We start from the raw sequence: 115,343 nt of genomic DNA on the forward strand, positions 1-115,343 counted from the left end.
CATGCTTCTGCAATTGCTCAACCATCAAATAGAAAGTTGACCATGAGATGCCTGTGTATCGCTTGAACTGAGGATCAGAAAGCTTGTTTGAATCGATGTATTTCATCCGCAGATTATGCACGAATGCTAAGAAATCCGGAGTGCAAATATTAACCAAAAAGAAGATCGTTTTTTGATTTATGAAAGAGATCTAATATCAGAGGAAACTCTTATAGGTACAACTCGATAGTTAAAATCATTTTCAAGAATAGATCCTAAAATATTTGAAACTGTATGAATTTTACTTCCAATTGCACCCACTAAACCAAGTATTAGTTCAGAATTATCCTTTTCATGTTCTATAAGATTTTTCATATTTTATACCATTAAAATTTGCTTATAAAATAAACATATTTAAGGCTAATTTAAATACTATTAAAAATTTAATCTTTATTTCATACAACTGCTGATAATTATATAAATTAAAATTAGCATCAGAAATAAATTAAAGATTAGAAATTATAGAAAATTTGGCACGATAACTGCTTTATTTTGATGCAAATTTTAAATGCTAAAAATTATTTGGTTTCAATTTGGAACAAATACAGGATTTATCAGCATCAGTAGGGTAGTTATGAAAATTTATACGCAACGTTTGGAAAACATTGCACCAGAAAGTGATTTTGAGTCTCTTGAACTCACATTCGATACACGACAAAAGAGCCGTTTTCGTGCAACTTTAAGAAATAGTGTCGATATTGGTGCAGATTTACCACGTACTGGAATCTTGCGTAGTGGTTCTTTTATAGCAACTGAACAGGGTGACATTCTTCGGGTTGATGCGAAACCTGAAAAATTGATGCAGGTGACTACGGACAATAGCTTTGACTTATTAAAAGCAGCCTATCATCTGGGGAATCGTCATGTTCCTCTCATGTTAACACCTACTGCATTGTACTTTGAACCGGATCATGTACTGGCTGAAATGGTGCAGGGTTTAGGTCTTGAAGTTCAGGAAGTCATGCACCCATTTGAACCTGAAAGTGGGGCTTATGCACAGCATCAGCATGACCACCGTTTAAGCCCAATCAAGGCTTTACATCATGTCCATCACTAATGCTTCTCAACTGCTCAGCTTGCTGACTTTATCTTCAACGGCATTGCCGATTGGAGCGTATTGTTATTCGCAAGGGGTGGAAAGCGCCATCGAAAAAGGCATGGTGCATGATGAAGCCTCTTGTGTGAGCTATTTTCAGGAAGTATTGGAAATGCTGCTGGTGCGTTTTGAGCTTCCAGTACTCAAGCGTCTGGTAGAGACTTTTGATGATGCAGAACAGTTTCACTATTGGGCGGAACTGTATCGGGCCAGCCGAGAATCCAAAGAATTACTGGCTGAATCTCAGCAGTTGGCATTTTCCTTGAATGCATGGATTAGAGATGTTTTAAAACAGCCCCCGAGCGTAAAAAAACAATTTGGGTTTGTACCGGTGTATGCACATTTATGTGGTGAGCTGGGTTTAGATCTTGCCGATGTCTTAACTGCTTATAGCTTTACGGTTTTGGAAAATCAGGTGCTTGCAGCAGTAAAAACCATTCCACTGGGGCAAATGAGCGGGCAGCGGATTATTTGGCAATTACATCAGGAGATTCCTGAAGCTGTACAGGCGGCATTAATTTTAGAAGATTATGAAATCAGCAGCGCATTACCGCAATATGCCATATTGAGTATGTCGCATGAAACCCAGTATTCACGCTTATTCCGGTCTTAGTTTTCAGATTAGATCAGCAGTAAAAAGTTTGAAAAGCATCATTAAAACTGGTGCCAAGAAAATGTAAAAAAGGAAATCAACATGTCAGAACGTAGTCCATTACGCGTTGGAATTGGTGGTCCGGTTGGATCAGGTAAAACCGCTTTAACCCTGAATTTATGTCTTGCACTGCGTGAAAAATACAATATGGCAGTGGTGACCAATGACATCTACACCAAAGAAGACTCGAACTTTTTAACCCGTCATGAAGCGATGTCGCCAGACCGTATTATCGGTGTAGAAACAGGAGGTTGCCCACATACTGCGATTCGTGAAGATGCGTCCATTAACTTGGCTGCGATTGATGATTTGTGTGAAAAGTTTGATGGGCTGGAGCTGATTATTATTGAAAGTGGTGGCGATAACCTTGCGGCAACCTTTAGTCCTGAATTGTCCGATTTAACTCTCTATGTGATCGATGTGGCCGGTGGCGAGAAGATTCCACGTAAAGGTGGTCCGGGAATTACCAAGTCAGATCTGCTGATTATCAATAAAACAGATTTGGCGCCAATGGTGGGGGCTAGTCTCGAAGTGATGGACCAGGATGCAAAGCGGATGCGTGGTGATAAACCATTTTTATTTTCTAATATGAAAACACAAGATGGCTTGAACGAGATTATCAGCTTTATCGAAAAACAAGGTTTATTTAAGTCTTAAGGGGAAATTCATCATGCGTCTATTCAAACAGTTACTGGTCGCAGGTATTGCTGCTTTACCTATGTTGGCAATGGCTCACGCGGGACATGACCATCACAATGGATTCTGGTCTGGCTTTGTCCATCCTTTTACCGGTTTAGATCACCTGATGATGGCGATTGCCTTTGGTGTATTGATGTGGACTGCAAATCAGCGCTGGAAAATTATGGGTCTTATCGGTCTGGCAGTAGCGATGGTTGCAGGCTTTGTGCTCGGGAGTGAAGGTCTGCTTTCAACTTCACTGGCTGAGTCAGGCATCATCACTTCACTGGTCATTTTAGCTGTTGCGCTGTGGACTAAATCGAATAAGGTTTTGCCTGTCGCTGCAATTTTATTGGCCAGCTTTCACGGCGTAGCGCATGGAAGTGAATTGGGTCAAGGTGGACATGTATCACTATTAATTGTCGGTATGGTTTCAGCAATGGCTTTGATTTATGGTGCAGGCTTGGCTCTAGGTGCATTCGTGAAAAAATATGTGCCTTATGGCAAGCAGATCGTTGGTGGTTTAGCTGCAGTTGTTGCTGTTATTGGTTTGGCTTAATGCTTCATTAATCATTTGCAGATGAAATTGAGTTGATTTGTTGATGCACGAACTGGCAGAAAAAAGCACACAGCAGAACTTATGGTATGCACGTCTGGAAATGGGATTTCAGGCTCAGCAACAGACTGCGCGAACCATTTTGCAACATCGCAAGCATCATGGACCGGTACGCATCCAGAAAATGTTATGGCCTGAATCTAACGGAATCTGTCATGCCATTATCGTGCATCCGCCAGCTGGGATCGCCGGTGGGGATCATCTCACTTTTGATATGCAGGTGGATGCCAATGCTCATGCCTTGGTGACCACACCGGGTGCGGGTAAGTGGTACAGAACCAATGACAAGCAGGCTTTTCAGCACATCCATATCCGTTTAAATGACAATGCCATTTTTGAATGGCTACCTCAAGAAACTATACTATTTGATAGGGCTAATGCCAGTTCCGAAACAATCGTCCATTTAGATACAGCAGCCAGTTTTATCGGTTGGGATATGCTGGTGATCGGACGTCAGGCAAGAGATGAGCAGTTTGAACAGGGAGCTTATCAAAACCGGTTTCAGCTTTGGCGTAAAGACAAGTTGCTGGTTGCAGATACTTTGAATTTTAAAGGCAATGACCGCTGGCTCAGTTCGTGTCTAGGTATGAATGGACATGCGGTGATGGGCAGCTTTTGGGCTGTACCGCCTGAAAAATATCGTGCGAGTTTTTATCTGGAACCACATCTCGATTTAATTCGTGAACTGATTATGCGGATGGATGTACCGATTACCTTGACTTTGCTTGGTGATGTAATTAGTGCACGTTTTCTGGGAGATGATGTCCGTCAATGCCATGATGGTTTTGCTGCAATTCGCGCTCGATTAAGACGTTACTGGTTCGGTCTGGATGAGGCATTTCCGAGGATTTGGCGGACGTAATCCTTTAATTCCCTCTCCTTATAGGAGAGGGTTAGGGAGAGGTGATTAAACATTTATTAAAACCCTTCCTTTAACTCCCTCCCAAAGGGAGAGAGAACACCAAATATCGAATCTTGCACATATTTTGCTTAGAAATACATATATATCAATGAGGAACCAGTTATGGAACTCAACCCTACAGAAAAAGATAAACTGCTGATTTTTACTGCGGGTCTGGTGGCAGAGCGTCGTAAAGCTCGTGGTTTAAAACTGAATTATCCAGAAGCCATTGCCTATATTTCTGCGGCATTGCTTGAAGGTGCGCGTGATGGCATGACGGTCAGTGAATTAATGCATTACGGTACGACCTTATTGACACGTGATGATGTCATGGAAGGCATTCCGGAAATGATTGCAGAAGTGCAGGTCGAGGCAACCTTTCCAGATGGATCAAAGCTGGTCACTGTCCATCAACCGATCGTATAGGAGCAGCATATGATTCCAGGGGAAATTTTTACACCTGAGAGCGATATTGAAATGAATGTCGGTCGGGAAGTTTTGAAGGTAACTGTTGCTAATATTGGTGATCGACCGATTCAGGTCGGATCACATTTCCATTTTGCCGAAGCGAATGATGCCTTGCAGTTTGATCGTGAACTAGCCAAAGGCTTTCGCTTAAATATTGCAGCGGGAACGGCGATTCGTTTTGAACCTGGGCAAAAACGCGATGTGGAATTGGTTGCATTAGCAGGTAAACGTGAGGTTTACGGTTTCGCCGGGCGAATCATGGGCAAGCTCGATTCATAAAAATTGCAGCAGAATTATAAAGGTTTATAAATCATGAAAATGTCACGTCGTGCTTATGCCGAAATGTTTGGACCGACTGTAGGAGATCGTGTTCGTCTAGCTGATACCGAATTATTTATTGAAGTCGAACAGGATTTCACCACTTATGGTGAAGAAGTTAAATTTGGTGGCGGCAAAGTCATTCGTGATGGTATGGGGCAATCACAACTTTTGTCATCCGATGTGGCTGACACTGTCATTACAAATGCGCTGATTGTTGACTGGTGGGGTATTGTAAAGGCCGATGTAGGCCTAAAAAATGGTCGAATCTGGAAAATCGGTAAAGCCGGTAACCCGGATATCCAGCCAAATATTACCATTCCACTCGGTGCAGCTACAGAAGTCATTGCTGGCGAAGGACAAATATTAACAGCTGGCGGAATTGATACCCATATTCACTGGATCTGCCCACAACAGGTTGAAACGGCACTGATGTCTGGTACAACCACGATGGTCGGTGGCGGTACAGGTCCGGCGGCTGGAACTTCTGCGACTACAGTAACTCCAGGACCTTGGCATATTGCCACCATGTTGCAAGCGATTGATGATTTACCGATGAATATCGGTTTATTAGGTAAAGGCAACTTAAGCCAGCCAGAGCCAATTGCAGAACAAATCAAAGCTGGTGTTGTTGGTTTAAAATTACATGAAGATTGGGGTTCTACACCTGCAGCGATTGATAACTGTTTGACTGTAGCCGACCAGTACGATGTGCAAGTGGCCATCCACACTGACACACTAAACGAAAGTGGCTTTCTAGAAGAAACTTTAGCAGCTTTTAAAAATCGAACCATTCATACTTATCATACTGAAGGTGCAGGTGGTGGACATGCACCGGACATTCTAAAAGCCATTGGTCAACCGAATGTATTGCCATCTTCAACTAATCCAACTCGTCCATATACCGTTAATACCATCGATGAACATTTAGACATGTTGATGGTCTGTCACCATTTAGATCCAGCGATTGCAGAAGATGTGGCCTTTGCAGAAAGCCGTATCCGACGCGAAACCATTGCTGCAGAAGATATATTGCAGGATATGGGTGCGATTGCCATGATGTCATCAGACTCTCAGGCGATGGGTCGTGTGGGTGAAGTAATTTTACGGACTTGGCAAACGGCGCATAAAATGAAAGTGCAACGTGGGCCTTTGGAAGGTGATACAGCCTATAGGGACAATAACCGGGTCAAACGTTATATCGCCAAATATACGATTAATCCTGCAATTACTCACGGTTTAAGCCATGAAATCGGCTCTGTTGAAGAAGGTAAGTTAGCCGATCTGGTACTGTGGAAACCTGCATTCTTTGGGGTGAAACCATCCATGATTATTAAAGGTGGCATGATTGCAGCAGCACCAATGGGTGATATTAATGCTTCTATTCCAACACCACAGCCTGTGCATTATCGTCCGATGTTTGGGGCTTATCCACGTGGAGTGCATAACACCTGTATTACATTCTTGTCGCAAGTCGCAATTGATAATGGCGTACATGAAAAATTAGGTCTGAAAAAGTTGATTTCACCATGTAAGGCGACACGCCAGGTAACTAAACAGGATATGAAACATAATAGTTACTGTCCTGTGATGGAAGTGCATCCAGAAACTTATGAAGTTCGTGCTGATGGTGTGCATTTGACTTGTGAGCCAGCGGAAGTGTTGCCGATGGCGCAGAGGTATTTCTTGTTTTAATTGCTTCTAAAATTCCTCTCAAAAGAGGGATTTTTTTTCAAAGTATATTTGAGTTATATAATTTAATCTTTAGTGTTAATTTATCAAGACTAAAAAAATTGATTTTATTATGAACTTAGAAAAAATTTTACATGTACTTATGCAAGAAGTCTCAAGACCAGATTATTTAAGGCAATTTGAAAATATTAAATGTGATGATCAGTATTATTATCTCTATAAGCATTTAAGCTTTGATCCAAAGCTTCAAGTGTTAAATTTATTTAAAAAACTTCAATTAAAGTTTACCCATCCTGATAATTTTAATGATCCATATGATTGTATGGCATCTATTGAATTCAATAATGCGCCGAATGATGTTAAAGAAATTCTACATCAACATTTCTCTACAGCTATAAAAGCAAAGCTGAGTGTAACTTGTTTTAATAATAATCCATTAAATATGCTTATGTGGTCTCATTATGCTCAAAGCCATAAAGGTTTTTTAGTTGAATTTAAAATCCCACATCCTAATCCTAAAGCTATGGTACATGAGGTATTTAATGTCCAAGCTGTAAAATATCAGAATGAATTTCCAAAAATTCCTTTAGATATATCAAATCCATTAGCAATGTTTGATGTAGCAAATGGAGCAAAATTGCTGGATTTCGTTACGAATCAATATTTAATAAAATCAACAGATTGGTCATATGAAAATGAATTTAGAACATTAGCACATGATTATGACTCTAGTAATTTTAATTCACTGTTAAAAGAAATTCCTGCAACTTATATATCTTCAGTGATTTTGGGGGCAAAGCTCACTAATCATGACCCAAATAAAATGGCTTTAATTGAATCAATTAATTATTTTAATAAATACTATCAACAAGATATTAAAGTTTATGAGGCTGTTCTAAAACCTAATAGTTTTAAAATCACTGTTCCTAATCACCCAATTCTAGATAAAAATACTAAAACTTTAGCAGCATTTTTATCTAATTAAACTTGTGGAATGATAAGAAATATTAGGAATATTTTTAAATTTCATAGATGTTCTATTATGGCGCATATATTGCTTGTCACGCTTAAATAATTTTACTGTTTGATATAACACATCAGGGATTAAACGTGACCAGTACCTATCTACGCGGACAAGAACTCATAGATCAAATTCGAAACCAGCCTTATTCACGTGACTTGATTGGCTATCATGGTGATGTACCTAAAGTAGAATGGCCCAATCAGGCCCGTGTCGCAGTTCAGTTTGTGCTGAATTATGAAGAAGGTGGTGAAAACCACGTTGAACATGGTGATGCCGGTTCAGAACAGTTTCTATCTGACATTATTGGCGCAGCCAGCTTTCCAGACAAACACATGTCGATGGATTCCATGTATGAATATGGCTCACGTGCAGGCTTCTGGCGCATTCATAACGAGTTTAAAAAGCGTAATCTGCCGATGACTATTTTTGGGGTTGGGATGGCTTTAATCCGTAATCCTTATATAGTCGAAGCGATTAAAGAAGCTAATTATGATGTAGTTTCACATGGTCAGCGCTGGGTGCATTATCAGGACATGCCAATTGAGCTTGAACGCCAATATATGGATCAGGCGATTAGCGTACTGGAAACCCTGTTCGGCAAAGCACCGACTGGCTGGTATACCGGTCGTGATAGTCCAAATACCCGTCAGTTACTGGCTGAATTTCCTCAGATTCAATATGATTGCGACAACTATGGAGATGACTTGCCATTTTGGAGTACATTGACCAATCAGGCAGGTGAAACACGCCCTCATTTGATCATCCCCTATACTTTAGAAAGCAACGATATGAAATTTAGTTCACCGGGCGGCTTTAATAGCGGGGAACAATTCTATCAATATTTAAAAGATGCCTTCGATGTGCTCTATGCTGAAGGTGAAACTGAACCAAAAATGCTATCGATCGGGATGCATTGTCGTATTTTAGGGCGGCCAGGACGCTTTAAAGCCCTACAAAAGTTCCTCGATTATGTGCAAGGTCATAAAAAAGTCTGGATTTGCCGACGGGGTGATATTGCAACGCATTGGTATAAATATCACGCACCAAAATGAGAAAAATATATTAAAAAAGAGAACCTTGAGTTCTCTTTTCTGCTTTATATATTATATAAAAATACAAGATCAAAAAGATTTGGCACTGTTATTGCAAAACCTGTACTGAACAAAAAATGAATATCATCAGGCGATTTAATAGTGCAACTCGTTGAATTTAATCAGGCATCTCCAGAAGAGGCCATTACCTTTTTAAAGCACTGTGTGCAAATACCGAGCTGGTCGACCCAGATTGAAGCAAAGCGTCCTTATACATCTGTTGAAGATGTATTGAATATAGCCAGACAACAGGCTACAACCTGGACCTGGGACGAAATCAAAGCAGCTTTGGATAATCATCCACGTATTGGTGAAAAAAAGGCACAGGCTGAATTAAGCGAAGTTGAAAAAAACTTTTCCAATCGTGAACAGGCTGCGATAACTCAGGACGAAGCAACTCAGCAAGCTTTGCTAGAAGGCAATATCGCGTATGAAAAAAAATACGGCTATATCTTCCTGATTAAAGCGGCTGGTTTAAATAGCCAAGAAGTGCTGAATGCCTTGAAAGACCGTTTAGTTAATGATCCGGAAACCGAAAAAGGTATTGTCCATACGCAACTGGCGGAAATCGCTTTATTAAGACTGTCACAGGAGCTGCAAGCATGATCAGCACTCATATTTTAGACACGCATCTCGGCAAACCTGCAGCACATGTTTTGATCAAACTTTTTGATGAAGAAGGTGCCTTACTCGGTAAAGCATTTACCAATGCAGATGGTCGAGTCACAGATTTTGGTTTAACCGAATTTGAGGAAGGTAAATACAGTCTTGAATTTGCTACTTCTGATTATTTTGAAGGCTTAGGTCTAGAAACTTTCTTTCCTAAAGCAGTCATTCATTTTCAGGTGAAAGATGCCTCTCAGCACTTTCATATTCCTTTACTGATCAGCCCATTCGCGTACTCCACATATCGCGGAAGCTGATTTTTTTATTCAAGCTTTAAGGGAGAGAAAAAGAATGACAGAACAAAGCACAAACATTTCACCAGAACATGAATATCTTGGCGCAGGCAAAAGTGCAGCCTATGGCTTGCAACATGTATTGACCATGTACGGTGGTATTATCGCACCACCACTCATTGTGGGTACTGCCGCAAGTTTGGAAGCTACACAAATCGGTTTATTGATTGCGGCTGCATTGTTTGTTGGCGGTCTGGCTACGATTTTACAAACCATTGGAGTGAAATATATCGGGGCTAAATTGCCACTGGTACAAGGGGTTTCCTTTGCGGGTGTGGCGACGATGGTGGCGATTGTAACTACAGGTGGCGGCTTATCAGCTGTTTATGGTGCAGTCATCATAGCTTCATTAATTGGTTTCTTCCTTGCGCCTTATTTTTCTAGAATTATCCGTTTTTTCCCGCCAGTCGTGACCGGCTGTGTGATCACGATTATCGGTTTATCACTTTTACCCGTAGCCGTTCGCTGGATGATGGGGGGCAATAAAAATGCACCTGAATGGGGAAGTGTAGAAAATATCAGTTTGGCCGTGATGACCTTGGCCATTGTGATCTGTCTAAACTTGAGTAGAAATGCCTCGATTCGTCGCTTATCTATTTTATTGGCGATCGTATTGGGTTCAGTGCTGGCTTATCTGTTTGGTTTTGGCGATTTTAGTAAAGTCGGCAATGGTGCATGGGTACAATTTCCGAGTTTCTTTGCTTTCGGCATGCCAACTTTTGAACTCAGTGCAATCATTTCCATGCTGATCGTGACGCTGGTGATTATGACTGAAACAACAGCTGATATTATTGCTGTGGGTGAAATTGTTGGAACCAAAGTAGATTCAGAACGTATTTCCAATGGTCTGCGTGCAGATATGTTCTCAAGTGCAGTTGCACCGATTTTTGGTTCATTCATGCAAAGTGCTTTTGCACAGAACGTCGGGCTGGTAGCCATTACCGGGATTAAAAGCCGTTTTGTGGTCGCTGCTGGCGGTATGATTTTAGTGGTTTTGGGATTACTTCCAATTATGGGCCGACTAATCGCCGCAATTCCGGTTCCGGTACTTGGTGGTGCAGGATTGGTGCTATTTGGTACAGTGGCTGCAAGCGGCATCCGAACTCTGGCAAAAATTGATTATAACGAGCAAAAGAATTTGATTATTGTTGCAACTTCAATTGCAGCCGGCATGATCCCGATTATTGACTATTCTTTCTATGCTAATTTTCCAAAATGGTTTCAAACCCTATTTCATTCTGGCATCAGTTCAACCTGTTTAATGGCGATCCTTTTAAACATTCTGTTTAATCATCTGCAAATGTTCAAGTCGAAAACAGAGGTTCCGGAAAAGATTGCAGAAACGCTGCATTAAAGTATGATTTCCTCCATATGCCCATGCCAGTCATGGGCTTTTTTATCAAAAATTAAAAAAGTTGGCTTTGTTCTTGCTTAATCCAGAATGAGATTTTTAATTCCATTGGGGAACCTTATTTATGAAATTTACTCAAGTTGCTGCTGCAACATTACTTGCATTGGGTGCAGCATCTGCACAGGCAAAACCAGTCTGGCAGGATTTTAGCGTTACTGGGCTTTATGGGGAAAACTATGAAGTTGTAGATAAAAAACAGGCAACCCTAACTGTTGAATACGCTGCAAAAGTTAAATATGCAGATGTCTTCTTTTTCATTGACCGTATGCGTGGTTCCGATGATATTAAATCAAGCTATTTTGAATTTTCACCACGTTTAAGTCTGGGTGAAGTTTCAGGTCAAAAGCTGGCATTTGGTCCAGTGAAAGATGTTCTGGTAGCAACGACTTGGGAAGGTGGTGAAGGTTTTGATAACTTCCTGTACGGCGTAGGTTTCGACCTGGCTATTCCAAAATTCAATTATGCCAGCGTGAATCTTTATCGTGTAAATAACGAAAATATGGAAGACGACTATCAGCTCACCTTGACCTATGCTGTGCCATTTAAATTGGGTACTGAAGAATTCCTGGTAGATGGCTTCCTGGACTGGTCAACTGCTGAAGATGATCATGTGAGTGAGATGAACTGGACGACTCAGTGGAAATGGAATGTCGGCAAGCATATTTCTCCTGACACCAATTTATATCTCGGTATTGAGCATTCGGTTTGGAATAACAAATACGGTATTCCGGATGCAGATGAAAATAACGTGAGTGCTTTAGTGAAATATCATTTCTAAAATAAGAAATAAGAAATTAAAAAGCCCTTATCAATAAGGGCTTTTTAATGGGCTTAATTTTCGATAAAAATCTTTTCAGGAAAAGTATAAACATCACAGTTTGGACCAGTGCCGATCCGATCGATCACCACAAAATCACTCGGAGCTTCAAAGGTCAGCAAAGGATGATGCCAGGTACCGGCACGGTAATTTACACTTTGTGTACCATTACTGATAAAAGCCTGAATTTGACTGAGATCAGGCTTTTCATGATCCAGATTAGGCGCAACCACAATTAGAAATTTCTGGCCCTGCATCGGGATGAACGCTTGTGAACCGACAGGGTGACGTTCCAGCATTTCGATTGCAAAGGGAATGGCTGTAGTCTGAATATTTCTAAAAATACTTAGACCAACTTTAGCATCTGTTTCAGCAACCGCCAGAGCATGATAACGCTCGGTCTGCTGATCATTAATATGGAAAAAATCATTGCCTTCGCAGGCAATGACCTCGCCATAAGGCAAGAAACTTTCAGCAGTTAAGGGCTGTATTTTTATGGTTTGCATGCTCATAGATATAATTACTCAGGCAACTTTTCCCCACAGTCGAATCCGGCTAATGCCACCATCCGGAATCATGTTCACCCGAATATGAGAAATTTTTCCCTGTTTTAAGATTTCCTCAACAAAGCTATGAATATGATCCATCTGCATCTCTTGTGCTTCAAGCAGGAATGGCCAGAACATACTTTGCGGAATTAACTGCTGGTCAGTCGCATCTTCAATATAAATCGCTTGGATAGAGACTTGAGCAGGAAAGTTACCTTTAAAATGCGCGGTATCAATCTCAATTTTTTCAATCTGACCACTCTGACCCAGAGCCAAGATACACCAGTCAAAGCCGGGTGCACGACGGCGCTTGGTTTCCCAGCCATCACCCATATTGATGCCACGCCCCGGATTAATCAGATTACGTGGATGACCAAAGTGCGCATCACTATAGGCAATGACACGACCGCCATTTTCCAGAGCGACCAGATCAATCACCTGATTGCTGTCCTGAACCTGAATTTTTACTTCACCATAGACTTTAAAGCGAGCTACACCCCCGTCAGGGAAAATATTTAGGCGTACATGTGTAAAGACTTCGTCTGAATCAATATTAAAAATATGATGCTGGCTCGGACCTAATATACTGTTTGGTAAAATTGAGTGCCAGGTTGCGGTGCTTAAGTCACCATTTGGTGCATAGCAGGCTTTAACTGCAGCAGAAGCTGGATAGTTTCCGGTAAAGAATGTGGTATCAATATCTAGTGCTTTGATGGTTCCAGCTACCCCCAGTTTGACAATCGCCCAGTCATAGCCGGCATGACGCTTGCGGCGGGTTTCCCAGCCGTCCATCCATTTGCCATGATTATCAAATTTATCTTCAACAAAAATTGGTGCATCAAATTGCAACATTCGTTTTGCTTCAGCAAAAAAATCATCTGAACATTCAAGAATTTCTGCACCAATCCGGCTATCAGCCAAGTTGGTAAGCTGCTGGATATGGGCAGGGATCTCGAAAATGGGTGCAAATAATGTTGCCATAACTATCTTCCATTCAAATTATGTTTAACGTGAATCTAATTTTTTATAAAAGTCTGTAATTCTGCTGAAAGACCTTATAAAAACAGGTTTTTAATGAATAGATGAATGCACGGCTTGTGCCAACTTTTGAGAAAAATCAGTGCATTATTTTCGAAATGGCACGCTTTTAGCTACACAGGGAGGAAGAAACACAATTTTGAGAGGAGCATATAGATGGAGATTACAATTATTGGTGCAGGGATGGGGGGATTGACCACAGGAATTGCACTAAAAAAGTTTGGGCATAAAGTCACCATCTATGAACAGGCAGAAAAGATTTTACCGGTGGGCGCGGCAATTTCACTTTGGTCAAATGGGGTAAAATGTTTGAATTATCTGGGCTTAACTGAGCAGGTGGCCAAGCTCGGTGGTCAGATGGATCAGCTGGCCTATATTGATGGTTTGACGGGCGACACCATGACCCAGTTCAGTTTATTGCCTTTGATTGAAGAAGTGGGACAACGTCCATATCCGGTGGCACGTGCTGATTTACAGAACATGTTGATGGACGAGTTTGGCCGTGAAGATATTCAGCTGGGCAAGAAGATGGTTGAGCTGCAAGAACAGAAAGACGGTGTTCTGGTTAAATTTGCGGATGGTACAGAAATTAAAACAGACCTACTGATTGGCGCAGATGGAACCCATTCCATTACCCGTGCCTATGTACTGGGCGAACAGGTTTCTCGTCGCTATGCCGGTTATGTCAACTGGAATGGTCTGGTAGAAATTTCAGAAAAGCTTACTCCAGCAGATCAATGGACCACATTTGTCGGACAAGGTAAGCGCGTTTCGCTGATGCCTGTGGCAGACGGAAAATTCTATTTCTTCTTTGATGTACCGTTGCCGGTCGGTTTAGAGAATAATCGGGCAGAATATAAAACCTTATTGAAACAGTATTTTGAAGGTTGGTGTGCGCCGGTTCAGCATCTGATTGACGCGCTGGATGAACAGAAAACCAATCGGGTTGAAATTCATGATATTGAACCGTTTGCCCAGTTCTATAAAGGTCGTGTTGTAATTGTTGGTGATGCCGCACATAGCACCACACCGGATATTGGTCAGGGTGGTTGCCAGGCCATGGAAGATGCAATCTATCTGGCTCGTTCTTTACAGATTAATACGCTGGGTCTGGAAGATGCCTTGAAACGCTATCAGAACAAACGCAATGAGCGTGCCAATGAGCTGGTCTTGCGTGCACGTAAACGCTGTGATGTGACACATATGAAAGATGAAGCCGTGACCAAAGAATGGTATGAGGAACTGCGTAAAGAGCAGGGACCGCATATCATGAAAGGGATTATCAGCAATATTATTGGCAATCCTTTAGATTAATTCTGCGTTTAATCTCTTGGCAAAAAGCCCTTCATATCGAAGGGCTTTTTATATTTAAATAACAGCAATTCGCTAATAGATTTTTTAGGCCGCAAGTAAAGCTTTCGCTGCCTGACGATGTGCAGCCTGAACCGCTTCAAGATCCAGATTCAGGATTTCCCGGTCTTTAACGACCCATTGTCCATTCACCATGACATGTTCGGCACGGTCTGCACCGCACAGTAACAGGCCGGCAATCGGATCATGAATCCCTGAAAAACGCACATCATCCAGACTATAAAAAGCTAAATCTGCCTGAAAATCTGCTGCGATTTGTCCTAGGTGCTTTTCACGTCCCAGTACCTGTGCCGAGCCTTGTGTGGCCCAGGTTAAAGCACGTTCAGGCGTAATCACTTCTGCACCATATTTTAAACGTTGTAAATACATCGCCTGCCGAGCTTCCAGAATCAGGTTAGACGCATCACCCGAAGCAGAGCCATCCACACCCAGACCAATGACTGCTCCTGCTTCCAGTAGATCCATGGTTGGACAAATCCCTGAAGCCAGACGCATATTGGAATGCGGACAATGACAGATACCGACTTGAGCCCGCCCTAAGCGTTGGATCTCATCGGCATCAAAATGAATGCCATGCGCCAGCCAGGTTCTGGAATTAAGCCAGCCTACACTTTCCAGATAATCGACGGTGCGCATGCCAAATTTAAACAGACAAAATTCTTCTTCATCCAGTGTTTCGGCCAGATGGGTATGCAGACGTACATCCAGTTTTTCTGCCAGTGCAGCACTTTCTCGCATAATTTCTTGGGTGACTGAAAATGGTGAACATGGTGCAAGCGCAATATTGACCATCGCATCAGCACTACGCTGGTGATATTTCTGCACCAACCGTTCTGAGTCCAGCAGAATGGTGTCCATATCCTGTACGGTATGCTGCGGTGGCAAGCCACCAGAATCTTCACCCAGACTCATGGAACCTCGGGTCAGCATGACCCGAATCCCTAATTGTTCTGATGCTTCAACCTGAACATCAATGGCATCGGACAGCTGCTGTGGAAACAGATAATGGTGATCCGCAGCAAAGGTACAACCGGAAAGCAGTAATTCAGACAATGCAATTTGAGTGGCTAGATAATGCTGTTCAGTATTCAATTTGGCCCAGACCGGATATAAGGTTTTTAGCCATGGAAATAGCGGCGCATTGACCACGGGAGCCCAAGCACGGGTCAAGGTCTGATAAAAATGATGATGGCTATTAATCAGTCCCGGTGTAATCACCAAATTCTGGGCATCAAAGAACTGGTCATAAGGCGATGCTGGGGTTTGTCCCAAAGCCACCAGTTCAATAATTTTGCCATCGCGGATGACCAAGCCACCACGGGCATCCAGATCATTTGCGGTAAATACAGCAAGAGGATTTTTAATCCATAAGGTTGTCATATCTTTTTTCCAATAAGTTTTATTTGTGCTGCACATGAATCAGGCAGCACATGAGGCATTGAGCTGTTGTAATTTGATTTTCAAATCTTCCATCTGGTCGATCAGATGGTTCATCATGATTTGTGAGATACGGGAAATTTGCCGTTTCGGTGCCACACAAAGGGCAAGGGTCAGTGGATGCATACCTTTTTCAATGATCGGTTTAAACACCAGTTCATCACGTTCTAAATAAGGCAAAGCATCGATATAGGACAGTACCCCAATCCCTAAGTTGCGCTCTGCCAGAGAGGTAATCATGCGAATGTCATTACACTCCAGCTTTTGCTGTGGCATAAATTGGTGATGTTTATACAGGCTATAGACATAGTCATGAATGATTAAAGGGGCACAGGGAATGAGATGCTTAAAGTATAAAGTGTCGGAAAAATAGATTTTTTCTGCCTGAGCTAAAGGATGAGATTTGGCCATCACAAATCCCACCGGGATTTCCACAAAAGACATGACTTCGAGCTGATTATGACTTTTAGGATTGAGCAGAATGCCAAAATCAACTTCAGCATCCATAATCATTTTAGAGACGGTATCACTTTCCTGAATCTGGATATTGAAATTGATCCAGGGATAGTTTTCATACATATATTGTAGAGAATCTAAAACGAAACCGTCACTGAGTGCCGCAATGAGTCCGAGTTCAATGCTGCCGCGTGATAAACCCTGAATTTCATCAAAACGTACACAGGTCTGATGGAATTCTTTTTGCCATTTGAGTAAATCTGCATACAGCAATTCACCCGCTAATGTCAGCTTCAGGCCACTCGGCAACCGTTCAAAAAGCACGATGCCAAATTCTTCTTCTGCCAGAGTGATCTGACGATGAATCGCGGAGACAGAAATATAAAGCTGATCAGCTGCTTTTCTGAGGCTGCCTGTTTTGGCTACGGCAATAAAATATTCTGAAAATCTTGAAAAAGTAATATTCATAAAATCACGTCAATCCACCTGCACATCGTTTTAATCACATAATTTTCAGCTAGAAACTAAGTGATTCTGGTTCTATGTAAGTGGATAAGCGATTTCTGTGCCAATTTTCAAAGAAATGGAACAGTAAAAGTTTTGTGTTCTATTTTTTGGAACACGGGCTACGAAACATTCTAATAGACAGTAGAACAGGCATTTGGCTAATTTTATAAAAGAACAACAAGGCAGCTTAATGAGATAAAAATTTAAGCCGTTGTCATGCGATAAATATTTGTGAGTGAACTATGAATGCGATCCCGGTGCTTAATTTATTCAGTCAACCGCACTGTAGCGGCTTTGACCCATCAGACTGGAATATCCTGGCTCAGCATTGGTATCCAGTTGCCCGTATTCAGGATGTGAGTATTACGCCACAGCAGGTACAACTTCTGGATGTGAAGATGGCGCTATATCAAACTGAGAGTGGCAGCATTCATCTGGTTCGTGATATTTGTCCGCATCGTGGTGTGCCATTAACCAAAGGCTGGGTAAAGGGTGAAGAAATCATTTGTCCTTATCACGGTTTGCATTACAACACTCAAGGAAAATGCACCAAAATACCGGCTCAACCAGAACTAACCAACATTTCGGATCGTTTTACCTTAACCAAGTTTCCAGTGGTCTTGAAATATGGTCTGGTCTGGACCAGCCTGTTTAGCCGGGATGAGACAGAAGCTAATTTCCCTGATCTGGATACCTGGGACAGTGAAGAGCACCAATCCATCCTGCCTCCATTTGTTGATATCGGCGGTTCAAGTGGCCGGCAGCTGGAGGGCTTTATCGATGTAGCGCATTTTGCCTGGGTGCATCATGAATCGTTTGCTTCACGTGATAATCCGATCGTGCAAAAGTATACAACTGTGCGCACCTCTTATGGCTTGCATACGGAATATGTCAGCGGTGTCAGCAATTATCCGCATGGCCTGCAGCATTTGGCACCAGAAGGATTTTTGTGGAAACGTATATTTGATGTTTATCCACCATTTTCAGCGATTTTAACGGTGCATTTTCCGGAAAATGGCATCCTGAAAATTCTAAATGCCTGCTGTCCGGTATCTCATAATCAAACCCGTTTATTTGTGCCATTGACCCGTAATTTTGATACGACTGGTGATCTGCAAGCGGTTTACGATTTTAACGCACAAATTTTTGCTGAAGATCAGGACATGGTCGAAAGCCAGAAACCAGAAGAATTACCTTTGGATATCACTATGGAAGCACATTTTGAAGCTGACCGTTCTTCGACAACTTATCGCCGCATTCTGGGGGAATGGGGCCTAAGCAAACGCTATATTGTTTAAATTAAATTTCCTCCTTTATGCACCCTGGTCTGTTGGGGTGCTTTTTTTTATTCCATATATGTCGAAAATCCTCTTTTTAGAGGAGCTATGACCATTGAACTACTAATTTTAGAGTAATTTATGCCACAGCCTAGCCATGAGCAAATGCTATCTTTTTTAAGATTATCCAATAAGGTTGCCAAGCGGGCAATGTCTTTAGGCCATCATCCTTTTGGTGCGGTGCTGGTTGCACCTGATCATGAAACGGTTTTACTGACCCAATGTAATATTGATACGGTCAACCATGCAGAAAGTACTTTAGCCCGGATCGCAGCCAGCAATTTTACACCGGATTATCTGGCTGAATGCACCTTATATACGGCAGTTGAACCTTGCTGCATGTGTTCTGGAACGATTTATTGGGCCAATATCGGGCGGGTGGTCTATGCCATGACCGAAGAAAAATTATTGCAATGTACTGGAAACCACAATGAGAATCCGACTATGAGTGTTTCTGCTGAGTATGTTTTTGCTCATGGTCAGAAGAATATTGAGCTGATTGGACCAATCATGGAACTTGAACAGGAAACGGTTCAATTGCAAAAAGACTTCTGGTCATCTCGGTGAAGATTTGAAATTATTCTTTTTATAATTCTACTTCATTTTATTTATATTATTTATAAGACCATAAAAACAGATTTTCCGGATTGTAGGCTCAATTTAAAACCCTGCAATCCAGTCTCTATTTTCTAAAAATACTTTCCTTAATTTTCTATTTTTAAAAATCCATTTTATTCATTCAGTGCATTGCCAATTATAAGCCATTTATTGGCGCACACGATTTAGAGCTGACGCACTTATCTAGCGCAGATCAAAAGAAAATCACAAGAATTTTTAAATTTTCAATTTTATTAATTTCTCAACCTTGAGCTGAGCTTGGTTTTCTAGCAACTTTACTCATTGTCTTAGATTGATATCTATATTTCTCGGCTTATATTCTTAACTGTTCAACTTTTTTATACTCAATACTTGGTAGTAAATAATTGTAATTTATAAAAATAAATAAAAGAACGGATCATTCTAAAAATTATAAGTGTGTTGCAATCCACCTGTTCTATTTTTTGAACCGAATTGGAATAGAAGTTGCTAATTAATAGAAATATAGCAATCAGTAAAATTTTTGATGTCGATTCAGATCTTTTAAAGCCGCTATTTATAAAACTCAAATGGCATTCACGGAGGCAATTTATGCTGAATATGTCCAAACATAAAAAGATAATGAAAAAATTTTCACTGCCTGTAATTGCGGCTGCAATTATGGGTTTGGGGATCAGCAGTCAGAGCTTTGCAGTCGATAAAGCTGCATTTGTCTATATTGGACCAACCAGTGACCATGGCTGGACATATTCACATGATCAGGGGCGTATTAAAGCTGAAAAAGCTCTGGGCGGAAAATTCAAAACGACTTATATCGAAAATGTACCTGAAACGGCCGATGCTGAACGTGTGATTCGTAATCTGGCACAGCAGGGCAATAAAGTGATTTTTGCGACCTCTTTTGGTTATATGAACCAGATGGAAAAAGTCGCGAAGCAGTTCCCCAATACCGTATTCATGCACGCGACCGGTTATAAGCAGGGGAAAAACCTAGGCATCTATGATGTACGTACCTATGAAGGTGCTTACATGCTGGGTGTAGTGGCAGGGCAAACCACCAAAACTAATACCTTGGGTGTCGTAGCCTCATTCCCGATCCCGGAAGTGGTTCGTAATATTAATGCCTATACCTTGGGTGCACAAAGCGTCAATCCTAAAGTCAAAACCAAAGTCATCTGGGTGAACTCATGGTTTAACCCGGGTAAAGAACGTGATGCGGCTTTGGCGCTGATTTCTCAAAAAGCTGATGTGCTGATGCAAAACACAGATTCGCCAGCAGTCGTGCAAGCTGCCCAGCAAAAAGGCGTATATGCCTTTGGTTGGGATTCAGACATGAGCAAATTTGGTCCTAAAGCGCATCTGGCTGCTTCAGTATTGCACTGGGAAAAAATTTATACCCCAGCCATGCAGCAAGTGGCTAATAAAACCTGGAAACCTGCCGCTCTCTGGTATGGCGTAAAACAGGATGCAGTGAAAATTGAAAACTTCGGACCTGCTGTTCCTGCCAAGGTGAAACAGTCTGCTTTAAATGCACAAAGTGCGATTCATAAAGGCACATTACATCCATTCCAGGGCCCAATCTATAAACAGGATGGAACTTTGGTGATTGCCAAAGGCGGCAAAATGACAGATGAAGCGCTTGGAAAAATGAACTTCTATGTGAAAGGAGTTGAAGGTTCATTACCTAAATAATCCTTTCACTATGTGTATGACTTAAAAATAAAAGAAAGTAAATCCTGAAAAATCATCCCCCAGTCCATGAATCACTTTATGGACTGGGCCAAAATGAGTGGAGACTGAGTTATGAGCGATCTGCCTCACATGTCAAATGACATCGAAACGTCATCGCTCAATGAGCAGCAAATTCCACGACTGGAGCTGATCAATATCAGCAAAAGCTATAACTCATTGAAAGCAAATGACAGTATTAATTTAAAAGTCCAACCTGGGCAAATTCATGCCATCCTGGGTGAAAACGGTGCTGGTAAAAGTACCTTGATGAAAATCATCTACGGCGCGACCAAAGCAGATAGCGGTCATATCGTCTGGAATGGCAAAGAAGTACAGATAGAAAGTCCATCGATGGCCAGGAAACTGGGGATTGGCATGGTGTACCAGCATTTCTCCCTATTTGAAACCATGACCGTGGCTGAAAATATTTTATTAGGTCTGGATGAGAAAATAGACCTGAAAAGATTATCGGCTAAAATTACCCAAGTATCAGAACAATATGGCTTGCCGGTAGATCCACGGCGTGAAGTTTTTTCTTTATCGGTGGGAGAGCGGCAACGGGTCGAAATTATCCGCTGTCTACTCCAAAATCCTTCCTTACTCATCTTAGATGAACCGACCTCCGTATTAACTCCACAAGCGGTACGTCAGTTATTTAAAACTTTGCGACTGGTGGCTTCGCAAGGTGTCTCAATTCTTTATATCAGCCATAAATTGCGTGAAATCAAAGAACTCTGTGATGAAGCAACGATTCTGCGTAATGGTAGAGTCACCGGCTACGTACTGCCTTCTGAAAACAGTACCAGTGAACTGGCCAAATTAATGATTGGCCGGGAATTGCCGACTTATGCGCATGCTGAATATACAGGCGAACATCGCACGCTGTTTCAGGTGAAAAACCTGAATTACGAAACTGATGATCCTTTTGGCGTGTCCTTATCCAATATTCAACTTAACCTGAATTCGGGTGAAATTCTGGGCATTGCCGGTATTTCGGGTAATGGTCAATCTGAATTACTGGCTCTGCTTTCCGGTGAGCAAACGGCGAAAAAAGGTCAGGTTTTTCTATTAGATCATGACATTTCTGAACTCAGTGCAGGCCAGCGACGCGATCTAGGCTTGGGCTTTGTTCCGGAAGAGCGTTTGGGTCGAGGTGCTGTGCCGAATATGACGCTGGCACAAAACACTTTGTTAACTGCTTTCCGTCAGGGTTTAAACAAATGGGGCTTTATCCAGTTTGAGAAAACTGTCACTTTTGCCCAGCAATGTATCGAAAAATTCGGGGTAAAAGCTGCAGGACCACAAGCGGAAGCGCGCAGCCTTTCGGGCGGGAATCTGCAAAAATTTATTGTGGGGCGTGAAATCCTGCAACAGCCCAAAGTATTAATTATTTCCCAGCCAACCTGGGGTGTTGATGTCGGTGCATCGATGTTTATCCGTCAAACCCTGATTGATCTTTCCCGCCAAGGCGTTGCGATTTTAGTGATTTCGGAAGAGCTGGAAGAACTGTTTGAAATTAGCGACCAGATTTGTGTTCTGGCTGGTGGAAAGCTGTCAGCACCTGTCCCGGCTAAAAATACCAATGCAGAACAGATTGGCCTGCTCATGTCAGGTATTCAGGCAGATCCAGCAATATTGGCTGAATCCGAGCCTGTCCATGAAGCGCATGCGTAGAGAAGAGGTGTAAATATGCATTTATTAGAACCTAGAGAACATCCTTCTCAATTAATGAAATGGCTCTCACCTGTGCTTGCATTACTCGCCATGCTGGCGGTAGGTAGCCTATTGTTTTTAATGCTTGGAGTGAATCCTGCTCAGGCTTTATATATCTTTTTTATTGAGCCGCTAAGCTCAGTCTATAACCTGAGTGAACTGATAATTAAAGCCAGTCCGCTGATTTTAATTGCCTTGGGTCTGGCTGTTGGGTTTCGTGCCCGTCTGTTTAATATTGGTGCTGAGGGGCAGTTGGCTATGGGGGCCATATTTGGCGGTGGTATTGCCATCCTGTTTCATGAGCAGATCGGCTGGTGGATTTTACCTTTAATGGTGATTATGGGTGCGATTGGTGGTGCAATTTGGGGCCTGATTCCAGCGCTGCTAAAAACCCATTTTAATGCGCAAGAAACCTTGACCACCTTAATGATGAACTATGTGGCATTTTTCCTGCTGATGTATCTGGTCAATGGTCCATGGCGTGATCCAGATGGCATGAACTTTCCACAATCCTTAATGTTCTCGGAAAGCGCGACCCTGCCGCTGATTATGGAAGGCACACGGATTAACGCCTCAATTTTTATCACGATCATCGCAGTGGTGCTGTTCTGGGTTTTTATCCGTAAGAGTCTGATGGCTTATAAACTGGAAGTCAGTGGTCAGGCACCTTTGGCAGCTCAATATGCAGGATTTTCAGCAAAAAAAGCCATCTGGTTAAGTTTGGGAATTTCAGGTCTGATGGCGGGGATTGCCGGAATCTGTGAAGTTGCAGGTCCAATCGGCCAGCTCAATCCGAATATTTCACCAGGTTATGGTTATGCAGCCATTATTGTGGCTTATCTGGGCCGACTAAATCCAATTGGAATCGTACTTTCAGGTTTCCTGATGGCGCTGATCTATTTAGGTGGCGAACTGGCACAAATGCAGTTGCAACTCCCAGTCGCGATTACCGGAATTTTCCAGGGCCTGCTTTTATTTTTCCTGTTGGCTTCAGATGCCCTGATTGAAAACCGCTACCGTTTTACCAAAAAGAAAATCAAAAAAACCATGACCACTGCGCAAGCAGCCTGATCCAGACAGAAGAAGGATAACAACATGAGTATTGAATTAACCGCAATTGTTGCCGGAACTGTCGCTGCGGCAACGCCATTGATCTTTGCCGGGCTGGGTGAGCTGGTAGCAGAGCGTACCGGTGTCATCAATCTTGGGGTAGAAGGCATGATGCTGGTCGGTGCCATTGCTGGATTTGCTTTCGCTAGCCAGTATGAAGCCAGTGTCGCCAGCGCCTTATTTATGGGCGGATTGGCAGGCACATTGATGGCACTAATTTTTGCATTTTTTACCTTATCTTTAAGCACCAATCAATCCGCCTGTGGTCTGGCACTCACTATTTTTGGGATCGGGATTTCAGCCTTTCTAGGACAGAATTATGTCAGTACGGCCTTACCGGGTCTGGAAAACCTAAAAATTCCGGGACTCGCTGATATTCCATTCATAGGGCCAGTCCTGTTCCAGCAAAACTATGTGGTGTATCTGTCCATTCTTGCTTTTGTGCTGGTGTGGTGGGTACTGAGTAAAACCCGTTTAGGCCTGTTACTGAAAGCTGTTGGGGAATCTCCAGAAAGTGCACATGCCATGGGCTATAACGTGCTAGCGATTCGCTATGGTGCAGTCATGTTTGGCGGTGCAATGGCTGGTATTGGTGGTGCATTTTTATCTACGGTTTATACCCCAATGTGGATTGAAAATATGGTCGCAGGACGTGGCTGGATTGCAATTGCATTAGTGGTTTTTGCTGCATGGAAACCAACGCGCTTGATGTTGGGTGCATATCTATTTGGTGGTGTAACGATTTTGCAGTTTCATGCCCAAGCGCTGGGTCTAGAAGTACCGAATGAACTGTTATCGGCATTGCCATACATCGCAACCATTGTCGTCTTAGTCCTCATTTCACGTGACAAGAAGTTATTGAAACTCAATTTACCAGCGTCACTCGGCAAAACCTTTAGCCCTTAATCGGACAAATCTCAGGAATTACTTTATGAAAATTATAAGCGCAGATTATGTCCTGACCATGAACTCCAACCTGGACTGTATTAAAGATGGTGCCATCCTGATTGATGGTGCTCTTATTAAGCAGGTAGGAACATTACAGGAATTAACTCAGCAATATCCTGAAGCTGCAGTTACCCAGTATCCTAAAAGTTTATTGATGCCGGGCTTGATTAATACCCACTGCCACTCAGGCCTGCTACGCGGTACAGCTGAGGGTTTGCCAGTCTGGGACTGGTTGCAACAGTTTATTGACCCGATGCATCGGGTATTAACGCCAGAAGATGCCAAAATTGCCTCTTATCTCTGCTATGCCGAAGCGCTGCTATCCGGCACGACTACTATTGTGGATATGTGGCGTTATATGGAGGGTAGTGCCGAGGCTGCACAGCAATTAGGCATCCGTGCAGTACTGGTGCCCTATGTGGCTGAACATCCAGATCACAACTATTTTGAAACCCTCAACAGCAATGAAGCTTTAATTCAAAAATGGCATCAAGCCGCAAATGGGCGAATTCAGGTCTGGGTTGGCTTGGAACATCTGTTTTATGCTGAAGAAAAAGCCTTGGCACGTATCCAGAAAATGTGTCATGAATATCAGACGGGTTTTCACACGCATAGCAACGAAAGCAAGTTTGATGTTGAAGAAAACCTTCGACGTTATGGCGTGCGCCCGATCCAGACGCTGGAACAATTGGGCATGCTGGATGTACCTCAATGCCTGTTAGCGCATTGTGTCTGGGCCAATTCAGCAGAGATCGAAATTTTAAAACACTATAATGTTGGTGTCGCACATAACCCGATATCGAATATGAAACTGGCATCTGGCGCCGCCCCCATTACGGAAATGCTTAAACATGGCATTGCTGTAGGATTAGGTACTGATGGCGAGAAAGAAAATAATAATTTAGACATGTTTGAAGAAATGAAAACTGCTTCATTATTGGCGAAGTTTTCCGGTTTGGATGCTGCAGCACTGGATTCATGGTCTGTCTGTCAGATGGCAACTAGGACAGGTGCCAAAGCCTTAGGCATGCAGGATCAGATTGGTTCGCTAGAAGCTGGGAAATTTGCTGATATTATTGCGGTAGATCTTGCGACACCGAGAATGACGCCTTTAATTAATCAGGGACCACTATTTAATTTACATACCAATCTGGTGCATGCAGTCCAAGGACAAGATGTGCATATGACCATGGTCAACGGTCAGATAGTAGTAGAAAACCGAAAACTGGTACGTGCTGATCTGCAAATCTTAATTGATCAGGTCAATCAGGCTGCTCCAGCCTTGTTCCAGCGACGCGCAAAATGGCTCGCAGAACAGGGAAGTGCGGTCAATGAATTACAGCGCCTGTAAATAAAGTTTAAAAACTAACCCTAACTTTAAACAGACTTATCTATGCTCCAGAATGGATAAAAAGGCTTCGATAAAGTTAGGCAGTCTTTTATGATGGATCTGACCGACCTTAATTACTTCATAGGTCAGACCATCAGCCTGAAGGTGGTTACTTTCAGCTTTTAATTTCTGCAATGTCAACTGCAAGCCTTTTAACCATTCTTCAAGCGCCTTGATCGGAATATCATTTTTAAGATCTCCACCTTGCATGGCAGTTTTAAAATGACTCAAGGTCGTACTATCCTTAAAGCAGGCTTCCACCTGATGTTCAGTACTTTCAAATAGGTCATGCTTGATCACAAATAAAAATTTTCCAATCGCTGGTTTAAGCGCGCTGAGATAAATATTTTTTTCATTCAGGGTATATCTTTTATTTCTGGTATTAATAAATTCTGAATTCCAGCCTTGGGACTCTAGAAAATGATCCATTTCAGCGAAGATGAGATCAGTGACTTGTTCCTCAATGCGTTCTGCGAGTTCCTTTAGTTCATGACTGAGCACGATCAGGTTATTTTCCAGCTTTGAGCGCTGGGATTTTTCTTCATCATGCTGCTTGGATTGGGCCAAAATGGCTTGGAAGCGTTGTTCAGGCGTCATGATTTTACTCACTTGATATACAGCCTTGATCACTTAATCATGTGACTGAAAAGCTTTAATTGCAAGCAGGAAAAGAGGGGGGATATTTGGGAAGATTTTAAAGTAAAATATATACTTTTACTGACATAAATTATTGTTTTTAAATTTAATAATTATTATTAAAATATTTTTTATTTGGTTTTAAACTAGAATCGTTACATATTTTGTAGCGATTCAATTCAGTTAATGATCATTACTCGTTTTACTCAATATCACCCATTAAAAGATAAAACTTATATAAGGTGGTTAATAAGAATATTGATAGAAAGGATTAAGAAAATATACATCTATAATCAACTATAAAGAGTCAATAATTTTAATTTTTACATATATTTAAACTTTATTTAGCAGATATCACTCTTTATCTTATTTAATGGGTTTAAGTACCTATATAGATCTAGTTTTTTCTCAATTTTCCTCGCTAAGAAACCCAAGAATAGAACGGCAATGACCATCAAGTTTTAGTATATAAAATGAGCAAAAGACCAAATATTTTTTTATTACGCAATTCGAATTGGTAAATTTTTGTACAAACGAACTGATGTAGAAAAAATATTTATAGGTAGTATTATTTTTATTAATATTATATTTATTTTCTATTAAATTATTGAATTTAAAATTTAAAATTTTCTTAAATTAAAATTAACAAAAGAATTAGATTAGCTAAACTTCATAACATTATTAATACTTTTCCTTCATTATTTGAAACTAAAAAATTAAATGAGTGTACTATATTTAGTAAAAACGTGATTAAGGTGAAGCATTTAATGTCTATTTCTCCCTTATCTAAGGCTGTCTATACATCCTTAGTTGGATTGCTATTGGCAAATACAACTACTCAGGCCGCTGATGCATTTAGTGCAGAAAGTCCGTGGATGTTGGGTGACTGGAATGGTCAACGTATCCAGCTTCAAGAACAGGGCTATGATTTTAGCTTTGGATATACAGGTGAAATGGCGACTTTACTTGACGCGAAACGCTCAAATAGCCATGGCACAGAATATACCGGTCAGTTAAACCTGGGTGCTCATCTGGATCTGGAAAAAATTGCTGGCTGGCAAGACACTGAAGCACAAATTACAGTAACGCATCGTGATGGTCGCAACCTTTCGAATACTTCTGATGCGCTTACAGGACATTTAAGTTCAGTTCAGGAAGTATGGGGTCGCGGTCAAACTTGGCGTCTAACAGATTTCTGGATCAAGAAACAATTCTTGGATCAAAAACTGGATGTCAAAGTCGGACGTTTTGGTGAAGGTGAAGACTTTAACAGTTTTGATTGTGACTTCCAGAATCTGGCATTGTGCGGTTCACAAGTGGGTAACTGGGTAGGGGATCAATGGTATAACTGGCCGATTTCTCAATGGGCTGCGCGGGTTAAATATAACGTTACCCCGGAAGTTTATACCCAGGTCGGTGTCTATGAATATAACCCTGAGAATCTTGAACGCGGTAAAGGCTTTAACCTGAGCACAGACGGATCTAAAGGCGCGATCATTCCTGCAGAAGTGGTCTGGACACCGAAACTGGGTGAGCAAAAACTGCCAGGTGAATATCGTGCCGGGTATTACTACAGTACCGCTGATGCCAGAATATTTGATGGCGTGACTCCACAAGATGAACAAATCCAAACTGGTCATCATCACGGGGGGTGGATTGTAGCTAAGCAACAGCTGACTTCACATCAAGGGGATACATCACGAGGTTTAAGCGGTTTCGTGAACGTCACTGTTCATGACTCTAAAACCAACCAAGTTAGTGATATGCAAAATGTCGGTCTTGTCTACAAAGGTGCGATGAATGCCCGCCCACAGGATGAAATCGCTTTGGGTGTTGCCCGTATCAATATGAACAATGATGTATTGGGTAACCGTAGTGAAGAAGTCGATGCGGAAATCTATTACGGCATTCATGCAACTAACTGGCTAACCATCCGTCCAAACCTGCAATATGTCCATCATGTCGGCGCATATAAAGACGGTGAAAATGTCTGGGTAGGCGGAATCAAGTTTAATACGTCGTTCTAATCGGAGTTTTTAGTTGCAAATACACAATTGATTCTTCCATTACTTTGGGGCATTGATGAACTGATACTCCAAGTATTCATGTATTTATAACTAAGAACTTAACAATATGGTGTCTATGCCGCTTAAGTGCTTAGACGTTCAAGAAATCAAAAAAAAGGTGTTCAATATGAATACTTCGTCTTCAGGTTCAGTACTGAAAACGATTCTGGCAGCTATTGCTGCCATTTTCGGTTTGGTTCTGCTATTTGGAGGAATATATCTGGCAACACTTGGTGGGTCTTGGTACTACATCATTGCCGGTCTGTTCTTCCTGGCGACAGCCGTGTTATTACAAAAACGTAAAAGCACAGCCCTTATTGTTTATGCAGTATTGGTCCTTGGTACAGTGGTATGGGGTCTTTGGGAAGTGGGTTCAGACTTCTTTGCACTGGCACCACGTCTAGATATTTTAGGCCTATTCGGTCTGGCTCTGCTGATTCCTGCAGTAACTCGCGGTTTTGGCGACAGCAAAGCTGCAAAAATGGCGCTGACTGGCTCGCTGGCAATTACGATTGCTGTCATGATTTATTCTGTATTTAATGATCCGCAAGAAATCCGTGGCGAATTAAAATCACAGCAACCTGCAGTCCATCAATCTATTCCAGGTATTGCCGATGAAGATTGGCCTGCTTATGGTCGTACTCAGTCAGGTTTACGTTATTCTCCATTAAAACAGATCAATTCTGAAAATGTAAAAGATCTTGAACTGGCTTGGGAATTCCGTACTGGCGATACTAAAACAGATAAAGACTCTGGTGAAACGACCAATCAGGTGACTCCAATTAAAGTGGGGAACAACCTGTTCATGTGTTCAACTCACCAATATCTGATTGCACTTGATCCTGCGACTGGTAAGGAGAAATGGCGCTTCGATCCTAAACTGAAAGCGGACAATACCTTCCAGCATTTAACTTGTCGTGGCGTATCTTATTATGATGCGAACAATACTGCAGGTTTTGAAAGCAGTCTGGCTGCACGTTCAACAACTTCTGCTGAATGTCCTCAGAAAGTGATCTTACCGGTCAATGATGGACGTCTGGTCGCAGTGAATGCGACTACAGGTAAAGTATGTTCTGACTTTGGTAACAATGGTGAAGTTGATCTGCAAAAAGACATGCCATTCCCATATCCAGGCGGTTATAACCCCACTTCACCTCCAGTAATTACAGGTACAACCATCATTATCGCAGGTTCAACCACTGATAACTATTCAACTGAAGAACCTTCAGGCGTGATTCGTGGTTATGACGTAAATACCGGTGAATTATTATGGGTATTTGATACTGGCGCAGAAGATCCAAACGCGATTCCAGCTCCAGGACAAAAATTTGTAAACAATTCGCCAAACGCATGGGCACCATTGGCTTATGATGCACAGCTGGATATTGTCTATGTACCAACAGGTGTAGGTACACCAGATATCTACGGTGGTCACCGTACTGAGCTAGATGAGCGTTATGCGAACTCAATGCTGGCACTCAATGCCTCAACTGGTAAATTGATCTGGAACTTCCAGACTACTCACCACGACTTGTGGGATATGGATGTACCAGCTCAACCGACATTGACTGATATCAAAGACAAAAACGGGAACATGGTTCCAGCCATCTATGTGCTGACCAAAACCGGTAATGCCTTTGTATTAGACCGTCGTACAGGTGAAGCGATCGTTCCGATTACTGAAAAACCAGTACCTCAGTCAGTAAAACGTGGTCCGCAAACCAAAGGCGAATGGTATTCAAAAACTCAACCATTCTCTGACTTTAACCTGGCACCTAAAGATAAATTGACTGATAAAGACATGTGGGGTGCCACTATGTTTGACCAGTTGATGTGTCGTGTATCGTTCAAGAAATTAAACTATGACGGTATTTATACGCCACCATCTGAAAATGGTACGTTAGTGTTTCCGGGTAACCTCGGTGTATTCGAATGGGGCGGTATGTCAGTCAACCCAGACCGTCAAATCGCATTAACCAATCCAATTGGTTTGCCATTTGTATCTCGTCTGATTCCGCAAGATCCGAACCGTAAGCAGACTGCCAAAGGTGCAGGTACTGAAGCGGGGGTACAGCCAATGTATGGCGTGCCTTATGGTGTTGAAATCAGTGCCTTCCTGTCTCCATTCGGCTTACCATGTAAGCAACCTGCATGGGGTTATGTGGCTGGTGTTGATCTGACCAATCATGAAATCGCTTGGAAACGTCGTATCGGTACGATTCGTGACAGTATGCCGGGCATTCCATTGCCTCCATTTAAAATGGGTGTACCAATGTTAGGTGGTCCAATCTCGACTGCAGGTAATGTGATGTTTGTCGGTGCAACTCAAGACAATTACATCCGTGCGATCAACGTGACTAATGGTGATGAGCTGTGGAAAGGTCGTCTACCTGCAGGTGGTCAAGCGACGCCAATGACTTATGAAGCCAATGGTAAGCAGTATGTTGTGATTATGGCGGGTGGTCACGGTTCCTTCGGTACCAAAATGGGTGATTCTTTGGTTGCCTATGCACTACCTGACAATAAATAATGAAGTTTTATAGTTAAGTAAAAAAGCCTGATTCGTCAGGCTTTTTTATGCAAAATACAGGCTGTTATGACAATAAAGCTTGATTAGAAAATCATGAACCTTTAGCTCAGCTTTCCTGCAAGTATTCAGTTTGATCTTATGCAGATGCTGAGTCTTTAAAATTAATAAGACACTTTTAAAACGTTTGAACTCCCATGGCATGAGTGAATGCCAGATATTAGGAATATTAGCTATGCACCTTCATACCACGCGGTTGCCGATGAAATCGACTTTATCCTGTCTGATTGCTTGTATCAGTCAAGGAATTTATGCGGAAGAACCGGTTACAGAGGTACAGCGACTGGCTCCCATTGTGGTTGAAGCAACCCGTACAGATCGTGCCATTCTGGAAACACCGGCATCTACCTATTATCTGAATCAGGAACAACAGAATAGCCTGAATGTAAATCTGTCTGAAACCTTAAAAGGTGTACCAGGTTTACAGCTGAATAACCGCGAAAATTATGCTCAGGATTTACAGATATCAATGCGGGGCTTCGGTGCACGTTCGACTTTCGGTGTGCGAGGAGTACGTTTATATGTAGACGGTATTCCTGCGACTATGCCGGATGGGCAGGGGCAAACCTCGAATATTGACCTGAATAGCTTGGATCATATTGAAGTGCTGAGTGGGCCATTTTCTTCGCTATATGGTAATTCTTCTGGCGGAACCATCCTGACACAAAGCCGTGAAGGGCAGGGACCTGATTCAGTCACTTTGGGATATTCGGGTGGCAGTCAGAATAAAGGCCAAACGAACCTGGTGCTACAAGGTGGTTCAGAAAATGCTTCTGAACCAAGCTATATCATCAGTTCATCTTATTTTGATACCGATGGTTTCCGTGATCATAGTGGTGCACATAAAGTACTGAACAATGCCAAGCTGACTTGGGATCTGGACGATGGCTCTAAAATTAACTGGGTCAATAACTATGTCAAAATTGCAGCAGATGATCCAGGTGGTTTAACTCGAGATCAATGGAAGGCTAATCCTAAACAAGCAGTAAAAGGTGTCTTAGATTACAACGCTCGCAAGGAAATTGAGCAAATACAGACAGGAGTAACTTGGAATAAACCAATTAATGATTTAAATGAAGTTTATGCAATGTTCTATGCTGGGCAACGTTCTGTAACTCAATATCAATCAACTCCAAAAGCAAATCAAGAACCTGCTAATCATGCAGGTGGTGTCATTGATTTTGATCGTAATTTCTATGGAACAGATATACGTTGGACAGGTAAAGAAATCTTACCGAATTTAAAACTCATTGCTGGGGTGGCAATTGATGCAATGACAGAAGATCGTAAGGGATATAACAACTATATTGGTGAAAATACGTTTGGAGTTAAAGGTGATTTACGTCGTGATGAAGACAATACGCTTTGGAATGCAGATCCTTATATTCAAGCATCCTATAACTTTACGCCAGATTGGACTTTAGATGCTGGTTTGCGTTATAGCAATGTACATTTTAAATCTGAAGATCATTACCTAAGCAATGGCGATAATTCAGGTAAAACGACTTATGAGCAAGTACTGCCTTCATTTGCAGTAAGTTGGAAAATTCTTCCTGAATTAATCACTTATGCAAGCTATGCACAAGGTTTTGAAACACCAACATTTACCGAAATGGCTTATCCAGCAGATGGAAGTACACGAAAATTTGACTTAAAGGCATCAGAAAGTGAAACCTATGAAATTGGGACGAAATCTGATACTTCATTTGGACAATTTACCGCTGCAGCCTTTTATACAACAACTGAAAATGACATTGTCTCTGCTGGAAGTGATAATGGACGTTCAACCTTCCGTAATGCAGATAAAACCCTAAGAAAAGGATTAGAGCTATCTTGGAGTAAAGACCTGTGGCGTAATCTGGCAGCACAAGCCAGCTATAGCTATATTGATGCAAAATTTGATGCAAATATTCCCGCTGAGGGGGCTGTAGCTGCAGTTCCAAAAGATAACTATATTCCCGGCATTGCTAAGAATCAGGCTTTCTTAAGCTTGGGTTGGAAACCTGAAAATGGTTTAAGTGCAGGTATAGATGTTCGTTATAGTGATAAGATTTATGTAAATGATGTGAATTCAGACTTTGCACCCAGCTATACAGTTACTGCAGCAAATATAGGATATAGCTGGACAGTGAATGATTGGGCTTTTAATACTTTTACACGTATAGATAACTTATTTGATAAAAACTATTCAGGCTCAGTTATTGTGAATGATATGACCAAACCAATAGGCCGTTACTTTGAACCAGCAGAAGGTCGTAACTGGAGTGCTGGATTAAGCGTGACAAAAGAGTTTTAATTTAAATGTGACTTAAGCTTTCTCAATTTATTCAAGATCCATGTTCACATGTGTATGTCCGCCAAGATCAGCAATAAGTGCGAATCTAAGGCGGACATTTCTATTTGAATCTAATATAGAGTGTATTTCGTATAATGTATATTATGTTAAATAAGATATTATGCATATAGCCTATTCCTGTATGTAGCACTCACTAATTAGTTAATATGTCTTTTTCATCCTCGTCGTGTTAAAACGTAGTTATTAAGATTAGTTTGAAAGTTTTCTTTATATAAATCACTTAAATATTTACCTCATAACCTAGATGAAGCTCATCCGCAATTTTCCCTTGAACACCCCAATTTTCTTTTAGGAGTTTCAAATATAGTTATTTGAATATCATTAGATTTAATTTCACATAAATGACTTATATTTTTAAATAAAGCCAAAACAAATGCTTTCTTGGTCTCTTTTGTTCTTCCTTCAAATATTGAAATCTCGATAATGATATAAAATCTAGATCGATTCTTTAGGTAAATAAAATTTTCAGACTCTAAAGGTATAAATCGTTGAAAAATCTTTTGTCGGGACAACTTAGCTTTTTGATTAAAGCTTGATGGATAGCTTGAATCAGTTCTATTCTATGTACTTCGATTGTTTCATTTAAAGTATAAATTTTTATTTGAGACATTGTTTTCTACGCGCTTATAGTTACAGTTTTAATTATAGTGTGCGCTTTAATCTGGCTAGCGTTGTTGTTCAGCATCATTCATAAAAAGTTCAATTATTTATACAAAACAACTAAATGCTGCCCTGTCTAAATTGATAAAATTCTGGTCCTCTATAAAAAACTTGAAGATCGATAAGGACTAAAGTGAACAGACAACATGATTTACCTGAACTAAGTAAATATAGTGAGCTAAGTAGCGATGAACAAGTAGCTATTCATCAAATGCTTATCTCTTACGTACGCTCAGATCACTTTTATAATATTATCTTGACTCACAATGTTGAACCCTATGACTTGGTTAAGCTTGTAAGTATTAGTTTTGAGAATAGAGACGCAGCTATCTGGGTTCATTTCGAAACAATAACTGCTGAAAGACTAACTATGCCTCTCGATTTTATTTCAAGAATAGAAATATGTAATCAGGAAATATTTTAAATATTGAGACTTGAAGTGCTGGAATTTATTTAAGTTGCCTCGGAATTTTAAATCTATTAAAAAATAGAGACGGTTAACCATCTCTATTTTTTAAAACTAAAAATTTAATTATTATATAAATTTCAATAACTTAAAATTATAAATATAACATGTAATATAGCAATTTCTTTAAATTAACATATCACATGTTACATCTTAATCTGACTAAGCCATCACCTGGGCTTTGTATAAATCATCTTCGTGCTGTCTGAGTAATTCTATAAAAGCAGGAATAGTGTCTGGTTCCAGGAGATAAGGATTAAATCCATCATGATGATTCTTGATAAAGAACTCAATGAGATCATTATGGACATTGGCATACTTCATGTGCCAACTGGAGAAAAGATATGAGTCGATTAGTTCATAAGAGAGAATTTCACAGTTCTTATGGCGTGGATCTTTGACTATTCGATTGTAGAAAAGGTCTTTTACACTTTCTTCAGTGCCTTCCAAACACTGGACAAAATAATTATTTCCGAAATAGAGTGCGCCAAAGATTTTGTGTAACTCATTAAAGTCTAAGGCTTCTGTTAAAATATTATAAAGTTCAGAAGTAGAGTATTTCTCATCTTTGAACTTACTTACATATAAAAGCCTTACGTCATTCATAATAAAAAATTCCTCCTGTTTAAAAAAAGTTCATACGAAAATATAAAAATTTGAACGAATGGTCAATTAAAATGTAATGACAAGGTAGTTTAATGGTCAAATTACATACTTCTTATTATTACCTTTTTTATATAGCTGTTTGATCTTTTTAAATCAGGATTCATGACAAGGTTCTCTTTTCGTAAAGAACCTTGTGTTATTGAATTACAGGTCAGTTTTTTCCTTGCTTTTCTATATACACTGTTGCTGTTCGCCCTGCAACGAAGGCAAGTTCATTCTTTGGTAATTCATCCAGAATAATCTTAACAGGGACACGTTGGGCTAAACGCACCCAACTAAAGGTTGGATTTACATTCGCTAAAAGACCTGAACCAGCAGTACGTTCGCGATCTTCAACCCCAGAGGCAATACCTTGCACATGGCCCTTAAGTTTTTGCGAATCACCCATCAGCTGAATTGTAGCTGGTGCTCCCACGTAAATTTTATCCAGTTTGGTTTCTTCAAAATAACCCACTACATAGAGCTGCTTACGATCTAGTAATGCTGCAACCGCTTGGCCAACTTTGACATAGTTCCCTTCTTTTAATTCAAAATTTGATAATGTCCCATTTGCCGGAGCAACAACTTCTGAACGATGTAAATTAAGTTGCGCGAGATTGAGGTTATTTTCAGCGACTTGTATTAGTGCTTTTTGCTGTTCGATATTCGCTTTGGCCTGTTCGATTGCAGCTAAGGACTGCTCATGCTCGGCATGTGATTCATCTCGTGCAGCAAAAATCTGATCCTGTTCCTGTTTTGAAATAGCACCATCCATTAAACTTGAATAACGGCTCGCATTCTTGTCTGCCAGATGAATACTTGCTTGGGATTTCACGACATTGGCTTTAGCATTCGCCAGTTCAGCCTCAGCTTGCGCTAAACCTGCTTTTGCTTTCGCAAGATCCGCACGAGCCTCTTCAACATCCAGTTCTTGACGTTCAACATCAATTTTAAATAATGGCTGCCCTTTCTTGATGGTCTGGTTATCTTGCACCAGTACTTCTGTGACCAGGCCTGAAATATCTGATGACACCTGAATTACATCACCACGTACACGCCCGTCCCTCGTCCATGGCTCAGAATTATAATAATTCCAGATATGTCGAATCACTAAAATGGCGAGAACAGCCACTACCGTCAAAAGTACAGGTCGCAAATATTTGCGTAAATTGACAGATGTCATATACGGTTTTCCTCAATCATTTTAATATCAGACCTCATAGTAATAAGCCTGCCCAATGGACGGCGCCCAGCAAAAGTACGTAAGTGCATAAATAGAAAATATTCGGCATGATGATCCAGTCATTTGCGACTAGTTTATCTAGCCACTTCATCAAGATTCTGAGCAGTACATAGGCAATCACAGCTTGAATCAATAAAATCGGCACATACACACCATAGATATTCAGCTCTCCCATGTATTAATCTCCTGCGCCTACATATCTTGGCGGTGTCTTGATATGACATAAGCTGCTACGAATATTGTTGAGTGAAATATGCAGCCGTTCTACAACATCTGTATGTTCCTGCATGATGAGACCTACTTCTAGAGCTTGTATTTTGTTAATTAAGTGTGTGAAGGCAGCATCATAATCTTGTCCAATTTCTTTGGCACGAAAATATTCATCCAGCTGTATTTGAAGATCTTCGAGTTGCTGGGTCAAAAGCTGCTGTTCAGGTAACTTGAGTATGAGTTCCTGTAACCGTGCCAGATCCACGACGGCGCTGGATTCAATGAGTGCTTGATTGATTTTATTTTTCAGATCTTCAGATTCTACAGCTTTAGTATTCAATACCCCGATGCGGTCCATCATCGTACGTAAATGGATACGGAACTGTACCCCATAAGGAATATAAAGTGCCTGACGAATGGCTCGGTTATGAATGGCCAAAATGCGCTGTACGGTTATATCTGGCGACATTGCACGGATCATATGGATAATAAATACAGCAATGATTGGTCCAATCACTGTACCAATCGCTGCATCGAAGAAAGAAATTTGATTCAGGGTATAACGGTTCTGAAAATTCAGCCCCATGATCGTACCCATCAACAACGGCAAACCAATTCCAACCAAGAGTGGATGCAAAAAAAGCATCAGGCAATATATGCAGAATGGTGCAAGTACAAGCGCTAACTGCCAGAATTCTATAATATTTGGAAAAATTCCATAGGCATATATGAAGATAACGATCGAAGCATATAAGCTACTACGAATAAACAGCTTCAATGCAGGCACCGGATTATCCAGCGCCGTTAATATACAAGCACTAATTGCAGCCATTTCAGCCAGCATAAATCCTGCTTTCCAGCCGCTTAAGATCCAAAAGGCAGTAGCAATAAAAACAGTGAGGCATGCAGAAACCCCGCCCCGCACTGCTACACCATGATCACGATGCAGGGTTGGATAGTTTGTAGTAAGTGGAACAATCATTTCAGGCAGTGAAGTATCCCCTTGTTGGATTCGCTGCCAGATCAACTTAATTGCATGGATATTCTGAATAAAATGACGGATATCCATTTTCAAACTTTTCAATATTACAATTTGCTCATCTTTTGAATGTTCAAAAATTTTTAGGAAATCTATTTCAAAATCAGTAGGAAGCTGATTCAATTCAGACTCTTTCAATAGATGTTCATCTGTTAGATATGTATTAATTTTGGAATGTAAATCTGCTAATGACTGGCGATATTCTGTATCAATGAAGTCTAACTGTTGCATGCGTTCAGACATTGCCACCAAATTACTCACCAGCATTGTGATCTGGTTCAGCATTTCCTGCAGTGGTTTGGTCATTCCCTGTAGAGCTGATTTTTCATAGCTTAAATGCACAGCCATGACATGAATATCTGCAATATCTGCAGCCAATTGGCTTAAAGCTTTTGTATAGTTCTGGTCTTGACGTGGTTCTAATAGAATTTTATTAAAAATCTGCTGAGTATCCGCTAAGGTTTTACTGACACGACTTTTCACTGCGGGGCCAATATGCATTGGAAATATGGTCGTCGTCACAATCGCGCTGCAAACGACGCCAATAGTAATTTCCAGAAAGCGTCCTACCGCCATATCAAATAATGAAGCAGTATCAATAAAGTAAATGATATTAAAGCAGATGATGACTGTCGTATATCCAGCCAGCATCAGTATATAACTGCGCGGTGTACGATCAAGCAGAGAGAAATATAAGCAAAGACCAACCCAACAGGATAAAAACAGCGTAAACAACCACGGGGTATTGATTAGCCAAGGAGTAACTGCAACTGCCACAATTGCGCCTAATAAAGTACCTAGTACACGATAGATACTTTTTGAAGCGGTCATACCCGTATAAGGATTGGCAATAACGAAAACTGTGCCAATAGCCCAAATCGGGTAAGCAAGATCTAAACTCAACGCAACGTAGAGCGCCAAAATACCAGCCACAAACGTTTTAGTCGCAAAAATCCAGTCCATTTTATTTGGACGAAATGCGAGTAAAGATTTTATAAGCAGCATGGTTTTTCTCTAAGAGCTTATTTTATTTTCTAAAGCAAATAACCTGCCCACCAAGCCCAAAGAACTCAGTGACAAAATTTTTACTTGTTGAAAGTCTATAAAATTAGAATATTCAGCTGATTAAACTGAAACTGGTTGATGAAAATATAAAAAGCAAAAGATAATGCTTTTCTTAATTATTCATCATTGGATATTTGTGTAAGTAATTTTTTCAAATAAACGCTTTATTGTCAATAAAAATATCTCTATATGAGAATAAGTATGATTTTTATCATTGCATAGGCCGTTAAGCTGAATATTTATCTCTTTTCTTCCTATATCCTCATTATCCGAGAATTTTAGGTAAATAGTTGCCTCTACTACCCTCTTTTAAGCTAAAGTGAGTCATCACCTTTTTCAATAGTCAGCACTTCAGGTTTTTTTTATGGCGCAAGCAAGTTTTGGAAAAATTCTTACGGTTCTCGATCTATTTTCGTTATCACGTTCAGTGATTAATGTAGATATCATCAGTGAAGAATTAAACCTCTCCAAACCTACCAGTTATCGCTATTTAAAAGAATTGGTATCGGCTGAATTATTACAGCGAATCAGTGGCACATCCGGTGACTATACGCTGGGTTCGAAAATTGCTGTTCTGGATTATATTTCAAGAAAAACTGATCCTTTGGTTCAGATCAGCATTCCCTTTATGCAGGAAATCGTCGAACGGACTGAGTTCTCTTGTATATTGACTCATCTCAATTATGATTCTTGTATCGACTTACATGACGAAGTCTTTAAAAATGCACATCTGCTTTCATTCGGACGCGGTTGTCCACGTCCGGTCTATGTAGGTTCATCTTCAAAAGTCATCATGGCACATTTATCGAAACAAGCGTTGCTTGATTATTACCAACGTTATGCAGATGCATTTGCAGAAGTAGGATTTGTGCAGAATGAAACCGCTTTTCTGGAACAAATGAGAAAGATCAAAAAACAGGGGTATTATTATTCTAGTGGTGAACTTGATCCTCAAGTTGCAGGTTTGTCTGTCCCAGTTAAATTCTCTCTTAAAGAACCGCCCTTAGCGCTTACTTTATTAGCCTCAAAAAATAGATTTGATTTTGTAAATCTGGAAAAATTAGTACAAATTCTTCAGGAGAAAGCACAGATTATTGAAAATAAGTTCCTCTACCATCCTGAAAGCACCAGTGACATTCGTAATAATTTAACCAAATAAAATTTAAATTATGTTTGAAAAACCATTCATATTCTCATAATATGATTATCATTCTTTAAGCCATAGCATTCTTACTGAATTAAATGGCGAGAAGATTCCTCAGAGGTGAAAAAGCCTATTTCGAATGAGATAGGCTTTTTTATTTTAATTTTGGATTTATAGCAATAATGCAGATACATTTAAGGAAATTTAAGAATTTTACAATTGCGATGTGTAGATAAAATCTAAAGTTAGAAATTTGAAATCATATAAGTTCTTCCATTTTATGCTTTTCATTTTAGCTCTTCCTTAGAATCCTTCTTGATCAAAAAAGATAACTAAGAAACCAATTAAGCTTTTTATAATTGGATCATAAAAAATTTTAAAACTTAAGAATATTATCCCAGTACGGCGGATCTCCAATTTCTTTTAAAATGAAATCAAGCACAGTTCTAACCTTTTGCGAACGAATTCTGTTTTCGGGAGAAACCAGATGAATCCCTATAGAATAAGGCTCCACTGTACTGATCCAGTCATGAAGAAGTTGAACCAGTTTATGGGTTTTAAAATAGTCTTCCGTAAAAATCCAGGTTGGAAATAATACAATCCCCCGTCCTTCCAATGCCGCATCTACCAGGACTTCTGCATTATTACTTCTTAAAGGCCCTTGTGGCTCAATTAAAACCGGAGTGTGATGTTCTTGCTGACGGAAATACCAGCGTTGGCTGCCTGAAACACCTTTATAGACCAGACACTGATGATTCTGAATCTCGTGTGGGGAATGTGGAGTTCCATATTTTTCAAGATATGCAGGACTCGCACACAGCACATATTGTTGATCACAGATCTTGCGTGCGATTAATGCTGAATCCTGTAATGAGCCAATCCGTATGGCAATGTCTACACCTTCTTGTACAGGATCAATAAAAGTATCTGTCAAGATCAGCTCGACTGAAAGATCTGGAAAGCTATCATGCAATTTATTCACTATACGCGATATATGTAGCCTTCCCAGCGCAACCGCTGTATTGATACGAATTAACCCTCTGATCGCGTTTTTACCAGAAATTTCTTCATTGGCCAGATCTAGCGTATCCAGCACTTCCTTAATTTGCACAAAGTACTTTTCCCCTATCTCAGTCAGCCGGACAGAGCGTGTATTACGATAAAAAAGTTGCTGTCCAATTTCCTGTTCAAGTTTTGAAATAAAACGAGATACTGAGGAAGATGGAACCTGAAAATGCTTTGCTGTAGCTGAAAAACTGCCGGTCGTTGCCACCATCACAAAATAGCGTAATGCATTGAGTTGCATAATTGATCTATCTCTGAATTTAATTCAATCATTTTATTATTGTCATAATAGCAATTATGTTTTGAAAAATTGCGGAATTGTAGCTTTTAAATAAGAGAATATAATTTGGTGCTTTCTTCCTTTGGAAAGCATATATGAAACAGTTGTGGATTTTCCCATTAGTCGTTCTTGCAGGTATGGGGTTATCTGTTGAAGCGGGTCTACTGGGTCCACTTGGGGAAGAAATTGGCCATTTCTGGGCGACCTTGGGAATTTTCGCCATCGGTTCACTACTCTTAACCTTCGGACTGATCTTTAGCCGCCCAAAACTTTCTCTCATGTTTAAGCAGCCACGGTGGCAACTGACTGGCGGTATATTAGGTCCTATATATGTAGTGGCTTTAACTGTAGCAATACCTCATATTGGCGTTGGCCTCACCATGGTGGGTATCCTTTTTGGCCAGGTTGCGACCAGTCTTATTATTGATCACTGGGGTTTGTTAGGTAGCCATAAACGGGCTGTAGACAAATATCGTATTGGCGCGCTGGTGGCTATTTTAGCTGCATTATGGCTTATTCAATAAGGAAGCTTCTCCATGATTTATATAATGTTGTTTGTGGTTATTTTGGGCGGAGCAGTTTTATGTGCTCAATCTTCAATTAATGGTCGTCTAGGTGCTAAAGTAGGTGTATTAGAAAGTTCTTGGCTGACATTTGTCTTAGGTGCTCTAGTCAGTTTTCTAATCGCTTTCTTTCTTGAACCCAACCATGCATTGAATTTATTCACAGCCCCAAGATGGCAATTAACAGGTGCATTTTTTGGCGTGGCCTATATGCTTACGATTGTATTTGCTATGCCTAGACTGGGCGCTGCTGCCACCACTGTCGCCGTCATTAGTGGCCAGTTATTAATGAGTCTGCTCATCGATCATTTTGGATGGTTGAATAATCCGGTGATTCATTTAGATGGATCCAGACTAGCAGCAATTGCCCTATTAGCTGTTGCACTATTTTTTATCTATAAAAGTAATATTGCAGCCAAAGCACAAGCTGAAAATTAAGATACTGTGAAAGGAAAGAGATTTTAGGTTTTAAAATCTCTTTTTTTATGAGCTCATAAAGTTATTTTGAGGAATCTAAGGGTAATATTAGGCATAGTTCATAAGTCATTTCACTTAAGCATGCATAATCAATTTTCAGGCAATAAACAAATTCGTGTAGTCTCAAACTTTTCAGAACTCGTTAATTCGGATTTTAAGGGTGCGATGAATGCGATTTGCTGGTCTAGAAATTTAGCGGGTGATTTTGCCGAGATCGTGAATAAGCTTCATTTACAGGAAAATATGACTGAAGTTTCAATTGATGATCTTATGAAACTCCAGCTGTCAGAAAGCGGTCATCTGGCAAGAAAGATTATCTTAGAAGATATACAGCTACTGACTGACTACGGCGCTTCCCCTTCACTCAATCTGCTCAAATGCTATGAACGGGATAATGAGCTTGATTTCATTACTACAGATGTCTATTCATTCCATGTCGATCGCTCTCCGATTGAAACAGATACTTTCTTATGTACCTATCATGGTGCTGCAAGCGATATCTTGCCTAATGATCAGGTGGAACAAAAGATTCTGATTCCAGAAATCAGGGCAAAGCTGAAAGAATTATATGATGGCCCAGAAGCCGGATTTGAAGGTTTTCTGGAAGAGTATTTCTTTGATCTGCATTATCAACCTAAGCCTAATGCAAAACCTGTAAATTTAGGTCAGGGACATCTTTGGCGATTGGCAGTCGATCATCCAGCCCAAAGAGCCCTACCTTGTGTACATCGGGCTCCGGTTGAAAATGAGGGTGAATATCGATTGCTTTTGATTTGTTAAATTCGATACAAATCTTAAAAATGAGAAAATCCACATTATCTTATTGTCATTTTTCTCATTTTCATTCAAGCAAATTCTAACTGTCCAACCGAATGGTAAGTACGATTAAAATACACCAGGCTCTGATCTTGTTCGCTCCGTTGAATCGCAACCACTCGACACATAAAGATACTATGTGTCCCTACTTGCTGGATATTCTCGATTTCACAGTCAAAACTCACTAATGCATCGCCTAGTACAGGTGAGCCTGTTTTTAGTATTGTCCAAGAACCTAATTGAAATCTTCGTTCAGAACTGAATTTGCTGGATGCGAATGCATTAGAAATCTGTTCGTGCTGTGGACCTAAGACGTTCACTGACAAAATTTTGTTCTCAATAAAATGCACATGTGAACGAGATGACTGATTCATACAGACCAGCAATGTCGGTGGTGTATCAGTCACGCTGCATACTGCAGATGCCGTAAAACCATGCATTCCTGTCTCACCCGAGGTTGTAATGACATTCACTGCTGTGGTGAGTAAGGACATGGCATTTCTAAAGTCAGTCGCTTCAATCATCTCTTAAATCCCTAATTGACTATCGCTTTGATGAAGAGCGGTAAAAGTACATGTATTCCTTATACAGCTCTTAAGACAAATGCATACTCAGGCTGTCAGTTCTTGACGAACAATAGCTGCGCCAGCACTTAAAGCATTCAGTTTGCCTTGTGCGACTTGACGCGATAAAGGTGCCATACCACAGTTGGTTGAAGGATACAGCTTGTCAGCATCCACGAACTGAAGCGCCTTTCGTAAAGTATCTGCAACCTGTTCTGGTGTTTCAATTTGATTGGTTGCGACATCTATGGCGCCGACCATGACTTTTTTGCCACGAATCAATTCAATCAGATCCATTGGTACATGAGAGTTTTGGCATTCAAGTGAAACAATGTCGATCTTAGACTTTTGCAGTTTCGGAAAAATTGCTTCGTATTGGCGCCACTCTGAACCTAGAGTCTTTTTCCAGTCCGTATTGGCTTTGATACCGTAACCATAGCAGATGTGTACTGCTGTTTCACATTTCAGACCTTCAAGCGCTCGTTCTAATGTGGCAATGCCCCAGTCATTTACTTCATCAAAAAATACATTAAATGCAGGCTCATCAAACTGGATGATATCTACACCTGCTGCTTCGAGTTCAAGTGCTTCCTGATTCAGGATTTTTGCAAATTCCCAAGCCAGTTTTTCACGGCTCTTATAATGAGCATCATAAAGCGTATCGATCATGGTCATTGGACCCGGCAACGCCCATTTGATTGGCTGCTTAGTTTGACTACGCAAGAACTTGGCATCATCTACAAATACAGGTTTCTTGCGAGCGACAGCACCCACGACGGATGGCACACTCGCATCATAGCGATTTCGAATACGCACCGTCTCACGCTTTTCGAAATCCACACCTTCCAGATGTTCAATAAAGGTGGTCACGAAGTGCTGACGGGTTTGTTCGCCATCACTGACGATATCAATGCCTGCCTGTAGTTGCTCATGTAGGGACAAGCTCAAAGCATCTCGCTTGGCTTCAAGGAGCTGCTCGCCTTCCAGTTTCCAGGGTGACCAAAGTTGCTCAGGTTCGGCAAGCCAAGACGGTTTCGGTAAGCTGCCAGCTGTAGATGTTGGGAGTAAAATGCTCATGTCTAATCTTCTATCTCTATATTCGTTAATTTATTTCTTCATTCAGGCAGTATGCTCTTGATGAGCATTATCTACAGTAAAATTTGCGGCCCACTTTTCAAGAATGTCTTTATACGGCTTAATAAAATTTTCTTCTGTCCATTTGCCCTGCTTAACTGCTAATTGACTACGCTCCACACGGTCGTAAACGATTTGTGTCAACGAATAATCCTGATAATTCAGGCTTGGTTGATAGATCAAACCTGCAGGCGAATTGGTGTTGTAAATTTCAGGACGATAAATCTTCTGGAAACTTTCCATGGTACTGATCGCACTGATAAGTTCGAAGTCCGTGTAATCACGCAATAAGTCACCGGCAAAATAGAATGCCAACGGTGCATTACCATGTTCAGGTTTGAAATAGCGAACGCTTAAGCCCATCTTTCTGAAGTATGCATCTGTACGTGAATAATCATCATTTTTATATTCCACACCGAGTACAGGATGCACATGTGCAGTACGGTAATAGGTTTTCGTGGTAGATACACTCAGGCAAATCACCGGCTGTTTCTTAAACTCGGCTTTAAACACATCTGAATGAATTAAATGCTGATAAAGTTTGCCGTGCAAATCACCAAAGTCGTCAAGCTTTGCATCAGTTTTATCGCTGATGGATGGCAATACAACGCTAAAGTCATAATCACGTACATAAGATGAAAAGCTATTGCCAATCATGCCTTCAATGCGCTCATTGGTTTGATGATCAATGACGGTACTTTTCAGCATCTCGATAAAAGGGAAAGTTTGACCATGGCCTTCGACATCAAGTTCCGCAGAGATAATGTCAATTTCAAGGGAATAACGGTCGCCTTTAGGATTATCACTTGTCGCTAATGAATTAAAACGCTGATTAATCATGGCCAGAGTTCTGCGCAGATTTTCCTGTCGACTTTCACCACGTGCCAGATTGGCAAAGTTTGTGGTTAAACGTGTGTTGTCTGCTGGTTGATAATTTTCATCGAAACGGATGCGCTTGATTGAGCATGTAAATTGATTATCCATGGAGATTCACTATCCTAAATTTTTAAATAAAGCCAAATTTCTGTATAACTTCATTTAAACGTGAATCTAGAGATGAGTAAAACGATATAAATTCAGTAAAAGATGAGAGAAATTCACTATAGATGAATTAATTGTATGAATACTTACTCAAAATTAAATAGAACAAAATACAGTTTCTCATTCAAAAATAAATATAGATCGCCTTTTATAAAAATGAGCTATCAATTTAATTTTAAAGGTAAAAATTATTGATGTGTCTTTCAATTGGCTCTTGCTGTAGCACCTAGTTTGCATCTTTTATTTTAATAACACACAACTTCTTCGTATAAGAAGAACCTACATCAATATAGTGGCAATTATCAATTTGAGTATGGTTTTTTACAATCGTATGACCCAGATAGATCTCATCGATATTTTTAACGGTTCCATAGCGATAAGAATGATTGCGAATTCTCCCTCTACCCCAAAGAGCATTGGTATATGCTGAAGTTAAGCCTGGAATTCTATTTTCACCTTTTGCAATTTTCTTTTTAAATACATTCCAGTCATTAAGCGCAATATCTGCGTGTAAAATGCCAATCTTTTTATACTCGAGGTTTAGTTCAATGGCCAAAGGAAGTGCAGAAAAAATTTCACTGAGTTCATCCTGTTTTTCGGTTGATAAAAGATAGAACCACTCACCACCATTCTGCGCATGCATATCTTGAATCCATGCATCGTCACGGCCCTTGATACACATTTCCTCATGATTGCCGCGAACACAATAAAACCAGGGCTGACTTAGCAATGAAACGCATTCCAGGTTTTCATTACCACGATCGACCAGATCTCCGGTACAAATCAGTAGATCTTTCTCAAAATTAAAATGAACTTTCTCTAATTCTTGCATGAGCAAGCTATAACAACCATGCAGATCCCCAACCACATATATGGCAGAGAAATCAGATCCATCAATTACCTTAGTTAAAGTGTTCATAAGTATCTTCTATAACATGGAACCCTGTCTGCCAAACCTGAAGCAAAAGATGATTCTTAAATCATATCTTTTAATTTTAATGCTGTTTAAAACCTTAAAGATGATTTTTTAACATTATTTATCTACTACAATTAAATTATTTTTAGTCATAAAGCCCTTTGTAAAATATAGGAAAGTTCACATAATGTTAACTTTTGTATAAATATATTATTTTTTTGTAAGTTTAAGCTTACATCGATTGGAGCAAATACTCTATATCCTGTTTCCTCAATTTTTGACATTATGTTTCACATAAAGAGTCAGCAAGGAAAGCTGATAATAATCGCATTACAATGATAATAAAGTCGAAAGACAGCGAACTTACTGGGATGGTAAGTGATAAAAGTAGAGACTACAGCCGCTAAGCCTTATAGTTTTGGGAGAGACTATAAGGCTTTTATTTTATTAGCATCTACTTATTTATTGATTCGGTGATACTCGCCAAATCACGTTCGCTACATCATCAGCAACTAATATTGCGCCTTGAGCATCTGTAGCTACACCCACAGGCCGACCAAATGCATCTCCATTTTTGCTTAAAAATCCGGTCAGAACCTCTTGAGGCTGACCAGAAGGCTGACCATTTTGAAATGGCACAAAAATAACTTTATAACCACTATGGGGTTTCCTATTCCAGGAACCATGCTGACCAATGAGTGCACCATCACGATATTGGGATATTAAATTAGCCTTATAAAATGTCAGACCCAGTGATGCAGTATGATTTCCCAAGGCATAATCTGGCTTAATTGCTTTCGCGACCAGTTCAGGCTTTTGCGGTTTTACCCGGGTATCCACATGCTGGCCATAATAACTATAAGGCCAGCCATAAAAAGCGCCATCTTTTACTGAGGTCATATAATCAGGAACCAGATCATTGCCCAGCTCATCACGCTCATTCACTACAGTCCATAAGGCTCCACTCTGAGGCTGCCAGTCCATGCCATTGGGATTACGCAGGCCTGTAGCAAACGGCCGGGCTTGACCTGTAGAAAGGTCCAATTCCATGATCAGGGCGCGTCCTTCTTCCTGAGCTATGCCATTTTCAGCCACATTACTATTAGAGCCTACCGTAATGTAGAGCTTCTTGCCTGCAGGATTGGCAATAACATTTTTCGTCCAGTGATGATTTAAAGGGCCTGCAGGCAAGTCTAATACATTAGTTCCTTTTTCTTTGATCTGGGTCATACCTGGCTGATAAGAGAATCGCACTAAAGCATCTGTATTTGCGACATAAAGCATATTACCCACTAAGGTCATTCCAAACGGCGAGTTTAAATTTTGCAGAAATACCGTTTTCTGGTCAGCAATGCCGTCTTGATTACTGTCACGCAGCAGGCTAATACGGTTGGCGCTTGGATAGGATGATCCTGCTCTTCTCATCACCATTTTCATGATTTTACCTTTAATCCCTTTACTGTCTTCAGGCTTAGGTGGAGCATCAGTTTCAGCCACCAGTACATCTCCATTCGGCAATACATATAACCAGCGCGGGTGTTGAAGGCCTTGTGCGAATGCTTGCACTTTTAAACCTGGTGCTGGCGTCGGCATGACACCTTCAGGCCAACCTTTTGCAGGGGCAATGTTGACGACCGGAAACAGTCTTGATTTTGGTTCAGGTAAAGACGGCTGAGCGCCATAACTATCTGTTACAGGTGTTTTGGATGAAACTGTACAGCCGGTAAATGCCAATATGATTACGGTACTTAAGGCTGATAGGAGAAATTGAGCCGCCATGGTATTTCCTTGCTTTTTGTTTTTATCTCTCCCATTTTAAAAGGCAGTTGAAGTTGTAATGATATAGTTCTTGTGGTTTCTGGTTGTGGATTGATTGCCGTAAATATACTAGTGACGCAAGCTGCCCAAAGCATAGAACACGGTCTAATTTTTTACTTATATTCACTCCAATCTTCTTAAATAAATGGCCATGCAATACTTAATAAAAGTAAAAGTCCTAATACAGCACAACTGATTTGCCAGAAACGTAAAGGATCACGTTCAATCATGGTAGGAGCTTTGGATTTTAATAATTCCTTGGATGGGTGTTCCAGATCATGGATCAATTCAGTCAATGCCTCATAACGATACATTGGCTCGATACTCAGAGCCTTTTTTAGAATCTGGTCTAACCAGAGTGGTAAATCTGGCCGATATTTTTGAATGGAATGATATTGAACTTTCTTTAGCTGCTTCAGCGTATTACAACGAGCCAAATCTGTACCATAAGGAAGCTGTTTAGTCAGTAAATAATAAGCCATTGCCGCCAAAGAAAATTGATCAGACTGCACGGATGGTGAATGTTCAATGAAATATTCAGGTGCCATAAATGCCAAGGTACCAAGTGGCCGATTCACATGTTTAGGATTAATTTCGACTAAACCTCGTACAGCAGTTGAACCATAATCAATCAGTTTGACTTTAAGTGTATTATCAACGTTTAAGACCATAATATTTTCAGGACGTACATCTTGATGCAACATTTCCAGTCGGTGCATTGCATTTAAGGCCAATGCTGTTTGCTGCAAAATAGGGAGAATATCTTCCATCTGCAAAGGCTTTTTCTGTTGATGCAGCCAGCGATCTAAGGTTTCTCCCTGCAAATATTCATAACTCTGGAATAAATATTTTTTCTCTGATTGATGCGGATAACATTGCAGCAGATTTTCGTGCTTAAGACGCTTTGACACCCAGTCCTCAAGTTGAAACTGTTCAACAGCCTGTTCATCTTGTTGTAAATCTACTGCCAGAGTTTTAATCACTAGCGGTTGCCGATCATGATCGTGTGCCAAATACAGGCAACTGCGGTGATTTTGGTGCAGGATTTTGTCAATGGCATAGCCTTCAAATGCTTCACCTTTGCTGAGCTGGGGTGGAAAGACATAATCCTGGTGCATATAAAACTGATCTGGTTCAGGCAACTGCTCAATACGGAGCACTTGAAGACTTAAATTATCATCACTGCCCTGTTTTAAAGCCTGTTCAACCAGGAATTTGGCAAGCTGATTTAAGTGATCTGCTGCTAAGGTGAAATCTAATAATTGTTGGTCTGTAACAAATTCATAAACCCCATCGGTCATAAGTAAAAAGACATCTTTTTCTTTTAGTTCAAGGCTTTGATAATCAATTTCAATACGATAATCCCCCCCTAAGGCACGACTGAGATAATGTTCTGTCGAAGACAGACAGACGCGATGATCATGGGTTAATAATTCAATTTCACCATCTCGGATTCGATAAATACGACTATCACCGACGTGAAAAATATGCGCCTGATGCTGCTTTAAAATCAGTGCAGATAAGGTACAGACATAGCCCCGGTCTTTATCGAAACGTCCCTGACTTTGTTGAGTTTGTGCATATAACCATGAATTTGTGGCGCGAATCACCCGTGCTGCTGAAGTCTGGGTGCTCCAGGCATCCGAAGTCGAATAATAATCTGAGAGAAAACTGCTGACGGCTGTTTCTGCGGCAATGTGACTGACATTGCTACTGCCGATCCCGTCGGCAATCGCACAAGCTATACCTTTTTGCTTCAGTACATGACCTTCTGGTAAAAAGATGCCATAAAAATCCTGATTCTGATCTTTAATACCAGCCGTAGAATACTGTCCAATAGCGACTTTTAATGTTTTTTTCATATTGAAAACTCAAAAAGGGATCATATTGATCCCTTTAAAAATGATTCATTATTAGAATTCTTTTTTCGCGCCAGTACGTACATGTGTGGTGTAAAGTGCCAGACCTGTTAAGGCTAAACCCCCTACCAGATTACCTAAAGCAACCGGTAATTCATTCCACAGGAAATAATCTGCAATCGAGAAGTCACCACCCATCATCATGGCAAATGGGAACAGGAACATGTTTACCACTGAATGTTCAAAGCCCATGGCAAAGAACAGCATCACTGGCATCCACATTGCGATGAACTTGCCACTCACTGTAGTTGACATCATCGCACCAATCACCCCTAAAGACACCATCCAGTTACACAGCATGCCGCGAATAAAAATAGTTATCCAACCTGAGAAACCATAAGCCGCATAACCTAAGGTACGGTCTTCACCAATATGAGAAATCTTTTCACCGACTGGATTCGGATCAGTCGCAAAGCCCATGGTATAAACAGCAGCCATCAGTACTGCAACGACTAAACACCCAGTAAAGTTACCTAAAAATACCAGTCCCCAGTTTTTTAAAATGCGTGCCCAGGTTACGCCAGGACGTTTATCCAGCCATGCCAGCGGTGTTAATACAAATACCCCGGTTAGCAAGTCATAGCCCAATAAATACAACATGCAGAAGCCGACAGGAAACAGTAATGCGCCAATCAGTGGCACACCAGTTTGCACTGCAATCGTAATTGCAAATACGGCTGCCAAGGCCAAAATCGCACCTGCCATAAAGGCACGAATCAAAACATCACGGGTTGCCATATGAAGCTTGGATTCACCCGCATCTACTACTTTTTTTGCAAACTCCGCAGGAGCAAGATATGCCATGTTGTCGTCCTCTTTTTCAATATACGGACCTGTTTTTCGAAAAAAAGACGCCTAAGATCACTGAAGACCTTAGGCGTCGTTGCCTTGAATATTAGAACAGGTAATGGTGAATGGCGTCGTTGCCATGTATATCGAAATAGAAGCAAAAGCTGTGCCATAAATAATTAATAATCGCTTAAATATTCATTTTTTATTTAGCATGAACTCTAAAATGCTATTGGCATGATATCTGCATTATCCGTTCTGCATACATTCATTTGAGAATAATTTGGAGAGGATTATGATTACCCATCGTCAACAAGTAACTGACATGATCATTTCAGCGAAAGTTTTAAAGTCAATTAAGTGGTCAGATGTTGCCAAAGAGATTGGTCTTTCTAAAGAATGGGTAACCGCTGCATGTTTAGGTCAGATGGCGTTTAATAAAGAGCAAGCAGAAAAGATTGGTCAGATTTTTGGCTTAAGTGATGAAGCCGTTGCATGGCTACAGATCGTGCCATATAAAGGTTCCCTGCCAACCAGCGTACCGACCGATCCTTTAATTTATCGTTGGTATGAAGTGGTGAATGTATATGGTTCTACCATTAAAGAACTGATTCATGAAGAATTTGGTGACGGTATTATGAGCGCGATTGATTTTAGTATGGATATTCAACGCGAAGAAAATCCGAATGGCGACCGTGTCAATGTCGTATTGTCTGGCAAGTTCTTGCCTTATAAAACTTATTGATCAATATCATTTATAAAAAGCCATCAATGTGATGGCTTTTTTTTATTTCATTTTTCTTTTTATGTTTGAGCATTAATCTCATTCTCTACATGAAAAAAATTTAGCGAATATACTTTATAAATTTAAAAAATTAATATGAATTCAATAATTTACATATTATTTTACTAAAATAAATCGTTTTTATTTTAAGCAAAATCTTAACCCCTTCTTCTTTTAATCTGCTTTAACTGCAAAGTATTCCTCTATCAATGAGTAATTTTTAATTTAAATTTCCTATTGTATTTAGATTGATTTAAAAATATCTAATCAATAACATTAGCGATAATTATTATCATTTACATTCATTAAAATGTTTTATACCAATCATCCAACTTTCAAGCTATCTTTGCTCAGTTTTGCCATATTGATGACACAGCAAAGTTTTGCAGAAAATAGTCAGCAACTTCCTACCATCACGATAGTCACTGATGCAGCACAAACAACAGAAAGCTCTGAACAGACTAAAAGCTATATTATTCAAAATTCTGCAACAGCTTCTAAACTAAATATTCCTCTTAAGGAAACGCCACAAACAGTGAATGTAGTGACGCGTCAACAATTAGATGACTTTGCACTGGATAATACCCGTGATGTACTCCGCAACTCACCGGGGATCATTGTAAGTAACCAGGAGACCGAACGAACTTCCTATCTATCACGTGGTTTTGAAATCTCAAACGTATTGGTAGACGGCGTTGGGATTCCGCTTGAAGGCTATAACTACAATAATGACAATCCAGACAGCTTTTTATTTGACCGTATAGAGATCGTTAAAGGTGCAAATGCCTTAAATAATGGTATTGGCGATCCGGGCGCTACCATTAATATGATTAGAAAACGCCCTACTCAGGAACTTCAGGCCGCGTTTAATACCAGTTATGGTTCATGGAATACCCAACGTTATGAAGCAGATGTTTCCTCTCCCCTGACACAGGATGGAAAAATCAGAGGCCGAGTATTTGGCTATCAGCAGACAGGTGATAGTTATCTGGATCACTATGAACTCGAAAAAAATGGCATTGGTGCCGTGGTTGAGGCTGACCTGACTGATTCGACCTTAATAACTGCTGGTTATACCGAAACGAATCATAATCCCAATGGGGTCAATTGGGGTTCTAATCCTTTAATCAATACTGAAGGTGAACAGTTAAGCTATTCAAGAAATTATAATTACAGTCCGGACTGGGCCTACTGGGACAGTAATATTAAAAACTATTTTGCCGAGATCGAACAACAATTTGGCGCTGATTGGAAAGCTAAACTGAGTTATGAGGAAAAACGGACTGACCGGGATTCAAAACTTTTATTCCTGTCCGGTAAACCTGGTGCTGACGGTACTTCAGGTATTTTCTTATATCCAGGTATGTATATTGATGACAACAAGGAACAGCAGGCCAGTCTGAGTTTTAGTGGCACCTATCCACTTTGGGGACAACAACATGAGGCATCTTTTGGCTATATCTGGGCTGAAAACAATCTGAATGAGTTAGGTTATGCAGGCAGCTTTACCAACCCACTTACCACAGATTTATCCAGTTTTACGCCGCCCGAACCAGTTTGGGATATGTCAAAAACCAGTGGTGAGATGCACATCCGGCAAAAAAACCAAAGCCTATATGCCGCCACCCGTTTACATATGACTGACGATCTGAAACTGCTTTTAGGTGCCAACTATGTTCAGGCTGAAAGTACAGGCAGCAGTTATGGAACAGACACGATTTATGATGAAGATAAAGTTTTACCCTATGCCGGTCTGACCTATAACTTTAGCCCTGAATATACAGGCTATCTGAGTTATACCTCGATTTTCCGTCCGCAAACCACCAAAGCAGATGATGGCAGCATTAACAAACCGATCGAAGGTGAAAGCTATGAAGTCGGAGTCAAAGGTTCTTGGCTAGATGACAAGCTTACCGCCACCATGGCTGTGTTCAGAACGGAGCAAAGTAATTATCCGCTGCGAGATTCTGATGGTATCCCGACTTTACGCACAACTCAGGTCAGTGACCTGCGTTCCCAAGGCTACGAGTTTGGCTTGGCGGGACAACTGACCGACCATTTTAACTTAAGCTTTGGCTACACTCAGTTTAGTCTTAAAGATCTGATCAACGGTGGTGATGCCCGTACTTTTAATCCTAATCAGTCTTTCAATCTTCTGACCACCTATCAGGTGCCACAGATTCCAAAACTGAAATTGGGCCTTGGTGTGCAATGGCAGGATAAAACTTATCTAGAAGTTCCTGAAGCTGCTACAGAGGGTGTTGTTACCCAACAAGCAGGCATTATCAAACAGGATGCATATGCGCTTGTGAATCTGATGGCCAGTTATGAACTCAATGATCACATTACTTTGCAGGCCAACGGGAATAATCTGACCAATGAAAAATACTTATTTAATTTCCCGAATCAGCAAGGCTTCTATGGTGCACCGGCAAATTACAGTGTGGCCGTAAAATTCAAATATTAATTTTTCGCTTGAGCTTTGAAAGAATATTCGGAGCTCATTTTCTTATATGTAAACAATAATCAGGTAGAATTCATGAAAAAAATCATTACTTTGACAATTGGACTGTCACTGACCCTTTCTGCTCAGGCCCATATGCTTTGGCTAGAACGTGCTTCAGATGCAAAAACACATGCATTCTTTGGTGAATATAGTGAACAGCTCAAAGAGACTCAAGAAGGTGCCTTAAAGTCATTCAGCCAAGCAAAAGCGATTCAGACTAAAAAACAATTTAGTCCCCAACTACACCAGGATCATCTGGTCTACTCTACAAAAGATCAAGCAGATGTAGAGCTCTATCATGAACTGATCTATGGGGAATCCTTACTCAGCTATCACGCGAAATCCGGCAGACAAAACCTGAAAGCAGACTCAGAGCTGGATATCGTACCGGTTCAACCGAACAGTAATACTTTTACAGTCATGTATCAGGGTAAACCCGCTGCGGATGTCAAAGTGACTGTCTATTCCCCACAGCACTGGCTTAAAAACTATACGACCAACAACCAAGGCCAAATTAATATTGCTACGCCATGGAAGGGTCAATATGTACTAGAGGTGAGTCAAGAAGTAGACAAGACAGGAAAATTGAATCAGCAAGTGTATAAGAAACAGTACCTGGTCACGACCTTAAGCTTCGTGCATTAAGTTGCCTCAATATTTATTTATACAGATTCATATAAAGGCCTTTCCATGATTTCTACCCTTCAGCCACTTGCTATCCTGTATCGATTAAGCATGAGCTTTGGTATTGGTTATTTATGTAGTTATCTGATTGCTCTCGATCTGGCCTATTTTTTACAGGCGAGTTTACCCAAAGCTGAATCGGTTTATCTGGCTGCCTTTATTGCCCTCATTTTTTATGTCTGTTTTGTGATTGGAATCTTCTGTATTCAAAGTCTTAAAACACTTTCAGTCTATAGCCTGATTCCTCTCATTGTTTTATTTGTCATTTCCCGCTTCATAGGTTAAACCATGCATAAATCTGTCCGTCAATCTATGGCATGGCTACATTCATGGCTAGGTTTAAGTTTTGGCTGGCTCCTCTTCGCGATCTTTTTAACAGGTGCGGTTACCTATTATCGCCATGAAATTACAATGTGGATGCAGCCACAATTTGCCACGATGCAGGTTAACCAGGAAATTGCTTTAAAAACTGCTTATAGCTATTTACAGCAACATGCACCTGATGCACAGAACTGGTATATCGGGGTAGCGAATCAGGATTTACCGGTTAATAAAATTTATTGGCAAACTGCAGAGGGTGCTTATCAACTTAAAACCCTGGATGCTATGACAGGTAAGGAATTAACGCTTTCGGCTACACAGGGCGGAGATTTTTTCTATAACTTTCATTTTCAGCTATATGGCGTACCTTATACCATTGGCCGTCTGATTGTCACCATTGCTGCATTCATCATGTTGATGACCCTGATTTCCGGAATCATTACCCATAAAAAAATTCTGACCGACTTCTTTACTCTGAGAGCTTTTAAAGGACAACGTTCCTATCTGGATTTTCATAATGTCAGTTCCGTCATTGCGCTACCGTTCTTTTTAACTATGACTTTTACTGGCCTGGCTATTTTCTTTTATATTGTTTTGCCTTCTGGCATGAAAAAGCTATATCCAGAAAATCCATTTCAATATTTTGAAGAAATCCGAACCAAAAATGTGCTTGCTCCCTCTGCTGTGCCCATTAAAACGGAGATGTTGCCGATTCAACATTTTATCACTACGGCGCAGCAGCACTGGGGAAAATTAGAATTTGACAATATTACCGTGAAGCAGCCGAATACCCAGCTGGCAAAGATTACCTTAACCGAATTGAAAGATCATTCTATTACCCGCAATCAGGCACAACTCGTATTCAATGCGACGACGGGCAAATTGCTTGAAAACACCCGTAATGACAGTGCAATTGCTACCCTGAATGCCGGAGTATATGGTTTGCACATGGCACGTTTTGCTGAACCTGTTTTACGTTTAGCCCTATTTTTCTCAGGCATATTAGGCTGTGCCATGATCGCTTCCGGATTATTGCTCTGGAGTCTGAAACGACAGATGCAGAAAAAATCGGATCGTTTTCACTTTGGATATTATCTGGTGAATCGTCTGAATATCACCATGATAATTGGTTTACCTATTGCCATGCTGGCTTATCTTTATGCAAACCGTTTGATTCACATTCCTGTAGGCACCACAAATTATGAAATCTATATCTTCTTTAGTATTTGGCTGAGTAGTTTTATCTTGGCCTGTTTAACGCCACAACAGCATTTATGGAAAACGCAGCTTAAAATTCTCATCTGTGCCGCTTTTATGCTTCCACTCATCGACCTGTATTATTTGTGGTCCCAGCATTATCTGGATTCTTTTGCGAACTATTGGCTGTTTTTGCGTATCGATCTGATGCTCTGGATCTTGGCACTTCTCGCTTACTTCCTACATCAGAAAATTACACCTATCCAGCAAAAAGCTGTTCATAAAATTCAGGCCAAGCTTAAAACTGCACAGCAGGAGTCTTCTTCATGATATGGATGGCAATAGTAGGACTGATCTGGATGGCCTGTTTTGGTTTTTATGCAGTGAGTGAAAAACAGATTTTAAAAACCAGACAGTCTCGATATTCTTTTCTTGTGAGTTATCCGGTCATCGTTAAATTGATCTCAGGCAGTCTTTTACTATTGGTATTGTCCCTTTTACGAACTCAATTCAGTAGTAGTATTAGCTTTATGGCACTTTGGGTTTTTATAAGTCCAATCGTATTTATATTTATTCTGAAGATGAATAATTTAAAACAAAGAAAAATATAAAAGTTTATAGAGGCCTTAAGAATAAGATATAGCTGAGTATATGAGGCGAGAAAATGATTTTCCCGCCTCATAAATATTAGCTTATATAGATATCTGTTTAGAACATCATTCTTAAACCGATTCCATAACGCCAGCCCTGTTCAGAATCAGATGCGTCCTGCCATGAAGTTTTCTCGTTGCCCTTGGAATATTCATAAGCAATATTAAGGTAAGGCATGATCTTTTTATTGACCTCATAACGAGTTTCCAGACCGAATGCTGCATGACTTATTCCAGTCTTTTTAGCATTGGCTGCTTTATCCTTCAAAATGAGGTCAACTTCAACATAAGGCTGCAAAATCAGTTTTTGTGTGAGTAGCAGATCACGTTCTGTTTCTAGCTCAAGTCCGATAAAATCATCTTGACCAAGATACAGATGTGCATTGGTTTCAAAGAAATACGGCGCCAGTCCATGGAATCCAAATATTGCATCTACATGTTCAATATCTTGCCCAGCATTAGGCTGACCCAAATTTTCCTGACGGTAGCGAAGACCCGCCTGAGCATCCCAGAAATCTGAAATATTCCGGCTATACAGAGCTTGGACTGCATATTCTGTTGCTCTGGATTCCTGCTTGTCAGCTTTGAGTTTAATGAACAGTTTATTTTCATCCGTGCCAATCCGAAGCTCATTCTCAGACTGTAAGCCTCCCTCACCTTCTGAGTTTTTGATCCATTTATTGTCCAGTTTGACCCGCGTATAAATTTGCCCTCCATGTTCCTTGCGATGATCATGTTCGCTGGAATAGGTTGAAGCTGAATCTGGAATTAAACTTTCAGTAATTTCCGGTGCTACTGAAGTTAAATGATGCTCTGACGATTGGAGTGATTGTTGATGATGCATCGAATGATCAGCATGCTGTTGAGATATATCTTCGGCAAAAACAGTCATATTTCCCAACGCCAATACACTAGCCAAAACAGGCTTCAAACAAAGATTAATGGTGTGCATGAGCATCTCCTTGTTTTTCTGCTGGTTTTGTCATGTGATGATTGGAATGATCTTCCCGCACAGTATTCTGAGTCGAAACGTCATTTTCCTGAACATTTGCTACAATCAGTTTATTCATCATTCCGGCAGTCATGTGATACAACAGATGACAATGAATCGCCCATTCACCTAGTTCATCTGCAGTCAGCAAAGTCGTAACGGTTTTTCCAGGTGGGACAATCACTGTATGTTTATTCGGCATATCTATTGCAAACTGGCCATTTTCGAGCTGCATGAACATGCCATGTAAATGCATCGGATGTGCCATCATACTGTCATTGATAAATTTCAGCCTGATCCGTTCCCCAAATTTCACTTTGAGCGGCTCTGCTTCATTAAATTTCTTGCCGTTCATGGTCCAGATATACCGTTCCATGGTGCCGCCTAAACGAATCACCAATTCGCTTTCTGCGTCGCGAATATCTTTTTGCGGAGTTAAAGATTTGAGGTCGCTATATTGCAAAGCTTTATGCCCTACCGGTGTAGAGGCATTGGCCCAGCCGTAAACTGGTTGCTGCGTAAAAGTTTTGGCATCTTTTTCATGTTGCATATCCCCGGTCATATTTGAGTGATTCACATGATCTATAGCGGATGAAGTATCTGAATGCTCGGTATGATTGTCCTCTCCTTGCTCGATAATTTTGGCTGATGCATGCTGCTTATGTCCCATCATCGAATGTTCAGTATCTTTTTTAACATTTATGTCATGGCTAGCATGATTCTGATGATTCATCTGCTCGTGTGCTTCACCCTGCATATTGCCATGTCCCATATCTTCCATGGTCAATAAGGCACGAGGACGGGATATAGGTTTGTGTATGGCATGATGAGCTGGCTTTAACTCATTCTGTAAGCTGCCAATCGCAAAACCGGAACGGTCAATCGATTCAGCTTCAATCTGATAATGCTCCGCAGTAGGCTCTACAATCACATCATAGGTTTCTGCGGCACCAATGCGGAATTCATCGACCGCTACAGGTTTAACAGGCTGTCCGTCTGCACTGACCACCGTCATTTTCAACTGTGGAATACGCACATCAAAAAATGACATGGCAGAGGCATTGATAAAACGCAGTCGCACTTTTTCATTCGGTTTAAACTGTCCTATCCAGTTCTGTTCAGGCGTTTTTCCATTCACCAAAAAGGTATAGCCGGTTACATCAGACAGATCGGTTTTCAGCATGCGCATCTGGTTCCACATTTTGCGATCATTCCAGGTGGCTTTAAGCCCTTCCCGTTTGATTTGCTGAAAAACATCGCTCAGAGTTTCACGCTGATTTTGATAATACTCGGCAGATTTTTTTAAATTATTCATGATCTGCTGGCCGGACTGCTCATGAAATTCTGAAAGCATGACCACATAATCACGCTCGGTCTGCTCATGTGCAGGAACTTCCGCCTGGTTTTTGGGATAGATTACAAAGGCGCCGTAAAGGCCGTCCTGTTCCTGCCCCTTGGAATGGGCATGATACCAGTAGGTTCCACTCTGACGAATTTTAAAGCGATAGACAAATTCCTGATCAGGTGCAATGCCCTGAAACCCGTTAAAACCGGGGACACCATCCATCAGGCCGGGTAGCAATAAACCATGCCAATGCAGAGAGCTTTCTTTATTCTTTAGCTTGTTTTTGACGCGAATAACAGCTTCATCACCTTCCTCAAATTCCAGTAAAGGTGCAGGAAATTTTCCATTCACTGTAATACGTTGTACGGTTTTACCGGTGAGATTAACAGGACCTTCTTCAATAACCAGCTGGTATTCTTTTACAGCAGCAAATAATGAAGACGAGATCACTAAACTTAAGCCCAATAACAGGCTTTGACTAATTTTAATCGACATAACTTAATCCTTGATTTTTGAAATATTAATAACGAGGATTAAGCTTTAGGTGGGCGCAGAATTTCCTGCCAATACCCGGCAAGGTGCTTGGCTTGATAATTAGAAATAAAAGTAGTTTCTAAAACATGGATCTCAGGGAGAGATAACTTCGAGATTTCCACATCGATCCAGCTACTCAAGCTATGGCAAGAGCTATAAATACAATCCGGACAGTCATCTTTGTGCTCGTTTAAGTCGGAGTGGCAATCCATGTCCTGACTCATATCATGAGCAGAACCATGCATAGCTTGATGCTGGCTATGTAACTTCTCTATTTTTGCCATTTCCTGACAATGGGAACTCATCTGCTTGGCTGACGTTTCCAGATGCATCGTTTTTGCTGAAGCAACAGACATGCTGCTCCAGCCTACGGCGAAGACCATAAGCGTCACAAACCAGATCTGTTTAAAGAACTGTCTGAGCACAATGCACCCTGAAAATATAAAAAATGAGTTAACCCAAATAGCATAGGGTGGAATATTAAAATTCGCAAACTTTATAAGCGCTTAATTTAAAGATTAATATTTTGTTCCTGATAAATTGATCACTTCTTAAAATAATTTAGCGGCAGCTTCAAATAAGACACGCCATTGGCTTCTGGCATTGGGAACTGTCCGCCATTCATATTAATCTGGATCGCAGGCAAAATCAGCTTTGGCATACTTAGACCCGCATCACGCTGCCGACGCATCTGCACAAATTCAGATTTGCTAATCCCTTCACGGATATGAATGTTTTGCTGTTTTTGCTGCTGAATCGTGGTTTCACATTGATATTCATGACGTGACTCTGGCAAATAGTCATGACACAAAAATACACGGGTGCTTTCCGGGAGCTGAAACAGCTTGTGAACAGAATCATATAAAACCGAGGCACTGCCATTTGGAAAATCACAACGAGCCGTGCCATAGTCCGGCATAAACAGTGTATCCCCTACAAAGACGGCATCACCAATCACATAGCTTAAACAGGCAGGTGTATGGCCTGGCGTAGGAATATTATAAACTTCCAGTTCGCCAATCTTGAAATGCTCACCATCTTCAAACAGATAATCAAAAGGCTGATGCGCATTGATCTGTTTCATGTCCAGATGATATATCTTGCCAAAAGTTTCCTGCACCAACGCAATTTTCTTACTGACTGCAATCTTGCCGCCTAATTGCTGTTTCAGATATGGGGCAGCTGTCAGATGATCGGCATGTACATGAGTTTCCAGAATCCATTCCACGGTCAAACCTTGTGATTTCACATAAGCAATCATCCGATCGGCATGCTCGGTCGACGTGGTGGCAGACGCAGCATCATAATCCAGCACGCTATCAATAATGGCACATTGGGCAGTTTGAGGATCGCTCACCACATAACTAAAAGTATTGGTATTTTTATCAAAAAATGCTTTGACGTTTGGCTGCTGTGTCATATTTATACTCCTGCCCATTTACGGTGAATCCAGACCCCAAGCAGCATAGCTGCAATAAAATACAGAGCTTGATAATGTCCCAAACCAATCAGGGTAAAACTGGGTGCCGGACAAATACCTGCAATTCCCCAACCGATTCCAAATAATAAACTACCCGACAGAAGTTTAGGATCAATCTTTTGATTCTTTGGTAAATCAATGGGTTCATTAAATAAAGTGGTCGGATGTGGATTATGTTTAGCTTTCTGGAAAGGAATAAAAGCCACCAGAATTGCCCCCATCATGACAAAGGCAAGACTGGCATCCCAATCCCCAAACAGATCCAGAAAATCCAGAACTTTTTCAGGATTAGACATACCTGAGAGCATTAAGCCGACTGAAAACAGGCCACCAAATAGAAAAGCGAATAGATTTTTCATTTAGATAGCTCCAACCAGATGACGAACAACATAAACCGTGATAAATCCCGCCAGCATAAAAGACCCGGTCGCAACAAAGGAGCGATTTGACAGACGGCTAATCCCACAGATGCCATGTCCACTGGTACAACCTGAACCTAAACGTGTACCAAAACCAACCAGCAAACCGGCAATGACCATCATCCATGGGCTGGCATTCAGCTCAATTTCTGGCTGAAACAATACGCCGTAGATAAATGGAACTATAAATAGTCCTGCTAAAAACCAGACCGCAGGAGTTTTGAAAATTGTCTTTCGATTAAGTACCTGCCCAACCAACCCACTCACGCCCGCAATACGGCCATTCACATACAGATAGCCGACCACTGAAAGACCAAGCAGTAATCCACCGAGAAACGCTGCCAAAAAGTCATGCATGAGCATATTCCACTTAAAATATATAATTTTATATTATATAATTATAAATATTAATCAAGACGGTTTTTAAATATTGTGTGACTAATACAGGTTTTTTATATGACAGCAGATGAAACTCAGACACGTATTGATTTTTCTCAGGCTCATGTGGTAAGCGAACGCTTAAAAGTGTTGTCGAATTCTGACCGACTGAAAATTCTATGTGTACTGGTCGATAGTGAAATGAATGTGCAACAGATTGAGCTACAAACAGATATTAACCAACCCACTCTCTCACAACAACTTACGGTGCTCCGAAAAGCCGAAATGGTCAGCACGCGTCGTGAAGGAAAGCAGATTTTCTATCAGCTTTCCGACCCCAAAGTACTTATCCTGATGCAAACCTTGTATCAGCTTTATTGCAAGGCTTAAGTGATAAGAAAAATCTTTATTTATCCATAATTGGAGAATACAAATTCTTAAAATATTTAAAAATTAAGTATTTTCAGGAATATCTGCTGGAGCTGTTCTGGTATCACTTTGAATCAGGCCGTCAACTAACTTGATGGTGCGATCACAACTAACAGACAAGCGCGGATCATGAGTCACCAGCAAAATGGCACAGCCCTGTTCCTTATTTACTTTACGAAACAGTTCAAAAACTTCAGACGCGGTCTGGGTATCCAGGTTCCCGGTCGGTTCATCGGCCAGCAACAAGGCAGGTTCTGTAATGAGTGCTCGAGCAATTGCAACACGCTGTTGTTGACCGCCGGAAAGCTCATTCGGTTTTCGATGTGCATACTTTTCCAGCCCGACTGCAGCCAGAAGTTCATGAGCGCGGTCTAGAGCCTTTTGATCAGGCTTTCCATGTGCCATCATTAACGGCATAAGGACATTGTCTAATGCATTAAAAGCTTGAATCAGATGATGAAACTGAAATACAAATCCAATACTGCTGCCGCGTAATGCGGTACGTGCAGCGTCATCCATACGGCTGGTGGGTTGACCAAGCAGATATAGTTCACCGCTAGTTGGCTGGTCCAATAGACCCAGAATATTCAATAAAGTACTTTTCCCCGAGCCTGAAGGACCAATTAGTGCTGCAAAGTCATTACGTTCAATACACAAATCAATGCCATGCAGAACTTCGACTTCATTAGGCTGACCAATATTATAAGATTTACGTAGTGCTTCCAGCCGCAAGACTTCATTCGATGAATCAGACATGACGAATTGCCTCCACAGGATCAAGTGCCGCAGCACGACGGGATGGTATAGCCGCTGCCACTACACCAGTCAATGTGGCCAGCAATAAAGCCAGCAATAGCAGATTGATTGAAATTGGGATATAGAACAGGCCTGGGCCAAATTCATTAAAGATCCAGACCAGCAAATAACTGACTGCACTGCCGATAATAGACCCCAACAAGCCAAAAATTGCGCCCTGAAACAGGAAAACGCGCAGGATTTGTCTTTGTGTGGCCCCTGTTGCCCTTAAGATGCCAATTTCACGAGTCCGTTGTACGACACTGACTGACAAGACGCTAGCAATACCAAAAGCGACGGAGATGGCCACAAAAATAATAATCATATTGGTGGAAAGGCTCTGCGCTGAGATGGCATTCATTAACTGACCATTGGTTTTAATCCAGCTTTCTGCCTGTAAGGATGTCAAACGCCCGACCTGCGTTGCAATATTTTCTGCTTCAAAAATATTTTCTACCGTCAGGTCTATTACAGTGATCCCGCCTGGCAGGCTGAGTAAGGACTGTGCCTGTTTTAAATCCATATAGACATAGCGCGAATCCAGCTCACGTACTCCAAGTTCAAAAATTCCGGAAATATTTACGACAGTACTGTTGTCCTGACCGGTGTCTAATCGTAATTTGCTACCCACCTGTACACCCAGATCTTTAGCCAGCTGACTGCCAATCATTACATCATCTGCACCGACACGTAACTGCCCACTGATCATATATTCTTTGAGTGGAATTATTTTCTGATAACGTTCTGGATCCATGCCCACCAGCGCAACCGATTCCTGAGCTTCACCGCGCTGTGCGAATGCAGGTCCAGAAACTACTGGAGAAACAGCTGTCAATAAAGGCACCTGATCCAAGGTCGTCACGACCTCTTGCCAATTATTGATAGAGCGTAGTCTTTGGGCCCGTTTATCTTCTAGAACCAGCTGCACAGTGCCTGCGGGTGCGGGTATAACTTGGTTCACTTCATCGGGAGACAATAAACGGATATGTGCCTGTGTCCCTAAAGTCCTTTCGATGATATTAGACTGCAAGCCCTGTATCAGTGCCGAGATAAAAACAATCACAGACACCCCTACAGCAACACCCACTGTAATCATCAGAGACTGCATTCGGCCTTCTCGCAAAAAACTGATTGCGATCTTCCATTCAATCCAGAGACGCCCTAGTAATTTTTTCACTCGAATTTCACCGGTAATTCATTTTTATTGCTGGCATCATTATTCTGGTCGGCATAGTTGATTTCTTCGGGCTTAAATCGAACTCGTGTGCCATCTTTTAAAGTTGAAGTTGCATCTGACAGTACCTGGTCACCCACTTTTAAACCGGAAATCACTTCAGACATGGCAAGTCCGCGCAGACCCAGTTTCACTTTTTGTCGCTGGATTTTGCTATCACGTACCAGTAATACGGTGGCCTGATCGCCCTGTACTTTCCCTAGCGCATCATTCGGAATCGCTAAGGTACGATCACGGCGACCTGTCTCGACATTAACCGATACCGTCATATCCTGACGCAGGAAATCAGGTACCGGATCAACCGATAGACGCACTTCTACCGTGCCGCGTTGAGGATCGATACTCGGTGCAATAAAATTAATCCGGGCTGGGAAAGGTTTATCCGGGTAAGCATCGGCAATTGCAGTCGCTTTCTGGGACAACGCCAGTCGTGACAGATTACGTTCATCCAGTGGTACACGGATTTCGGTATTACCATCCATTGCAATGGTAAATAAGGTACGTCCTGGCTGAACCAGATCGCCAGGCTCAACATCACGGGTCAGCACCGTTCCAGCAACAGTTGCCCGGATTTTAGTTTTAGCCAGTTGAGCCTGTGCTACCGAAAGCTGCTCACGCAATGAAGCCTCCTCTACCTGACCAGGTGCCAGTGCAGCTGCTTTTAAACGCACAGTTTCATAATTATTGCGTGCTACCCTTTCTGCCTCTACAGCCTGTTCAATTTCTTCTGCCGAAAGGATGCCTGCTTCGGCATTGCGACGACGCGTCGCTTCACGGCTGGCCTGTTCCAGCTGAGCTTTTGCTGAAGCTAATTCTGCTGAGGCTTGTGGACGGCGATTGGTTGCCAGTTCATTCAATGCGACTTCTGCCTGACGAACTTGGGCTGCCAGTTCATCCGATTTAAGTACAACTAGCAAATCGCCCGGTTTGACCCGATCGCCTTCCTTGACCCGACGTTCTAGTACCACGCCGGTTACTTCACTACCGACTTGAGCACGTGAAACGGTGATGACCTGCCCGGTGGCAACCACTGATTGCACCAGCGGCATCGGCTCTAAGGTATAACCTGTGACTTGTGGCCCTTGCCACCAGCGAAATACGCCAAATGCAACGAGCAAAAGTAAAAGGATCAGGACAATATATTTATAGCGGATAGCGCGCAATGTGCTTCTCCATTCTGGTTAAAAGCGCAGTTGTAAAGAAATACTTGTAGCTTATCTAGCTGTATATTTTAGATTTATTTGGTTGTAAATAAGTTATTGGTTTTATTTTGCAGATTGGTTCCTAAATCGACTTAACTCTTCTGTAATCCACTGAAGGTATATTCCTGCTTATCGCTCTTTTCCTTAAAAAGAAACCCGATATTTCATTCTAGAAGTCGACTTTAAATAACTAAAACAGGCAGTTCTAAAGTGTCAATTTAAGCTAAATGAATAAATGCTAAATCCTGCAGAGGTTCTGTTATGAAATGTTGAGTCTAATTTAATCCCAACTAAAAGCTCCTAATATATTTTTTCCTCAAGAGCAATCAAGGAAAAAATATGAATAACTATCCTGAAACTCCAGCTTCAACTGAAACCCAAGCCCATCAACCGGGTGACCAGACTAAAATGGATCCTAATCCGGAAGTCATTAAAGAAAATTATAAAGGTAGCGATAAATTAAAAGGCAAAGTAGCACTCATTACAGGTGGTGACAGCGGGATTGGTCGCTCTGTATCAGTATTATTTGCCCGCGAAGGCGCCGATATTGCCATTTGCTATCTGGATGAAGATCAGGATGCGCTTGATACAAAAAAAATGGTTGAAGCAGAAGGACGACGTTGTCTGCTGATTCAATGCGATTTACAGCATCCTGATGAAATCAAGAAAATGGTTGAGCAGACCCTTCAGGAATTTAAAACCATTAATATTCTGGTAAATAATGCAGGTGTGCAGTATCCGCAGGACAGTATTACCGATATTTCTCCAGACCAGTTATTCAAGACCTTCAATGTCAATATCCTGTCCATGTTCCATCTGACTCAGGCGGTACTTCCACATATGCAGGCAGGTGACAGTATTATCAATACCACCAGTATCACCAGCTATCATGGACATGACACACTGATAGACTATTCAAGCACCAAAGGTGCGATTACTTCTTTTACCCGCAGCTTATCTACCAATCTGGCGAAAAATAAAACCGGAATTCGTGTGAATGGTGTTGCACCAGGCCCAATCTGGACACCACTCATTCCAAGTAGCTTTGATGAAGAACAACTGGAAGATTTTGGTAAACAGACACCAATGGGACGTATGGGACAACCGAGTGAAGTCGCTCCTGCCTATTTATTTCTGGCCAGTGAAGAAGCTAGCTATATTTCAGGTCAGATCATTCATGTAAATGGCGGCAGTATTATTAACGGCTAATCAAAGTTTGAAAGTAGATAACAGCCTTTCTAGCTGTTATCTACTTTTTTCTAAAATATTTAATACGTTTTAGTTTTAGAATCTTTGAAAAACAGAATTTGATGGATATCTATAAAATTCATCTTAAAGCTATAAAATAATTCAAACAAATCCTGACAGATGATTACCCGCGCCAAAATAATCCCTTGTTATAGTGATTTCAGACCCTACCTGATGAGGATAGTAAAATGTCTAGAGGTGATAAATCAGCTTATACCGAAAAGCAAAAACGACAGGCTAAGCATATTGAAGACAGTGAAAAAGATCGTGGTCGCCCTGAAGACGAAGCAGAGCGTATTGCCTGGTCGACTGTGAATAAGCAGGACGGCGGTGGCAAGAAAAAGAAAAACTGAGCTATCCAAAGTTCAAGGAAAGTGATGCTATTGATTTAGCATCAATTCAACTACCTAGATTTTATTCCTTTTATTTTTTAAGCAATCGAAAAAGTCTGATGGCCTTAGGTATTCAGATTCTTTCCTCTGTTTTGTTATTCCATCAAATCATTCAAGATAATTTTAAGGAAAAATATGAAAATTCTGATTGTATTAACCTCCCATGATCAACTTGGCGAAACGGGTAAAAAAACCGGATTCTGGCTCGAAGAACTGGCTGCTCCTTATTACACTTTTATTGATGCAGGCGCAGACGTAACGTTGGCCTCTCCAGCCGGTGGCCAGCCACCACTTGATCCAAAAAGCAATGAACCTGATGCGCAAACCGAAACAACCAAACGTTTTGAAGCAGATGAAGTGGCCATGCAGGCTCTTGCCAATACGCATAAATTAAGTGATGTGCTGAATCAGGATTTTGATGCGATCTTTTATCCGGGTGGTCACGGACCGTTATGGGATCTGGCCAATGACCAGAATTCTATTTCCTTAATTGAACAGACTCTACAGGCCAATAAACCTGTGGCACTTGTCTGTCATGCACCGGGTGTGCTTCGCGATGTTAAAAATGCAGAAGGCCGACCTATCGTCGAAGGTAAATCAGTGACTGGCTTTAGTAACACTGAAGAAGATGGTGTTGGCCTGACTGATATCGTGCCATTTTTAGTTGAAGATACGCTGAAAGAAAAAGGCGGACAGTATTCCAAGGCTGAGGACTGGCAAGTGCATGTACAGCAAGATGGCCTGTTAATTACCGGACAGAATCCGGCATCTTCTGCCGCAACGGCTGAGGCGCTGTTAAAGTTATTAAAATAATTTCATCCAGATATAAGTAATTTTGTTCATTTACTTATTTGCTGGTAAAAAACCCTGATGTGATGTCACATCAGGGTTTGTTCAGTTTTATTCTCAGTTCTAATTTGCTACTGCCACAGTTGATGCAATATGCTGGGCCAGTAATTCTCTGAGTTTAAATTTCTGGATTTTCCCCGATGGCGTCATCGGAATCTCGTCCCAAATCTCCAAACGTTCTGGAATATATTGCATTGCCAGATTATGGGTTTTCAGAAAATCCACCAGCTCATTAAAACTTAAAGACTGTGCTTGATCTTTTAACTTGATAATCGCACAGGCACGCTCACCTAGCCGTTCATCTGCATAGGCCACTAAAGCGACCACCGCCACATTGGGATGTTTATATAAAAGTGATTCAATTTCTGCAACCGGAATATTTTCACCGCCACGAATGATTACATCCTTTTTACGGCCACAAATCCGGATATAACCTTTCTCATCCTGATAGGCAATATCGCCCGTATCAAACCAGCCATCTGCATCGGTATCATTTAAATGAGCACGTTTGAGGTAGCCACCGAATCCAGAACAAGCGCGAATCATCAAGCGACCAGACTCATTCACCGGCTTGGTCTGTCCTGTTTTATCGACAATTTTGACGTCTACACCCGGCAAGGCGATGCCATCAGTATTAAAAGAACGTTCATCGTCATCTTCTGGACAGGTAGTAGTGACCGCGCCACATTCAGTCATTCCCCAGGCTGAAATCACTTTTACGCCTAAAATCTCCCGGGCTTTTTGCACTAATGGTCCCGGAATTGGCGCACCAGCACAAAGGAAAATTTTCAGTGAATCGACTTTGTCATGCTGTTCAGCCACAGTATTGGACAGGTCGTTCAAAAATGGCGTTGAAGCCATGGTGAAATTCACCTGATGCTGATGAATCAAGTCTACTGCTTTGGAGACATCCCAGACATCCTGTAATACCACTTTGGTATTGAGCTGAATCGGCATCATCAGGCCATACATAAATCCGGTCTGATGCGCCATCGGTGACGCCATCAATACCACATCATTTTCAGTTAAATGCAAACGCTCTGCATAAGGCACAATATTGGAAAACAAGGTATTAGCGGTATGCATCACGCCTTTCGGTTCACCTGTAGTGCCCGAGGTAAAGATTAGTTGGGTAATATCATCTGGGCCAGATTCAAGCCCATCTAGCTCAGCAATGGCTGCAGCATTCTGTTCCAGACTATGATTAAGCAACAGGCGATCAAAATTATTCTCGCCATCCCCATTCACTACAACTACGTGTTTTAGGGTGTCCAGCTTGTTGTGTAGCTGATTGGCCAACTGTTCATGGCCAAAATTACGAAAGATTTTAGGCACAACAAATACTTTAGATTCACCATGTTTAAGCATGAATTCCAGTTCACGCTCACGGAATATCGGCATGAGTGGATTCAATACGGCGCCAATACGGCTACAAGCCAGATACAGCAAGGTAAATTCCCACCAGTTCGGCAACTGGCAAGACACCACATCATTTTTCTCAATACCCAACTGTTTCAAGCCCAGCGCAATTTTGTTGGTCATGTCCCAAAGCTGCTGGTAGCTGAAAGTCTGTTCAGTTTGATTCTCGACCTTAAAACTCACTAAAGCGGTTTTGTCCGGATTTTTTTCTACCGCACTGCGTAAAAAATCGAGAATTGTTTGATTGAGCCAGTGTCCCTGTTTGAGCATGGCCTCTTTTCTTGTCGGGATCAGAACCGCATCGAAATCCATTCGCTTATTCCTCATTTTTTATAATAGTCTTATTTTGGCGGGGGCATACTTTCCTTAAGCTGGTACAGCCTTACGTCCTGCCTTATGCCGAGCGATAATTGTTTTCATGATCTGTGCTGTGCCATCGCCAATCTGGAAGCCCAGTACATCACGCATGCGCTGTTCCATCACACCACGGTCATAACCGGCATGACCAAAAGTCAGCAGGCATTGATGAATCACATCATAGGCCAGTTTCGGCCCCCACCATTTACACATGCCTGCTTCAGAGGTATGTGGCAGATGGTTGTCTTTCAGCCATAATGTTTGCAGACAAAGTAAGCGCGCAGCTTCAACCTGCGTTTCATATTCTGCTAACGGATGGGAAACACCCTGGAAAGCAGTCAATGGCTGACCAAAAGCTTCACGTTGCGCAGCATATTCCCAAGCCTCATCCAGACTGACGCGTGCAACCGCCAAAACTTGCAGACCAATCAGGGCACGCGAGAAATCAAAGCCCTGCATAACCTGAACGAAACCTTTATTTTCATTGCCCAGACGATGATTTACTGGTACACGGACATTGTCAAAGAAGATCGAACCGCGACCAATCGCACGCTGGCCGTGACAGTCAAAACGTGTGGTGCTGATGCCTGGTAAGTTCATCGGAACCAAGAGCGCTGTCACGCCATGTGCACCATCTTCATGGGTGCCAGTGCGACCGAAAACCACCGAAGCATCTGCCTGATCGGCCGCAGAAATTGAGGTCTTTTCGCCGTTAATCACATATTCGTCGCCATCACGTTCAATCTTTAAACGTAAGTTGGCAGCATCTGAACCACCACGTGGCTCGGTCAACGCAATAGAAAAAATCGCTTCACCAGCGGTCAGTTTTTTTAACCATGGCTCCACCACTTCAGGCTGTCCATGTTCTGCCAGAATCTGACCATTTAAAGAAGCCAGCAAGTTGATATAAGAAAAACTTAAGTCTGCTTTGGCAATGGCTTCATGGATAATCCCTGCTGCCAGTCGGCCCATACCCTGACCACCGTATTGTTCAGGGAGTTCGGGGGCTATAAAGCCCATTTCCCCCATTTTTTTCACCAGATCACGATCAAAGACTCGGCTTTGATCACGCTCCAGAAAACCGGGAGCCACATATTTCTGGGCAAATTTTTCTGCCGTTTCAGCTAAAAGTTCTAGATCTTCGGTGATATAAGGATTCTTTTTCATTGATCAGTCTCCTTATTTAGCATACTTACGGAATTCAGGCTGACGTTTTTCCTTCAATGCATTCACGCCTTCACGAGACTCTTCAGTATCGTAATAAAGTTTTAGCGCATACATGCCCATGCCAGCGATCCCCGCCTGATGTGCGGTATCCATATTGAAACTGCGTTTGGCAATCGCGATTGCGGTCGGACTACGCTGACAGATTTCTTCGCCCCATGCCTGAACTTCTGCATCGAGTTGATCTGCTGGTACACATTTATTGGCCAATCCAATTTCAACCGCTTCCTGACCAGAATAACGGCGGCACATGTACCAGATTTCACGGGCTTTCTTCTCACCCACGACGCGTGCTAAAAATGCTGTGCCATAACCTGGATCGACTGAACCCATTTTTGGCCCGACCTGACCAAAGATTGCTTTATCTGAACAGATCGTCAGATCACAAATCGTGGCCAGTACATTACCTCCCCCAATCGCATAACCTTGTACGCGCGCAATTACCGGTTTGGGGACATCACGAATGGCGGTATGCAATTCTTCCATCGGTAAACCAATGGTACCGCGACCGTCATAATTACCATCATGCGCAGACTGATCACCACCAGTACAAAACGCTTTTTCACCCGCGCCGGCCAATACAATCGCCCCAACGTTACGGTCATAGCCTGCCTTATTTAAAGCCTTGATCAGTTCATCACAGGTCGTACCACGAAAGGCATTCATTTTTTCTGGACGGTTAATCGTGATCCAGGCTACACCGTTTTTTACTTCATATAAGATATCTTCAAAATTCATGTTCATTACGTCCTGTACTGTTTTATCTGTCTAATTTAGTGTTAATTAATTTGATGCTTTAACCATTCATGGTCAAACCGCCAGAGACACTAAGGACCTGTCCGGTAATAAAGCTGGCATCTTCACTTAAGAAAAAAGCAATCGCAGAAGCTAAATCATCCGGCTGACCCAAACGGCCCAGTGGAATGGCACGAACAAAGGCTTCACGTAATTTTTCTGGATTTGATGCACCTTCAGTCACGCCTGCAAGTAAAGCGGTATCAGTTGGTCCTGGGCAAATCACATTAATTTTGATGTTATGGCGTGAATGTTCGCGTGCCAGAGTTTTGGAGAAAGATAGCAATCCTCCCTTACAGGCAGCATAGACTGCTTCGCCCGAAGAACCGACACGGGCTGCATCTGAGGCAATATTAACGATACTGCCGGAATTACGTTCGACCATGCCTTTCAGCACAGCAAAGTGCATATTCAGCATACCGACCAGATTGATCTGGATCAGTTTCTGCCATTCGTCTGGGGTGCTTTTAATGAAGGGTTTAAAAATGTCCCAACCAGCATTATTCACTAGTCCATCGATCGGGCCTAATTCAGTTTCCGTTTTTTGAACCGCCTGTTCAACGACGTCACTTTGGGTAATATCACACTGAATTGCTAACGCCTGACCGTATTGATTAATTTCATTTGCCAGCTTCTCGGCAGCTTCCAGATTCATATCAAAAATGGCAACTTTTGCGCCTTCTTCAGCCAGACGTCGGCAGGTTGCGGAACCAATTCCGCCTGCACCGCCTGTCACAATCATGACCTTGTCTTTTAATCCTTTCATTGCTTTATCCCTACGCTATTTGTTGTCGAATTTAATCAGCTGTTGTTCTAATTCGGTGTGTTTTATCTAAAATAGAAAGAGATTGAATTTATGTCAATATATTTACATAAAATAATATTTATATTTTTATAAATATTTAAATAACAATTAGTTAATAATTTTATTTATTCAATGTATTGACCTATATTGACTTTTATCTTTAGAGTAACCCATATCTAGTCCCAGCTTATTACTAAGCTGTTTCTGTTTCATGAAGGATGTTTTATTTCTTTAGATTGCTAGATGACTGCCTTGATATTCAGCTAGAGAACAAACTGAAACTGTGAATATCAAGAAAGATATTTTTAAATGATTTAATCGCTTAGTTCAGGATTTAAAGATGCAGATTTCTGCTAAAACACTATGATTTTTAAAACAAATTATAAAAGAAACTGATTTATGCGAAAAAGCGATAGGTTATACTTTGCGCCGTTTGGCTATTTCAGTTTTGAGGATGTTGCATATAGTGAGTGATACTTTGTCAAAAAAATATGATCAATCCTTATATTCCGCTCATAACCGGCTGTTTTTCCGTCTGTTTCAGGTGGGAAACAGTCTGGATCGAAAATGCTTAAATGAGCTAAAAATATCTCCCGTGCATTGGGCTGTGCTGGGTGCCCTGTCTCGTCCTAAAGTTAAATCTGGTATGTCTTTTTCAGATCTGACCGAATATCTGGGTGTAAGCCGACAAAATCTGGATGCCGTCTTAAAACGACTGGAACGTGATGGACTGGTAGAGCGTGTTATCAATGAACAGGATCGACGTGCCAAAATTGTTGCGCTTACCACGGAAGGTTTTCAGACCTGGGATAGCCTGCAGGATGATTTTTTTGAGTTTTATGGACAAGCCTTAAATAAACTGGCTTTTGATGATGTGATTACCCTGATTCATTTACTCAATAAAGTAAATGATGGTCTGAAAAGTATTCATCTGCAAAAAGAGTCGGACCAATAAAAAATAGAAATCTTATTTTTAAATTAAATAGATAAAAAATGAGCCCTTATGAGGCTCATTTTTAACATCATTGTTTAAAATGATCATTATGCTTTTTGTGGGTCATATTGACGATCTTTGATAAAGATCCCAGACACTGCACCACACAAGAAATAGGCACCGCCCATAATCAGGAAGCCCAAGCCAATTGAACCACCACTCGCTGCTGCGCCAATAATCGCAGGCGCAAACATGGCCCCAATACGCCCTGCATTATAAGCACCACCGACTGCTGTACCGCGGATTGACGTCGCAAAGCTTTCAGTCATATAAGTTGCGTTAATTGCATATGGAATACCATATAGGAAACCAAAGAAAATTAGCAGATAGGCAATATTATCTGGGGTGTTGAACAGCACAATTACGGGTAGAAAAATCGCCGTACCAATCGCGCCAAAAGAGAAAACGGCGCGTCGACCTAAACGGTCTGCAGCAAATCCGGCCAGAACTTTACCAAAAATCATGGCGACATAAGTCCCGATCATATAGCCCGCCATTGATTTAAAGTTCATGTGTAATTCAGATTCTAGATAAGCCGGCATCCAGTTATTTACACCGTAATAGCCAAACTGCAGAAAGCCAGCCGTAAAAATCCATAAAATAAACATTTTACGATTCGCAGGATCTGCAAAGATTTCTTTAACGGTACTTTTCTTAACAGGTTGTTTGGTGGTTTCTTCAGCGGGTGCATATAAACGCAGTAATCTTGCACGCTGCCACGATTCTGGTTCAGGAACCAGTTTCTGGATAAAAATCGCCATGACGGATGGAATAATCGCGACAAAAAACAGTGTACGCCAGCCATATTCAGGAATAATCCAACCTGCCAATACAGTAGCTACGATATAGCCGACCGTCCAACCTGCCTGTAAGGTACCTAAAATTGTAGTCCGGTATTTGGTTGGTACATATTCAGCCATCAGGGTACTGGCTGCAATATATAAAGACCCGATCCCAAACGCAGACAGGAAACGTAGTACCGCGAACTGTTCATAGTTTTGGGTAAAGCCCAAGGCTGCAGTTAATACTGAAAAGATCAGAATTGAAATAACGACTGTACGTACCCGGCCTAAACGGTCACAAGCCCAGCCACCAATAAAACCACCAATCGCCATACCCGCGAGTGTAAAACTACCCAAGGTGCCGGCTTGTAAATTACTTAAACCAAATTCTGCTTTCAGGCTATTTAAGCTGAAGGACAGCAGTAGCATATCCGCGCCATCGACCAAGAGTGCCAAAAAGGCAAAGACAAAGGCGATCTGCTGGGTTCGCTTGGTGGTGGGTTTTATCTTTGCGAGTTCTCTTTCTAAAACTTGTTCTCTTACTAATTCCGTCATATTTAAATCTCTATTCCTATCCTTAGGTTTTTTCATTCTGATCTTGAGTATGCACACTTCTGTATGCATGCGCTTTAAGCGCGATCCGTTTTCAAAGCACAGTACTTACTCCTGTTCTTATAGTCTCATTCCCGAGACTTTTCCCTCTCCTGTTATTTTTGAATCGTATTTATTCTCGTCATCAGGCTAAAGAAGTTAGGATGATTTTTCAATCATTTTAGGTGTTTTATTTTGTTAGACGAAATTAAGTATCGTAAAGTTGATTGTTTTTCCATTTTCATATAGCTTTAAAGCGATTATTAAAATGACATGTAATCTAAATAACATCGAACAGGGAGCGTAACGATGGGTGCTTTAACAGGCTTTCGTGTACTGGATTTAAGCCGGATTTTGGCTGGTCCTTGGTGTAGCCAGATTCTGGCGGACTTAGGTGCAGAAGTGATTAAAATTGAAAAGCCTGATCATGGAGATGACACACGAATCTGGGGACCACCTTGGCTTAAAAATAATCAGCAGGAAGATACCCATGAATCGGCTTACTACCTTTCAGCCAATCGTGGTAAACATTCGGTTGCCGTAGATTTATCTACCCCGGAAGGTCAACGCATTATCAAGAAACTCGCAGAACAAAGCGATGTAGTCATTGAGAACTATAAAGCGGGTTCATTGAAAAGATATGGTCTGGATTATGAAAGTCTGAGCCAGATAAATCCGCGTCTGGTGTACTGTTCAATTACCGGCTTTGGCCAGAATGGCCCGCGTGCGCAAGAACCAGGCTATGACTTCATTGTTCAGGGTATGGGCGGTATGATGAGTGTTACGGGTGAACGTGATGACCTTCCAGGGGGTGGTCCGCAAAAAGCAGGTCTAGCCTTTGCTGATCTGACCACTGGCTTATATGCTGCAATTGCGATTCAAGCTGCTTTATTGTCCCGTGAAAAAACTGGTGAAGGTCAGCATATTGATATGGCACTGCTGGATACCCAGGTCGCTTCCCTCTCTGTTCTAGCCATGAATTATCTGACCTCAGGTAAAGTCCCTGGCCGCTTCGGAAATGCCCATGCCAATATTGTGCCTTATCAGGTGTTTAAAGCACAGGAAGGTGAGTTCATTATTGCCTGTGGGAATGACCTGCAATTTCAAGCGCTGTGTCAGGCCGTGGGTTTGAATAACGTGGCAGAAGATCCGCGCTTCTTGAAAAATTCAGGACGGGTTACACATCGTGAAGAACTCACCACTCTCTTACAGGCTCATTTCTACTCTCAACCGGCAAAACACTGGGTAGATCTTATTCATGCAGTCAAAGTCCCAGTGGGCATGATCAATAACCTGAAACAGGCTTTGGAAGAAGAACAGGTTCTGGCGCGTGAAATGGTCATTCAGATGCCGCATACTCTACGTGACGATTACACCTCGATTGGTTCGCCGATTAAACTTTCCAAGACCCCGGTAGAATATAAAAAAGCACCACCGTGTCTGGGTGAAGATACCGACGCCATCTTGAGCCAGTATTTAAGCCCTGCTGAAATGGAAGAGCTGAAAAGTAAAAAAGTCATCCAGCAGCGCTAAACTGCTCAGCAATAAAAAAAGGAATCGAAAGATTCCTTTTTTATTTTGACTATGTCATTTCTCAGCAGGCTTTGGCATCCGGCTGCACGGTTTTAGGCAACTCACGGCGTAGAATTTTACCGACTGCAGACTTTGGCAATCCAGACACAAACTCAATATATTTTGGCAGCTTATAACTGGTCAATTGTAGTCTCAGATAGGTCATGACTTCATTCTCGGTCAGACTGGTATCCTGTTTTACAATAAAGGCTTTCGGAACTTGTCCAGATTTTTCATCATCCACTCCAATGACGGCACATTCCAGTACTTTAGGATGTTTGGATAAAACGCCTTCCAGCTCATTTGGATAGACATTAAAGCCTGAGACCAGAATCATGTCCTTTTTACGGTCTAAAATGGTGATATAACCCTTCTCGTCCATACAGCCGATATCACCTGTCAGGAAGAAACCATCTTTGGTAAATACCTGTGCTGTTGCTTCCGGTTGTTTCCAGTAACCTTTCATCACCTGAGGGCCGCGAATAGCAATTTCTCCAGCCTGATGAAGTGCTACAGGTTTTCCTTCATCATCCAGAATCTGAATTTCTGTGCCTGCCAATGGCAAGCCAATACTACCGCTAAAGCGCTTGCTTAAAGGCGGGTTAAATGTTGCCGTTGGTGAGGTCTCAGAAAGACCGTAGCCTTCATAGATATGACAGCCTGTGACTTCATACCATAATTCTGCCGTATTTTTTAAAACAGATGCACCGCCACCTGTCGTGGTTTTTAGGCGTGAGTGATCCAGCTCGCGAAAACGTGGATGATGAGCCAATGCATTAAACATGGTATTCACGCCCGGAAACACCGTCGGAGGATGTTTATGATATTGATCTACCAATGCATCCAGATCTCTTGGATTTGGAATCAGGACATTGGCAAAACCACGACTCAGACCATAACTGAACAGGCAAATAGTAAAACCATAAATGTGATACAGCGGCAAGACACAAAACACATATTCTTCTTCAGTGGCATAACGATCGCCAAAATGGCTAATGAACACCGTACTGTTCTGGGCAATATTAAATAAGATATTGCGATGACTGAGTTCAGCCCCTTTGGAAACACCTGTAGTCCCACCGGTATATTGCAGAATGACAGTATCTTCCTGCTGCTGTACAGGCGCTACAAAATCAATCACCTGTACCTGATCAATGGCCTGCTTAAAGTCAGAAAAATGTTTTTCTGGATATTGCTCCGTTTGGCTATAAATTGATATCGGCTGATCCTGAATAAAATCGAGCGGATGGGTAGAAATTACATGTTTCAGCGCAGGACATTCATCCAGATTATTTAACTGTTCTAAGGTTGAGCCCAGAATAATCAAGGCTTCTGCTCCTGAATCCTGAACTTGATGATACAACTCACGCTGGGTGTACATCGGGTTTACATTCACCAGAATATAACCTGCACGAATAATCGCGAAAGTCGCAATCGGATATTGAATAATATTCGGCAACATCACCGCGATTCGGCTACCGGCTGCCAAGCCTAGATTTTGAAGATAGGTCGCCAGTTTCTGGCTATAAACGTCAATATCCTGATAGCTGAACTTTCGATCCAGATAAAAGAATGCAGTCTTATCCTTAAACTTAAGCAGATTCTCAGCAATCATCGTACTCAAAGTTTTGTCAGGGTCAGGCCGGGTAAATTCCGGATTGACGTTCCATTTTTTATATTCTTCCATCCATGGCTGACTTGTCATTACAGCACTCCTATCCTTGATTTTAAATTTATTTTGTATTGTGAAACTTTATTTTGATTAAAAAATAATAACGTTATCTTTCCTCCCAAATCAATGCAATATTTGGCTAATTTCAAATTTTTACAAATAAAATCACGAATTTTATGGCTAATTATTTGGATATATTTTATCAATTAATAATATAAAATTTCTTATAGCGAAATAATAAATCAGTAAAAGCAACAAAAGAATGTGGATTCATTCTTATAAAACAACAACGTAACAAGAAAAGGATGTCGATGATGACGTATGAAACTTCAGTGCTAGAAGCTGAACGGGTCACAGTTCAGCCTAAAAAAATATGGATGACCGCGTTTATTCTATGTTTTCTTATTTTACTTGCAGACGGTGTTGATCTGGCTTTTTTGGCCTATAGCCTCACCAGTATCAAAGCTGAATTTAATTTAACCACAGTTCAGGCAGGTGCCTTAGGGAGCTGGAGTCTGGTCGGTGGAGTGATTGGCGGATTAATTGGCGGTTGGGCCTGTGACCGTTTTGGCCGGGTGAAAGTTATTGTATTTTATATGATTCTTGCTTCCAGCTTATCCTGCACCTTGGGCTTTGTAGAATCTTACCATCAGTTTTTAATTATCCGCAGTATTGCAGCTATTGGACTGGGTTCCCTATACATCGCCTGTAATACCTTAATGTCAGAATATGTTCCGACAAAATACCGGACAACTGTTCTGGCGGCACTTATGACCGGTTTTACCCTAGGCTCATTATGTGCAACTTTACTGGCGGGCTGGATTATTCCTGAATATGGCTGGCGTATGCTGTACTGGATTACCATTTGCCCGATCGTTCTGGCTTTTCTGCTTTATTTTCTTGTTCCTGAACCGGATTCATGGCTACGTTCACGTGAATTAAAACGTCAGGAAGCAGCTAGCAAAGTTAAGGTGAAAAAGCAGAATCCTTATAAAGTCATTCTCAAAGATAAAAATCACCGCTGGATGTTTTTACTATGGATTTTAAGTGCAGGTGCCCTGCAATTTGGTTATGCCGGTTTAAGTAACTGGTTACCTGCCTATCTCGAATCGGATCTGGGCATCAGTTTTAAGGCCATGACTGGCTATATGGTTGGCACGTTTATGATCATGATTTTTGCCAAGATCGTCGCAGGCATTCTGGCAGATCGTTTCGGACGACGTGCCTTGTTCGCTTTTGGAACCATGGGCACAGCCCTGTTTCTTCCGATTGTAATTTATTTCAATACACCGACCAATATTTTGTACCTGATGCTCATGTTCGGCTTCTTATATGGTATGCCATTTGCCATTAATGCCACGTATATGACTGAAAGCTTCCCTACTTCGATTCGTGGTACGGCTGTAGGTGGTGCATTCAATATAGGCCGTATCGGAGCAGTATTTGCCCCACTCACAATTGGATATTTTGCTCATGGAGGTTCAATTGGAACGGGACTACTGGTAATGGCAGGCGCCTATTTTATTTGTGGTCTGATTCCTGCACTGTTTATACGTGATCGCTTATATGATCCGCAAAAAGCAGATTAATCTCTATCATCTTTTGATAAAAAACCAGTCAAATAGACTGGTTTTTTAATGAATAAAATTTAAAAATCAGACAACTTTTCTTTGAGCATTTTCCATGTATTCATAATGGTAACCACTGCGAATAAAATGCTGGTTTTTGTCTCTAAATGAATGCGCATAATCTGGCCAGACCAAAGTCAGCTGGCGACTCACCGGGTCCAGATACCAACTTTTACAGCTTTCTGATAACCAGACACTGCCTTGGGAAAGCTGCTGTAACTCTTGCATATAGCGATTTTCAGCGTTCTGATCGGCTTCAAAGACCTGAATCTGTTCCTGTTCAAAAAACTGCAAGGCATCCAGTACCAGATCAAACTGGGTTTCCAGAAAATAAAGTGCTGAATTATGCCCACTTCCGGTATTTGGACCGTTTAAGATAAACAGATTCGGAAAGTTATGGACTGTCGTAGATTGATAACCCTGCATACCACTAGACCATTGCTGCTCAAGGCTTAAGCCATGTTTACCTACCACCTTTGCCGCATAAGGTGGTCGTGCTGCTTCAAATCCAGTAGCAAAGACGATGATATCTGCAGAATATTCATTGCCTGATTTGCTGATTACACCGTCTTTTGTGATGGCGGCCAAAGCTGAATCTTCAAGCGTGACATTCGGTTTTAGAAAAGTTGGATAATAATCATTGGACAGCAATAAACGCTTGCAGCCCGGTTCATAATTCGGTGTGAGTTTCTGCTGTAATTTAGGATCTGAAATCTGGTGTTTCAAGAATTGCAGGCAGTTTTTTTTGACCCGCTCGATCTGACTTTTCAGATTACGGCGCTGGGCAAAATTGTATTCATTGCCCCAGAACAAAGAATGTCTTAACACTGCCATGCTGTCTGGTTCTTTGCGGAAAAGCTGTTTTTCTGACTCAGAATAAGGCCGGTCTGGTCGCGGTAAAATATACGGCGCACTGCGTTGCAATACGGTCAGACTTTTTGCTGTTTTGGCAATTTCCGGTACAAGCTGGATAGCTGAAGCCCCTGAACCCACGACAACCACACGCTGATTATCCAGATTCACTTCGTGATTCCAACGTGCAGAATGCATGACCTGACCTTGAAATTCTTCTAGTCCCGGAATTTGTGGCAGATGTTCATCTGCCAGATGCCCGGTTGCTGTAATTAAAAAATTTGCTTCATAAGAACCTTTAGATGTCTGAATATTCCAGATACGTTTTTCGGTATTCCAGCTGGCTTTTTCCAGTTGAGTATGAAAATCAATATGTGGCCGGATATTTTCCTGATCACAGCATTGAATTAAGTAACGTTGAATTTCTGCCCCTTGCGGAAAGACACGTGACCAGTTGGGATTTTTAATAAACGAGAAAGAATATAAATGGGAAGGTACATCACAGGCGACACCGGGATAGGTATTATCACGCCATGTTCCGCCCACTTCTGCGGCACGTTCAATGATTTTAAAATCGTGAATGCCCTGCTGTTTAAGACGGATCGCTATGCCTAATCCACCAAAACCGCTGCCTACAATTAAAATCTTGCTGCGCTGTCCTTGAGCTTGCATTATTTTTCTCCTTTTTTTAAGGCATCATGGGCTGGATTTTCTGATTCGCCGGATACTGTTCTGGATGCTGGCTAAACTGGTTGATCAGTTGCACCACTTCCGCTGGCGCTTCAATATGGATTGCATGTCCTGAAGCTATTTCGATATAGCGGCTGTTCTGAATCGAAGCAAACAGTAATTTTGCTTGCGCTAAAGGCACCATCCGGTCTTCACGGCAAGCCACGATCAAAGTCTCCGCAGAGATGTTCGGCAAAATGGCGGTGATGTCAATGCGATAATTCAGTTCACGCTGTTTGGCTGCATCTTGAGAAGGCTTAACGAAGCGTGCCAGATCAAGCACCTGTTTTTCAGTTCGAACAGACAGATAATCATCGCTATACAGGCAATAATTTACAAAATGTGGCAAAGCCGCGGATTGATCATTAAATAACTGTTCCCAGATCGTGGTCCGCAGTTGTTGGACTGAACTGGTTTTTGCCCAACCGGCTAGCAAGATTAAATGTGCTACGCGTTGTTTAAGACTCGCGGCTACTTGTGCAGCAATCACGGCACCGAGTGAATAACCCACCACAGTAATCACTTCATCAGCTGCTACCGCATGCTGGATCAGTTCTTCAACTTGCTGACTAAAATCAGTCACTGCCAGATCGGTTTTATCTGGGGTATGTAAATCAATCGATAAAACCCGCTGATGAATACCGAGCATAGGAAAAATATAGCTAAAATGTTTGTCGGTATTTCCACCTGTGCCATGAATCAGAATAATGGTGGGATATGAGGATTTCTGTCCGACTTCGTGATAAGTCAGTTGCAGATCACCATAAGGACATTGTCGAGTAATCGTGTCTAAATCCATATAGACTCCTGATCTTGTTGTTTTATGGCCGATGTAATACTGAAAAGTACCTATCGATATTGAGTTTTGTGCAGGATAAAAAAAGTAGTAACAAAAAAAGACCCACGATCGAGAGATTGATCGTGGGCAAAAGGATTAATCGAATTTAAACTCTTCAGGAGTCAGCAGGAACAGGCTCTCACCACCGGCCTGAATATTGGCAACGTGAGTTGAAGTTCTTGGCAGAATCCGGGCAAAGAAGAATTGTGCCGTTTTGATCTTCGCTGCATAGAACGGATCAGTATTACCTTCTTCAATCTTTTGCTGCGCCGTAATCGCCATTTTCAGCCATAAATACGAAGACACCACATAACCAGAGAAATATAGGTAATCCACAGATGCCGCACCGATTTCATTGGCAGACTGTTGTGCCTGAGCCTGAATCGTTTTGGTTAATTCTAGCCATTGCTCAGTCAGCTGGCTCACTTGTGCAACCTGCTGGTTAAACTGGGCATGTTGCTGATGCTCTTTAACAAAGCCCTGAATCTCATCCGTTAATGCAGTGAGCAAAACCAATTTTGAACCTAGCACTTTACGCGCCAGCAAGTCGATTGATTGAATTTCAGTAGTACCTTCATACAGACTGGCAATACGTGCATCACGGGCAATCTGTTCCATGCCATGTTCAGCAATATAGCCGTGTCCACCAAAGACCTGCATACCGTGTTTGGCAGCTTCTACACCTGTTTCGGTCATTAAGGCTTTAGCAATTGGGGTCAATAATGCCAGACGGTCTTCTGCAGCTTTCCTCTCTTCAGGATTATCCGTTGCTTCAGCGATATCAGCATACGTTGCCAGATAATAAGCCAAGGCACGTGAACCTTCTGCAAATACCTTTTGAGTCAGTAGCATATTACGCACTGCTGGATGCACGATAATTGGATCCGCAGGCAGGTTTGGTTCTTTAGCACCTTCAAGTGAACGCATGGCCAGACGGTCTTTGGCATAAGCCAATGCGCCTTGATAAGAAGATTCAGCTGCAGCCAAACCTTGAATCGCTGTACCAATACGCGCAGAGTTCATAAAAGTAAACATGCAGTTCAAGCCGCGGTTTTCAGGCCCGATCAGGAAACCTTTGGCATTATCAAAATTCAGTACACAGGTCGCATTGCCATGAATACCCATCTTGTGTTCAATCGCGCTACACACCACGCCATTGCGTGAAGCCACATTTCCAGCTTCATCCAGATTGTATTTAGGTACGATAAACAGCGAAATACCTTTGGTGCCGGCAGGCGCATCCGGTAAACGTGCTAGTACGATATGTACGATATTTTCAGCCAGGTCATGCTCACCTGCAGAAATAAAGATTTTCTCACCACTGATGCTGTAGCTGCCATCTTCATTTGGCACCGCTTTGGTACGGATTAGGCCCAGATCAGAACCGGCATGTGATTCAGTTAAACACATGGTTCCGGTCCAGCGTCCTGCAATTAAAGGCACCAGGAATTTCTGTTTTTGTTCATCACTACCGTGATGTTCTAAAGTACGCATCGCACCATGAGACAGGCCTGGGTACATACCCCAAGACCAGTTGGTCGCCGTGATAATTTCTGAAATGGCAATACGGTATAAAGTCGGGAAGCCTTGGCCGCCATATTTTTCATCGCCAGTTAATGAGGTAAAGCCGAGTTCTACATATTTGTCATAAGCCGCTTTAAAACCATCCGGTGTAGTTACGACGCCATCTTGCAAACGGCAGCCTTGCTGGTCGCCTGTCGCATTAATCGGTAGAAGTTCGTTTTGGCAAAAGTCCGCAGCGACTTCCAGATATTGTTCCATAATATCCATAGAAACTTTGTCTGCGAACTTTGCATAGCCTTCGTATTTCTGTTCAACATTGAGCAGATCTTTCAGCACAAACTTCATGTCTTTCAATGGCGCAATATAATTTCTCATCGTAATTCCCTTGTATGAGTTCTAATTTGTGTATTTATGACAATTAATTTCATAATACGAAATTATGTTTTAGGTCGAATATAATATAAGTTCATGGATAAAATCTAGTCATGACATAAAAAATCACATTTAAAAAATTAAAACTTTGGTATAAAAAAGCCATTCGGTAATGAATGGCTTTTGATTAAATGATCAAAATAAATCGATCTAGCGCGGGAAAAACTGAGCCAAACGTTGCTGAACTATCTGTTCTGCTTCTTGCATGATATTGTCAATCAGCGTTTGACAGGTTGGAATGTCATGGATCAACCCCATCACTTGACCTGCTGTCAGTACACCTGCATCTACATCGCCATTTTCCAAAGCCAGCTTGCCTTTTAAGCCACTGACATAAGGGCGAATCTGTTCAAATTCCAGATTTGGATCTTCACCCATTTTAACGACAAGATCAGATACTGCATTCTTCGCAACACGCGCAGTATTTCTGAACTGACGGTAAAGAAGATGCGTTGCCCTTTCATCATTGTCGACATAAAACTGCTTGATATTAGGATGGATCGGCGCTTCTTGAGTAGCACAAAAGCGTGTTCCCATATTGATTCCTTCAGCACCTAAAGCAAGTGCTGCCACCAGACCACGTCCATCAGCAAAACCACCACTAGCCACAATCGGTACGGTAAGCTGATCAGCAGCTGCTGGAATTAAGATAAGCCCAGGAATATCATCTTCACCCGGATGGCCGGCACATTCAAAACCATCAATCGAGATCACATCCGCACCGATTCTTTGTGCTGAAAGTGCATGACGGACCGAGGTACATTTATGAATTACAATGATGCCATGCTGTTTAAAGGCCTCAATATGTTCATGTGGCTTGTTACCTGCCGTTTCTACAATCTTAATTCCACTTTCAATAATGGCCTGACGATATTCGGCATACGGCGGTGGGTTTACAGCGGGTAATAAAGTTAAATTGACCGCAAAAGGCTGATCCGTCATTTCTCTGCAACGTGCAATTTCCTTGGTCAGTGCTTCCGGTGTGGGTTGCGTCAATGCAGTCAGCGTTCCCAGACCACCTGCATTGGAGACTGCACTGGCCATTTCTGCGGTACCGACCCACATCATGCCGCCTTGAATAATCGGATAGCGAATGCCTAAAAGCTCGGTAATACGCGTTTGAATTTTCATGAATGCTCTCCTTAGCGTCCGGTAAATTGTGCAGGGCGTTTTTCGACAAAGGCTTGTACACCTTCTTTGTAATCCTGGCTACTCAAGGCCAAGTATTGCAGGTTTTGTTCCAGCTCCAGTTGCTGATCCATGCTATTTTCAGCACTACGTTGCAGCGCCTGTTTAGTTAAAGCCAGCGCATAAGTCGGCTGTTGAGCCAGTTGCTGTGCTAGTTCACCGATATAAGCATCAAATTCTGCATCAGGGATCATTTTCCAGATCATGCCCATTTCAGCCGCGTCTTTGGCATGCACAGGTTCACCGAGTAAGGTTAATGCCATAGCGCGTGCATAACCAATTAAACGTGGCAACATCCAGGTACCGCCGGCATCGGGAATTAAGCCAATTTTAGAAAAGGCTTGAATAAATTTGGCACTTTCCTTGGCAATAACCAGATCGCAAGCCAGCGCGATATTGGCCCCTGCACCGGCAGCCACACCATTTACTGCCGCAATCACCGGTTTAGGACTTTTACGAATTAGATTAATCAAAGGATTATAATATTTGGCCAGCGAACCCTCTGGTGGCAAAGGTACATTGCCAAGCTGTCCGGCACGTTCTTTTAAATCCTGTCCCGCTGAAAATGCCCGACCATTACCACGGATCACAATTACCCGAATGTCTGAATCCGTATTCCAACTTTTCAGTACTTGCTGGACTTCCTCATGCATTTGCCGGTTAAAACTGTTCAGTGAATCTGGACGGTTAAAACTTAAAGTCGCGATGCCTTGCTGAATCTGGGTCTGAATCATTTCCCACATCATCAATTTCCTTATTTTTTTGTCTGTATCCCTACAATTAATAGCCTTTATTGACATCCACCTGATGACACAAATCCAGCCCTTGATTTAAACGACGGTCATTTTCCAGAATCTGCTCTACCACCACAGACATCGGCGCATGTGAGGCGACATGTGGCGTTACCACAATTTTTTCGTGCTGCCAGAATGGATGGTCCGCAGGTAACGGCTCCTGCTCAAAGACATCGACAATTGCACCACGCAGATGACCAGAATCCAGCGCATCCAATAAATCCTGCTCGATTAAATGCTGGCCACGCCCGACATGAATCAAAGCTGACTGTTCAGGCAGTTGCTGAAATAATTCAGCAGAAAGAATCCCAGTATTCTCTTCGGTAAGGGGTAGCAGGTTAATCAGAATCTGACTTTGCGCCAGGAACTCGGAAAGCTGTTCTTGACCCACATAACTTTTGACTTGATTAATGTCTTTTGGGGAATTCGACCAACCAGAGACTTGATAGCCCATGTCTGCGAAACGTTCTGCTACGTATCCGCCCATATGCCCCAGTCCCATAATCCCGATCTGGATATGATGGCTATAGCTCTGGCGATACTGCTTCCACAGCTGCTGCTTTTGCTGTTGGATCATGCGGTCAAAATAACGCTGAAAATACAGCACGCCCCACAGCAAATAATCAAACATACCCTTTTGATGATGCGGATCCAGTACCCGGCAAACGGCTTGATCTGGGCGTACAGCATTTAAGTTTAAATGTTCTACCCCAGCAGCAATCGAATGAATCAGGCCAAGCTTTGGTAGCTGCTGCACTTTTTCCAGATCTGGAAACCAGGCAGCAACCGTGGTTGCCTGTTCAGCTTCAGGGCTGTCAACTGTACAGAAACTACCAGCTGGCGCATATTTTTGAAAAGACTTGACCAGAATGGCTTCAATATTTGGTACAGAACTGGAAATAACAATCATGATGCATACTCCGTATATTGATGCTCAATCAGGGACAAAGCGGCCTGCCAGGCACGCTGTAAAATCGGTTCAATGAGAGGACTGGCGAACTGTTTGGCTGTTTTAATTCGGACTTCTTCAGCTGGATAATGCAACTCGGCACCGCCGCTTAAGGCCTTCACCTGTGCCTGACAGGCGCGTTCCAGGAAATAGATTTCATGAAAAGCCCGCGCAATGGTTTCCCCAGCTGTTAATAGCCCGTGATTGCGTAAAATCATGGCACGATGGTCGCCCAAGTCCTGAATCAAGCGTTCTTGTTCGTCAGTTGAAAGCGCAACGCCTTCATATTCGTGATAGGCCACATGCTGATAAAATTTCATGGCATGCTGGGAAATTGGGAGAAGGCCGTGTTTCTGCGCAGAAACAGCAATTCCATCCGCGGTATGCGTATGAATGACACAGTTCAGATGAGGATGCGCGTCATGAATTGCAGAATGAATCACAAAGCCTGCCATATTGACTGGCTTGTCTTGTTCATAGCTTTCTACCACCTGCCCTTCATGATTAATCTTCACCAGCGTTGAGGCACGCATTTTTTCAAATGCGACACCATATTGATTAATCAGAAAGCAGTCTGGTTGATCTGGGACTCTTAGGCTGATGTGGGTATCAATCAGGTCAGTCATCCGATAATGCGCAATAATGCGATAAAGCGCAGCCAGTTCACAGCGTGCCTGCCATTCAGCAGCTGTGACGAGATTTTTTATTGTCATCATTCCATCCTGGAAAAATATAGCATTTCGATCACTATCTGTTATATCATAATTTTAGAAAAACAGAATATTATTTCATAAGGCGAAATATTTTATTAAAGGGAAGCTATATGACTACAGCTCAAATGAATGGACTTGAATATCTAACTGCAATTAAAAATGGCGAATTACCTGGCTCAGCGATGGGACAACTCATTCCCATGAAACTCAGTGTAGTCCGTGAAAACTATGTGGAATATGAAGTTTATCCAGATGAACGTCATTTCAACCTGCAAGGCGGCATTCATGGTGGATTCTGCGCCACGGTTCTAGACAGCGTAACCGGTGCAGCAGTTCATACTACAGTTGATGCGGGCGTGAGTTTTTCCACTATTGACCTGAATGTCAAAATGCTCAAAGCCATGAAAAATAGCGAAACTTATACTGCGATTGGCGAAGTGATCCGGATTGGACGCAATGTGTTGACTTCAGAAGGCCGAATTGTAGATAAAGACGGTAAACTTTATGCTTTCGGTTCAGCAACTTTATTGGTTACTGGCCGTAAATAATCCTTACGCTGATTTAAACATTCCCTGCATTTGCAGGGATTTGTATTTCTATATAAATAGCCCAATAAAAAATGCCATGCATATCATCTATACATGGCATTAATACGATAACTAAAGCTGTTATGCAGCTTCAGGGTTTTCAATCACCATCGCCAGGCCTTGACCCAGACCGATACACAGGCTGATCACGGCATATTTTTTACCAGTACGCTGTAATTGACGCGCAACAGTTAAAGCCAAACGCGCACCTGAACAGCCTAGTGGATGGCCAATCGCAATGCCACCACCATTTGGGTTGACACGCGGATCATCAAATGCCACATCCAGACCTTTCAGGCAAGATAACACCTGGCTGGCAAATGCTTCATTGATCTCGATAATGTCCATATCATCTAGTGTCAAACCTGCACGTTTTACAGCTTTTTTGATCGCTTCGATTGGACCCGCACCCATGATGCGTGGCTCAATACCAGCGGCTGCAGAAGACAGGATACGTGCTAAAGGTTTTAAGCCATACTGTTCCTGAACTTTTTCACTGCCGATAATCAGTGCTGCAGCGCCGTCATTGATACCTGATGCATTACCTGCAGTCACAACACCACCTTCGAAAAGCGGTTTTAACTTGGATAATGCTTCAAATGTTGAAGATGGACGTGGATGTTCATCTTCAGTCACTAATTTAGGCGGCAATTTACGCCCTTGTGAAACTTCAATCGGGGTAATTTCACCTTCAAAGAAACCTGCTTCTTTTGCAGCTTGATATTTCGCTTGTGATGCAGCAGCAAAAGTATCTGCCTGTTCACGCGTAATGCCAAACTCTTCAGCAACGTTATCACCTGTTTCTGGCATACTATGCGCGCCAAATTGATCGGTGAATTTACGGTTCGGGAAACGTGTACCAATCGTGGTGTCATAGATTTTGGCATCACGTGAATACGCGCTTTCAGCTTTAGCCATTACAAACGGTGCACGCGTCATGCTCTCTACACCACCTGCAATATACAGTTCGCCTTCACCTGCGGTAATGGCACGTGCTGAATCAATCACAGCACCGAGACCTGATGCACATAAGCGGTTTACCGTTTGACCCGGAACTGTCACTGGCATACCTGCAAGCAGTGCCGCAAAACGAGCCACGTTACGGCTGTCTTCACCGGCCTGATTGGTGCTGCCAAAGATCACATCTTCTACGTCAGCTGCTGGAATACCGGTTTTTTCTAGCAGATTTTTAATGACAGTCGCTGCCAGATCATCTGGACGTACGCTTGCCAGACTTCCTGCATGGCGACCGATTGGTGAACGTAAACCATCATAAATATATGCATTTAACATGAGTGTTATTCCTTTAACTTTTTAATTAATGTGTTGTATGAACAAGTGGTAGACCAAGCTGAACACGGCGACGTAACCAAGGACTTGGACGGTAACGCTGGTCACGGGTAATCGCAGTCATGCGATCCAGAATTTTCAGGATTTTTTCAGCTCCCAGCACATCCCCCCACTCAATTGGGCCATATGGATAGCCAAGGCCTAATTTCACCGCGATATTGATATCTTCCACCGTTGCAACGCCTTGCTGGGCAATATCACAGCCGAGATTCACAATCATTGCCAAAGCACGTTGAGCCACAAAGCCGACGCTTTCCTGAATTACACTGGCGGTCACACCATCCAGATTGAAAATCGATTGTGCTGCGGTTACCAGTTCAGCTTTGGTCACAAACGTTGGCATTAAAGTACGGTGTTTATTCAGACCGTAAAGCAGATCAATACAGACTACTTGCTGCGGAGACACCTGATAGCGGACTGCGGCTGAAGTTGCATCTTCACCATAAGTCGCAATCAGAATTAAAGCATCTGCTGAAGGTGTTTCAGTCTGCTCGATCTGGATGTTGAACTGCTGCAGATATTGCTCAAGCGCCTGACGGTCTTCGCTATATTCTGTACCTAGCCAAACCAATGGATATTGATCCAGCTTTTCAACCAGTGTTGGAGCCACATCACCTACTTTGCTACCTGAAGTGTAATCATAAAAACCTTTACCAGTTTTACGACCTAGCTGTTTAGCAATAAAACGCTGGCGGGTAATCACGCTTGGGCGGTAACGCGCTTCTTCATAATATTGGTGATAGATCGATTCGCTCACTGGATGAGATACATCCATCCCGGTCAGATCGCCTAACTCGAATGGCCCCATCTTGAAACCGATCCCGTCACGGTAGATGCGATCAATTTCATAAAATGGAGTGACATTTTCATTCAGAATTGCATAGGCTTCGCTACCAAAGGCACGACCTGCATGGTTAATGATAAATCCTGGAGTGTCTTTAGCTTTTACCGGGCGATGTCCCATCTTGGTCGACAGCTGAGTAAGTGCATCCACAATATCAGCACGGGTATTAAAACCTTCAATGACCTCAACCACTTTCATCAGTGGAACCGGGTTAAAGAAGTGATAACCGGCAACGCGTTCCGGCTGGCTGCAATTGGCAGCAATCGCACTAATGGATAGTGAAGATGTATTGGATGCCAGAATCGCTTCCGGTTTCACAATGCCTTCAAGTTGCTGCATCAGCTTTTGTTTGATTTCCAGATTTTCAATAATCGCTTCAACGATTAAATCGCAATCTTTCAGATCTTCGATCTGATGAGCAATCGATAAATGAGCAAGATCTTCAGCAGCTTTTTCATGGCTGAATTTACCTTTATCAGCCAAGGTATTTAATGTTTTAGCCAGCTTTTCCTGTGCCTGTTCAGCAGCACCCGCTTTGGCATCAAACAACACCACATCATGACCGGACTGAATCGCGATTTGGGCAATGCCCGCACCCATGGTACCTACGCCAATAATACCGATTTTCTGAATTTGAATGCTCATGCTTATCGTCCCTGATAATTTGGTTTACGTTTTTCGATAAAGGCTTGCATACCTTCTTTTTGATCTTCTGAAGAAAACAGCATCTGGAAGGATTTACGTTCCAGCATTAAGCCGGCATTGAGTGGCACATCTTCAGCCAGTAAAGCCACTTCCTTGATTTGTTCCAGCGCAATTGGCGGCATTTTTGCCAAACCTTCAGCCATTTTGATTGCTGTTGCAAGGGTTTCGCTGTCTTCAGTTACTTGAGACACCAGACCAATCTGATAAGCTTCCGGCGCTGGTACCAGACAACCCGTCATAATGATGCGCATTGCATGGAATTTACCCACGGCACGGAATAAACGCTGTGTACCACCAGCACCCGGCATTACCCCTACTTTGACTTCAGGCTGACCGAACTGGGCACTTTTTCCAGCAATGATAATGTCCGCATGCATTGCCAGTTCACAACCGCCGCCCAATGCATAACCGTTTACTGCTGCAATCACTGGTTTTGAACATTGTGCAATCGCTTGCCAGTAACGTTCGGTACGACGCTGCATCATCTGGATCGTTTCAGCATTTGCCAGTTCTTTAAGGTCAGCGCCTGCAGCGAAGTCAGTTTCACCGCCAGTGAGAATAATGGCACGGATATTTTCATCGTCATTCAATTGCAGAAAAGCCGCAGCCAGTTTCTGACGCACTTCTGTATTCAGGGCATTTTTAGCTTCTGGACGATGGATCTTGACCATCGCCACATGTGTCGAGATTTGCTCTACTTGAACTACCTGTTCCATCAAAAATCTCCATTTATTTTGTATAGCGAAATTTTATTTTATATAAAACTACGGTTTCTAGATCCATAAATCAAGATTTTTTCTCTCAAAAACTCAAAAAAGTTATTTTTTAATAAAAATTAGAGTAAAAACTCTTGTTCAGTTGGCTATTTTATGATTAATTGATTTCGCAATACGGAATTAATTATTTAATTCGAATTTTGGTTATTCATTTATGTAAATATTAACCACAATACAAAATAAAAAAATTAATTTCCGTCATAAGGATACTACGTTGTTCAGTGATTTTTCACTCAAGGTGAAACGGAAAAATCAGATCCAGCCTGATCGTAACAGGGCGAATGCGCACAGACGCTTAGACCTTAGATGAGGAAAATGCTTTTCCGTGAGGAAGAAAATGGATTTAGCGGTAGCAGAGGAATGCTACTTTAATATATAGAGGATATAAGAATGACAAGCGATACCATCGTAGCTGAGGAAACTAAAACGGGGGTCTCCTCCGACGACACCGTTAAGCAGGCACCTAAACGCCTGTGGATGACGGCCTTTGTCTTCGCTTTTTTGATTTTACTATGTGACGGTGCAGACATTGGTATTCTGGCTTTCAGCTTGACCAGTTTGAAAGCAGAATGGGGGCTAACTTCTGTACAGGCCGGTGCCTTGGGAAGTTATTCTCTTTTGGGTATGGGGATCGGTGGCTTTATTGGCGGATGGGCCTGTGACAAATTCGGTCGCGTACGTGTCATCGTATTGGCCACTATTTCCTTCTCGATTTTGTCTGCCTATTCAGGTTTTGCCCAGTCTTATCAAGAGTTTGCGATTTTACGCACCCTTTCGTGCTTAGGTTTAGGCTGTTTATATATTGCCTGTAATACCCTGATGTCAGAATACGTACCGACCAAATACCGTACTACAGTATTGGCAACATTAATGACTGGTTTCACTTTAGGTTCATTGGTGATTACCATGGTTTCTGGCTGGATTATTCCTGAATTCGGCTGGCGTATGCTGTACTGGGTGACAATTGCCCCATTAGCTTTGGGTATTTTGATGCACTTTATGGTACCAGAACCAGAGTCATGGAAACGTGTCCGTGAAATGAAAAGAACTGGTCAGATCGTGGATAATGATGCCAAAAAAGGCAATCCATATATCACCATTCTTAAAGATAAGACCCATGGCAAGATGTTCATCTTATGGTCTTTCAGCTCTGGTTTCCTGCTATTCGGTTATTTCGGTGTAAGTAACTGGTTACCAAGTTATCTTGAAGCTGAATTGGGCATTAAATTCAAGGAAATGGCGTTATACATGGTGGGTACCTTTATTACCATGATGTTCGCCAAAATCATTGCAGGTTATGTGGCTGACAAAATTGGTCGTCGTATTGTGTTTGCTTTCGGCACCATGGGAACAGCGCTATTTATTCCTGTTGTCGTGTATATGCACAATGCCGATAACATTGGTGTACTGATGCTAATCTTCGGCTTCCTGTACGGTATTCCATATGCGATTAATGCAACCTATCTAACTGAAAGTTTCCCAACTGGGGTTCGTGGTACAGCAGTCGGTGGTGCGTTCAATATTGGTCGTATCGGTGCAATCTTCGCTCCAATTACCATTGGTTATCTTGCGATGAATGGTTCGATCGGTACTGGTCTATTGGTAATGGGTGCAGCTTACTTCCTATGCGGTTTGATCCCTGCCCTGTTTATTAAAGACCGTTTATACGATCCACAAAAAGCAGAATAAATTTTTAACTCTGGAGAGTTGTAAATAAACAGCTCTCCAGAATCCAAATTTTATGACTTTAATATCGAATCCATATGCTTTGACCTGAACAGGATGTTTCTGGGTTGAACGAGACTCGTATTCATCATTTAAAAGTCAGCATCTCTGCATTTAGCAATTAGAGCAACATTAAGGAAAGATTTTCCTTCTTAGATATCAGAATATTTCTTTAGGGATTAAGAAATGAAAAAATTAGTTTTAGCGACATTATGTGGTATTGCTTCAGCACAGGCATTTTCAGCAGAAGCGTCTGAAGACCGGATGCAGTTTTTAGAATCACAGTTAAAGCAAATCCAGGCTGAACTGGAACAGCAAAAGGCTGCGCAACTTGCGTTAAAAAACCAGCAGGAAGAAGCCAAAGCGCAAGACTCTAAAACTTTGAGTTCGATGGTGGATAATGTCGATGTTTATGGCTTGATCCGCTTTGATGGCGCAGTCGATTTCAAAAGTACCACTGAAGCTCGTGGCCGTACCATTAACCAGATTAATAAAGTGCCTTTTACTGAACCTGACTCTACCCGTTCAGATTTTACTGCAGCTGCCAGCCGAATTGGTTTCTTGGCTAAAGACCTTGGTGGAAATCCAAATGTTTCTGCACGTTTAGAAGCTGACTTCTGGACCAATAATGGTAAAGGCGATGGTGGACTACGTATCCGTCATGCACATTTAAAATACTATAACTGGACTTTTGGTCAGGCCTGGTCATTGATGTCGACACCGGAAATTAGTACTGAAGCTGTCGACTACAGTTTATTGCTGGGTGGATCAGTCCTACGTACACCTCAAGTCAGTTATGCTTTCAAACTGGATCCGGAAAATACCTGGAATGTCGGTTTGGAGTACATGGCCGGTGGCGATCGCTCTTCTGCCTTGCCTGCTTTAACCACTAAATATGTTCATCAATCAGGTCCGCTGCATTTATTAGCTCAAGGCTTTGTCAATCAAAAGCAGGCACAAACTGATACGGGTGATATAGAAAAAGTTGGTTGGGGTGTAGGTCTTGGTGGACGTTACCGTTTTAATGATCAGAACTCGATCCAAGGTAACTATTTCCATATGGTCGGCGACCAGCGTATTGCAGCTTTCTTGACTCAAGGTTCAACCACCGACGGTGCTGCCTGGGGTGGAGATTACTCAGTCGATCCAATCAATAATGAACTTCTACTGAATGAGTTTAATAGCTTAAATATCGGCTTTACACATAAATTCACGCCGAAACTACGTAGTAGCATTAATGCTAGCGTTGTTGATTTTGATGATTCCAGCGACTATGCACGCGCGAATCCTGAAACCAATAAACGTTTAACTGACTATGTAGCAAACGTGATTTATTCTCCAGTTCCAAAGGTTAATCTGGGCGCAGAATATCACCACGGTAAGCGTGAAACTTTTGATAATCGAGAAGCGGATGTTTCTCGTGTGAACTTATCAGCGACTTATAGTTTCTAAAGCCTTAGGAGACAAGGATGTCAGCCCAAGGGCAAATTTCAAGAAAGTTTATGTTTATGATGGCTATGACCTGCGCACTTTGCGCAGGTTGTAACTATTTTAACCAGCCATTAATTTATTCTATCGCAGAAGATCTGCATATCAGTGTGGCCGAGTCTGGCTGGACTGTCGTTTTAACCCAGATTGGTTATGCCACTGGGTTATTTTTGTTTGTACCTCTAGGCGATTTATTTGAAAAACGTCTCTATATTTGCAGCCTCATGCTATGTACCGGACTGGCACTGATCGGACTTTCTGCCAGTACTAATCTGCATATGCTCTATGGTTTTACCCTACTCGCCTCTTTCTGTTCCATTACCACTCAGATTCTGATTCCTTTTGCCGCTAACCTGTCTCAACGAGAAAAAAGTGCTGAAGTGGTCGGTCTGCTGATGAGTGGTGTTCTAGTCGGTATTCTATTTGCCCGGACTGTATCAGGACTGATTTCTACCTTATGGTCTTGGCATGCCGTTTACCTATTGAGTGGCTGTTCTATTCTCTTGCTCAGCATCGCCATGTGGTATCAGTTACCTAAAGCGAAAAGCCAGCTACAAATGAGCATCTTGCAGATTTATCGCTCACTATTTACCTTTGCCAAAACCGAACCGATGCTGATTCGACGCAGCATCATTGGTGGTTTGGGCTTTGGTATGCTGAGTATTATTTTTACCACCATGACTTTTGTACTGGCGGAAGCCCCCTACCATTTTAATGATTTCCAGATTGGGTTAATGGGCATCGTTGGTATAGTCGGCATCTGGTCATCACAATGGACCGGTAAAATGATTGGTCGACATCGGGAAAAATGGGTCGCACAACTCGCTACCACAGGTTTAATTCTGGCCTGGATTCCCTTGTTTTTTGCGCAAAGCTATTTATGGGTATATATCATTGGATTAATTCCTGCCTATTTTGGGATTTCTTCGCTACATGTTTTAAATCAGAATCTGGTATATCGGATCTCAGTGCAGGCCCGTTCCCGTATTAATGCAATCTATATGACCTGTTATTTTTCAGGTGCTGGAATCGGTGCATTTCTATCGCTAAACCTATGGAAAATGTACGGCTGGTCAGCCTGCGTTGCATTGGGCTTTGTCTTTGCCCTGCTCATCTTTAGTATTAACCGCTACGACCTAAGCCGAGAACGCAATCTGGTCAATATCCAGTCCCAGTCATAATCAATCTAAACTCATACCTTGTGCACTCATAGAATATAAGATTGGGTGCGCAGTACATGACACATTATCTATGTTAATTTTAGAAATTCTTTAAAGCTCATTTGTCGCTTTTTTACATAAAGATAGACTCCAAATTGGAGTATTACAAAGAAGCCTATGTTTCTTAAAATAGTAAACAATAAGTCTAAATTGCCAAAAATTAAGTCTGTAGCGAAGAGCAAGATCACTAATACGGAATGTAAGTATAAGGTTTGTTGAGTCTTACTTTGCAGTGCGGTAGCTGCATTGATATAACCAATGAGCGTTAATCCTAATATCATAAGAATGATTCCGCAGATAATACCTAGGGTCATATAAGGCCCAGAGCTATATGCAAACAGTGTTAATACAGCACCAGTTAAAGCTACTAAACCTACAAATGAGCCTAATAAATTTCTTAAGTAATATGCCATTTGTTACATGATCTCTTCTAATGAAAGTTTAGAATTTTTAGCCTTGTAGTTGCTAAAAAATGTTTTCTCTTATTCCAGGTATATCTATTACTTCTTGTACAAATACATTAGATTGATGGCACTTAATCTTTTGAATAAAACCGAATGAAGATGCAATCATATTTCAAGTATTTCTGTTTTGGATTTTCAGCATTCTCTTTATTCCAAATTTATTCGGATATTGTAGATGGTAAAACAGAAATTAGTGCATATTTAGGAAATATCGGGTTATTTCTAGTATGTATTGAAATGGGCGTTCTAATGACTTATGAACAACTCACAGCTGAAGTAACGTTAAGAAATTTCTTTTCTAAAGATAAATCTCTATCTCTCTCACCAGTTGGTATCTTTGCTCATACACTAGGGAAAATTGGATGTATCTTATTAATTATTGATTTTGTAATAAGCTTTGCCTAAAAATTTCTAGCCCATTTAACATAATGGCGATTATGCAAAATTTAGTTTGTAAGCCCAAAATAGAAATGTCCGCTTTTAGAATACGCAACTAAGCACAAAAATATACAGCATATAAAAAAATCGCAGCCTAAGCTGCGATTTTTAACCATATTTAAAAGATTTAGCTTATTATATGGATGCTTTTAACTGTGCAGCTGCACGGCCATCGAGCAACTTGCATCCGGTCTGTTGCTGAAGTTCTTCGAAACTCAAGCCATCCACTATTTCTAGCACCCAAGCCTGATTATCTTTGAGTTCAATAATGCACAAATCGGTATAAATACGGTCAACGCAGTTTTTACCGGTAATTGGATAAGTCAGCTCTTCCACAATCCGTGGTTCGCCATTTTTAGTGACATGTTCCATGCAAACATAAACACAGCGAGCACCAACTGCCAGATCCATCGCCCCACCCACTGCTGGGACGGCATCTAGTGCACCGGTATGCCAGTTAGCGAGATCACCATTTACGGCAACCTGAAAGGCGCCCATAATACAGAAATCTAAATGGCCGCCACGCATAATATCGAAGGAATCTGCGGAGTTCATAAAACTGCCGCCATCCAGCATGCTGACTAGTTCTTTACCGGCATTAATCAGATCATCATCAGCGAGTTCAGGGTCAGTTAAAGCGGTAAAACCCAGAACGCCATTTTCAGAATGCAGAATAATATCCTGTTCAGGTTTTAAATAACCGGCAACGCGTGTTGGTAAACCAATACCTAAATTCACATAAGAACCGGTTGGAATATCTTGTGCAACTTTTTCTACAATTTGTTCACGTGTACGTTTTTGAATTGTCATTATTTAATATCTCCTACCTTCACCACATGCTGCACAAAAATACCTGGTGTTACGATAATCTCTGGATCAAGCTCGCCTAGCTCTACAATTTCATGTACTTGAGCAATCGTGGTTTTGGCTGCTTTTGCCATTAACGGGCCAAAGTTTCGCGCTGCTTTACGGTAGGTCAAGTTGCCCCATTGATCAGCCTGATTGCCATAAACCAAGGCATAGTCTGCATGAATTGGATATTCCAGCACATAGTCCTTGCCATTGATATGGCGGGTTTCCTTACCTTCAGCTATCTTAGTGCCGTATCCTGTAGGCGTAAAAATAGCCCCCAGACCTGCACCTGCAGCTTGAATACGGCAAGCCAGATTGCCTTGTGGTACCAACTCTAGTTCAACCTTTCCAGCTTTATACAGCTCTTCAAACACCTTGGAGTTATTGGCACGAGGAAATGAACAGATCATTTTCTTTACCAGTCCTGACAATAATAGGTTGGTTAGGCCACGATCACCAGAAGCAGCATTATTGTTGATGATGGTCAGATCTTTAGGACCAATATCAATCAAAGCTTCAATCAGTTCGATTGGCTGTCCTGCCAGACCGAAGCCACTGGTCATAATATGCGCACCATCTGGAATCTGCTTGAGTATGGTTTCGATATCCTGTGTGATTTTATTCATTTAATTGCTTCCTAGCATCTTCCTGTCTTTATAAATGTTTGATCAATTAATTAGTCAGCTTTTTGTGGGTCAAACAAACGGTTTTTAATGAAAATGGCCGGGATCAAACCACAAATAAAATAAGCCACACTCATGATGAGTAGACCTGTACCAATTGAGCCACCTTGCGCAAAATAACCGATGGTTAAAGGTGCCAATACTGCACCTAGACGGCCAATGTTATAAGCGCCACCTGTTGCTGTACCACGGACTTTGGTAGAGAAACTTTCAGTCATATAAGTCGCGTTAATGCCATATGGAATACCGTAAAGGAATCCGAAAAACAGCATGAGCCATAAGATATTGTCCGGTGTGTTGCCAAAGACAATGATGGGGATAAAGATTGCGGTGCCCATGGTACCGAAAGCAAATACAGCACGACGACCAATTTTATCCGCAATAATACCTGCGATCACTTTGGTACACATCATGATCAGGAAGGTCCCAATCATATAGGTGGTCATTTCTTTAAATTTGATACCTAAGTCTGATTCCAGATAAGCCGGTAACCAGTTACTTACACCGTAATAACCAAACTGTAAGAATGCCGTACTAAACGACCAGAGGATGAACATGCGACGGCTTAACGCATCGGCAAAAATCATTTTGAAGGTATTCTTCGGTTTTTCTTGCACTACGCCGCTGGCTTTGGCTGCCAATCTTTCTTGACGTGCCTTTAACCAGGCTTGTGGTTCTGGTACCAGGAAGAACATGCCAATCGCAAGAACAATCGGAACAATGGCAATATAGTAAAGATAACGCCAGCCTAGCTCTGGAAGCAGCCATCCTGCAAGTACAGTGGCAACGACTGAACCAAGTGTCCAACCTGTCATTAAGGCAGCAAGTACTGTAGAACGATATTTTGTTGGCACATATTCTGCCATTAGAGTATTACAGGCAATATAGAGGGCACCCAAGCCAATTGCTGAAAAGAATCGCAACCACTTAAATTCTTCATAGCTTTGAGTAAAGCCTAGCCAGAAGGTTAATGAAGAGAATAAAGCGATCGCAATCACAATCACCCGAACTCGTCCAAAGCGGTCACAAGCCCAGCCACCAAAAAAGCCACCAATGGCCATACCAGCAAGTGTCCAGCTACCGAGTGCACCTGCCTGAATACTACTTAAAGAAAATTCTTGTTTGAGGCTGGTTAGACTGTAGGCTAATAGTGCAAGATCTGCACCGTCTACCAATAACGCTAAAAATGAAAAGATAAAAGCCAGAATCCAGACCTTTTTCTTAGGCATATTTTCTTCTGGTAGAAGGTTTTGTTGTGAATTAAGCGTATTCATAATGTCCTTTACACTTTGCTGGCACTCCTGTGCCCTTTAGAAGTTTATGTTTCACCTAATTAATTAAATGAAACATAGAATGTTGAATTGATCTTTAATTCTGAATCTGACTAGATTTTTAAAATCCATCCCAGAACTGGATTGGCTGACTTTAATTAAAGTCAGCCAAAACAAACTAGCCAGCAATGCTGGCTAGAGGTTGATCTGCATTTAGTTGGAGAATGCAGCAATACCTGTTTGAGCACGACCTAGAATTAGGGCATGTACATCATGGGTACCTTCATAAGTGTTGACCACTTCCAGATTCACCAGATGACGAGCTACACCAAATTCATCAGAGATCCCGTTACCACCCATCATGTCACGCGCTAAACGGGCAATGTCTAGAGCTTTACCACAGTTATTACGCTTGATCAGTGAAGTACCTTCAACTGATGCAATGCCTTCGTCTTTCATACGACCAAAACGTAATGCCACTTGCAGACCCAACGCAATTTCAGTTTGCATGTCTGCCAGTTTTTTCTGAATTAACTGATTGGCAGCCAATGGACGACCGAACTGTTTACGGTCCATGGTGTATTGATGCGCTGTATGCCAGCAGAATTCAGCTGCACCCATCGCACCCCAGGCAATACCATAACGCGCACTGTTCAGACAGGTAAATGGACCTTTTAGACCACGAATTTCCGGGAACGCATTTTCTTCTGGAACAAAAACATTGTCCATCACGATTTCACCGGTAATCGAAGCACGCAGGCCAACCTTACCGTGAATCGCTGGTGCAGAAAGCCCTTCCCAGCCTTTTTCTAGAATAAAGCCACGAATATCACCGACATTGCCTTCAGGAGACACTTCTTTTGCCCAAACCACAAAGACATCAGCAATCGGACTGTTGGTAATCCACATTTTCGCGCCCGTCAGACGGTAACCACCATCCACCTTTTTCGCACGGGTAATCATGCTGCCCGGATCTGAACCATGATCTGGTTCAGTCAGACCGAAACAACCGATGTATTCACCGGTCGCCAGTTTTGGCAAATATTTCTGTTTCTGTTCTTCAGAACCAAATTCATTGATTGGCACCATCACAAGAGAACTTTGCACACTGGCCATAGAACGGTAACCTGAATCCACACGTTCTACTTCACGGGCAATCAGACCATAGCTGACATAATTTAAGCCGGCACCGCCGTATTGCTCAGGAATGGTTGGACCCAGCAGACCGAGTTCACCCATTTCACGGAAAATGGTTGGATCAGTTTTTTCATAGCGGAACTGTTCTAGTACACGTGGCATCAGCTTATCCTGACAGTACGCATGCGCGCTGTCACGGATCATGCGTTCTTCTTCAGTCAGTTGCTGTTCCAGTAAAAATGGATCTTGCCAGTCAAATCTAATTCTTGTGCTCATTTTAATATTTCCAATATTCTAAAAATCTGCTGCTTAAGCAGTCGCTTGTTTAATCATTTCACGTGCGATGATGATTTGCTGGATTTGAGTAGTACCTTCATACAGACGGAACAAACGCACATCACGATAGAAACGTTCAATTGAATATTCACTGATATAGCCCGCGCCACCATGAATTTGCAGACAGCGATCCGCTACACGGCCACACATTTCAGTCGCAAACATTTTCGCGCATGAAGATTCAGTGGTCACATTCTTGCCTTCGTCACGCAGACGAGCAGCATCCAGAACCATACATTTCGCTGCATAAATCTCAGCTTTAGAGTCTGCCAGCATGCCTTGGATGAGCTGGAAATTGGCAATCGGTTGACCGAACTGCTTGCGTTCTACTGCATAATTTAAAGCGTCTTCCAGCATACGCTCTGCCATACCAACACTATAACCGGCAATGTGTAGACGGCCTTTATCCAGGACACGCATTGCAGTTTTGAAGCCAATGCCTTCAACACCACCGATCAACTGATCTTTATGAACTTTACAGTTGTCAAAAATCACGTCACAAGTGTATGAACCGTGTTGACCCATTTTTTTATCAATTTTGCCCAGACTTAGGCCCGGTGTATTCGCTTCTACCAGGAATGCAGAAATGCCGCTTGCACCTTTGATATCAGGATTGGTACGCGCCATCACCGTAAATGTCGTTGCACGCGGTGCATTGGTAATAAAACGTTTGGTACCGTTTAAAATATAGTAATCGCCATCTTTAACCGCGCTGGTTTTTAAAGATGCTGCATCTGAACCTGAATCTGGCTCAGTTAAACAGAATGAACCAATGATTTCACCAGTCGCATAACGTGGCAGGTATTTCTGTTTTTGCTCTTCTGTACCGTCAATCACGATCCCGCTTGAACCGATCCCGTTATTGGTCCCGATCAAAGAACGGAATGCAGCCGATGTACGGCCTAATTCCATTGCGACCAGAATTTCCTCTTCCATGGTGATACCTAAACCGCCGTATTCCTCTGGAATAGTTAGGCCAAACAGACCCAATTCTTTCATCTGCTCGACAATACGCTCAGGAATCGCGTTACTTTCTTCAACTTCATGTTCTAAAGGGACTAGTTCATTTTTGACAAAGTTACGAATAGTCGAAAGAAGTTGCTCGAGCATTTCCGGATCGCGAATCATAGGGATCTCCATGTTATTTAGTTCATCTGGGTAAATTCCTTTACCCTTTAATTTTAGTTTCGTAATACGAAATAAATAATCATAAAAATTCATTTTGAGCAAGAAAAATTATTAAAAATTTTATTTTTTAAGCAAAAAAGCAAATTTTTCTAGCTTTAATTAAAAATTATAGTTAGAATTTTATTTCACAATGCGAAATTTTTAGATTGTTAGTAGATTTAGAAAAGAGTTAGATGATCTGAATCAGATCATAATTGATTCTATAAAAGCGCAGCGAGATAAAAATGTTTCAATTAAATCGTGCTGATGATTCTCGTTTTGATTGGCTCCATTTTCCTGAAATTTTATCTGGCTAACTTTAAATTTTCTAAAGATACTTAAAGATCATTACAGGTCTCAAAAACCTGTAAATTCTGCATCGTTTTTAGCTGAATAGCGCTAATTGACTTAAATACAGATAAAGTGAGCACTTTTTTATTTATTTTTATCATTAATAGAAGTGTTTTATTTTGTATCGTGAAATTTAATTGCTATCATATTTATTAATTTACCTTTAATTGCTCTGACCATGACAAAAAATAAAACTGGCGAAATACCTAATTTTGATGAGATCCGTTTAGATCCGATTTCACATATTCATAGAGAAAATAACCCGCAATTTATCGCGTCTATTGCACGTGGTTTAGAAATCCTGAGATGTTTTTCTGCAACGAATCAATTACTGGGCAACCAGGAAATTGCACAGCTAACTAATCTGCCAAAACCGACTGTTGCCCGGATCACCAGCACGTTGGTTTCTTTAGGTTATCTAAAACAGTTACCGAATACGACCAAATACCTGTTGGACGTTGGTGTATTGGCTCTGGGTTATGCGGCGCTAAGCAATATTTCGGCACGTACCCAAGCTTATCCATTTATGGAAGAAATGTCACGTTATGCGCAAGCGCCTGTCGCCATGGCAACACGTGATCGTCTGAGCATGATTTATCTGGAAGTGGTTCATACAGAGTCTACTTTGACCATGCGTCGTCCAGTTGGCTCTACCCTGCCTATTCATAGTAGTGCGATGGGCCGTGCCTGCCTGGCTGCGATGGAAGTTAAAGAACGTGAGTATCTGTTCGATGCGATCAAAAAAAGAAATGAAGATCAGTGGCCAACCATTAAGCGTAATTTAGAACGTGCCATTCGTGATTATCAGGATTATGGCTATTGCCTATCTCTCGGCGATTGGGCCAAAGATGTGAACTCTGTTGCAGTGCCATTGATTCACCCTAAACATGGTATTCTGACCTTTAACTGCGGTGCGCCAACTTACCTGCTTAATCAGGAAAAACTGGAAAATGAAATCGGTCCTCGCCTGATTCATATGGTCAATAATATTTCCCTGACTTTAAATAATATTTAAGCTGTTATTTAAGATTTAAATGGGCGGCAAGGATCGCCCTTTATTCTTTCTTTTTTTAATTACTCCTAAGATGTTAGAGCAATATAAAAAATAGCCCATTCTAAGATGGGCTATTTTTTTAAAGATTTAAAGACTAGCAAAGTCAGCTAATCATCTTCACTTACTACGCTGCTACAAACTTGGCACGCGCTGCATGCAGTTTCTTGTAGCTGTCAATTAAACGTAGATGACGATCCAGACCTTCAAGCTGCATATTGGTTTCAGCTAAACCGTAGAAACGTACTGTACCTTCTACTGAACCGAGGACTGCATCCATACGGGCATCACCAAACATACGGCGGAAGTTGTGTTCATAGTCTTCCAGTTCCATTTCATCATCCAGAATGACTTCAAGCACTACATTCATGCATTGATAGAACAGGCCACGTTCAACCGTGTTGGTATTGTATTGCAGGAACTGCTCAACCAGATCTTTAGCTTCTTCAAATTGCTGTAGAGCCAGATAGATCAGCAGTTTCAATTCCAGAATGGTCAGCTGACCCCATTCGGTATTTTCGTCAAACTCAATCCCGATCAGGGTACGGATCTCGGTGTAATCATCTTCATCTGCTTCTTCCAGACGTTCAACCAGAGCTTCTAGCTGTTCATCATCCAGACGATGCAGATTCAGGATATCTTCACGATATAACAACGCTTTGTTGGTATTGTCCCAAACCAGATCTTCCACCAGATAAATTTCAGAATAACCCGGCACTAGAATACGACAAGCAGTTGCGCCTAAATGCTGATAGACCGCCATATAAACTTCGTGGCCCATCTCTTCCAGAATGGTAAATAATTCCTGTGCTTCATCGGCATTTGAGTTTTGGCCATTATTGGTGAAATCCCACTCGACAAAATCATAATCAGATTTTGCGCTGAAGAAACGCCAAGATACGACACCACTTGAATCAATAAAGTGCTCAACAAAGTTATTCGGTTCAGTGACTGCATTTGAACTGAAGGTTGGTTTTGGCAGATCATTCAGGCCTTCAAAACTACGACCTTGTAACAGTTCAGTCAAACTACGCTCTAAAGCCACTTCAAAATTAGGATGAGCACCAAATGAAGCAAAGACACCACCCGTACGCGGGTTCATCAAGGTCACACACATCACCGGAAACTGACCGCCTAGAGAAGCATCTTTGACCAGTACTGGAAAGCCTTGCTCTTCTAAGCCTTTAATGCCTTCAACAATTTTCGGATATTTTACCAGTACGTGTTCAGGTACATCCGGAAGTGCCAGTTCGCCTTCCAGAATTTCGCGTTTAACCGCACGTTCAAAAATTTCAGACAGACATTGTACTTGAGCTTCAGCCAAGGTATTGCCCGCACTCATACCATTACTGAGGTACAGGTTTTCAATCAGATTCGATGGGAAATATACAGTTTCACCATCAGACTGACGTACAAATGGCAATGAACAGATACCGCGTGCTTTATTGCCTGAGTTAGTATCATAAAGATGGGTACCCAGTAACTCATCTTCAGGATCATAAATTTCACGAGTATGTTCATCTAAAACTTCGGCTGGCAACTCGCCATTTGGACCTGGCTGGAACCATTTTTCATCCGGATAATGCACAAATTCTGCATTGGCAATATCTTCACCCCAGAACTGGTCGTTATAGAAGAAGTTACAGTTCAGACGTTCAATGAATTCACCCAGTGCAGACGCCAGCGCACTTTCTTTGGTTGAACCTTTACCATTGGTAAAGCACATTGGTGACTGAGCATCACGAATATGCAGTGACCAGACATTCGGTACGATATTACGCCAAGACGCAATTTCAATCTTCATGCCGAGGCCTGCCAGAATCGTAGACATATTTGCAATGGTTTCTTCCAGTGGCAGGTCTTTACCCGGAATACAGGTCAGACTGTCTGAAGCCAGATTAGGCATTAATAATGCCTGAGCATCGGCATCAATACTTTCAACTTCTTCTATGACAAATTCAGGACCGGTTTGAATGACTTTTTTGACGGTACAACGGTCGATCGAACGCAAAATCCCCTGACGGTCTTTTTCAGAGATATCAGCCGGTAGCTCGACCTGAATTTTAAAAATCTGTTTGTAGCGGTTTTCAGGATCGACGATATTGTTTTGAGACAGACGGATATTATCGGTGGGAATGTCACGCGCTGCACAATAGACTTTAACAAAATAAGCCGCACACAGCGCAGATGAAGCCAGAAAATAATCAAATGGACCTGGCGCAGAACCATCACCTTTATAGCGGATCGGCTGATCGGCGATTACCGTGAAGTCATCGAACTTAGCTTCTTGACGAAGATTATCGAGATAATTGACCTTAATTTCCATGTGGATACCTAAATATTCTTATGTGCCGCCACGGACAGATAAGATGCTAAATCTGAATATACAAGCCGAATCACGGAGGAGAATTTGACTCAAAAATAAAAATAACCCGGGTTAAACCTTCAACCAGTTAGTTTCAGGATAAGCTCGAGTAAGAATGGGCGCTATTATAGAATCATTTTATGAAATTGATAATGTTTGCTCGAATTTCCTGCAGATTTATCAAAATATCTGTTAATTAAATATTCAGAAAATCTGGCTTTAAGCCGGGAACAGGCTGTTTTTATTGATACTTGCTGTTCCCGACTGGATTTTATGGACTGCGAAATGCATTTTTTAAATCAGATCAAGATCCAAATTAAAAGTCATAACCAATGCCAAACACAGCGAGATCGCGCTGTTTATCACCAAAACGGTCGTAACCACCGAAGATATAATCACCAGACAAGGTCAACTTTGGCGCAACTTCATAACTCAATCCAGCAGTTGCATAACGGAAAGCATGCTGTTTGGTAGTGTTGCCCAGCTCATTACCTTCATATTTGCCTTCATCATTAAAATAACCACCCGCTGCACCGACATGCGCACCCAGCTTATCATTAATCTGATGGGTTAAATCCAAGGTATAAAAAGTATCACCCTGATTGGCATAGGCCACATCATATAAATAGGTCGATACACCCGCTGTAACACTGGTCTTGTCGTTTAGTGCACGACTTACATTCAGACCTAATTCATTTGAAGTCGTATGGCTGCCACCCGGATAATAATAGGTTGCATCCCAGAAATTCCAGTCGTAGTTTTCACTGCTATAGTTATAGCCCACGATAAAATCATGTTCGACTTTATCACGGCGATGTGATTTCTTGCCTTCCAGTTCTGGGTAGGAATAACCTAAGGTTGAGCCCCAGTAACCGACATAAAAATTACCATAAGCCAGATTCAGCGCTGCCTGTAAGGCAACGTCATCATTTTCTGGTGCATTGGTCAGACCACGGGAGATGTATTTAGAAACTACACTGATGTTTCCACTGGTTTCAATTTTTTTTGCGTCTGCATCGTCTGCAAAACAATAAACACTAGAAACAGCAGCACAGCCGAAAAGGACTGTTTGTTTGAAAATTCTCATAAAATATAAATTATATTAAGCAAAGAATGGATAACACTGAAACCGACTACAGTTTTATCCAGCTTTGGGTAAAAATAAATTCCGCTATATTCCTTGATGCAACAAACAACAGGAATATAGCCATGACTTAAGCGCGTGGGGCCCGGTAGAAAGGCGCTGTAGAAGCAGGTAATGCCTGCTTGCCACGGATATGATCTGCAAGCTTTTCAGCCATCATGATCGTGGTTGCATTGAGGTTGCCTGTAATAATAAGCGGCATAATTGAAGCATCGATGACACGCAGACCTTGCATCTCATGCACACGCCCATAACCATCGACAACTGCCATATCATCCTCACCCATTTTACAGCTACAGGACGGATGATACGCTGTTTCTGCATGATTACGAACAAATTCATCAATTTCTGCATCAGTTTGCAGATTTTTGCCCGGACTGATTTCTTCACCACGATATGGATCCAGGGCGGGCTGATGCATAATTTCACGGGTAATACGGATGGCATCACGGAATTCACGCCAGTCCTGTTCAGTGCTCATATAGTTGAACAGAATGCTTGGATGTTCAAACGGATCTTTGGATTTCAGGCGAACCCGACCACGAGATGGTGAACGCATGGAACCGACATGAGCCTGGAAGCCGTGTTCATGAATAGCATTGGTCCCATTATAGTTAATCGCCACTGGCAGGAAGTGATACTGGATGTTTGGCCATTCAAACTCATCCGAAGAACGAATAAAGCCACCCGCTTCAAACTGGTTACTGGCACCAATGCCTTTGCCTAGGAATAACCATTCTGCGCCAATCATGGGCTGGTTATACCATTTCAATGCCGGATATAAGCTGACCGGTTTTTTGCACTTATATTGTAAGTACATTTCCAGATGGTCTTGCAGGTTTTCACCCACACCCGGCAGGTCCTGAACCACCGGAATATCCAGACTTTTTAACAATTCAGCCGGACCTATACCAGAGCGTTGCAGGATTTGTGGAGATGCAATTGCACCTGCACATAGTAGAACTTCACGATCCGCAAAGACCTGAATCGGCTGCAAGGTATTTTGACCTTCAAAATATTCTACGCCAATCGCCTGATTGCGATTAAACAGAATTCGGTTGGTCATGGCATGGGTAATAATGGTGAGATTATCCCGGCCTTTGGCCATATCCAGATAACCACGTGCCGTACTGGAGCGACGACCTTGTGGTGTCACAGTACGATCCATTGGCCCGAAGCCTTCCTGTTGGTAGCCATTCAAGTCATCGGTACGTGGATAACCGGCTTGAACCCCAGCTTCGACCATGGCATGAAACAGCTCATTATTACCATTCTTAGGCGTTGCGACTGAAACCGGGCCTGAATCGCCATGATAGTCATTGCCTCCAATATCGCGGGTTTCAGCTTTTTTGTAATAGGGTAGACACTGCGCATAGTTCCAGTGTTCCAGACCTTTAAGGCTGGCCCACTGTTCCAGATCCATAGCATTACCACGGATATAGCACATGCCATTAATCAGTGAAGATCCGCCCAGACCTTTACCACGGCCGCATTCCATACGGCGATTGTTCATGTGGGGTTCTGGATCAGTCAGATAGGCCCAGTTATAACGGCGTCCTTGTAAAGGATAGGCCAAAGCAGCTGGCATCTGGGTTCTAAAATCCAGACGATAGTCCGGGCCACCTGCCTCAAGTAATAGCACCTTAGTATCTGGATCTTCAGTTAAACGCGCTGCCAGAACATTACCCGCAGAACCTGCACCGATAATAATATAGTCGTAATTCATCAAATCCCCCTTATGCGCTAAATACAGACTGGAAAGGACTGAGTTCGACCTGAACCGATTTGGTCTGGGTGTAGTGCTGCAAAGTGACTAGACCATTTTCACGTCCGACACCGGAATGTTTATAACCACCGACCGGCATTTCTGCAGGTGATTCACCCCAGGTATTAATCCAGCAGATACCTGCTTCTACCTGATGAATAATTCGGTGTGCACGGGCCAAGTCTGGTGTGACGACACCTGCGGCCAGACCATAATCGGTGTCATTGGCACGACGAATGGCTTCTTGCTCGGTGTCATAACTCAGGATGCTCATGACTGGACCGAAGATTTCTTCACGCACAATAGTCATGTCATCACGGCAGTCGGTAAATACGGTCGGCAGGACATAAGCCCCTTGGGCAAACTGTTCATCCTCAGCACGGCCGCCACCACATAGTAGGCGTGCCCCTTCTATCTTGCCTTTTTCGATATAGCCCAGCACTTTTTCCATATGAGAGAAGCTGGAAACTGGACCGAAATTGGTCTCAGGATCAAGTGGATCCCCCATACGGATATAAGGAATACGCTGCAAAATCTTGTCTTCAAATTCTGCTTTCAAGGCCAAAGGGATAAATACCCGGGTTCCATTGGTGCAAACCTGACCGGAACTATAGTAGTTAGCCATCATGGCAATATCAGCCGCTAGATCCAGATCGGCATCTTCACAGATAATCAGCGGAGACTTACCGCCCAGCTCCATGGTGACTTCTTTCAAACTAGAATTGGCAGCTTGCGCCATAACTTTTTTGCCGGTAGAAACGCCACCAGTGAATGACACTTTGGCAATATCGGGATGCGAAGTCAGATAACCACCAATTTCACCACTACCAGTCACCACATTAAATACACCATGCGGTACACCGGCTTCAGTATAAATTTCTGCCAGTTTCAACGCAGTTAAAGGTGTGACTTCACTGGCTTTGAAAATCATGGCATTGCCTGCAGCGAGTGCCGGTGCAGATTTCCATAAAGCGATCTGAATCGGATAATTCCATGCGCCAATTCCAGCGACAACACCCAAAGGTTCACGGCGGGTATAGACAAAGGAACTGCTTCTCAGCGGGATTTGCTGGCCTTCAAGAACCAGTAGAATCCCCGCATAATATTCGAGTACATCTGCACCTGTTGTAATATCAACGGTAGAGGTTTCACTAAAGGCTTTACCGCTGTCCAAGCTTTCTAATTTTGCCAGCTCATCGTTGCGCTCGCGTAAAATGGCCACTGCCTTATTTAAGATGCGCGAACGTTGAATCGCGGTCATTTCTGCCCAGACTTTTTGCCCTTGTTGTGCAGATTCAACCGCACGATCGATATCATTTTTTGAACATACCTGCACTTCAGCCAGGACTTCGCCTGTTGCAGGGTTAATAGTTTGAAACGTGCTATTGGACGTTGCATCGACATATTGTCCATGGATATAAGGACGTTGCAGTTTGAATGTTGTCAATGGAATTCCCTCGCAGATTGGTTATTTGAGTTGTTGCCGGATATATTCACTACACAGTTCAATCGGCAGTTCTGGATCAATTTCGCCACTTACTAAAGCACCTCTTAGCCAGAATCCATCAATGAGTGCAGCCAGACCTTGTGCTGCCTTCTCAGCTTGATCCTTACTCAGCTTTTTCATGAATTCATATTTAAGATTGGAATGTAAGCGGTAATGGTTTATTTGCTGTAAACGATGTAAATCGGGCTGATGCAGACTGCTGGCCCAAAAAGCCAACCATACCTTCATGGCCGCTTTATCCGTTTGTGGAGCAGTAAAATTGCCACGCACAATCGCCAGTAAGCGTTGTTCAGGAGCGTCATTCACCTGTGACTTGATTTCAGCAACAGATTTACCTAATTGCTGCAATAAGTAACGCATTGTGGCTTCAATTAACCCATTTTTACCTTGAAAATAATGACTTATGATGCCGGTTGAGACACCTGCCCTCTGAGCAATCTGACTAATTGAAGCTTCTGCAAAACCTAGCTCATTCACTGCAGCTAAGGTGGCATCGATCAGTTGCTGACGACGGATCGGTTGCATACCAACTTTTGGCATAGGACTAACCTGAATAACGGATGTAACAATAAAAAATCACTCTGCTAAAGCAAATAGCTGAATAATGTAACAATTCATAAACGCTTTTTTAATTGAACGTTCAATTAATAAAAATTATAGTGCCAGCTCACCCTTGATGTACAGCGCAGTTTGTTTTGGATTTGCAAAAGTTTGTAATTCACGAAAAAAAGGAAGCTTTAGGGCCAGTTTTTGCTTTTAAATCACACTGCACTGTAGATCATCCGGCAACAAAAACGATGGTCAGAGATTTATGCAAAAGAAAAACGAAGAGGTGCAAGATAGTCTGAATAAGGTAGTCTTTTATTGTTCGGCGACGCTTATTCTGCTGTTTTCTATCATCACGATTTTATTTAATGAACAAGCCAATCTAGTCATTATTAATATTTTAAACTGGGTCAGTAGTACCTTTAGCTGGTATTACCTGCTGGCGGCAACGCTGTATCTGGTCTTTATTGTCTTTATCGCCTGCTCACGTTATGGCGAAATCAAGCTTGGACCGAAACATTCTAAACCCGAATTCAGCCTGCTGAGCTGGTCGGCCATGCTGTTCTCAGCCGGAATCGGGATTGACTTGATGTTCTTCTCGGTCGCTGAACCCCTGTCGCATTATATGAGTCCACCAGTCGGTGAAGCTGAAACCTTTGAAGCCGCACGTCAGTCCATGGTCTGGACCCTGTTTCACTATGGTCTGACCGGCTGGAGCATGTATGCGCTGATTGGGGTTGCATTGGGATATTTCAGTTATCGCTATAATTTACCGCTAACTATTCGCTCTGCGCTTTATCCTATTTTTGGAAAAAGAATTAATGGCCCGATTGGCCATACAGTAGATACCGCTGCAGTACTCGGTACGATTTTTGGTATTGCCACAACCTGCGGTATTGGTGTGGTTCAGCTGAACTACGGTCTGCATGTCCTGTTTGGCTTGCCGGAAAATATCTGGATTCAAACTGCATTAATTGGTGTTGCAGTTATTATTACCATTATTTCGGTCACTGCGGGTGTCAATAAAGGTATCCGGGTTCTTTCTGAAATTAATATCTATGTATCAATCGGGTTACTGCTCTTTATTCTCTTTATGGGAAATACCGAGTTTTTATTAGCGGCTCTAATTCAGAATTTTGGTGATTATCTCAGCCAGTTCCCGAAACTCTCTTTAAGCAGTTTCCCTTTTGAGCAGCCTAAAGAATGGATGAACAGCTGGACCCTGTTCTTCTGGGCATGGTGGATTGCCTGGTCGCCGTTTGTAGGTCTGTTCCTGGCACGTATTTCTCGTGGTCGTACCATTCGTGAATTTGTCACCGGGACTTTAGTTATTCCTCTGTTATTTACCCTCACGTGGTTGTCTATTTTCGGTAACAGTGCTTTATACAGCGTGATTTTTGATGGTAATACTCAGCTTGCGACAACTGTTTTAGAAAATCCGGCACATGGTTTTTATGACCTGCTGGCACAATATCCAGGTTTCACATTTCTCGCAGGTGTCGCCACCATTACAGGTTTGCTGTTCTATGTGACTTCAGCGGATTCAGGGGCATTGGTATTGGGGAACTTCACTACTAAATTCACTAATATTGAGCATGATTCACCGCGCTGGCTCAGTGTGTTCTGGGCGATTGCGATCGGTTTGCTGACTTTGGCAATGCTCATGGCGAATGGCGTGACTGCATTACAGAACACTACCATTATTATGGGGCTGCCTTTTAGTTTCGTGATTTTCTTTGTGATGGCCGGTTTGTATAAATCCTTGCGGCTTGAGGATTTCCGTCAGGCCAGTACCAGTCTGAATGCTGCACCAGTCGTCGGTAATGTTGACATCTTTAACTGGAAGAAACGTCTGAGCCGGGTGATGTTGCATCCAAGCCTTTCACAGACTCGCGCCATGCTGGATGACGTCTGCAAGCCGGCCATTGAGGCAGTTGCGACTGAGTTAACCGATAAGGGTATTCAAGTGAATATTCAGGAAAAACCGCTTGAGGAAGAACCTGAACTGTATCATCTGGATCTCACCATTCAGCTGGATGAAGAAGAAAACTTTGTCTATCAAATCTGGCCAGTACGTTATGCCACACCGAACTTTAGTTCACGGGGTAAACGGACTAAACGCTATTACTATCGTCTGGAAAGTTACCTGTTTGAAGGATCTCAGGGCAATGATCTGGTCGGTTACAGCAAGGAACAAGTTATTAACGACATTCTGGATAAATATGAACGTCATATGATGTATCTGCACATCAACCGGATCAGTCCGGGTAAACGTCCACTTTTCCCGGATCGTGAAATCTAGGATCACTCAACTACGGAAGGATTGAATGATGTCAGCAAGTTTAAATGCCTTTGCCCTGTTTTTTTCGTTACTCAATCCATTTTTGATGAGTATCTATATGCTCGGAATTATTCGTAATTCCGAAGCAAAGGTCTTCAATATGGCATTGATTCAGGGCAGCCTGATCAGCTTTATTGTTTTCATCATTTTTGCGAAAACTGGTGAAGCCTTCTTTAATGAAGTGCTACATGCTCGCTTTGAATCCTTCCAGATTTTTGGTGGTCTGATTTTTCTGGTGATTGGTTACCGCTATGTCTTTGAAGGTGCAGATACCATTGGGGTTATGCGTGGAGCACCAAATCATCTGGCGGGCACCATTGCCATGCCCTTTATGATTGGCCCTGGAACAATTTCGGCTTCGGTCATTACCGGTGTACAGCTCAGTTTAATGCAGACTATTTTAGTGATCTTTTTTACTTTATTTTTAACCTGCAGCTTACTGATCCTGATGAAATATCTGCATGATCATATGCAGCACAAATATTCCAATT

General features: G+C 41.9%; 104 protein-coding genes and 1 pseudogene (1 of these 105 running past the window's edge). 50 read left to right on the top strand and 55 right to left on the bottom strand.

Annotation, left to right across the window (positions count from 1 at the left end):
• Positions 1 to 177: 177 nt before the first annotated feature.
• Complete coding sequence (locus FTV25_RS01280; RefSeq protein WP_180001957.1) at positions 178 to 354, bottom strand: hypothetical protein; 177 nt, start codon at positions 352 to 354, stop codon at positions 178 to 180.
• A gap of 259 nt (positions 355 to 613) precedes the next feature.
• Between FTV25_RS01280 and ureE the strand changes: the two genes are divergently transcribed.
• The 14 genes from ureE to FTV25_RS01350 all read left to right on the top strand — a co-directional run bounded on the left by ureE (position 614) and on the right by FTV25_RS01350 (position 11,723).
• Positions 614 to 1,096 carry an urease accessory protein UreE gene (ureE, locus tag FTV25_RS01285; RefSeq protein WP_180001958.1) on the top strand — a complete coding sequence of 161 codons (483 nt, stop codon included), beginning with the start codon at positions 614 to 616 and terminating at the stop codon, positions 1,094 to 1,096.
• Positions 1,083 to 1,748 carry an urease accessory protein UreF gene (locus FTV25_RS01290; protein ID WP_180001959.1) on the top strand — a complete coding sequence of 222 codons (666 nt, stop codon included), beginning with the start codon at positions 1,083 to 1,085 and terminating at the stop codon, positions 1,746 to 1,748. The genes ureE and FTV25_RS01290 overlap by 14 nt, the downstream gene beginning before the upstream one ends.
• Before the next feature lie 81 nt (positions 1,749 to 1,829).
• A complete protein-coding gene (ureG, locus tag FTV25_RS01295) occupies positions 1,830 to 2,444 on the top strand; it encodes an urease accessory protein UreG (protein WP_180001960.1) in 615 nt (204 codons plus the stop codon).
• A 13-nt stretch (positions 2,445 to 2,457) separates the two neighbouring features.
• Positions 2,458 to 3,024 (top strand): HupE/UreJ family protein, encoded by a 567-nt coding sequence (locus FTV25_RS01300; protein ID WP_180001961.1) that lies wholly within the window; start codon positions 2,458 to 2,460, stop codon positions 3,022 to 3,024.
• 43 nt (positions 3,025 to 3,067) lie between these two features.
• Positions 3,068 to 3,943, top strand: coding sequence for an urease accessory protein UreD (locus FTV25_RS01305; RefSeq protein ID WP_180001962.1), 876 nt, complete (start codon positions 3,068 to 3,070; stop codon positions 3,941 to 3,943).
• Positions 3,944 to 4,105: 162 nt separating this feature from the next.
• Positions 4,106 to 4,408 (top strand): urease subunit gamma, encoded by a 303-nt coding sequence (gene ureA / locus FTV25_RS01310; RefSeq protein WP_004785859.1) that lies wholly within the window; start codon positions 4,106 to 4,108, stop codon positions 4,406 to 4,408.
• A 9-nt stretch (positions 4,409 to 4,417) separates the two neighbouring features.
• Positions 4,418 to 4,729: an urease subunit beta gene (locus tag FTV25_RS01315; RefSeq protein WP_005235571.1), complete on the top strand. Its 312-nt coding sequence runs from the start codon at positions 4,418 to 4,420 to the stop codon at positions 4,727 to 4,729.
• A 33-nt stretch (positions 4,730 to 4,762) separates the two neighbouring features.
• A complete protein-coding gene (gene ureC / locus FTV25_RS01320; protein WP_180001963.1) occupies positions 4,763 to 6,463 on the top strand; it encodes an urease subunit alpha in 1,701 nt (566 codons plus the stop codon).
• 109 nt (positions 6,464 to 6,572) lie between these two features.
• Positions 6,573 to 7,445, top strand: coding sequence for a DUF2971 domain-containing protein (locus FTV25_RS01325; RefSeq protein ID WP_180001964.1), 873 nt, complete (start codon positions 6,573 to 6,575; stop codon positions 7,443 to 7,445).
• Between the two features lie 125 nt (positions 7,446 to 7,570).
• On the top strand, positions 7,571 to 8,536 hold the full coding sequence (gene puuE, locus FTV25_RS01330; protein ID WP_180001965.1) for an allantoinase PuuE: 966 nt from the start codon (positions 7,571 to 7,573) through the stop codon (positions 8,534 to 8,536).
• A 141-nt stretch (positions 8,537 to 8,677) separates the two neighbouring features.
• Entirely contained in the window at positions 8,678 to 9,181 is a 504-nt protein-coding gene (gene uraD / locus FTV25_RS01335; RefSeq protein ID WP_180001966.1) for a 2-oxo-4-hydroxy-4-carboxy-5-ureidoimidazoline decarboxylase, read from the top strand.
• A complete protein-coding gene (uraH, locus tag FTV25_RS01340) occupies positions 9,178 to 9,498 on the top strand; it encodes a hydroxyisourate hydrolase (RefSeq protein ID WP_034704325.1) in 321 nt (106 codons plus the stop codon). The genes uraD and uraH overlap by 4 nt, the downstream gene beginning before the upstream one ends.
• Positions 9,499 to 9,532: 34 nt before the next feature.
• Positions 9,533 to 10,888: a nucleobase:cation symporter-2 family protein gene (locus tag FTV25_RS01345; RefSeq protein WP_180001967.1), complete on the top strand. Its 1,356-nt coding sequence runs from the start codon at positions 9,533 to 9,535 to the stop codon at positions 10,886 to 10,888.
• Positions 10,889 to 11,009: 121 nt separating this feature from the next.
• Complete coding sequence (locus FTV25_RS01350; protein WP_180001968.1) at positions 11,010 to 11,723, top strand: outer membrane protein OmpK; 714 nt, start codon at positions 11,010 to 11,012, stop codon at positions 11,721 to 11,723.
• Between the two features lie 53 nt (positions 11,724 to 11,776).
• On the opposite strand, the gene FTV25_RS01355 is transcribed toward FTV25_RS01350, so the two are convergent.
• Positions 11,777 to 12,274, bottom strand: coding sequence for an ureidoglycolate lyase (locus FTV25_RS01355; protein WP_175967571.1), 498 nt, complete (start codon positions 12,272 to 12,274; stop codon positions 11,777 to 11,779).
• Between the two features lie 12 nt (positions 12,275 to 12,286).
• Positions 12,287 to 13,291, bottom strand: coding sequence for an allantoicase (gene alc / locus FTV25_RS01360; RefSeq protein ID WP_180001969.1), 1,005 nt, complete (start codon positions 13,289 to 13,291; stop codon positions 12,287 to 12,289).
• Between the two features lie 213 nt (positions 13,292 to 13,504).
• On the opposite strand from alc, the gene hpxO reads away from it, so the two are divergent.
• Positions 13,505 to 14,662: an FAD-dependent urate hydroxylase HpxO gene (gene hpxO, locus FTV25_RS01365; protein WP_180001970.1), complete on the top strand. Its 1,158-nt coding sequence runs from the start codon at positions 13,505 to 13,507 to the stop codon at positions 14,660 to 14,662.
• Positions 14,663 to 14,746: 84 nt separating this feature from the next.
• On the opposite strand, the gene FTV25_RS01370 is transcribed toward hpxO, so the two are convergent.
• Together FTV25_RS01370 and FTV25_RS01375 are read right to left on the bottom strand one after the other, a co-directional pair.
• A complete protein-coding gene (locus FTV25_RS01370) occupies positions 14,747 to 16,099 on the bottom strand; it encodes an 8-oxoguanine deaminase (RefSeq protein WP_180001971.1) in 1,353 nt (450 codons plus the stop codon).
• Positions 16,100 to 16,138: 39 nt separating this feature from the next.
• Complete coding sequence (locus FTV25_RS01375; RefSeq protein WP_179992549.1) at positions 16,139 to 17,080, bottom strand: LysR family transcriptional regulator; 942 nt, start codon at positions 17,078 to 17,080, stop codon at positions 16,139 to 16,141.
• Positions 17,081 to 17,361: 281 nt separating this feature from the next.
• On the opposite strand from FTV25_RS01375, the gene FTV25_RS01380 reads away from it, so the two are divergent.
• The 7 genes from FTV25_RS01380 to FTV25_RS01410 all read left to right on the top strand — a co-directional run bounded on the left by FTV25_RS01380 (position 17,362) and on the right by FTV25_RS01410 (position 25,906).
• A complete protein-coding gene (locus FTV25_RS01380) occupies positions 17,362 to 18,417 on the top strand; it encodes an aromatic ring-hydroxylating dioxygenase subunit alpha (RefSeq protein ID WP_180001972.1) in 1,056 nt (351 codons plus the stop codon).
• Positions 18,418 to 18,537: 120 nt separating this feature from the next.
• Positions 18,538 to 19,023 (top strand): nucleoside deaminase, encoded by a 486-nt coding sequence (locus tag FTV25_RS01385; protein WP_159123033.1) that lies wholly within the window; start codon positions 18,538 to 18,540, stop codon positions 19,021 to 19,023.
• 690 nt (positions 19,024 to 19,713) lie between these two features.
• Positions 19,714 to 20,745, top strand: coding sequence for a BMP family ABC transporter substrate-binding protein (locus tag FTV25_RS01390; protein ID WP_249365091.1), 1,032 nt, complete (start codon positions 19,714 to 19,716; stop codon positions 20,743 to 20,745).
• 111 nt (positions 20,746 to 20,856) lie between these two features.
• On the top strand, positions 20,857 to 22,458 hold the full coding sequence (locus FTV25_RS01395; RefSeq protein ID WP_180001973.1) for an ABC transporter ATP-binding protein: 1,602 nt from the start codon (positions 20,857 to 20,859) through the stop codon (positions 22,456 to 22,458).
• Between the two features lie 15 nt (positions 22,459 to 22,473).
• The gene (locus tag FTV25_RS01400; RefSeq protein WP_125278683.1) at positions 22,474 to 23,568 is read left to right on the top strand and encodes an ABC transporter permease; all 1,095 of its coding nucleotides are present in this window, start codon (positions 22,474 to 22,476) and stop codon (positions 23,566 to 23,568) included.
• A gap of 24 nt (positions 23,569 to 23,592) precedes the next feature.
• Complete coding sequence (locus FTV25_RS01405) at positions 23,593 to 24,513, top strand: ABC transporter permease (RefSeq protein ID WP_159123035.1); 921 nt, start codon at positions 23,593 to 23,595, stop codon at positions 24,511 to 24,513.
• Between the two features lie 25 nt (positions 24,514 to 24,538).
• Positions 24,539 to 25,906: an amidohydrolase family protein gene (locus FTV25_RS01410; RefSeq protein WP_180001974.1), complete on the top strand. Its 1,368-nt coding sequence runs from the start codon at positions 24,539 to 24,541 to the stop codon at positions 25,904 to 25,906.
• 36 nt (positions 25,907 to 25,942) lie between these two features.
• Here the strand turns inward: FTV25_RS01410 and FTV25_RS01415 are convergent, their stop codons facing one another.
• Complete coding sequence (locus FTV25_RS01415; protein WP_180001975.1) at positions 25,943 to 26,542, bottom strand: hypothetical protein; 600 nt, start codon at positions 26,540 to 26,542, stop codon at positions 25,943 to 25,945.
• Positions 26,543 to 27,348: 806 nt separating this feature from the next.
• Here FTV25_RS01415 and FTV25_RS01420 point away from each other — a divergent pair.
• From FTV25_RS01420 to FTV25_RS01430, 3 genes are all read left to right on the top strand, one after another.
• On the top strand, positions 27,349 to 28,608 hold the full coding sequence (locus FTV25_RS01420; RefSeq protein ID WP_180001976.1) for a carbohydrate porin: 1,260 nt from the start codon (positions 27,349 to 27,351) through the stop codon (positions 28,606 to 28,608).
• 166 nt (positions 28,609 to 28,774) lie between these two features.
• Positions 28,775 to 31,177, top strand: a complete 2,403-nt coding sequence (locus tag FTV25_RS01425; protein ID WP_180001977.1) for a glucose/quinate/shikimate family membrane-bound PQQ-dependent dehydrogenase — start codon at positions 28,775 to 28,777, stop codon at positions 31,175 to 31,177.
• 232 nt (positions 31,178 to 31,409) lie between these two features.
• Complete coding sequence (locus FTV25_RS01430) at positions 31,410 to 33,530, top strand: TonB-dependent receptor (RefSeq protein WP_180001978.1); 2,121 nt, start codon at positions 31,410 to 31,412, stop codon at positions 33,528 to 33,530.
• A gap of 280 nt (positions 33,531 to 33,810) precedes the next feature.
• Here the strand turns inward: FTV25_RS01430 and FTV25_RS01435 are convergent.
• Positions 33,811 to 34,200, bottom strand: a pseudogene (locus tag FTV25_RS01435) (tautomerase family protein).
• A 183-nt stretch (positions 34,201 to 34,383) separates the two neighbouring features.
• On the opposite strand from FTV25_RS01435, the gene FTV25_RS01440 reads away from it, so the two are divergent.
• The gene (locus tag FTV25_RS01440; RefSeq protein ID WP_004785797.1) at positions 34,384 to 34,674 is read left to right on the top strand and encodes a hypothetical protein; all 291 of its coding nucleotides are present in this window, start codon (positions 34,384 to 34,386) and stop codon (positions 34,672 to 34,674) included.
• Positions 34,675 to 34,878: 204 nt separating this feature from the next.
• Here the strand turns inward: FTV25_RS01440 and FTV25_RS01445 are convergent, their stop codons facing one another.
• The 4 genes from FTV25_RS01445 to FTV25_RS01460 all read right to left on the bottom strand — a co-directional run bounded on the left by FTV25_RS01445 (position 34,879) and on the right by FTV25_RS01460 (position 38,858).
• The gene (locus FTV25_RS01445; RefSeq protein ID WP_180001979.1) at positions 34,879 to 35,322 is read right to left on the bottom strand and encodes a BLUF domain-containing protein; all 444 of its coding nucleotides are present in this window, start codon (positions 35,320 to 35,322) and stop codon (positions 34,879 to 34,881) included.
• Positions 35,323 to 35,533: 211 nt separating this feature from the next.
• Positions 35,534 to 36,544 carry an HlyD family secretion protein gene (locus FTV25_RS01450; protein WP_180001980.1) on the bottom strand — a complete coding sequence of 337 codons (1,011 nt, stop codon included), beginning with the start codon at positions 36,542 to 36,544 and terminating at the stop codon, positions 35,534 to 35,536.
• A gap of 34 nt (positions 36,545 to 36,578) precedes the next feature.
• Positions 36,579 to 36,779 (bottom strand): DUF1656 domain-containing protein, encoded by a 201-nt coding sequence (locus tag FTV25_RS01455; RefSeq protein ID WP_034706223.1) that lies wholly within the window; start codon positions 36,777 to 36,779, stop codon positions 36,579 to 36,581.
• 3 nt (positions 36,780 to 36,782) lie between these two features.
• Positions 36,783 to 38,858, bottom strand: a complete 2,076-nt coding sequence (locus FTV25_RS01460; RefSeq protein ID WP_180001981.1) for an FUSC family protein — start codon at positions 38,856 to 38,858, stop codon at positions 36,783 to 36,785.
• Positions 38,859 to 39,282: 424 nt separating this feature from the next.
• Here FTV25_RS01460 and FTV25_RS01465 point away from each other — a divergent pair, with 424 nt between their 5' ends.
• Positions 39,283 to 40,077, top strand: coding sequence for an IclR family transcriptional regulator (locus FTV25_RS01465; RefSeq protein WP_180001982.1), 795 nt, complete (start codon positions 39,283 to 39,285; stop codon positions 40,075 to 40,077).
• 361 nt (positions 40,078 to 40,438) lie between these two features.
• Here FTV25_RS01465 and FTV25_RS01470 read toward each other — a convergent pair whose 3' ends face one another.
• Complete coding sequence (locus FTV25_RS01470; protein ID WP_180001983.1) at positions 40,439 to 41,368, bottom strand: LysR family transcriptional regulator; 930 nt, start codon at positions 41,366 to 41,368, stop codon at positions 40,439 to 40,441.
• Positions 41,369 to 41,502: 134 nt separating this feature from the next.
• Between FTV25_RS01470 and FTV25_RS01475 the strand changes: the two genes are divergently transcribed.
• The 3 genes from FTV25_RS01475 to FTV25_RS01485 all read left to right on the top strand — a co-directional run bounded on the left by FTV25_RS01475 (position 41,503) and on the right by FTV25_RS01485 (position 43,227).
• The gene (locus FTV25_RS01475; protein WP_180001984.1) at positions 41,503 to 41,931 is read left to right on the top strand and encodes a DMT family transporter; all 429 of its coding nucleotides are present in this window, start codon (positions 41,503 to 41,505) and stop codon (positions 41,929 to 41,931) included.
• A gap of 12 nt (positions 41,932 to 41,943) precedes the next feature.
• Entirely contained in the window at positions 41,944 to 42,408 is a 465-nt protein-coding gene (locus tag FTV25_RS01480) for a DMT family transporter (protein WP_180001985.1), read from the top strand.
• A 120-nt stretch (positions 42,409 to 42,528) separates the two neighbouring features.
• Positions 42,529 to 43,227, top strand: coding sequence for a DUF1826 domain-containing protein (locus FTV25_RS01485; protein ID WP_166137214.1), 699 nt, complete (start codon positions 42,529 to 42,531; stop codon positions 43,225 to 43,227).
• A 65-nt stretch (positions 43,228 to 43,292) separates the two neighbouring features.
• On the opposite strand, the gene FTV25_RS01490 is transcribed toward FTV25_RS01485, so the two are convergent.
• The 7 genes from FTV25_RS01490 to FTV25_RS01520 all read right to left on the bottom strand — a co-directional run bounded on the left by FTV25_RS01490 (position 43,293) and on the right by FTV25_RS01520 (position 51,458).
• Complete coding sequence (locus tag FTV25_RS01490; RefSeq protein ID WP_159123555.1) at positions 43,293 to 43,787, bottom strand: flavin reductase; 495 nt, start codon at positions 43,785 to 43,787, stop codon at positions 43,293 to 43,295.
• An 87-nt stretch (positions 43,788 to 43,874) separates the two neighbouring features.
• Complete coding sequence (locus tag FTV25_RS01495) at positions 43,875 to 44,903, bottom strand: methionine synthase (RefSeq protein WP_180001986.1); 1,029 nt, start codon at positions 44,901 to 44,903, stop codon at positions 43,875 to 43,877.
• Positions 44,904 to 44,945: 42 nt separating this feature from the next.
• Positions 44,946 to 45,944, bottom strand: coding sequence for a putative oxygenase MesX (locus tag FTV25_RS01500; RefSeq protein ID WP_180001987.1), 999 nt, complete (start codon positions 45,942 to 45,944; stop codon positions 44,946 to 44,948).
• 283 nt (positions 45,945 to 46,227) lie between these two features.
• Positions 46,228 to 46,920, bottom strand: a complete 693-nt coding sequence (locus tag FTV25_RS01505) for a metallophosphoesterase (protein ID WP_125278667.1) — start codon at positions 46,918 to 46,920, stop codon at positions 46,228 to 46,230.
• Positions 46,921 to 47,379: 459 nt separating this feature from the next.
• The gene (locus tag FTV25_RS01510; protein ID WP_180001988.1) at positions 47,380 to 48,696 is read right to left on the bottom strand and encodes a sorbosone dehydrogenase family protein; all 1,317 of its coding nucleotides are present in this window, start codon (positions 48,694 to 48,696) and stop codon (positions 47,380 to 47,382) included.
• A gap of 176 nt (positions 48,697 to 48,872) precedes the next feature.
• Positions 48,873 to 50,597 (bottom strand): bifunctional protein-serine/threonine kinase/phosphatase, encoded by a 1,725-nt coding sequence (locus FTV25_RS01515; RefSeq protein ID WP_180001989.1) that lies wholly within the window; start codon positions 50,595 to 50,597, stop codon positions 48,873 to 48,875.
• A gap of 51 nt (positions 50,598 to 50,648) precedes the next feature.
• On the bottom strand, positions 50,649 to 51,458 hold the full coding sequence (locus tag FTV25_RS01520; RefSeq protein WP_125278664.1) for a formate/nitrite transporter family protein: 810 nt from the start codon (positions 51,456 to 51,458) through the stop codon (positions 50,649 to 50,651).
• Positions 51,459 to 51,738: 280 nt separating this feature from the next.
• Here FTV25_RS01520 and cynS point away from each other — a divergent pair, with 280 nt between their 5' ends.
• From cynS to FTV25_RS01545, 5 genes are all read left to right on the top strand, one after another.
• Positions 51,739 to 52,188 carry a cyanase gene (cynS, locus tag FTV25_RS01525; RefSeq protein WP_004785763.1) on the top strand — a complete coding sequence of 150 codons (450 nt, stop codon included), beginning with the start codon at positions 51,739 to 51,741 and terminating at the stop codon, positions 52,186 to 52,188.
• A 349-nt stretch (positions 52,189 to 52,537) separates the two neighbouring features.
• Entirely contained in the window at positions 52,538 to 54,694 is a 2,157-nt protein-coding gene (locus FTV25_RS01530; RefSeq protein ID WP_180001990.1) for a TonB-dependent siderophore receptor, read from the top strand.
• A gap of 72 nt (positions 54,695 to 54,766) precedes the next feature.
• Positions 54,767 to 55,378: a DUF4198 domain-containing protein gene (locus FTV25_RS01535; RefSeq protein WP_180001991.1), complete on the top strand. Its 612-nt coding sequence runs from the start codon at positions 54,767 to 54,769 to the stop codon at positions 55,376 to 55,378.
• 45 nt (positions 55,379 to 55,423) lie between these two features.
• Positions 55,424 to 55,702, top strand: a complete 279-nt coding sequence (locus FTV25_RS01540) for a hypothetical protein (RefSeq protein WP_104426131.1) — start codon at positions 55,424 to 55,426, stop codon at positions 55,700 to 55,702.
• A 3-nt stretch (positions 55,703 to 55,705) separates the two neighbouring features.
• Positions 55,706 to 57,265 carry a PepSY domain-containing protein gene (locus FTV25_RS01545; protein ID WP_180001992.1) on the top strand — a complete coding sequence of 520 codons (1,560 nt, stop codon included), beginning with the start codon at positions 55,706 to 55,708 and terminating at the stop codon, positions 57,263 to 57,265.
• A gap of 378 nt (positions 57,266 to 57,643) precedes the next feature.
• Here FTV25_RS01545 and FTV25_RS01550 read toward each other — a convergent pair whose 3' ends face one another.
• The 6 genes from FTV25_RS01550 to FTV25_RS01575 form a co-directional block, all read right to left on the bottom strand.
• A complete protein-coding gene (locus FTV25_RS01550) occupies positions 57,644 to 58,537 on the bottom strand; it encodes a copper resistance protein B (RefSeq protein ID WP_180001993.1) in 894 nt (297 codons plus the stop codon).
• Positions 58,524 to 60,416 carry a copper resistance system multicopper oxidase gene (locus FTV25_RS01555; RefSeq protein WP_180001994.1) on the bottom strand — a complete coding sequence of 631 codons (1,893 nt, stop codon included), beginning with the start codon at positions 60,414 to 60,416 and terminating at the stop codon, positions 58,524 to 58,526. Before FTV25_RS01555 ends, FTV25_RS01550 begins: the two co-directional genes overlap by 14 nt.
• A gap of 38 nt (positions 60,417 to 60,454) precedes the next feature.
• Positions 60,455 to 60,880, bottom strand: coding sequence for a hypothetical protein (locus tag FTV25_RS01560; RefSeq protein WP_180001995.1), 426 nt, complete (start codon positions 60,878 to 60,880; stop codon positions 60,455 to 60,457).
• 119 nt (positions 60,881 to 60,999) lie between these two features.
• Positions 61,000 to 61,875: an MBL fold metallo-hydrolase gene (locus FTV25_RS01565; protein ID WP_180001996.1), complete on the bottom strand. Its 876-nt coding sequence runs from the start codon at positions 61,873 to 61,875 to the stop codon at positions 61,000 to 61,002.
• Positions 61,876 to 61,877: 2 nt separating this feature from the next.
• Positions 61,878 to 62,294 (bottom strand): DUF6691 family protein, encoded by a 417-nt coding sequence (locus FTV25_RS01570; protein ID WP_034170881.1) that lies wholly within the window; start codon positions 62,292 to 62,294, stop codon positions 61,878 to 61,880.
• The gene (locus FTV25_RS01575) at positions 62,295 to 62,711 is read right to left on the bottom strand and encodes a YeeE/YedE family protein (RefSeq protein ID WP_034170880.1); all 417 of its coding nucleotides are present in this window, start codon (positions 62,709 to 62,711) and stop codon (positions 62,295 to 62,297) included.
• A 99-nt stretch (positions 62,712 to 62,810) separates the two neighbouring features.
• Here FTV25_RS01575 and FTV25_RS01580 point away from each other — a divergent pair, with 99 nt between their 5' ends.
• On the top strand, positions 62,811 to 63,122 hold the full coding sequence (locus FTV25_RS01580) for a metalloregulator ArsR/SmtB family transcription factor (RefSeq protein WP_180001997.1): 312 nt from the start codon (positions 62,811 to 62,813) through the stop codon (positions 63,120 to 63,122).
• A gap of 63 nt (positions 63,123 to 63,185) precedes the next feature.
• On the opposite strand, the gene FTV25_RS01585 is transcribed toward FTV25_RS01580, so the two are convergent.
• The 3 genes from FTV25_RS01585 to FTV25_RS01595 are packed head-to-tail and all read right to left on the bottom strand — an operon-like array spanning position 63,186 to position 66,353.
• A complete protein-coding gene (locus tag FTV25_RS01585; RefSeq protein ID WP_125279884.1) occupies positions 63,186 to 63,917 on the bottom strand; it encodes an ABC transporter ATP-binding protein in 732 nt (243 codons plus the stop codon).
• Positions 63,910 to 65,133: an ABC transporter permease gene (locus tag FTV25_RS01590; RefSeq protein ID WP_179993038.1), complete on the bottom strand. Its 1,224-nt coding sequence runs from the start codon at positions 65,131 to 65,133 to the stop codon at positions 63,910 to 63,912. The genes FTV25_RS01585 and FTV25_RS01590 overlap by 8 nt, the downstream gene beginning before the upstream one ends.
• A complete protein-coding gene (locus FTV25_RS01595; RefSeq protein WP_179993039.1) occupies positions 65,130 to 66,353 on the bottom strand; it encodes an efflux RND transporter periplasmic adaptor subunit in 1,224 nt (407 codons plus the stop codon). The genes FTV25_RS01590 and FTV25_RS01595 overlap by 4 nt, the downstream gene beginning before the upstream one ends.
• Before the next feature lie 378 nt (positions 66,354 to 66,731).
• Between FTV25_RS01595 and FTV25_RS01600 the strand changes: the two genes are divergently transcribed.
• From FTV25_RS01600 to FTV25_RS01610, 3 genes are all read left to right on the top strand, one after another.
• The gene (locus tag FTV25_RS01600; protein ID WP_180001998.1) at positions 66,732 to 67,601 is read left to right on the top strand and encodes an SDR family oxidoreductase; all 870 of its coding nucleotides are present in this window, start codon (positions 66,732 to 66,734) and stop codon (positions 67,599 to 67,601) included.
• A 227-nt stretch (positions 67,602 to 67,828) separates the two neighbouring features.
• Complete coding sequence (locus FTV25_RS01605) at positions 67,829 to 67,993, top strand: hypothetical protein (RefSeq protein WP_166138732.1); 165 nt, start codon at positions 67,829 to 67,831, stop codon at positions 67,991 to 67,993.
• Between the two features lie 174 nt (positions 67,994 to 68,167).
• The gene (locus FTV25_RS01610; RefSeq protein WP_179993040.1) at positions 68,168 to 68,845 is read left to right on the top strand and encodes a type 1 glutamine amidotransferase domain-containing protein; all 678 of its coding nucleotides are present in this window, start codon (positions 68,168 to 68,170) and stop codon (positions 68,843 to 68,845) included.
• A 99-nt stretch (positions 68,846 to 68,944) separates the two neighbouring features.
• Here the strand turns inward: FTV25_RS01610 and aliA are convergent, their stop codons facing one another.
• From aliA to FTV25_RS01630, 4 genes are read right to left on the bottom strand one after another with little or no spacing between them, the layout of a single operon-like run.
• Complete coding sequence (gene aliA / locus FTV25_RS01615) at positions 68,945 to 70,612, bottom strand: cyclohexanecarboxylate-CoA ligase (RefSeq protein WP_180001999.1); 1,668 nt, start codon at positions 70,610 to 70,612, stop codon at positions 68,945 to 68,947.
• A gap of 54 nt (positions 70,613 to 70,666) precedes the next feature.
• The gene (gene aliB, locus FTV25_RS01620) at positions 70,667 to 71,824 is read right to left on the bottom strand and encodes a cyclohexanecarboxyl-CoA dehydrogenase (RefSeq protein ID WP_180002000.1); all 1,158 of its coding nucleotides are present in this window, start codon (positions 71,822 to 71,824) and stop codon (positions 70,667 to 70,669) included.
• 12 nt (positions 71,825 to 71,836) lie between these two features.
• Entirely contained in the window at positions 71,837 to 72,619 is a 783-nt protein-coding gene (gene badI / locus FTV25_RS01625; RefSeq protein WP_179993043.1) for a 2-ketocyclohexanecarboxyl-CoA hydrolase, read from the bottom strand.
• Positions 72,620 to 72,677: 58 nt separating this feature from the next.
• Entirely contained in the window at positions 72,678 to 73,442 is a 765-nt protein-coding gene (locus FTV25_RS01630; protein WP_180002001.1) for a glucose 1-dehydrogenase, read from the bottom strand.
• Positions 73,443 to 73,947: 505 nt separating this feature from the next.
• Between FTV25_RS01630 and FTV25_RS01635 the strand changes: the two genes are divergently transcribed.
• On the top strand, positions 73,948 to 74,436 hold the full coding sequence (locus FTV25_RS01635) for a MarR family winged helix-turn-helix transcriptional regulator (RefSeq protein ID WP_034706362.1): 489 nt from the start codon (positions 73,948 to 73,950) through the stop codon (positions 74,434 to 74,436).
• 86 nt (positions 74,437 to 74,522) lie between these two features.
• Here FTV25_RS01635 and FTV25_RS01640 read toward each other — a convergent pair whose 3' ends face one another.
• The gene (locus FTV25_RS01640; protein ID WP_180002002.1) at positions 74,523 to 75,812 is read right to left on the bottom strand and encodes an MFS transporter; all 1,290 of its coding nucleotides are present in this window, start codon (positions 75,810 to 75,812) and stop codon (positions 74,523 to 74,525) included.
• Between the two features lie 345 nt (positions 75,813 to 76,157).
• Between FTV25_RS01640 and FTV25_RS01645 the strand changes: the two genes are divergently transcribed.
• A complete protein-coding gene (locus FTV25_RS01645; RefSeq protein ID WP_180002003.1) occupies positions 76,158 to 77,381 on the top strand; it encodes a CaiB/BaiF CoA-transferase family protein in 1,224 nt (407 codons plus the stop codon).
• Positions 77,382 to 77,442: 61 nt separating this feature from the next.
• Here FTV25_RS01645 and FTV25_RS01650 read toward each other — a convergent pair whose 3' ends face one another.
• Positions 77,443 to 79,125, bottom strand: coding sequence for an AMP-binding protein (locus tag FTV25_RS01650; protein WP_180002004.1), 1,683 nt, complete (start codon positions 79,123 to 79,125; stop codon positions 77,443 to 77,445).
• 281 nt (positions 79,126 to 79,406) lie between these two features.
• Here FTV25_RS01650 and FTV25_RS01655 point away from each other — a divergent pair, with 281 nt between their 5' ends.
• Complete coding sequence (locus FTV25_RS01655) at positions 79,407 to 80,681, top strand: MFS transporter (protein ID WP_159123585.1); 1,275 nt, start codon at positions 79,407 to 79,409, stop codon at positions 80,679 to 80,681.
• 66 nt (positions 80,682 to 80,747) lie between these two features.
• On the opposite strand, the gene FTV25_RS01660 is transcribed toward FTV25_RS01655, so the two are convergent.
• From FTV25_RS01660 to FTV25_RS01690, 7 genes are all read right to left on the bottom strand, one after another.
• Entirely contained in the window at positions 80,748 to 82,244 is a 1,497-nt protein-coding gene (locus FTV25_RS01660; RefSeq protein WP_180002005.1) for an NAD(P)/FAD-dependent oxidoreductase, read from the bottom strand.
• A 16-nt stretch (positions 82,245 to 82,260) separates the two neighbouring features.
• Positions 82,261 to 83,100 (bottom strand): alpha/beta fold hydrolase, encoded by an 840-nt coding sequence (locus tag FTV25_RS01665; protein WP_180002006.1) that lies wholly within the window; start codon positions 83,098 to 83,100, stop codon positions 82,261 to 82,263.
• Between the two features lie 135 nt (positions 83,101 to 83,235).
• Positions 83,236 to 85,038: an acyl-CoA dehydrogenase C-terminal domain-containing protein gene (locus tag FTV25_RS01670; protein WP_180002007.1), complete on the bottom strand. Its 1,803-nt coding sequence runs from the start codon at positions 85,036 to 85,038 to the stop codon at positions 83,236 to 83,238.
• A gap of 207 nt (positions 85,039 to 85,245) precedes the next feature.
• Entirely contained in the window at positions 85,246 to 86,226 is a 981-nt protein-coding gene (locus FTV25_RS01675; RefSeq protein WP_180002008.1) for a nitronate monooxygenase family protein, read from the bottom strand.
• An 11-nt stretch (positions 86,227 to 86,237) separates the two neighbouring features.
• Complete coding sequence (locus FTV25_RS01680; protein WP_180002009.1) at positions 86,238 to 87,026, bottom strand: enoyl-CoA hydratase-related protein; 789 nt, start codon at positions 87,024 to 87,026, stop codon at positions 86,238 to 86,240.
• A gap of 37 nt (positions 87,027 to 87,063) precedes the next feature.
• Positions 87,064 to 87,987, bottom strand: a complete 924-nt coding sequence (locus tag FTV25_RS01685; protein WP_125278513.1) for a glyoxylate/hydroxypyruvate reductase A — start codon at positions 87,985 to 87,987, stop codon at positions 87,064 to 87,066.
• On the bottom strand, positions 87,984 to 88,739 hold the full coding sequence (locus FTV25_RS01690) for a class II aldolase/adducin family protein (protein WP_159123591.1): 756 nt from the start codon (positions 88,737 to 88,739) through the stop codon (positions 87,984 to 87,986). Before FTV25_RS01690 ends, FTV25_RS01685 begins: the two co-directional genes overlap by 4 nt.
• 110 nt (positions 88,740 to 88,849) lie before the next feature.
• Here FTV25_RS01690 and FTV25_RS01695 point away from each other — a divergent pair, with 110 nt between their 5' ends.
• Positions 88,850 to 89,287 carry a PaaI family thioesterase gene (locus FTV25_RS01695; protein WP_180002010.1) on the top strand — a complete coding sequence of 146 codons (438 nt, stop codon included), beginning with the start codon at positions 88,850 to 88,852 and terminating at the stop codon, positions 89,285 to 89,287.
• Positions 89,288 to 89,407: 120 nt separating this feature from the next.
• Here FTV25_RS01695 and FTV25_RS01700 read toward each other — a convergent pair whose 3' ends face one another.
• From FTV25_RS01700 to FTV25_RS01710, 3 genes are read right to left on the bottom strand one after another with little or no spacing between them, the layout of a single operon-like run.
• Positions 89,408 to 90,619: a 3-oxoadipyl-CoA thiolase gene (locus FTV25_RS01700; RefSeq protein WP_159123593.1), complete on the bottom strand. Its 1,212-nt coding sequence runs from the start codon at positions 90,617 to 90,619 to the stop codon at positions 89,408 to 89,410.
• A 25-nt stretch (positions 90,620 to 90,644) separates the two neighbouring features.
• Complete coding sequence (locus tag FTV25_RS01705) at positions 90,645 to 92,165, bottom strand: 3-hydroxyacyl-CoA dehydrogenase (protein WP_180002011.1); 1,521 nt, start codon at positions 92,163 to 92,165, stop codon at positions 90,645 to 90,647.
• A 2-nt stretch (positions 92,166 to 92,167) separates the two neighbouring features.
• Positions 92,168 to 92,941: an enoyl-CoA hydratase gene (locus FTV25_RS01710; protein ID WP_004785705.1), complete on the bottom strand. Its 774-nt coding sequence runs from the start codon at positions 92,939 to 92,941 to the stop codon at positions 92,168 to 92,170.
• Positions 92,942 to 93,391: 450 nt separating this feature from the next.
• Between FTV25_RS01710 and FTV25_RS01715 the strand changes: the two genes are divergently transcribed.
• The 3 genes from FTV25_RS01715 to FTV25_RS01725 all read left to right on the top strand — a co-directional run bounded on the left by FTV25_RS01715 (position 93,392) and on the right by FTV25_RS01725 (position 97,395).
• Entirely contained in the window at positions 93,392 to 94,690 is a 1,299-nt protein-coding gene (locus FTV25_RS01715) for an MFS transporter (protein WP_179993397.1), read from the top strand.
• A 222-nt stretch (positions 94,691 to 94,912) separates the two neighbouring features.
• On the top strand, positions 94,913 to 96,178 hold the full coding sequence (locus tag FTV25_RS01720) for a DcaP family trimeric outer membrane transporter (protein WP_180002012.1): 1,266 nt from the start codon (positions 94,913 to 94,915) through the stop codon (positions 96,176 to 96,178).
• A gap of 17 nt (positions 96,179 to 96,195) precedes the next feature.
• Positions 96,196 to 97,395, top strand: a complete 1,200-nt coding sequence (locus FTV25_RS01725; protein WP_159123598.1) for an MFS transporter — start codon at positions 96,196 to 96,198, stop codon at positions 97,393 to 97,395.
• 68 nt (positions 97,396 to 97,463) lie between these two features.
• Here FTV25_RS01725 and FTV25_RS01730 read toward each other — a convergent pair whose 3' ends face one another.
• Positions 97,464 to 97,847 (bottom strand): hypothetical protein, encoded by a 384-nt coding sequence (locus tag FTV25_RS01730; protein ID WP_159123599.1) that lies wholly within the window; start codon positions 97,845 to 97,847, stop codon positions 97,464 to 97,466.
• A gap of 144 nt (positions 97,848 to 97,991) precedes the next feature.
• Here FTV25_RS01730 and FTV25_RS01735 point away from each other — a divergent pair, with 144 nt between their 5' ends.
• The gene (locus FTV25_RS01735) at positions 97,992 to 98,303 is read left to right on the top strand and encodes a hypothetical protein (protein ID WP_180002013.1); all 312 of its coding nucleotides are present in this window, start codon (positions 97,992 to 97,994) and stop codon (positions 98,301 to 98,303) included.
• A 168-nt stretch (positions 98,304 to 98,471) separates the two neighbouring features.
• On the opposite strand, the gene FTV25_RS01740 is transcribed toward FTV25_RS01735, so the two are convergent.
• The 5 genes from FTV25_RS01740 to FTV25_RS01760 form a co-directional block, all read right to left on the bottom strand.
• Positions 98,472 to 99,146 (bottom strand): 3-oxoacid CoA-transferase subunit B, encoded by a 675-nt coding sequence (locus FTV25_RS01740; protein WP_180002014.1) that lies wholly within the window; start codon positions 99,144 to 99,146, stop codon positions 98,472 to 98,474.
• Complete coding sequence (locus FTV25_RS01745; RefSeq protein WP_005235708.1) at positions 99,146 to 99,814, bottom strand: 3-oxoacid CoA-transferase subunit A; 669 nt, start codon at positions 99,812 to 99,814, stop codon at positions 99,146 to 99,148. The genes FTV25_RS01740 and FTV25_RS01745 overlap by 1 nt, the downstream gene beginning before the upstream one ends.
• Before the next feature lie 50 nt (positions 99,815 to 99,864).
• Positions 99,865 to 101,145 (bottom strand): MFS transporter, encoded by a 1,281-nt coding sequence (locus FTV25_RS01750; protein WP_180002015.1) that lies wholly within the window; start codon positions 101,143 to 101,145, stop codon positions 99,865 to 99,867.
• Between the two features lie 210 nt (positions 101,146 to 101,355).
• The gene (locus FTV25_RS01755; RefSeq protein WP_180002016.1) at positions 101,356 to 102,555 is read right to left on the bottom strand and encodes an acyl-CoA dehydrogenase; all 1,200 of its coding nucleotides are present in this window, start codon (positions 102,553 to 102,555) and stop codon (positions 101,356 to 101,358) included.
• A gap of 33 nt (positions 102,556 to 102,588) precedes the next feature.
• Positions 102,589 to 103,743, bottom strand: a complete 1,155-nt coding sequence (locus FTV25_RS01760) for an acyl-CoA dehydrogenase family protein (RefSeq protein ID WP_034171043.1) — start codon at positions 103,741 to 103,743, stop codon at positions 102,589 to 102,591.
• A gap of 568 nt (positions 103,744 to 104,311) precedes the next feature.
• On the opposite strand from FTV25_RS01760, the gene FTV25_RS01765 reads away from it, so the two are divergent.
• On the top strand, positions 104,312 to 105,148 hold the full coding sequence (locus FTV25_RS01765) for an IclR family transcriptional regulator (RefSeq protein WP_004785687.1): 837 nt from the start codon (positions 104,312 to 104,314) through the stop codon (positions 105,146 to 105,148).
• Positions 105,149 to 105,311: 163 nt separating this feature from the next.
• Here the strand turns inward: FTV25_RS01765 and FTV25_RS01770 are convergent, their stop codons facing one another.
• The 5 genes from FTV25_RS01770 to betI all read right to left on the bottom strand — a co-directional run bounded on the left by FTV25_RS01770 (position 105,312) and on the right by betI (position 112,505).
• Complete coding sequence (locus tag FTV25_RS01770; protein WP_180002017.1) at positions 105,312 to 107,510, bottom strand: OsmC domain/YcaO domain-containing protein; 2,199 nt, start codon at positions 107,508 to 107,510, stop codon at positions 105,312 to 105,314.
• A 355-nt stretch (positions 107,511 to 107,865) separates the two neighbouring features.
• On the bottom strand, positions 107,866 to 108,636 hold the full coding sequence (locus FTV25_RS01775; RefSeq protein WP_180002018.1) for a hypothetical protein: 771 nt from the start codon (positions 108,634 to 108,636) through the stop codon (positions 107,866 to 107,868).
• A gap of 127 nt (positions 108,637 to 108,763) precedes the next feature.
• Complete coding sequence (gene betA, locus FTV25_RS01780; RefSeq protein WP_159122947.1) at positions 108,764 to 110,419, bottom strand: choline dehydrogenase; 1,656 nt, start codon at positions 110,417 to 110,419, stop codon at positions 108,764 to 108,766.
• Positions 110,420 to 110,429: 10 nt separating this feature from the next.
• Positions 110,430 to 111,905, bottom strand: coding sequence for a betaine-aldehyde dehydrogenase (betB, locus tag FTV25_RS01785; protein ID WP_180002019.1), 1,476 nt, complete (start codon positions 111,903 to 111,905; stop codon positions 110,430 to 110,432).
• A 21-nt stretch (positions 111,906 to 111,926) separates the two neighbouring features.
• On the bottom strand, positions 111,927 to 112,505 hold the full coding sequence (betI, locus tag FTV25_RS01790) for a transcriptional regulator BetI (RefSeq protein WP_005235723.1): 579 nt from the start codon (positions 112,503 to 112,505) through the stop codon (positions 111,927 to 111,929).
• A gap of 271 nt (positions 112,506 to 112,776) precedes the next feature.
• Between betI and FTV25_RS01795 the strand changes: the two genes are divergently transcribed.
• Entirely contained in the window at positions 112,777 to 114,813 is a 2,037-nt protein-coding gene (locus FTV25_RS01795) for a choline transporter (RefSeq protein WP_159122945.1), read from the top strand.
• Between the two features lie 28 nt (positions 114,814 to 114,841).
• Positions 114,842 to 115,343: the 5' portion of a MarC family protein gene (locus FTV25_RS01800; protein ID WP_159122944.1), read on the top strand. Its footprint extends 107 nt past the window's final position; only the first 502 of its 609 coding nucleotides appear in the window; it begins with the start codon at positions 114,842 to 114,844; its stop codon lies beyond the right edge, outside the window.

Source organism: Acinetobacter sp. YH12249, assembly GCF_013417475.1.
GTDB lineage: Bacteria > Pseudomonadota > Gammaproteobacteria > Pseudomonadales > Moraxellaceae > Acinetobacter.

Coding starts and splice junctions, on each gene's coding strand:
- FTV25_RS01280 (WP_180001957.1), bottom strand. CDS start 354: ATGAAAAATCTTATAGAACATGAAAAGGATAATTCTGAACTAATACTT.
- ureE (WP_180001958.1), top strand. CDS start 614: ATGAAAATTTATACGCAACGTTTGGAAAACATTGCACCAGAAAGTGAT.
- FTV25_RS01290 (WP_180001959.1), top strand. CDS start 1,083: ATGTCCATCACTAATGCTTCTCAACTGCTCAGCTTGCTGACTTTATCT.
- ureG (WP_180001960.1), top strand. CDS start 1,830: ATGTCAGAACGTAGTCCATTACGCGTTGGAATTGGTGGTCCGGTTGGA.
- FTV25_RS01300 (WP_180001961.1), top strand. CDS start 2,458: ATGCGTCTATTCAAACAGTTACTGGTCGCAGGTATTGCTGCTTTACCT.
- FTV25_RS01305 (WP_180001962.1), top strand. CDS start 3,068: ATGCACGAACTGGCAGAAAAAAGCACACAGCAGAACTTATGGTATGCA.
- ureA (WP_004785859.1), top strand. CDS start 4,106: ATGGAACTCAACCCTACAGAAAAAGATAAACTGCTGATTTTTACTGCG.
- FTV25_RS01315 (WP_005235571.1), top strand. CDS start 4,418: ATGATTCCAGGGGAAATTTTTACACCTGAGAGCGATATTGAAATGAAT.
- ureC (WP_180001963.1), top strand. CDS start 4,763: ATGAAAATGTCACGTCGTGCTTATGCCGAAATGTTTGGACCGACTGTA.
- FTV25_RS01325 (WP_180001964.1), top strand. CDS start 6,573: ATGAACTTAGAAAAAATTTTACATGTACTTATGCAAGAAGTCTCAAGA.
- uraH (WP_034704325.1), top strand. CDS start 9,178: ATGATCAGCACTCATATTTTAGACACGCATCTCGGCAAACCTGCAGCA.
- FTV25_RS01345 (WP_180001967.1), top strand. CDS start 9,533: ATGACAGAACAAAGCACAAACATTTCACCAGAACATGAATATCTTGGC.
- FTV25_RS01350 (WP_180001968.1), top strand. CDS start 11,010: ATGAAATTTACTCAAGTTGCTGCTGCAACATTACTTGCATTGGGTGCA.
- FTV25_RS01355 (WP_175967571.1), bottom strand. CDS start 12,274: ATGAGCATGCAAACCATAAAAATACAGCCCTTAACTGCTGAAAGTTTC.
- alc (WP_180001969.1), bottom strand. CDS start 13,291: ATGGCAACATTATTTGCACCCATTTTCGAGATCCCTGCCCATATCCAG.
- hpxO (WP_180001970.1), top strand. CDS start 13,505: ATGGAGATTACAATTATTGGTGCAGGGATGGGGGGATTGACCACAGGA.
- FTV25_RS01370 (WP_180001971.1), bottom strand. CDS start 16,099: ATGACAACCTTATGGATTAAAAATCCTCTTGCTGTATTTACCGCAAAT.
- FTV25_RS01375 (WP_179992549.1), bottom strand. CDS start 17,080: ATGAATATTACTTTTTCAAGATTTTCAGAATATTTTATTGCCGTAGCC.
- FTV25_RS01380 (WP_180001972.1), top strand. CDS start 17,362: ATGAATGCGATCCCGGTGCTTAATTTATTCAGTCAACCGCACTGTAGC.
- FTV25_RS01385 (WP_159123033.1), top strand. CDS start 18,538: ATGCCACAGCCTAGCCATGAGCAAATGCTATCTTTTTTAAGATTATCC.
- FTV25_RS01390 (WP_249365091.1), top strand. CDS start 19,714: ATGGGTTTGGGGATCAGCAGTCAGAGCTTTGCAGTCGATAAAGCTGCA.
- FTV25_RS01395 (WP_180001973.1), top strand. CDS start 20,857: ATGAGCGATCTGCCTCACATGTCAAATGACATCGAAACGTCATCGCTC.
- FTV25_RS01400 (WP_125278683.1), top strand. CDS start 22,474: ATGCATTTATTAGAACCTAGAGAACATCCTTCTCAATTAATGAAATGG.
- FTV25_RS01405 (WP_159123035.1), top strand. CDS start 23,593: ATGAGTATTGAATTAACCGCAATTGTTGCCGGAACTGTCGCTGCGGCA.
- FTV25_RS01410 (WP_180001974.1), top strand. CDS start 24,539: ATGAAAATTATAAGCGCAGATTATGTCCTGACCATGAACTCCAACCTG.
- FTV25_RS01415 (WP_180001975.1), bottom strand. CDS start 26,542: ATGACGCCTGAACAACGCTTCCAAGCCATTTTGGCCCAATCCAAGCAG.
- FTV25_RS01420 (WP_180001976.1), top strand. CDS start 27,349: ATGTCTATTTCTCCCTTATCTAAGGCTGTCTATACATCCTTAGTTGGA.
- FTV25_RS01425 (WP_180001977.1), top strand. CDS start 28,775: ATGAATACTTCGTCTTCAGGTTCAGTACTGAAAACGATTCTGGCAGCT.
- FTV25_RS01430 (WP_180001978.1), top strand. CDS start 31,410: ATGCACCTTCATACCACGCGGTTGCCGATGAAATCGACTTTATCCTGT.
- FTV25_RS01445 (WP_180001979.1), bottom strand. CDS start 35,322: ATGAATGACGTAAGGCTTTTATATGTAAGTAAGTTCAAAGATGAGAAA.
- FTV25_RS01450 (WP_180001980.1), bottom strand. CDS start 36,544: ATGACATCTGTCAATTTACGCAAATATTTGCGACCTGTACTTTTGACG.
- FTV25_RS01455 (WP_034706223.1), bottom strand. CDS start 36,779: ATGGGAGAGCTGAATATCTATGGTGTGTATGTGCCGATTTTATTGATT.
- FTV25_RS01460 (WP_180001981.1), bottom strand. CDS start 38,858: ATGCTGCTTATAAAATCTTTACTCGCATTTCGTCCAAATAAAATGGAC.
- FTV25_RS01465 (WP_180001982.1), top strand. CDS start 39,283: ATGGCGCAAGCAAGTTTTGGAAAAATTCTTACGGTTCTCGATCTATTT.
- FTV25_RS01470 (WP_180001983.1), bottom strand. CDS start 41,368: ATGCAACTCAATGCATTACGCTATTTTGTGATGGTGGCAACGACCGGC.
- FTV25_RS01475 (WP_180001984.1), top strand. CDS start 41,503: ATGAAACAGTTGTGGATTTTCCCATTAGTCGTTCTTGCAGGTATGGGG.
- FTV25_RS01480 (WP_180001985.1), top strand. CDS start 41,944: ATGATTTATATAATGTTGTTTGTGGTTATTTTGGGCGGAGCAGTTTTA.
- FTV25_RS01485 (WP_166137214.1), top strand. CDS start 42,529: ATGCATAATCAATTTTCAGGCAATAAACAAATTCGTGTAGTCTCAAAC.
- FTV25_RS01490 (WP_159123555.1), bottom strand. CDS start 43,787: ATGATTGAAGCGACTGACTTTAGAAATGCCATGTCCTTACTCACCACA.
- FTV25_RS01495 (WP_180001986.1), bottom strand. CDS start 44,903: ATGAGCATTTTACTCCCAACATCTACAGCTGGCAGCTTACCGAAACCG.
- FTV25_RS01500 (WP_180001987.1), bottom strand. CDS start 45,944: ATGGATAATCAATTTACATGCTCAATCAAGCGCATCCGTTTCGATGAA.
- FTV25_RS01505 (WP_125278667.1), bottom strand. CDS start 46,920: ATGAACACTTTAACTAAGGTAATTGATGGATCTGATTTCTCTGCCATA.
- FTV25_RS01510 (WP_180001988.1), bottom strand. CDS start 48,696: ATGGCGGCTCAATTTCTCCTATCAGCCTTAAGTACCGTAATCATATTG.
- FTV25_RS01515 (WP_180001989.1), bottom strand. CDS start 50,597: ATGAAAAAAACATTAAAAGTCGCTATTGGACAGTATTCTACGGCTGGT.
- FTV25_RS01520 (WP_125278664.1), bottom strand. CDS start 51,458: ATGGCATATCTTGCTCCTGCGGAGTTTGCAAAAAAAGTAGTAGATGCG.
- cynS (WP_004785763.1), top strand. CDS start 51,739: ATGATTACCCATCGTCAACAAGTAACTGACATGATCATTTCAGCGAAA.
- FTV25_RS01530 (WP_180001990.1), top strand. CDS start 52,538: ATGTTTTATACCAATCATCCAACTTTCAAGCTATCTTTGCTCAGTTTT.
- FTV25_RS01535 (WP_180001991.1), top strand. CDS start 54,767: ATGAAAAAAATCATTACTTTGACAATTGGACTGTCACTGACCCTTTCT.
- FTV25_RS01540 (WP_104426131.1), top strand. CDS start 55,424: ATGATTTCTACCCTTCAGCCACTTGCTATCCTGTATCGATTAAGCATG.
- FTV25_RS01545 (WP_180001992.1), top strand. CDS start 55,706: ATGCATAAATCTGTCCGTCAATCTATGGCATGGCTACATTCATGGCTA.
- FTV25_RS01550 (WP_180001993.1), bottom strand. CDS start 58,537: ATGCACACCATTAATCTTTGTTTGAAGCCTGTTTTGGCTAGTGTATTG.
- FTV25_RS01555 (WP_180001994.1), bottom strand. CDS start 60,416: ATGTCGATTAAAATTAGTCAAAGCCTGTTATTGGGCTTAAGTTTAGTG.
- FTV25_RS01565 (WP_180001996.1), bottom strand. CDS start 61,875: ATGACACAGCAGCCAAACGTCAAAGCATTTTTTGATAAAAATACCAAT.
- FTV25_RS01570 (WP_034170881.1), bottom strand. CDS start 62,294: ATGAAAAATCTATTCGCTTTTCTATTTGGTGGCCTGTTTTCAGTCGGC.
- FTV25_RS01575 (WP_034170880.1), bottom strand. CDS start 62,711: ATGCATGACTTTTTGGCAGCGTTTCTCGGTGGATTACTGCTTGGTCTT.
- FTV25_RS01580 (WP_180001997.1), top strand. CDS start 62,811: ATGACAGCAGATGAAACTCAGACACGTATTGATTTTTCTCAGGCTCAT.
- FTV25_RS01585 (WP_125279884.1), bottom strand. CDS start 63,917: ATGTCTGATTCATCGAATGAAGTCTTGCGGCTGGAAGCACTACGTAAA.
- FTV25_RS01600 (WP_180001998.1), top strand. CDS start 66,732: ATGAATAACTATCCTGAAACTCCAGCTTCAACTGAAACCCAAGCCCAT.
- FTV25_RS01605 (WP_166138732.1), top strand. CDS start 67,829: ATGTCTAGAGGTGATAAATCAGCTTATACCGAAAAGCAAAAACGACAG.
- FTV25_RS01610 (WP_179993040.1), top strand. CDS start 68,168: ATGAAAATTCTGATTGTATTAACCTCCCATGATCAACTTGGCGAAACG.
- aliA (WP_180001999.1), bottom strand. CDS start 70,612: ATGGATTTCGATGCGGTTCTGATCCCGACAAGAAAAGAGGCCATGCTC.
- aliB (WP_180002000.1), bottom strand. CDS start 71,824: ATGAAAAAGAATCCTTATATCACCGAAGATCTAGAACTTTTAGCTGAA.
- badI (WP_179993043.1), bottom strand. CDS start 72,619: ATGAATTTTGAAGATATCTTATATGAAGTAAAAAACGGTGTAGCCTGG.
- FTV25_RS01630 (WP_180002001.1), bottom strand. CDS start 73,442: ATGAAAGGATTAAAAGACAAGGTCATGATTGTGACAGGCGGTGCAGGC.
- FTV25_RS01640 (WP_180002002.1), bottom strand. CDS start 75,812: ATGACGGAATTAGTAAGAGAACAAGTTTTAGAAAGAGAACTCGCAAAG.
- FTV25_RS01645 (WP_180002003.1), top strand. CDS start 76,158: ATGGGTGCTTTAACAGGCTTTCGTGTACTGGATTTAAGCCGGATTTTG.
- FTV25_RS01650 (WP_180002004.1), bottom strand. CDS start 79,125: ATGACAAGTCAGCCATGGATGGAAGAATATAAAAAATGGAACGTCAAT.
- FTV25_RS01655 (WP_159123585.1), top strand. CDS start 79,407: ATGACGTATGAAACTTCAGTGCTAGAAGCTGAACGGGTCACAGTTCAG.
- FTV25_RS01660 (WP_180002005.1), bottom strand. CDS start 82,244: ATGCAAGCTCAAGGACAGCGCAGCAAGATTTTAATTGTAGGCAGCGGT.
- FTV25_RS01665 (WP_180002006.1), bottom strand. CDS start 83,100: ATGGATTTAGACACGATTACTCGACAATGTCCTTATGGTGATCTGCAA.
- FTV25_RS01670 (WP_180002007.1), bottom strand. CDS start 85,038: ATGAGAAATTATATTGCGCCATTGAAAGACATGAAGTTTGTGCTGAAA.
- FTV25_RS01675 (WP_180002008.1), bottom strand. CDS start 86,226: ATGAAAATTCAAACGCGTATTACCGAGCTTTTAGGCATTCGCTATCCG.
- FTV25_RS01680 (WP_180002009.1), bottom strand. CDS start 87,026: ATGTGGGAAATGATTCAGACCCAGATTCAGCAAGGCATCGCGACTTTA.
- FTV25_RS01685 (WP_125278513.1), bottom strand. CDS start 87,987: ATGATTGTTATTTCCAGTTCTGTACCAAATATTGAAGCCATTCTGGTC.
- FTV25_RS01690 (WP_159123591.1), bottom strand. CDS start 88,739: ATGACAATAAAAAATCTCGTCACAGCTGCTGAATGGCAGGCACGCTGT.
- FTV25_RS01695 (WP_180002010.1), top strand. CDS start 88,850: ATGACTACAGCTCAAATGAATGGACTTGAATATCTAACTGCAATTAAA.
- FTV25_RS01700 (WP_159123593.1), bottom strand. CDS start 90,619: ATGTTAAATGCATATATTTATGATGGTTTACGTTCACCAATCGGTCGC.
- FTV25_RS01705 (WP_180002011.1), bottom strand. CDS start 92,165: ATGAGCATTCAAATTCAGAAAATCGGTATTATTGGCGTAGGTACCATG.
- FTV25_RS01710 (WP_004785705.1), bottom strand. CDS start 92,941: ATGGAACAGGTAGTTCAAGTAGAGCAAATCTCGACACATGTGGCGATG.
- FTV25_RS01715 (WP_179993397.1), top strand. CDS start 93,392: ATGACAAGCGATACCATCGTAGCTGAGGAAACTAAAACGGGGGTCTCC.
- FTV25_RS01720 (WP_180002012.1), top strand. CDS start 94,913: ATGAAAAAATTAGTTTTAGCGACATTATGTGGTATTGCTTCAGCACAG.
- FTV25_RS01725 (WP_159123598.1), top strand. CDS start 96,196: ATGTCAGCCCAAGGGCAAATTTCAAGAAAGTTTATGTTTATGATGGCT.
- FTV25_RS01730 (WP_159123599.1), bottom strand. CDS start 97,847: ATGGCATATTACTTAAGAAATTTATTAGGCTCATTTGTAGGTTTAGTA.
- FTV25_RS01735 (WP_180002013.1), top strand. CDS start 97,992: ATGAAGATGCAATCATATTTCAAGTATTTCTGTTTTGGATTTTCAGCA.
- FTV25_RS01740 (WP_180002014.1), bottom strand. CDS start 99,146: ATGACAATTCAAAAACGTACACGTGAACAAATTGTAGAAAAAGTTGCA.
- FTV25_RS01745 (WP_005235708.1), bottom strand. CDS start 99,814: ATGAATAAAATCACACAGGATATCGAAACCATACTCAAGCAGATTCCA.
- FTV25_RS01750 (WP_180002015.1), bottom strand. CDS start 101,145: ATGAATACGCTTAATTCACAACAAAACCTTCTACCAGAAGAAAATATG.
- FTV25_RS01755 (WP_180002016.1), bottom strand. CDS start 102,555: ATGAGCACAAGAATTAGATTTGACTGGCAAGATCCATTTTTACTGGAA.
- FTV25_RS01760 (WP_034171043.1), bottom strand. CDS start 103,743: ATGATTCGCGATCCGGAAATGCTCGAGCAACTTCTTTCGACTATTCGT.
- FTV25_RS01765 (WP_004785687.1), top strand. CDS start 104,312: ATGACAAAAAATAAAACTGGCGAAATACCTAATTTTGATGAGATCCGT.
- FTV25_RS01770 (WP_180002017.1), bottom strand. CDS start 107,510: ATGGAAATTAAGGTCAATTATCTCGATAATCTTCGTCAAGAAGCTAAG.
- FTV25_RS01775 (WP_180002018.1), bottom strand. CDS start 108,636: ATGAGAATTTTCAAACAAACAGTCCTTTTCGGCTGTGCTGCTGTTTCT.
- betA (WP_159122947.1), bottom strand. CDS start 110,419: ATGAATTACGACTATATTATTATCGGTGCAGGTTCTGCGGGTAATGTT.
- betI (WP_005235723.1), bottom strand. CDS start 112,505: ATGCCAAAAGTTGGTATGCAACCGATCCGTCGTCAGCAACTGATCGAT.
- FTV25_RS01795 (WP_159122945.1), top strand. CDS start 112,777: ATGCAAAAGAAAAACGAAGAGGTGCAAGATAGTCTGAATAAGGTAGTC.